The organism is Streptomyces sp. NPDC092370, assembly GCF_044755265.1.
Taxonomy (GTDB): domain Bacteria; phylum Actinomycetota; class Actinomycetes; order Streptomycetales; family Streptomycetaceae; genus Streptomyces.
The window spans coordinates 57,672-156,754 of the sequence record NZ_JBIVQO010000016.1; the positions used below are offsets into that span (position 1 = coordinate 57,672).

Here is a 99,083-nt window from a genome sequence, read left to right on the forward strand (position 1 = left end):
CGTGAGAGGATCCGTCCATGAGCAGCGACCTGGAAGTGAGTGCTCTGGCGATCAACGTCACGATCCCGCAGGCGCTCCGCTGGACGGACACTCGACGTGGTGAAGAGTTCCAACTGACCACGCTCAACATCCGGCTTCTCCCGGACGGTCACCTCGCCGCGAAAGCCTATGGCCGACCAGTCGCCGGTGGTCGGGGCGCATATGTGTCGTTCCCGGTCCCCGACGAACCAGAACTGGCGGCTCTGGTTGTCGAAGCGGCCAGCCGCGCCGGGACGTTGTGGGCAGCCCATCGCGGTCTCGGCTGAACCTGGTTCGGCTCGAGGGCGGACGGTGGCGGTTCCGGACTCCGCTCTCGCGGCGGGGTCTGGTCCGGTAAATTTGTGCGACGCGGGTGCAATTGAAAGTCTATGCGTTCGCGGTTTCGTCGGCCCAGCCCGCCCCAGGCCGGACGCAGTCGCCGGGGACAAGGCCTACTCGTCCCGCGGCAACCGGGCTCACTTGCGTCAATGCGGCATCAAGGCAGTGATCCCGGGGGAGAAGGCCAGGCTGCCAAACGGAAGAAGAAGGGTTCCGGAGGCGGTCGGTCCGGCAGCCACGACGCCGCTCTCCACAAGGAGAGGAATACCGTCGAGCGGCTGCTCAACGGACTCAAGGCAGGGCGGGGCATCGCCCCCCGGCAAGAAGGTGCCGGGCCGCAAACGGCACATCGTGACCGACACCCTCATGCGTCGGTGGCCGCATCATCGATGTCACCACCGGCTCCGCGGCGTCGTCGGCCGTGTTGTCAGTGGCCTGCGGCATGATGCGGGGCACGTGACGGCCTGCCCGACAGGGGCTTTGAGACCGTCCTCGACGAGGGGAGTGCTGTGCGCAGGCCGGTCGCAGGCGAGGTACGTGTTCACGATCGTCAGATTTACGTCGAGAGTGATCCGGACAGCCCCAGACCTGACCTCGCCAAGGCGTTCGCGTACCAGATCGGCGGGTTGTGCGGGGCTGCGGTCCCAGGCGTGATCGTCCTGTCCACCGGGCTGTACGCGGGCGACGTCGGCTTTGTCGTGGAAGTCCACGACGCAGCTCCTGCGCTGGACCCGGTCTGGGATGACGTGATGGAGGTGTCCTTCCGCCCCGAGTCGGAACGCACAAGTTTGGTGCAGGGGGACGGCGAGGCCGCGTGGGACCTGGGTCTCGCCCGAACCGACTACCGGGTCCGGTACTGCGCCCGGGGGATGGACGAGGGACGGGAACTCTCCACCAGAGCGGCTGGGGAGTCCCGGGCGGACAGCTACCTCCTGCAGTTCTGGCCTGCCCCACCCCGCCCGGACGAGGTGATCCGCCACACCTCGCGGATGGCCGGGGACCTGCACTGGAACGTGCGCCAGACGGCGCGTACGCCCGAGCAGCTCGCCGAGGCCGAACACCTGACTCGCCAGGTGTTCCGACGGGCGGCCGAGAAGCGGGCCGAACAAGCCGCCGAGGGGCGCCGCCTGCACCACGAGGAGTGGGAGTGGGGCGGGCGGCTGCCGAGCGAGAGGTTGCGCGGTGCCCGCGAGAGCAACGTCCTCGGTCTGCTCCGCTTCGACAGCGACCTGGTGCACGCCCTCGATGTCGTGGGTCCCGAGGTACAGCGTGCAGTGGCGTTGCTGGCCGCGCGGCGGGCCTGCGAGGCTGCGGGCCTGACCGATGTGCCGTGGGTCGCCCAGGCGCTCTCGGAGTCGGCAGAGGGACGCCCTCTGCCGCCGCCGTTCGACTACCCGGCGAGGATGTGGGAGGCCCTGCGCTCCGACTCTCGCGTACCGGACAGGACGGTGCTCGAAGCGATACCTCCGGAGTGGCCGCCGTACGTCCCGCCGCCGTTCGCGGACACAGGGCGCAAGGTCGTCGTGGTGCCCCTTGCCGATACGCCGCGCACCCCGGGACGGATCTCACAGCCGCACTTCGCTCTTCCCGCCGTGCTCGCCGCCGCCAAGCCCGTCCCGCTCATAGCGGCACTGGACGCGGTGTGGCATGCGCTGAACACGTACGGCGAGCACTACCCAGAACTGCTGGACGAGATCCGGTCGGTGTGCGCCGAGCGGGCAATGAGCATTGCCGCCGCACTCCGTATCCGTACCACCCCGCCGCGGCTGGTCGACGTCACCGCGGTCGCCCCGCAACTGGCCCCGCTGGCACGCACGGCGACCCGGCTGCATCCCCGCCCCGGGTCGCCCACGCCGTACGACAGCTCCGTCGGCGGGCCGCTGCTGTGGCCCGCCGACGAGCCGTGGCCGCACTGCGAGGGACCGCACGAGTGGGACGGGTGGAACGAGATCCTCTCGCCCGAGGACGTGCGGCAGCGGCGACGCATCCGGTCAGCGGTGGCGAACCGGCCGGGCGGCGATCCCCCGGGGACCCGGTACACGCCCGAGGAGCTGGCGATCGAGGAGCGGATCAAGGCCGGCCGCCCGTGGCCGGAGGGCCCGATCGCCATGCTGCCCGTGGCCCAGTTGTACGTACGCGACGTCCCCTTGCTGCGCCCGCCCAAGCAGGCCGAGGCAGATCTGCTCCAAGTGCTGTGGTGCCCCTTCGATCACCCCGCGCAGCCCGAGACCGCGCTGTTCTGGCGGTTCGCCGCCACAGTCACCGACATCCTCGACACACCCCCCGAGCCGCCGGCGATCCAGTTCCCCGGCTACCTGCCGGAGCCGTGCCTGCTCGCGCCGGAGCAGATCACCGAATACCCCAACATCATGGAACTGGGCAAGGAACTCCAGCGGCAGCTGGAGGACTGGCGCAGGTGGCAGACGGCCGGCGCCGCTCCGGACAGCTTGGACAACACGCCGTACCCGCTGGACAGCTCGGACACGCCCTGCTCGAAGGATTTCTACAACGAGCTCTACACGGGCAGGATGTCCGTCGCTCCCGGCTGGAAGGTCGGTGGATGGACCCGTTGGGGCCTGACCGATCCCCTACCCCGGCTCTGCCCCTCATGCGGCACCGAGATGGATCCGCTGCTGACCATCGCCTCGGGCGAATGGAACTCCAACTATCCCGACTGGATTCCCGACGAGGACCGAGCCCGCTCTCTGTCATCCACCACTCATCCCGAACCGCACAACCCGACCATGCTCGACCTCGCCCGAGGCTACGATCTGCAGCTGCACGTCTGCCCGGTATCCCCGGACCATCCGCACATCGAGCTGATCCAGTGAGCCGTTCCCCAGTCGGCGGCTGCGCCGCCGTCTGCCGGACTTCGGCGGCGGCCGCCGGCTCCAGTTCCAGCAGGTGATGCTCCGGCGTCGGCGATGTCCAGCCGACCCGCCAGGTACTCCGTGACCTCCACTGGTACCTCGCAGGCTCGGGGACGCGAATCTAACCGAACAGCGCCGGGAGGCCCTGGTGTCGTTGTTGTACGTGTCCGAACCCGTCCAGTCCAACTCGGCTGCTCCATCGTGTGATTGCCTCGCGCATGCGTAAGGCAACGCGGCCGACCATCCGGACCGGGAACGCCGGTATCCCTCCGACATGTCGGACAGCGACCGAGCCGGCCAGCGGTCACGGCAGGCACCGCGTTTGCGTATCCATGGGGGCTGCGTAGGGTCACCGATTCGCAACAGACGGCGCCGAGCAGAATGCAATGAGGCGACTGTGGCTGAATATGGTCTCTCAAGCTGACGCGGCCATGTAGTAGCCAATGCCACCACAACGGGGGACCTATCATGATGATCACACGTCGCTACAGACCGATCACGTTCCGGACGCTCACCCTGGGCGCCTGCGTGGCCGGGGTCGTGGCGCTCACCGGCTGCTCCTCGGACTCCCGAAGCTCGGGCGGCACGGCCGCGTCGGCCGTCACTTCCTCGCCGGCAAAGGGCGAGCAGGGTACCGATGGGACCTCGTCCCCCCAGGCGCTGCCCGTCGGCAAGGTCTCACCATCGGCAGGCAGCAAGGTGTCCCCACCCCCGGTACCAGCGGGGACACCTGCGGCGTCGGCCTCTGGCTCGACGGCTTCCGGGGGCGCCGGTGGTGAGGGCGACGACTGCGATCACAAGATGCCGATCTCGCCGGATGAAATCGCCGTGTACCGCTACACACCCGAAGGCGGGTCCCTGAGTCTGATCATCCGACACGGTAACTGGGGTTGCGGCACCCCGGATTCCGACGGCGCACCGTTCGAGACGGTCGGCAAGGAGACCTACCTGCCCATGGACCAGGCCGCGTACGTCACTGTCACCGACCCCGTCGTGGCCAGCACCGAGAATCAGCCCATCGGCGTGCAGGAGTTTCTCGACTGGCTGGAAGCACACCCCGACAGCGGCCTGGTCTTCCGCTACCACCTGGGGGCGGACGGAGCCATCGACCGTCTCGAGCAGGTCTTCACCCCCTGAACGGACAGGCGCGCATGTCTCTGCGAGTCCGCCCTTCCCCAGGCGTCGGCGAAAAAGGAATGCTGGTACGAGCAGTCACCCCCGATCAGGCTGACCGTCCCGGAGGCCAGGCAGCCTCGGCATGGCTCGCAGAGCGCGCAGTCGCCGCCAGCAGACGAGTGTGCATCCGAGGATGAGTGCGGGGTGTGGTCCGAACCGGCGTTGTTCCATGGTTTGGACAGCGCATACGGGCGTCACGATCAGCACCGGCCACGTCGACACGGCCTCGACACCATCGCTGCTGGAGCTGGTCACGTTCGCACGCGTGCCCGACGCCGAGCCCGTCATCCACACCTTCGGCCTCGACCCGATGGAACACGCGGCTATACGAGGTGTTCGCGCACGCCACCGGCACGGGCGCCCTCAACGTCGTGCCGCACCGCGAGTGAAGAGGAGTCCAGCCGAGGGGCCGAACGGGCCGTCCGACCCCTCGGCCAGGGTCCTTCAGCCCTACTGCTCGTCACCACGCGGCGGTTTCATGGAATGGAGCCGAGGGCCACAAGGAGACACGGCGAAGCGGAGCGAGACCGTGCACCGTGCAATTCGGGCCCGCAAGAAGCAGGCGGCGGCCCTCGGTTCCATGAACACCTGCTGTGTGCCGCCGTCGCCGTCCGATCCGGGCCGCCACCTTCGGCCGAGGTGCAGCCAGGGCCGGGCCCGGCGACTCCGGAGACCGGGGACAGTGCCGGGAGGAGACTCATGCACTGGGAAATCCATCCTCCACCTTCACCTGGTCGCAGGCGCGCGCTGAACTGACGAGCCTGGCGCACCGGTCTCGTTCCCCATAGCCCCGGGCCTGCCGACGGCAGGCGCCTCTGCTCGGTCACCAGGGAGGAAACAATGCCCGCGCAGTGCACAAGCCGACAGCGGCCGACAGCCCGGCTGCTCCCCCTCGCGGCAGCTTCCGCCGCACTGACGCTCTACGCGCGGTGGATCCGCCCGCGTCTGTTGACCTGGGGCGCGACCCGGGACGAGATCACCGGTGCCTATCCCGGCGACGAGCTCGTCCCCGACCCCGACGGCACGTCGACGATGGCCATGACCCTTCCGGCGCCTCCCGAGACGGTCTGGGCCTGGCTGGCGCAGATGGGATACGACCGCGGAGGCTGGTACAGCTGGGACTGGCTGGACCACTACGGTGAACCCAGCGCCGACCGCATCGTGCCCGAGTGGCAGAACCTTGAAGAGGGACAGCGTCTGAACGTGGCCCGCAGCAGCCGGTCCTGGTTCACCGTGGCCCGACTGGAGCGGAACCGGACCCTGGTGCTGCGGTCGGACCTGAATGTGCCCTCCGGCCACTCCTTCGACCCGCAGTCGGATCCGCTGCCGCGAGCCCGCGTCGGCGGAATCTGGGGCTTCCATCTGCGGCCGACATCCGACGGCGGAACCCGCCTGGTGGTCCGTACGCACGGTACGGGCCGCCCCCGACCGCTCACCCGGCCGTTCGACCTGCTGCTGGGGGAGCCCGCGCACTTCATCATGCAGACCCGTCAGTTCCACAACTTGCGCACCAGGGCCGGTGGGGAGTCGCTGGGGACCTCACGTTGAACGGCCTACGCGCCCGGCTGGGATGACTGGACGCGCAGAGAGAGAGGAGGCCGCGACCGTACTGGTGGGTGACGAGGCCGACGGCGGTGCGGTGCGAGGTCCCTGGTGGCCTACCGTCAGGGACCACGGGTGGCCTGCGTCCAGCCCAGCGTCTGCTTGAACAGGCGGAACGTGGGTAGTTCGGGGTACCGGGCGGTCGTCCGGGGCCCGGGCCGGTGCGGTTTTGGTGCTCTGGCGGGGCAGTGCATGTGCTGGCGGAAGCGTGACGCGTCTCCTGCCGCGGCTTCACGCAGCAGACCCACTCTCACGACCTTCGTCTCGTTCAGCACACCTTGATCGGAGTACATGATCAGACGAAGGCCGCCTCAGCGGCAGGCGAATGCCCAGGTGAGCGGCGCAGTTCGAGGACCGTTTCGCCACGGGAAGGTCGAATAGGTTCGCTACGTGGGTGCAGTCGATGAGTTTGGGCGGCGACAGGAGTCTGATGGAGGACACTCGATCTCTGGAGGCTGCCCTATGGCTGAACCACACGGCTCAGAAACTCGGAAAGCTCTGGAACGGGCGATCCACGTCGAGCGGTTGGCGCTCGCTCAAGACCTCGCCGAGCTCAGCGAGGCCCAGTGGGCGAAAGCATCACTGTGTGAACGCTGGACCGTGGAGGAGGTCGTAGCCCATCTGACGGCAGGTGCCAGCACGAGGATGTGGCGCTGGCTGCTGAGCATGCTGGCCGCGCGGTTCGACTCCAATCTGCATAACGACCGACGACTCGCAAAGCACCGTGGTGCTACACCTGAAGAGACCTTGCGGCGATTTCGCGAAGTTGTCGTCGGGCCCGCCGGGCCGACAGGACATACTGCGGCATGGCTGGGCGAAATAGTCGTCCACAGCGAGGACATCCGTCGGCCATTGGGTCTTGTGCGGACACCCCCCGTGGCCACGACGACCGCCGTGGCCCGGTTCTTCGCCAGCCGCGATTTCACCGTCGCGAGCAACACTGCAATCGCGGGGTTGCGGGTCGAGGCCACAGACGGACCGTTCACCACCGGCTCGGGGGATCTGCTCCGGGGGCCGACCCTCTCGCTGGTGATGGGGATGGCAGGCCGCGCAGCGGCCTGCGAGGACCTTGAGGGGGACGGGGCGGCAGTCCTGCGCGCCCGACTCCGCTCAAGTTGAAGAACAAGCTTTACGGCAGGGGCGGTGCGGTCGGAGACTTCCTGGCCGGCCGCAGCCGAACCGTCCCGCTCAGGGCTTCGCGGGTGTCGTCGCCGTCGACGAGGCGCCAGGGGGTGGCAGGCGTCGGTGCTTGTGAGGAGTGGATGCCGGGCCGGGCCTGACGACCGGCGGCAAGGGCCGGGGTGATCGTCCGTGAGGCACGTGCGGGCCGATCTCGTCGTGGGAGCGATGACGTGTTCCTCAGTCGCCGTGCGAGCCGGTGGGTCCGGTATCGAGGGGCGCGACGCGGCGCGGGGTGGCCGGACCTTCGGGGCCGTATCCCAGGCGGATCAGCATCTGCGGGTGCCCGACGAGGTCGGGTGCCGAGCTCAGGGAGTGGCGCAGGTCCGGCCACTCCATCGGCTGGTGCAGCAGGGAGGCCCGTACGCCGTGGACCGTCGCGACCAGCAGGAGGTGCTGCAGGGCCTGCCCGGCCCGGAGCCAGTCGGCCCGGCGGTCGTGGTCGGTGGTCAGCAGTGCGATGGCCGGGTTCGTTTCGAACGGCCGGGCGTCATGGCGTCCGGGGTACGTTCCGGTCAGTGCCAGGTTCTCGACTCCGTCGGCGCCCTGGAGCTGCTGCGGCACGAGGGCCGGGAATACGCCACCACACCCGAGGCGATCCGCGGCGCCCGGGATTACCTCGAGGGCGCCGGCGTGCTGCCCGCCGTCGCCGTCCAGGCGTCCCGGTCGATCGGTGAGGAGGGCCGCCGATGAGTACTTCCCTTGCCACCACCCTGCACACGGCCGGACCCGCCGGCGCGCAGGCGCTGTGGCCGCGGGAAAGAAGCACGCTGGGGCCGCCGGTGCAGGTGCGGCGTGTGCGGGCCGTCGTCCGCCCGGCCCGCCATGTGCGGGAGAACGGTCGTCTGGCTGCCCGGGTACCTGCCGCGGCTGCAGCGGTGGGCGCGACGGCGACCTCCCACCTGGACGAGATGCATGCCGGGGCCGGAACCGCCTGGATCCATGGGCCGCACGACACCTCGCTGTGCGTCCACCCCGCGACGGTGACCGGTTTCCGCCTCACCCGTGGGGAGGTCTGATGGCCGCGGCACTCGGCGTCCTGCCGTACCGGCATGTGCTCACAATGCCCAACGAGCCGGCCGCGGTCCATCTCGCCCGCGAGACCGCGCAACAGGCGCTGACCGAGTGGGGCATCGGCCTGCACCGGGCCGTTGTGGACGCGGCGCTGCTGATGCTCAGCGAGCTGGTCACCAACAGCGTCCGGCACGCCGCCGAGATGTCCCCGCAGATCACGGTGATGTACGCGGCGAGCGGGAGCCGCCTGGCCCTCTCGGTACACGACTGTCACCCCTACCAGCCGCCGCTGCCACGAGCGGACACCGGCACCGGTGTGGCCTTGGCACGGTCATGGAGCTCACTCGTCAACACGGCGGCACCGCTGCCGTCCACGGTGACGCCGAAGGCAAGACCATATGGATCAATCTGCCCCTGTGACGCCCCTGGCCGACGGGGGGCCTCGCGACGGGCGATTCGGGGTCGACCTCGTCGGCGGTCGGATAACGGCCGGTGCCGAGGATGCCGTTCTCGGAGTGCAGCACCACATGCACGCCGGGCGGGAGGTGGCCGGGGAGGAGTGTGGGCAGGCCGATGCCGAGGTTGACGTAGCAGCCGTCGGTGAGTTCAGCGGCCGCGCGGGCGGCCATCTGGTCGCGGGTCCAGCCGCGGGGCGTGTCCATCGTCGTGCTCATGCTCGTACTGTCCTCTTCGCGATCTGTTTGTCAGCGGCCTGAGCGGGGGTGAGCTCCACGATCCGCTGGACGAAGACGCCGGGGAGGTGGACGGTGTCGGGGCTCAGCTCGCCCGGTTCCACGAGCTCTTCGACCTCGGCGATCGTGATCCGGCCGGCCATCGCCGCGAGCGGGTTGAAGTTGGCCGCGGCGCGGCGGAAGACCAGGTTGCCGTGCCGGTCCCCCCGCCACGCCCGGACGAGGGCGAAGTCGGTGGTGATGGTGTGCTCCAGGATGTGCGGTCGGCCGTGGAAGTCGCGGGTCTCCTTGGGTGGGGAGGCCACGGCGACCGAGCCGTCCGCCGCGTACCTCCACGGCAGACCGCCGTTCGCGACCTGGGTACCCACACCGGCCGGGGTGTAGAACGCGGGGATGCCCGCGCCGCCGGCGCGCAGTCGTTCGGCCAGTGTGCCCTGCGGCACCAGCTCCACCTCCAGCTCGCCCGACAGGTACTGGCGGGCGAACTCCTTGTTCTCGCCCACGTAACTGCCCGTCACGCGGGCGATCCGGCCGGCGGCGAGCAGCACGCCCAGCCCGCGGCGTCCACGCCGCAGTTGTTCGACACGACCTGCAGGCCGGTGGCGCCCTGTTCGTGCAGGGCCCGGATCACCACTTCGGGGATGCCGCTGAGGCCGAAGCCGCCGACGGCCAGAGACGCGCCGTCGGCAATGTCGGCGACCGCCTCGTCGGCGTTCGAGCTCACCTTGTTCACGGAAGTGGTCCCTCTCAGCTGGGGAGTACGGACGACCGGCCGCCGTCGACGACGAGGTTGGCGCCGGTGATGTGGCCGCCTCGTCGGAGGCGAGGAAGACGGCCCCGTTGACGACCTCATCGGGGCGCCCGACGCGGTCGAGGGGGGTGTGGCGGGCGAGGGTCCACATGGGATGGTCGTCGGCCGGCGGGTTCGCCGCGCGTGGCCTCGGTGTCGATCATCCCGGGGCTGACGCAGTTGGCGCGGATGCCGTACGCGGCTCCTTCGGCGGCGAGCTGCCGGGTCATCGCGATCACCACGCCCTCGGACGCTATGGGGGAAGGCAGTCCGCTGGTTGGTGAGCGAACCGGTCAGGCCCGCTGAGGATTCCACGGTGACGATGCAGGTGCGACTGCGCACCAGGTGGGGCCGGGCGACCTGCGCGGCCAGCCATACCGAGTCCAGCTCGGCGCGCATCGTGCGGCCGAAGTCCTCGTACGGCTGGGTGTCGACGGCACCGAAACGGACGGCGTTGGCGTAGAGGATGTCGATGCCCCCGAAGGCGTCCGCGGCCTCCTCGACCCAGGCGCGGACGGAGTCCTCGTCGGCCGCGTCGAGCGGGCCGGGGGTGAGGGCCGCGCCGCCCGCCCGCGCGACGAGACGCTGGGCCTTCAGTTCGGACTCGTGCCGCAGGTCGCCGTCGACGACGATCGCGCCCTCGGCCGCGAACCGCAGCGCCGCCACGCGTCCCGGACCGCGGGCCCCGCCCGATAGCAGGGCCACCTTCCCTTCCAGCCGCTTCAATGCCCCTCCGGATTCGAAGCAGCCCAATCCGCGGCAGCTGCACCCAGAGCGTCCGAGATGGACTTGACGCCCCCATGCGTGGTGAGTCCGCCGTCGACCGGGATCTCGGCGCCGGTGATGAAGGAGGACTCGTCGGACAGGAGGAAGACCACGAGCGGGGCGACCTCGTCCACCGTACCGGTGCGGCCGAGAGGGGTCTCGCGGATGTTCGCCTCGCGGAAGGCAGGGGCGGCGGAGGCGGTCATCTCGGTCTCGATGAAGCCCGGGTGGATCGTGTTGACGCGGATGCCGCGCGGGCCGAGCTCCGTGGCCGCGGTCTTCGACAGGCCGCGCAGTGCCCATTTGCTGGTCGTGTAGGCGACCGGGTAGTGGCCGCTGAGCGCGGCGGTGGAACCGACATTGACGATGGACGAGCCGGGCGGCATCAGCGGCGTCAGGTGCTGGATGGCAAGGAGCGGGCCGGTGACGTTGACGGCGTGGACTCGGGCGAAGTCGTCGGGGGTCACTTCGTCGAGGCGGGCGCGCCATGTGATGCCCGCGTTGTTGACCAGGCCGTGCACCTGGCCGTACGACTCCCTCAGTTCGGCGGCCAGCTCCGCCCAGTGCTCCTCGTCGGTGACGTCGAGGTGGCGGCAGCCGGGGGCCTCGGTCACGTCGGTGGCGATGACGCGGGCGCCCTCGCGGGTCAGGGCCTCGGCCTCGGCGGCGCCCTGGCCGCGCGCGGCGCCGGTGACGACGACGACCTTGCCGAAGAGCCTCTTGGGGCGCAGGTCGTTCACGGCCGCTCCCGGCTTCGGCGCCGGGCGGTCGGCAGCGGCTCCGGATTCCTGCCCGCGACCACGGTGTTGGAGACGGTGCCGATGCCTTCCACGGTGAGGGTGACGGTGTCTCCCGGCTTCAGTGCGGGCGGGGACTGCTCGCCCCGGACGCCCCACAGCTCGGCGAGGCAGCCGCCGTTGCCGCAGGTGCCGGAGCCGAGCACATCGCCGGGGCGGACGACGGTGCCCCGCGAGGCGTAGGCGACCATCTCCTCGAAGGTCCAGCTCATGTTGGACAACAGGTCCTTGCCGACGACCTCGCCGTTCACCGAGGCGGTCAGCGCCAGGCGCAGAAAGCCGTCGGTGTCGCGGTACGGCTCCAGTTCGTCGGCGGTGACCAGGTACGGGCCGAGGGTGGCGGCCGTGTCCTTGCCCTTGCACGGGCCGAGGCGGACCTGCATCTCGCGGGACTGCAGGTCGCGGGCCGACCAGTCGTTGAAGACGGTGTAGCCGATGATGTGGTCCCGTGCCTGTTGGGGCGTCAGGTCCCGCCCCTCCCGGCCGATGACGGCGGCGACCTCCAGCTCGAAGTCGAGGACTTTGCTGCCCGGCGGCACCGGGACGTCGTCGTGGGCGCCGATGACGGCGTACGGGTTGGTGAAGTAGAACGTCGGGGCGTCGTACCAGGCTTCGGGCACCCCGCCGACGCCGACACCGTCGACGGATCGCCGTACTCCTTCGACGTGTTCCTCGAAGGTGACGAAGTCCCGCACGGTGGGCGGCTGAAGCGGTGGCAGCAGCCGCACCTCGGACACGTGAGGGCCCGGCGGGACGTCGAGCGTGGCGGCGCCGGCGCGCAGGAGCGCGTCGAATCCGTCGCCGCAGCTGATCAGCTCCGTGAGCGAGCGCGCCCCGGGAACCGGGTGGAGGGTGCCGTCCTCCTCCACGACGGCGACCCGTCGCTGGTGTCGATGTTCATAGGTGGCGAAACGCATGTACGGCTCCAGGCTCCGGCGGTCTTCGGCAGCGGTGGGAACCGGGGACGCGGCAAGGGCGTCAGGGCGGTGACAGGGCCACCGCGTCCCCGGGGTACGAGGGGGTCAGACCGGCGGGGCGACGAAGCAGCCGCGGTCGACGTCGTTGAAGGACTCCTTGGCGACCAGTTCGTTCATGGGATTGGCGGTGCCCCACTGGTCGGTGACCTCGGGCTGGGAGAAGTCGTAGACGTGGGGGTGCCAGGTGTCCTCGTCCAGCAGCTCCAGTTCCGTCGTGTACTCGATGGTGTTGCCGTGCGGGTCCAGGAAGTACGTGAACGTGTTGTCGCCCGCCAAGTGCCGGCCAGGCCCCCAGACCTTCTTGAAGCCGGCGCGGATCACGCGCCCGGAGCCGCGCATGTACTCGTCCAGGCCGCGCATCTCGAAGGAGACGTGGTGCAGGGAGGTGTGCGGGCCCTTGGCGATAGCCATGGAGTGGTGCTGGTTGGAGATCCGCATGAAGTGCATGACCTCGCCCATGTGCGGCGTGCCGAGGGTGTCGGAGAGCCGGAAGCCGAGGTGGGTCTCGTACCACTCACGGGTCTTGTCCAGATCCGGGGAGTTGAGTACCACGTGTGACAGGCGGACCGGGATCGCCTCCTTCTCCTCGATACGGCGGTGCTGCCGTGCCTCGACATCGGCGGAGACCTCGATGGTGCGGCCGTCGACGTCGAAGAAGCGGAAGCCGTAGCCGCCGCCGGGTGTGTCGATCTTGCCCGGCCGGGAGATCAACCGCACGCCACCCGCGAGGAGTTGCTCGGCGAGGGTGTCCACGTCCTCGGTGGAGCCGGCGCCGTACGAGACGAGGTCGAGGCGCTTCTCCTCGGCCTTGCGCAGCCGCACCACGTACTGCTCGGGGCTGCCCTCGGCGGCGAGGAAGGAGATGCCGGAGTCCTCGGCGACCTGGGTCAGGCCCCAGACGCCGGCGTAGAAGTCGAGCTGCTTGTCGTAGTCGGGCACGGCGAGGTCGACGTGCCGCAGATGTGTAAGCAGGCGTGCGCTCATGGCGGGTTCTCCTGTGCGGGGGTCAGGTGAGGCGCAGCAGCGTTGTCGCGTTGCCACCGCGCACGGCATGGAAGTCGTCGTCGGGCAGGCGCGCGGCGCGCAGTGCGCCGACGGGGTCCTCGGTGCCCATGTCGAAGGGAAAATCGGAGCCGAGCAGCACACGGTCCGGGCCGACCGCGGCGACCAACGCCCGCAGTATCTGCGGGTCGTGGACCAGCGAGTCGAAGTACAAGCGCTTGAGGTAGCTGCTGGGCAGGTGGGCGCAGCCGGCGCCCGCGTCGGAGCGGGCCGACCAGGCGTGGTCGGAGCGGCCGATGTGGGTGGGCAGATACCCGCCCCCGTGCGCGGCGATGATTTTCAGCTCCGGGTGCCGGTCCAGCACCCCGGAGAAGATCAGGTGCGAGAGCGCGACGGCGTTCTCGGTGGGCTGGCCGACGGTGTTGGACAGGTACCACTGGTCGAGGCGCTCGTCGAGCGTGCAGCCGAAGGGGTGCAGGAAGAGGATCGCGCCCGTCTCCTCGGCCCGGGTCCAGAAGGGTTCGTACGCAGGGTCGGACAGCTCGCGGCCCGGTGCGTGACTGGAGATCTCGACACCCAAAAGTCCCTGGCCCTGGGCGTGTTCGAGGGCCCGCACGGCCTGCTCCGGATGTTGGAGGGGGGCGAGACCGAGCCCTCGCAGCCGGTCGGGCGCCTGTGCGCAGTGCGCGGCCGTCGCCTCGCCCGCGAGCCGGTAGAGCCTCTCGGCCGTCTCCTCGTCCGCCCAGTAGTGGTAGTGCGAGGGGGACGGGCTGACCAGCTGGACGTCCACGCCCTGCGCGTCCATCGCGGCCAGTCGTACGGCAACGTCCGTCAGCCTCGGAATGCGCTCGGCGACCATGGGGCCGCTGACGGCCTGGGCCCCGGGCCCGTTGCGGCGGGCGTCGAGGGCCTTGGCCTCTGCCAGGCCCGGCAGGTCGGCCACCAGGGCCTCGACCTCGGGCAGGAGGAGGTGCGCGTGCACGTCCACCGTCCGAACGGGGTGCGCGTCCGTGCTCGACGAGGGGCTGGGACCGGGCTGGGGGAGGCTCCCAGCGGTGGCCGGGGGCGGGTGGGCCGTCACGGCAGCTCCTTGAGCGCCGGCATGGTGGCCTCCAGCAGCCCGGGCACATCACCGGGCACGCCGTCGAGCTGCCACTGCCCGATCTGCACGGACGCTTCGACGACCATCCGGACCCGGTCGATCCGCCGCTCGTAGTAGCGCGTGAGCAGTTCCTCGTCCCACGCGGATCCGCTGGTCAGCAGCTGGGACAGCACCCAGGCGTCCTCCAGGGCCATGGCCGCGCCCTGGGCCATCGTGGGTGGGCAGCAGTGCGCGGCGTCGCCGACGAGGACGACCCGGCCCCGGTGCCAGGACCCCTCGACCAGCATCCGGTCGAACCAGGTGTAGTTCACCTGCGCCGGGTCGGTGATCGAGTCACGGATCTCGTCCCAGGCACCGCCGTAGCCCTCGGCGAGGCGGCGCATCTCCTGCGCGTAGGACTCGGACGGGATCGTGGCGCGGTCGCGGCCGGCCTCCACCAGATAGGCGTAGATCGTGTCCTCGCTGGTGGGCGTGTAGCCGGCGATGTAGCAGGGTCCTCCGTGAGAGAGGACGCTGCACTCCACTCCGGCCGGGCGGGGCGCCGGGACACGCCAGATGGCCATGCCGGTCGGCTCGGGTTCGACGTCGATGCCCAGGGCGGCGCGGGTCGCGGAGTGCAGTCCGTCGGCGGCCACGACGAGGTCGTAGCGGCCCTCGGTGCCGTCACTGAACCGGACGGTCGCTGATGAGTCGTCCTCGGTGAGGATCTCGGCGGTGGTGCCTAGCCGGACGTTCGCGCCGGATGCCCGTACGGCGTCGACGAGGATGCGCTGGAGCACCGGGCGCTGCATGCCGAGGGTGGCGGGGAGGTCGTCTCCGCCGGTACGGAGGACGTCACCGACGTGCAGCACGGTGCCGTCGGGCGTCGTCAGCCCCAGGGCGTCGAAGCCGAAGCCGTGCTCGCGGACCTCGTCCCAGACGCCGATCTCGCGCAGCACGCGCAGGGCGTTGCCCTGAAGGGTGATGCCGGAGCCGCGTACGTTCCAGTCCGGTCTGACCTCGACGAGGTCGACGTCGATGCCGGCCCGCCGCAGCAGCACGGTCATGACGTTGCCGGAGGTGCCCCCTCCGATGACCAGGACTCTCTTGCCTTCCATCGCCAACTCCTTTGTTGGGCAGGTCACTTGACGGCGACCGGATTGACGGGGGAGCCGACGGCTCCGGTGATGGGCAGGGTCGCGGCGGTGAGCCAGAACTCGTACACGCCGTCGCGGGCGCAGTCGTCCGCGAGAGCGTCGGGGTCCCACATCTCGCCGATCAGCAGGCCCATGTTGGGGATGACGACCTGGTGCAGCGGCTGGAAGGCGCCGTCGAACTCGTTCGGCCGTACCTCGAAGCCCCACGTGTCGGTGGCGATCGCGGCGATCTCGCTCGTGTGCAGCCAGCCGGCGGTGGTGAAGGACAGGCCGGGCGAGTCTCCGCCCGCGTAGTCACCCCAGCCCTCGCGGCGGGCGCGCGTCAGCCGCCCGGTCCGGACGACGACGATGTCCCCGCGGCCGACGGCCACGCCGTGCGCCCCGGCGGTCGCGGTCAGGTGTTCCTCGGTGATCGCGAAACCGTCCGGCAGTTCCCCGCGTTCGTCGCCGATCACCCGGCCGACGTCGAGGAGGACTCCGCGCCCGGCGACGTACGGGGCCATGTGCTCGATGCCGGTGACCAGATCGCCGTCCGAGGTGACGGTCTTCGCGGCGTCGCGTCCGTTCCACGCCTTGCCGTGGTCGAAGATGTGCCCGAGCCCGTCCCACTGGGTGGAGCACTGCAGGGGCATCGTGATCACGTCGTCGGCGCCGCCGATGCCGTGCGGAAAGCCCTGGTTGCCCAGCGCCGCGTCCGTTCCCGTGTCCAGCATGGTGTGGACGGGGTTGGTGCGGCGGCGCCAGCCCTTCTGCGGCCCGTTCATGTCGAACCGCTGCGACAGCGAGAAACTCACGCCCCGGCGGACCAGTGCCGCGCCCTCGCGGCGCTTGGCCTCGTCGAGGAAGTTCAGCGTGCCGAGCACATCATCCTCGCCCCAACGCCCCCAATTGGAACACCGCTTGGCGGCCTCGTTGATCGCGCCCTCGGCGTCCGTGGGGTCGAGCGGGGCCGTCACGACGCGGTCCCCTCGGCGACGCAGCGGGTGCGCTGCGCGCCCAGACCCGTGATGGAGCCCTCCATGACGTCGCCGTCGCGCAGCAGCCGTCCCCAGTGCATGCCGTTGCCGGCCGGGCTGCCGGTGAGCACAAGGTCGCCGGGCAGGAGCCGGGAGGTCTGGGAGATGTACGACACCAGCCGGGCGATGCCGAAGAGCATGTCCTTGGTGGACTCGTCCTGCATGGTCTCGCCGTTGAGCTTCAGCGTGACGCGCAGGTCACCCGGGTCGGCGATCGACTCGGCGGGCACGATCCACGGGCCGAGCGGGGTGAAACCGGGAGCGTTCTTGCAGCGCAGCCAGTCGGTGCCGATGGCCTTCATGTCCCGGCGGAAGACGGTGGCGCGGTCGGTGAGGTCGTTGGCGATGGTGTAGCCGGCCACGTACTCCAGGGCCTCCTCGACCGTCACCCGGTAGGCGGGCCTCGCCATGACGGCTGCCAACTCCAGCTCCCAGTCCGGCTGCTGCGCCCAGTCCGGAAGTACGACGTCATCGAAGGGGCCGGTGATCGCGCTCGGCAGGCCGATGAACACGTACGGCAGATCCTCGGCCGCCCGCCGGTCCATGACCGCGGCGATCTCCGCGCGCGCCTCCTCGACCGTGCGGGGGTCGTCGGGGGCGCGATGGGCGACCTCCAGATCGATCACGTGCTGCCGGTAGTTGGCGCCGGACTGGAAGACCTGGCGGGGCTCGACCGGCGCGTGCGCCCGCAGGTGCTCCAACGGCCGCCAGTCGGCCGTCTCGTCGGCCGCGAGCTCGTGCAGGCGAGGGAGCATCTCGTCCCAGTGCTCGAAAATCCCCCGGGTCGTCAGGGCCGGCTCTCCGAGGGCCGTGCGAAGATCCAGCACGCGCCCCTCGGGGATCACAAGACCGGGGAAAGTCGCCTGGTCGGAGTCGGAGACGACGCCAAGGGCGAAGGGACCGGAAAAGGACGCGGAAGCGGCTGCGGGGTTCACGGGAATGTCCTCCAGATTGCGGTGCGACCAATGTGACTCCCACCCCGTAATCTGGGAAATAGATTCTTTAGATGTTGATCATCCACAGTGCAAATGGTTTCCGCCGCAAGCGGCCTCGCTCTGGAGGCGTCGTGTCCCTCTCCGGCCTCGATCTGAATCTCGTCCTGTCCCTGCGGGCCCTGCTGGAGGAGCGCAACGTCACCCGCGCCGGGCAGCGCGTCGGGCTCAGCCAGCCGGCGATGAGCGCGGCCCTGGCCCGCCTGCGCCGCCACTTCGACGACGACCTGCTCGCGCGCGTCGGCAAACAGTACGAACTGACCGCCCTCGGCCGCGCACTGCTGGACCGCACCTCGACCGCCTGCGACCTGCTGGAACGGGTCTTCAGCAGCAGGGCCGACTTCGCCCCGGGCAGCGAGGAGCACGAGTTCACCCTGCTCACCTCCGACTACGCCCTCGCCGTGTTCGGCGCCGAGCTCGCCCGGACCGTGCACGCCGAGGCCCCGGGGGTACGGCTGCGCTTCCAGCGGACGCCCATCGACGTCACGGAGGACACCGCACCGCTGCTCAGCACGGCCGACGGGCTGCTGATGCCGCGCGGCATCATCGGCGGTTTCCCCGCCGTCGACCTGTTCACCGACCGCTGGGCCTTCCTGGTGGCCGAGACGAACGACGAGGTCGGCGACCAGCTGACCATGGACGACCTGGCACGGCTGCCCTGGGTCATCTACCAGCGCGCCTACGACGCTCCGGCCGCCCGGCAGCTGAGCATGCTCGGTGTCGATCCCCACGTGGAGATCTCCGTCGACAGCTTCCAGGCGCTGCCCTTCCTGGTCGCCGGCACCCGCCGGATCGCCCTGGTACAGCAGCGCCTGGCCGAGCTGCTGCGGGGCGTGGCCGCCGTACGCCTCATGGAACCTCCCTACGGGGCGGTGCCTCTCCAGGAGGCACTGTGGTGGCACCCGGTGCACACCCACGACGCGGCCCACATCTGGCTGCGCGAGACCGCGGCCCGCGTGGGAGCGGAGCTGGCCGCTTCCGAGCCCGGCCGTATCGCCACGGTCGCATCGACATAGCGGGTCCGTGCAGGCGCCTGGCATCCAAGGTCCGGATGATCCACATCTTCGATATCGATCGGATGAGGGCTAGGCAGGACCTGTCCGTTGGCCCATAGTCATCTCCACCCGGCGCCGTAGCCACACCATCCCCCGCTGCCGGGACCGGGCAGGCGCCCGGCGAGCCGGCCCGCCGCGACGCCCGGCAGTCATCGGCTCCCCGCTCCGAACCTGCCACGGATACCGGGCGGCCCGACCACGACGGCCGCACCAACCCCGTCCCCCTCCCGACCCGCCACGTGGAGTTCCCGCATGCCTGCACCCGTGCCCCCGCTCCCGTCCTCGACGCCCACAGCCGTCAAGGACACCCCGACCGAGCAGGCCGTGTCCGGCCCCGGCCACCGACTTCGCCTCATGCTGCTGATGGCCGGGAGCTGCCTGCCCATCCTGGGCGCCGTACTCATCGCCCCCGTCCTGCCGCAGATGCAGTCCCACTTCGCCGACGTGCCGGGCGTCGACGCGCTCGTCCCCATGGCCCTGACCATCCCCGCCCTCTCCCTGGCGCTGCTGGCCCCCTTCGCCGGTGTCATCGCCGACCGGCTCGGCCGCAAACGCCTGCTCGTCGTCTCGACCGTGCTGTACGCGTTCCTCGGCACCGCCCCCCTGTGGCTGGACACCCTCGGCGCCATCGTCGCCAGCCGCGCCCTCGTCGGTGTCGCCGAAGCCGCCATCATGACCTGCAGCACCACGCTGATCGGCGACTACTACTCCGGCCGGCAACGCGACCGCTACCTCGCGATGCAGACGATGTGCGCCTCGATCTCCGCGACGGCCTTCTTCGTGCTGGGCGGCGCGGCCGGATCGGCCGGCTGGCGCGCACCGTTCTGGGCCTACGCGGTGAGCCTGCTGCTCGCCCCGGCCATGGCCGCCTTCCTGCCGCGGCCTCGGCCGGCGGACCACGCGGACGAACCCTCCCTCACCGCCTCGGAACCGATGGCCAAGAGACCCTTCCCCTGGCGTCCGCTGGCCGGCACCTGCGCGCTGACCCTCTTCGGCGCCATCCTCTTCTACACCGTCCAGGTGGAGATGGCATTCCTCCTGAACGACATGGGCGTGAGCAACCCCGGCGTGATCGGACTGGCCACAGCCGGCTCCAGTGCCGCGGTCGTGATCGGCGCCGTCGTCTTCGCCAAGGCCGGCCGCAGCCCGCAAGCCTGGCTGCCCACCGCCTTCGGCCTGTCCGCCCTCGGCTTCGCGGTGATCTGGCTCGCCCCCAACCCCGTCGTACTGACCGCCGGCGCGGTGATCAACTGCCTCGGCAGCGGCATCATGCTGCCGAGCCTGCTCACCCTCGCCATGTCCAAGCTCCACTACGCCGACCGCGGCCGGGGCACCGGCCTGTGGACGGGCTTCTTTTTCCTCGGCCAGTTCATCTGCCCGCTCGTGGTCCTCGCGCTCGCCTCCGCCGTCGGCACCCTGGCGAACGCCCTGGGCGTACTCGCCCTCGCCGGGGCCGTCGCCACCGCCGCACTCGGCCTCGCCGCCCGGCGCCACCGGACGGCCACCCCGGAACCGATGCAGCAGACGGCGGGCTGACCACGCGGCGCCGATCCACCACGAGAACCACACCCGTCGAGATCGGCATCGCGGATTTCCCCGCGATGCCGATCGCCACGCGTTCCACCGGAGAAACGAAGGATGCCGACGCCGACCCTGATCGCCGCCATCCGTCGCAAGCCGGGCATGACGCACCAGGCGTTCCTGCACCAACTCCAACACGTGCGCGGCTCCCTGGCCGCCGCGAACCCTCTTCGGATTCGGCGCTGACTCAGCTGCCCAATTCCGTGTGGGGTGACGATGGGCGCGAAATGATCCGAGCCGGCCGGCCCGGTCACGAAGTGAACGGCGTGGACCCGTCCTCCGCGGTGATGCTCCACAGATGATCGGCGGTCCCGTTGTCGTCCCATTGCATGGCCGCGGCCCCCGACGACGTGGACATCCCGTCGATCCCCAGCACCAGGCCGCTGTTCTTGTTGACGATCTTGGCGTAGCCGCCACCGGCGTCGACGATCGACCACAGATGGTCGGCGGTCAGCGTGTCCCCCCACTGCAGCGCCGCCGCGCCGGCGGTCGTGGACGCGCCCTTGACGCCGAGGACCCGTCCGCTGTTGGTGTTGAAGATCTTGTAGTAGCCGTTCTCGGCCGGGACGATCTTCCACCAGTGGTTGGCGCTGTCACTGGCGCTCTGCTGCTGGACAGCGCCACCGGCGGCGATCGAGGAACCGGCGATCCCGAGCTCCAGGTTGCTGTTCTTGTTGACGATCTTCACCCGCGGCGTCTCCGGGTACCAGGACTCCAGCTCGGTGACGCCGACGAACTTGCCCGCCTGGGGGGTGAAGACCACCCGGAACTGGGACGTGGTGATCGTCGGGAAGGTCACCTCGTTGGCGTTGTTCGCGACCGGCGCCGCCGGGCTCTTCGTCTGGCTCGGGACGTTCACCCAGTCCCCGTCCTTGAGGTACTGGACGGTGTAGCTCGCCGGGACGCGGATGTTCGCGCCGTCGTCGTAGGTGTAGAACTTCACCTCGTTGATCTTGCGCGGGGCCCCGAAGTCGACGCCGAGGTGGTCGGTGGCGTTCGGCGAGCCGGAGTTGGTCCACCGGTTGTCGGGGATCTTGTCGTAGCGGATCCAGCCGTCCGTCGCCCGGAGCGGGGCGTCGAAGGTGGTGGGCTTGCATGCCTGGCCGCTGTGGCAGTGCGGGCCGTTGGAGACGGTGTTGGTGTAGGAGGCGAACGCCTTCGGGTACGGCTGGGTGATCGTGCGGCCCAGCCAGTCCTGCTCGGCGGTGAGCGGGTTTGCCGCCACGTTCATCAGCCGCGGGGGCTGCGCCGGGGTGACGGGGGCGGCCACGTTCACCGTGGTGTTGCCGACGGTCGAGGACTGATGGATGCGGACGCCGTCCTGGAAGATCTGCAGCCCGCTGCCCTTGCCGTAGTGCGAGCCGTCCCGGTCCCAGCGGATCGACAGGGTGTGCCCGTGGTAGGGCAGGCTCTCCACGGCGAAGTAGTCCCAGTTGGACGGGATCAGCGGCTTCAGCACCAGCGTGTTGTCCGCCTGCGGCTTGATGCCCAGCAGACCGCTCAGCACCAGGTCGTTGAAGCTGGAGTGGTTGTAGTGCTCGCTGAAGTTGAACCCGTCGTAGATCCACTCGCCGGTGTCACCGTTGGCGGCCTCGGCGATGTAGGGCTTGCCGTCCTTGTGCTGGAGGTCGGCGAACTGGGCCAGCATCGTCTGGTAGTCGGCCTTGGTGACGAAGTTCTGCGCCGGGTAGTCCTGGAGCAGGTTCGCGAGACCCGTGAGGATCTGGCTCGTCTGGAACGGCCAGCTCGGGCCGTTCCAGTGGCAGCAGTTGGCGTCGTCGCGCTTCTGCACGGCGGGTATCGCCTGGTAGTTGAAGTACGGGTTCGCGGTGATCCGGTCGATCTCGGCGAAGCCCGTGCCCTTGGCGAACTTCAGCGTGTTGGCCCCGGCCTTCATGGGGACCTGCACGGTCACGGACTGCGACTCGGAGAACTTCTGCCAGGCCCCGGTGGGCGCGTAGCTGACCGTGATCGGGCTGGTGGTGTTGTCGTTGACGACGAGCTTGTGGGTGGACGTCGCGGTCGTGCCGTTGGCGTAGTGCACGGTCACGGGGTAGGTCCCGGCGCCGGGCGCGTCCACGGTGAAGGTGACGTGACTGTCGTCGAAGTCGATCTGCCCGACGTACTTGCCGTTGGAGGCCGTGGAGCCGTTGAAGACGTTCGCGCGGTTGACGGTGGCCTGCTCGGCTTCGAAGTCGTGCACCCGCTCCAGCGTCGTGGGCCCGAACGGCGCCTTGAACCGCTTGGCGTCGGTCAGGTACTTCCACGCCGACGAGTACCGCGCGTCCGGGAGGTTGAACGCCCAGGGCGCGAAGCCCATCGCCTCGCGCCAGGTGGTCCTGGTCTGCTTCAGCGTGCCGTTGGTGGCGTCCGTGTTGTAGACCTGCATGAAGAAGTTGCGCTGCGGGTCCCACAGCGAGTTCTGCACGGCGGCCTTGAGCTGGGCCGCCTTGGCGTCGTACTCGGTCGCGGTCGCCGTGTCGCCGTTCATCGTGGCGATCTTGCTGATGGCCTGGGCCGCGCTGAACATGTACGCGTTGATGGTCGGCCGGTAGCCGCGGCCGCCGCTGAACCAGTTGCTGCTGTGCATCGACGTCTCGGTGTACTCCGTGGCGTCGGACAGCGGGCTCTGGTGGTACAGGTCGCTGGTGGACTGGGTGCCGTCGACCGTGATGTCGGTGTTGAAGTTCGAGTCCCACCGCTTGTACAGCGCGATGAGATGGGGGAGCGCGGACTTGATCTGCGCGGCGTCCCCGGTGACGAGGTAGCGCTGGTACGCGGCGCTGGTGATCCACTCGCTGAACTTCTGTACGCCCGAGTTGCCCGCCCCCCGCAGCCAGAAGTCCAGGTAGTCACCGGCGTAGTCGCGGTTGTGCAGCCAGCGCCCGTCCAGCAGGTGGTAGCCGGTGGCATCCGGGAGCGCGGTGTACGGGTTCGCGGCGTAGCCGATCGGCACGTCGTACTCGGTCGACACGTACCCCGTGCCCGGCACCGTGTAGCGCAGCGCCCGCTTGAAGGTGCTCCACCGGTAGTAGTAGACGTCGTCGATGTCGTTGTCGGGGGTGTCGAGGAACGGGATGTTGTCCTTGTACCACTGGCGCTCGTCGAGCTGGTTGGCCGCGAGGATCGCGTCCTTGTCCAGCGCGACGGCGTTGGGGTCGTCGGCGGCCTGGGCGGACGTCGCCCCAGGCCCGGCGGACAGCAGACTGATGGACAGCACCGAGCCGCATAGGGCGGCGAGGGCGCGGCGGCTGCCTCTGAGGCGATTACGCATTGAGGTGTCCTCCATTGGGCACTCATGCGGCGATTCTGACGTTCGAAATAGCGAACACCGTTCGATATGCTGCGAGACGGTAGGGACAGCCGTGGCCGAAAGTCAATGGTTCGCGTAAACGGAATGTACGGCGGCGGAGCGAACGGTGTGGCCGGGCTCAGGGGGCGGAGCCGTCCACACACCCTCCGCCCTGTCGGACCTCGGCGGCCAGGTCCCCGAGGACGGCGGCGGCCCCGGTGTCGTACGGGAGAAGGTGCCCGGCCCCGACGGCGACTCGGAACCGGTCACCGCCGTCTACCTCGTCCCCTTCCGCCGGGCCGACCTCTCCTTGCCCGCCCAGCTGTTGCGCCTGCTGCGCACGGACGAGGCCGGATGCCGGGCTTCCGAGCCGTAACGGGGATGCTCCCAGGCGTCCAGTCGGTCCCCTTCACCATGAGCTGAAGGGCGTCGCGCTCACGGAGAGCGGCGAGTTCCGGGTTACTGGATGGTTTCGAAAAGTTTCGCCGCAGGCGTTGACAGCCCTTTGCGTCGTTCCTATCTTCACTTCACCGAACCGGTTCGACGACCGGTGATCGGTGGACTTGCCACCGAAATTCCGAAGTGCCGAGTACCGGAGTACCCACTTCACCACCTACGCGATTCGAGGGTTCCGTCGCACGCGGAACATCGAATCGGTTCGAGCAAGGAGTCGCCGTGAACATCGGTGAGATCGCCAAGCGGGCCGGTGTCTCGCGCTCCACCGTCTCGTACGTGCTGAGCGGCAAGCGCCCGGTGTCGGACGACACGCGCCGGAAGATCCAGGAGGTCATCGACGAGCTGGGCTACCGCCCGAACGCCAGCGCCCGCGCCCTGGCCAACGGCCGGACCAACACGATCGGCCTGGTCTTCCCGCCGGCCGGGGACCACTACACCGGGATGCAGCTGGACTTCATCGGGAGCGTGGTGGAGGCCGCCGCGGCCTACGACTACGACGTGCTGCTGTCACCGAGCGGCGTGGACAGCGACCGCTCGTTCCAGCGGCTGCTGGGCGAGCGGCGGGTCGACGGCGCGATCCTCATGGAGATCAGACTGGAGGACGACCGGATCGACCACCTGGACGGGCTGGACTTCCCCTCCGTCGCCATCGGCCGCACCGCCCGTCCGGAAGGCGGCTGGTGGGTCGGCCTGGACCACACCGCACTCGCGGCGGCATGTGTCCACCACCTCGCGGACCTCGGCCACAGCCGGATCGCCCTCGTCAACCGGCCCGAACAGCTTTTGCGGGCCGGTTACGAGTCCGCCCACCGGGGGCTGGAGGGCTTCACCAAGGCCGCAGCCGAGCGCGGGCTGACCGTGCGGACCTACTGCTGCGGGGACGACGCCGCCTCCGGCCAGGCATGCCTGGAGCGGATCCTGCACGACGATCCGGCCACCACAGCCCTGGTCACACTGAACGAGGCCGCGCTCGGTGGTCTCTACCGGGGGCTCGCCCAGGCGGGCCGCCATGTACCGCGCGACTTCTCCGTCACCGGGGTCGTGGCCGGCCGGTGGGCGGAGACGGTGACCCCGCAGCTCACCGCGGCCGACGTACCGGCGGAGGAGATGGGCCGCCGCGCCGTCGAACTGCTGGTGGAGCGGCTCGACCATCCCGACGCACCGCCCCGGCACCATCTCCTCGCGCCGCCGATCTCCCTGCGGGCGAGCACAGGGCCCACACAAGCCAGGCCCACTGCGGGCGAAGGGCCCGCCACCGCCTCATAACCCCCTCCACGCACACCGTCCCACACCACCCCACGCCCGAACTGCTCAGCGGCGCCGTTCTCCGTGCCCGCCTCTCCTCCTCACCCCGTGCCCTCGGCACCCGCATGTCCAGAACAAGGGAACCCTCAATGAACCGCTTCTCCAGACACCGCCGTCTGACCGCCGCAGCCCTGACCGTCATGACCGTGGCCGCCGGTGCCACCGCCTGCGGCTCCGGCTCGGGCAGCGCCGACTCCAAGGGCGCGGACAGCGGCACGTACACCATCTGGGACCCATACCCGCAGTTCGACAAGACCTCGGCCTGGGCGAAGCTGCTGGATGACTGCGGCACCAAGGCCGGCGTTAAGATCAAGCGGACCGCGTTCGACACCAGCGACCTGTCGAACAAGGCCCTGCTGGCGGCGCAGCAGGACAACTCCGCCGACGTGCTCATCGTCGACAACCCGGTGGTGTCGACGCTGGCCGAGGCGGGCGTGCTCACCAGCACCGACGAGAACAAGCTGGACACCTCGAAGGTCGACCCCAACCTGCTCGCGGCCGGCCAGTCGGGCGGCAAGACGTACGGCATGCCGATCGGCGCCAACACCCTCGCGCTCTACTACAACAAGAAGGTCCTGAAGGACGCCGGGGTCGACGTCGCCTCGGTCAAGGACTGGAAGTCGCTGACGGCGGCCCTGGACAAGGTCAAGAAGGCCGGCAAGAAGGGCATCACCTTCTCCGCCATCGGCACGGAGGAAGGCAGCTTCCAGTTCCTGCCCTGGTTCTGGGGCTCCGGTGCGAAGCTGACCGAACTCGACTCGGCCGATAGCGTCTCCGCGCTGAAGCTCTGGACCGACTGGCTGAAGAAGGGCTACGCGCCCAACTCGGTCATCAACAACACCCAGACGACCAGCTGGCAGGAGTTCGCCGGCGGCGACTACGCCTTCGCCGAGAACGGCACCTGGCAGCTCGCCAACGCGAAGAAGGCCGGCTTCGACTACGGCGTCCTGCCCATCCCCGGCGCCGACGGAGGCAACGCCGCGGCCCCGACCGGCGGCGAGTTCGTCACCCTCCCCGTCCAGGGCGACACCGGCCGCTACGCCACCTCCCAGAAGCTGGTGTCCTGCCTGACCAGCAGCGAGAACCTGTACGACACCGACACCACCCTGTCGTACGTGGCCCCGACCAGTGAGGTCCAGGACAAGCAGGTGGCGGCGAACGTCGAGCTGAAGCCCTGGGTGGAGGCGGTCAAGGCCGCCAAGGGGCGCACCAGTGACGACCTGGGCACCAAGTACCCGAAGATCTCCGAGCAGTTGTGGAAGGCCGTCCAGTCCGCCCTCAGCGGCTCCAAGTCACCCAAGGACGCGCTCACCGCGGCTCAGGAAGCCGTCAAGTAAACCGTCAGGCAACCGCGACCCAGGGCCTTTGATGAAGCGCACGACACAACCGCCGGACCCCCGGCCGGTGCGTGACCGGAACGGGGCGGCGGCCATCGCCGCCCCGCCCCCGGCCCCCACCGCCCCCCGGCGCCACCGCCCCACCTCCCAGCAGTGGGCTGCCTGGGCCTTCCTCGCCCCGGTGACGCTCTACCTCGTCCTCTTCTACGCCTATCCGCTCTACCGCAACCTCGATCTGAGCCTGCGCCACTACACCGTGCGCTCCTTCGTGCAGGGCGACGCCCCGTTCACCGGCCTCGCGAACTACCGGACGGTCTTCGACGCCCCGACCTTCGGCCCGGCCCTGACCCACACCGTGGTGTTCACCATCGTGTGCCTGTTCTTCCAGTACGCCATCGGTCTGGCCCTCGCGGTCTTCTTCAACCAGCACTTCCAGCTCTCCGCGACCCTGCGGGCGCTGTTCCTGGTGCCGTGGCTGCTGCCGCTGATCGTGTCGGCGTCCACCTGGTCGTGGATGCTCAACAGCGACTCCGGCATCGTCAACGCCGCCCTGCACGCGCTCGGCATCGGACCGGTGAACTGGCTGACCTCACCGGACTGGTCGCTGACCTCGGTGATCATCGCGAACATCTGGATCGGTGTCCCGTTCAACCTGGTCGTGCTCTACAGCGGCCTCCAGTCGATCCCTGGCTCGCTGTACGAAGCGGCGGCCCTCGACGGCGCGAGCGCCTGGCGACGCTTTTGGAGCATCACCTTCCCGCTGCTGCGCCCCGTCTCCGCGATCACCCTGCTGCTGGGCCTCGTCTACACGCTCAAGGTCTTCGACATCATCTGGATCATGACCAAGGGCGGCCCGGCCGACTCGTCCACCACCTTCGCCACCTGGTCCTACCAGCTCGGCTTCGGCAACCTCCTGCCCGCCTTCGGCCCCGGAGCGGCCGTCGGCAACCTGCTCGTGGTCGCCGCCCTGGTCTTCGGCCTGGTGTACCTGAGGGTCCAGAGAAAGCAGGCACTGGCATGAACGACCTGCCGCGCGGGTTCCGCGGTACGGGGAAGACCGCCTTCGGGCTGGCACTCACCGCGGTCATGCTCTTCCCGGTCTACTGGATGCTCAACGTGTCCTTCACCCGCGACCAGGACATGCGCAAGTCCCCGCCCGACCTGTTCCCCGTGGACGGCACGCTGGACGGCTACCGTGCCGTGTTCGACCAGCAGTTGCCGTACCTGGGCACCAGCCTCGTCGTCGGTCTCGGCACGGTCGCGCTGACCGTGGCGCTGGCGGCGCCCGCCGGATACGCGCTGGCGAAACTCCGCCCCCGCGGCGGGGGAGTCCTCAGCTTCCTCTTCCTGGTGGCCCAGATGATCCCCGGCATCATCATGGCGATGGGGTTCTACGCCATCTATCTCCAGCTCGGTCTGCTCCAGTCCGTCCCCGGCCTGATCGTCGCGGACTCCACCCTGGCCGTCCCCTTCGCGGTGCTGATCTTCACCGCGTTCATGTCCGGCATCCCCGGCGAACTGCTCCAGGCCGCGCAGATGGACGGAGCCGGGCCCCTGCGCACCTTCCGGTCCGTGGTGTTGCCGATGAGCCGCAACTCGGTCGTCACCGTGTCGCTGTTCGCGTTCCTGTGGTCGTGGTCCGACTTCGTCTTCGCCAGCACCCTCGCGAGGGGCGGCGCCTACGAGCCGATCACGCTCGGCATTTACCACTACATCGGCAACAACAACCAGGAGTGGAACGCCATCATGGCCACCGCCGTCGTGGCCTCGCTGCCCGCCACGGTGATCCTCGTCCTGGCCCAGCGCTATGTCGCCGCCGGCGTGACGGCCGGAGCCGTCAAGGACTGACCACCACGCGACCCCCGTCGGTCACCCCTGCTGAAGAAACGAGTCACACCACATGACCGCCGCCCGATCCGGCCCGGCCTTCTCCATCCACGACATCCCGTTCAGCACGCACGGCTCCTGGTTCGGCATCTCTCCCGTGCTCGCGGAGAAGACCCGGGCCGAGGACCTCCACCTCGTCTCGCACCAGAACGGCATGCACGCGATCCTGCGCTTCACGCCCCTCGACGCGACGACGGGCGAGCGCGCGGGGACCCGCGTCGAGGCGACCGCGGGCCTGCTCAGCTGGACCGGTGAGCAAGGGCGTGTCCGTCTCGCCTACGCCTCGCCGGACACCGTCCGCCTGCGCGGCGAAGGACTCGGCCTGCGCGTCGACGCGGCGGCGGACACCCTGACCCCCTTCACGGGCACCTACTTCTACCGCGACCCGGTGGACAGGGCGTACGTGTTCACCTCGTACGAGACCGGGCGCCGTTACCGGGTCACCGTGCTCGCGGGTGCCGTCGCCGAGGTGTCCGGCAGTCAGGCCCTCGGTACCGGCGCACGAGGCGTCACCGTCACCGCGGACCCTGGCGGAGTCTGGGAAGCGGCGATCGAGGAACTGGACAGCGCACGTCTGCCCTACACGTCCGCGGAGACGTTCGACGCCGTCGTGACGGCCGCGGAGCAGGCCTTCGCCGCGTTCGTCGACGCGGTGGCCCCCTGGCGCTCGTCCGCCACACCGGCCGCCGAACTCGCCGCGTATGTGGTGTGGTCGGCGACGGTCCGTCCGACGGGGCTGGTCACCCGGCCCGCGGTGCTGATGTCCAAGCACTGGATGGACAAGGTCTGGAGCTGGGACCACTGCTTCAACGCCCTCGCGCTGGCGCCCGGTGCCCCCGCCCTGGCCTGGGACCAGTTCTGCCTGCCGTTCGACCACCAGGACGTCACCGGTGCCCTGCCCGACTCGGTGACCCACTCCGAGGTCCTCTACAACTTCGTCAAACCGCCCATCCACGGCTGGACCCTCTCCCACCTGCGCAGACGACTCCCCGAACCCCTCAGCCAGGCCGAACTCGCCGAGATCTACCGCAGGTTGGCGCGGTGGACGGACTTCTGGCTCACCGCCCGCCGCGCGCCCGGCGCCGCCCTGCCCCACTACCAGCACGGCAACGACAGCGGCTGGGACAACGCCACGACCTTCGACCCCGAGCGCGTGATCGTCACCGCCGACCTGGCCGCGTTCCTCACCCTCCAGCTGCACGAACTGGCCGTCCTGGCCACCGAACTGGACCTGCCCGACGAGGCCCGCCGCTGGACCCGCACCGCCGAGGCGACCCAGACCGCGATGCTGGACGAGCTGTGGACGGACGAGCGGTTCGTGGCGCGCGGCGTCGACACCGCCGCGACCTGGAGCACCTCCAGCCTGCTGGACCTGATGCCGATGGCCCTGGGCGAGCACCTGCCCGAGCACATCGGCAAGACCCTGGCCGCCCGGATCGAGACCCACCTGACCTCGTACGGCCTTGCCACCGAACTGCCCACCTCACCCCACTACCTCGCCGACGGCTACTGGCGCGGCCCCATCTGGGCCCCCGCCACCATCCTCATCGAGGACGGCCTGCGCCGCGCCGGCCACCACCACCTCGCGGACCAGATCAGCGCCCGCTTCCGCGCCCTGTGCGAAAACCACGGCTTCGCCGAGAACTTCGACGCCCTCACCGGAACCGGCCTGCGCGACCGTGCCTACACCTGGACCGCCGCCGCCTACCTCCTCCTCGCCGAAGCCCACACACTCCGGCACACCGCACCCGCCCCGGCCGCGCACACCGGCGGCTGACCGACCCCCTGGGCACCCCCCTCCGCCCAGGCAGCACCCACCCCTCCCCAGGAGACCCGCCATGCACGACGCACCTCACTCCCTTCCCCGATCCGCACGCACGAGCAGACTCGCCCGGACGGGAACCCACCCGCGCACGGTCACCGCGCTCGCAGCCCTGCTGGCGTCGGTCGCGGCCGTCACCCTTCCCGGCACGTCGGCGCAGGCCGCCGACACGACCGTGGCCGTGGACTTCGCCACTGCCGGGGGTGCCCCCACCTACCGTGCCTCCGGCACCATCTATGGAATGTCCGAGAACGGCTCACTGCCCCAGGAGCACTTCTACAAGGACATCAAGTGGAAGTTCATGCGGGCCGGCGGCGCCCAGCTGGACAACCCGGGCGGCTGGGTCGCCGGCAAGTACGACCGGCGGTGGAACTCCACCCTCGCCCAGTACAAGCGCACCAAGGCCCTGGGCGGCACCTTCGTCATCCTGCCGCACGACCTGTGGGGCGCGGACGGCACCACCAGCCCCACCTACCCCGGTGACAGCGGCGACTGGTCCCGCTTCGACGCCTTCTACGACCGTCTGCTCGCCGACGCGCAGGCGGCCGGCATGACCGACATCCAGTGGGACATCTGGAACGAACCCGACTGGACCCCCTTCTGGGACCGGACCCAGGCCCAGTACCTGGAGATGTGGAAGCGTGCCTACCAGAGGATCCGCGCGGTCTTCCCGAACGCGGTCGTCGTCGGCCCCAGCAGCGCCTTCAAGCCCGGGTCGAACGGCTCGGCCTGGTGGGACAGGTACCTGGACTACGTCAAGGCCAACAACGTCGAACCGGACATCTACAGCTGGCACAACCTCCCCGGTGACCCGGTCGCGGACGCGGCGGCGGTCAGGGCCAAGCTCGCCGCCCGGTCGATGACGACGAGCCGTCCGTTCCAGGTCAACGAGTACGAGAGCCCCACCGAGCAGAACCCGGGCCGCGGCGGCTGGTACATCTCCCGCCTGGAGCGGGCCGGCGCCGACGGCCTGCGCGCCAACTGGGCATCCGCGAACAACCTGCACGACTTCCAGGCGAAGCTGCTCACCAAGAACAGCGCCGGCCAGTACCTGCCGCTCGGCGAGTGGTTCCTCTACCGCTACTACGGCTCCCAGACCGGCAACACCGTGAAGGTGACGGCCGGTACGAACACCGACGCTCTGGCCACCAGGGACAACACGGCCCGCAACGCCAAGATCCTGCTGGGCAGCAACGGCAACACCGGCAACGTCACCGTCGCCCTCAACCGGCTCGACACCACCTCGGTCGTGGAGAACGGCCGGGTCCGCGCGATCGTCCAGCGCATACCGAACAACAACGGCGGCGCGGTGACGGGTCCGGTCACCGTCTCCGACCAGACCCTGACCGTCAGCGGCGACTCGGCTTCGGTGAGCGTGCCGTGGACGAACGCCACCGACGGCTACACCGTCACTCTGCTCCCGCCGTCGAACACCACCGTCTCCACCGTCGCCGTCGCTCAGCACAGCGGCCAGTGCCTGGACGACACCAACCTGTCCACCGCCAACGGCACGCAGTACCAGCAGTATTACTGCGAGGGCGGCTACCAGCAGATGCTGGACTTCAAGCCGGTCGCCGGCCGGGCGAACACCTACACCATCGTCAATGAGCACAGCGGTAAGTGCCTGGACGTCTCCGGCGCCTCCACGGCCGACGGTGCCGCCGTCATCCAGAACACCTGCAACGGCTCGACGAACCAGATGTTCACACTCAAGCCCGTCACCGCGCTCGGCAACAGCAAGGACTACCAGCTGGCCGCCGTCCACAGCGGCAAGTGCGTCGACGTCAGCCAGATCTCGACCGCCGCCGGAGCCAAGATCCACCAGTGGACCTGCGACCCGGAGAGCGCGCTGACCAACAAGAGGAACCAGATCTGGCGCCTCCAGGGCATGGGCTGACCCACACCACACCGAGAGAACCACTGACCGGCTGTCTCCCCCCGGGGGGCGGTCCAACCCGGGCCGTCCCCCCCACTCACAAAGGAGCCGCAGTATGAAATCTCGCTGGACACGTCCCAGATCCGCATCCCGCACCGGACGCCGAGCGACCTCGTCCGTGGCCGTCCTCCTGGCCGCCCTGGCCACGACCCTGGTGCCCGCCGGCCCGTCGCAGGCCGCCGACACCAGCGTCATCGTCGACTTCTCCACGGCCGAGGGCGCCCCCACCTACCACGCCTCCGGCACCATCTACGGGATGACGCCGGATGCCTCACTGCCGCAGGACCACTTCTACAAGGACATCAAGTGGCACCTGATGCGGGCCGGCGGCGCGCAGCTCAACAGCGGCGGCTACGGCACCAGCCTCGCCGCCTACCAGACCCGCTGGAACTCCACCCTCGCCCAGTACAAGCGGACCGTCGCCCTCGGTGGCACGTTCGTGCTGCTGCCGCACGACCTGTGGGGCGCCGACAGCACCACCACGCAGGCCTGGCCCGGTGACAACGGCGACTGGACGAAGTTCGACGCCTTCCTCGACCAGCTCATCGGGGACGTCAAGGCCAACAACATGACGGTCGACTGGGACCTGTGGAACGAGCCGGACAACGCTCCGTTCTGGGGGCGGACGCAGAGCCAGTACCTCGAGATGTGGAAGCGCGCCTACCAGAAGGTCCGGGCCGCCTTCCCGAACGCGGTGACCGTAGGGCCCAGCACCTACCGGAGCCCCGGCGGGGCCGCCTCGACCTGGTGGAACACCTACCTCGACTACGTCAAGGCCAACAACGTCGCCCCGGACGTCTACAGCTGGCACGCCCTGCCCGGAGACCCGGTCTCCGACGCGAACGCGGTCCGCTCCAAGCTGTCGGCCCGGTCCCTGACCACCAGCCGGCCCTTCCAGGTCAACGAGTACGCCAACACCAACGAGCAGACCCCGGGCCGCGGCGCCTGGTACATCTCCCGCCTGGAGCGGGCCGGAGCCGACGGCCTGCGCGCCAACTGGGCCATGGGCAGCAGCCTGCACGACAACGAGGCGAACCTGCTGACCAAGAACAGCGCGGGCCAGTACCTGCCGCTGGGCGAGTGGTTCCTGTACCGCTACTACGGCTCCCAGACCGGCAACATCGTCAAGTTCACCCAGGGCACAGGTACCGACGGCCTGGCGACCAAGGACAACACGGCCAAGAACGCCAAGATCCTGCTCGGCAGCAACGGCAACACCGGCAACGTCACCGTCAACCTCAACCGGCTCGACACCACCTCGGTCGTGGAGAACGGCCAGGTCCGTGCCGTCCTGCAGCGCATCCCCAACAACAGCGGTGGCGCCGTCACCGGCCCAGTCACGGTCTCCGACCAGACCCTGACCGTCAGCGGCAACGCCGCTTCGCTCACTGTGCCCTGGACGAACGCGTCCGACGCGTACACCGTCACGCTGCTGCCGCCGTCCAACACGACGGTCTCCACCGTCGCGGTGGCCCAGCACAGCGGCCAGTGCCTGGACGACACCAACCTGTCCACCGCCAACGGCACGCAGTACCAGCAGTACTACTGCGAGGGCGGCTACCAGCAGATGCTGGACTTCAAGCCGGTCGCCGGCCGGGCGAACACCTACACCATCGTCAATGAGCACAGCGGTAAGTGCCTGGACGTCTCCGGCGCCTCCACGGCCGACGGTGCCGCCGTGATCCAGTACACCTGCAACGGCTCGACGAACCAGATGTTCACACTCAAGCCGGTCACCGCGCTCGGCAACAGCAAGGACTACCAGCTGGCCGCCGTCCACAGCGGCAAGTGCGTCGACGTCAGCCAGATCTCGACCGCGGCCGGAGCGAAGATCCACCAGTGGACCTGCGACCCGGAGAGCGCGCTGACCAACAAGAGGAACCAGATCTGGCGCCTCCAGGGCATCGGCTGACCCACGCCCCCGTCCCCCATGGGGGCTCCCGGCCGGCCACAGCCAGGATCCCCCACCGCCGAGCTCACGCGCACCGAGAGAACCGCTGACCGGCTGTCTCCCCACCACCCGGGGGGCGTTCCGACCCAGCGCAGGTCGCGTAGAGGATCACGCCGATCGCGAGCGGCAGCAGCGGCTGGAGCTTGGGCTCGGCGCCCAGCAACCGGAACCGTACGAGGCCGGTCACCGCGATCGGCAGCACGACACCGAAGGCCAGTCCGAGGACCAGCTCCAGTGCGATCTTCCCCAGGGACGCCTCGGCGTGCCCGGAGGTCGGCCCGGCCGCGGCGATCAGGATCAGGACGACGGGCAGGGCGAGCCCGTCGTTGATGCCGCTCTCCACGTTGAGCAACTGCCGCAGCTTCGCCGGGACTTCCTTGCGCCCCACGATCGCGGAGGCGAACACCGGGTCGGTGGGCGCCAGCACGGCACCGACGAGGAAGGACGTCGTCCAGGGAGACCCGGTCCTGAGGGAGGTGGAGCGGGCGCTGATCGGCCGGTTCGGTGACCGCAGCATCCTGCTGACGACCAAGGACGGTCGGCTCGTGTGCATCGCGCCCGGAGACCAGAGCGAGGTCCTGGCGTACTTCGCCAAACAGGCGTTCGCGGTCACCGGGGGCGGTCAGGTGGCGATCGGCCGCCCGCAACCGGGTGCGGCAGGCGTCGTCCACTCCTACGAGGAGGCCCTGAACGCCCTGGACCTGGCCGAACGCCTGGAACTGGACGAGCCTGTGTTGCGTGCCTCCGAACTTCTCGTCTACCCCGTCCTCACCCGGGACCGCCAGGCCATGGCCGATCTGGTCGAGAGCGCCCTCGGCCCGCTGCGCCAGGCCCGTGGGGGCGCGGGACCGCTCCTGGACACCCTCACGGCGTACTTCGACTCCGGTTGCGTGTCCGCGGAGGCGGCCCGTCGGCTGTCACTGAGTGTGCGTGCCTTCACTTACCGCCTCGAACGCATCCACAAGCTGACCGGCGCCGACCCGTCCGACCCCGTGCATCGATACACGTTGCAGACCGCGGTGATCGGGGCCCGCCTCCTGGACTGGCCGGCGAAGTCCTTCTGAGAGCCGTCCTGGATGGTGACCGGTCCCGCCGAGCGAACTGAGCCCCTGTTTCACACACCCGCGCCGGCAGGGACGCAGCGCCGTTCACGCAATGCCGTCGCTGTGATGAGTAAGGCCGACGGCGATGATCGTGATGATCGTCGTCCTCTGTGCCGTCGGCATGAGAGGACGGTCACAGGACTGTGGAGGCCGGTCATCAGACCGCGAGCTCCGCCGGGCGCGCGTCCGGCTTCACCGGGCGACGGCGCGGTGGTGGCCAGGTCATGCGCTGCCCGCTTCGGTGCGCTGGTAGATGTCGGGGATGCCGTCGGCGTCGTGGTCGATGTTCTCCTCCTCGTACAGGCGCCGGTAGACGGCGTTCCTGCGGCGCAGGAGCAGGGCGGCCAGCAGGGCGGCGGCGAGCGAGGCGATCAGGACGGCGGCCTTGACCGGTTCGCCGACGGCTGTCCCGGGGAAGGCGAGTTCGCCGATGAGCAGGGCGACCGTGAAGCCGATTCCGGCCAGGGTCGCGAGGGCGAGGACATCGGCCCAGGTCAGGTCCGGGTTCAGCCGAGCACGGGTGAAGCGGGCGGCGACATAGGTCCCGGCGAAGACGCCGAGGATCTTGCCCGCAACCAGTCCGGCGATCACTCCGCGGGGTTCGGGGGTGGTGAACACCTTGCCCAGCGCGTCGCCGGAGATGCTGACTCCGGCGGCGAACAGCGCGAACAGGGGCACGCACAGGCCGGCCGAGAGGGGGTGCAGCAGGTGTCCGGTGCGTTCTGCGGGAGATTGATCCTCTCCCTTGTCGCGGACGGTGCGCAGGATCAGGCCCATGGCGACTCCCGCGACGGTTGCGTGGATGCCGCCGTTGTACAGCAGCGCCCAGATCGCCGCTCCGAGCGGCACGTACCACCACCATCCCCGCACCCGGCGCCGCTGCAGGACGTAGAAGACGCCAAGCCCGGCGACCGCCCCGGCCAGCGCCCCGTAGTTGAGGTCCGAGGTGAAGAAGAGGGCGATGATCAGAATCGCGCCGAGGTCGTCGACCACCGCGAGGGTCAGCAGGAAGGCCCGCAGGGCGGTCGGCAGGTGGGTGGACATGACCGCCAGGACAGCCAGGGCGAAGGCGATGTCGGTGGCCATCGGCACGGCCCAGCCGTCCATGCTCCCTCCGCCGGCCGTGACCGTGACGACGTAGAAGGCGGCGGGGACGGCCATGCCGCACGCCGCGGCGATTACGGGCAGCGCCGCCGTCGCCGGGGTGCGCAGCGAGCCGACGACCAGTTCCCGCTTCAGCTCGATCCCGGCTACCAGGAAGAAGACGGTCAACAGTCCGTCGGACGTCCAGTGGCCGACCGAGAGGTCCAGGCCCAGTGCGGGTATGCCGAAGTGGAAGTCGCGGATCGTGGTGTAGGCGCTGCTGAGCGGAGTGTTGGCCCACACCAGCGCGACCACCGCGGCGGCCAGCAGGACGAGGCCGCCCACGGTCTCGGTGCGCAGGGCCCGGCCCAGTGCCTGCCGTTCCGGCCAGGGGGGAAGTCCGAGGAACGGAGTACGGGGCGGGGTGGCGGCCAAGGGGGCGAACCTCCGGGGTGTCGGCGAAATGGGCACACGGCCCTATGGACGCCGACCAGACTTCCCGGCACACCCCGCGCCCTTCTTGGCGCGTTCTTCACACCCTAACCGCAGCAAGTCCACCGGCCCAGCCCACCTCGTCTGCCGCGAGCGGGCAGGCAGCGAACTCGGCGAGGTACTCGGGCAAGGCACCGGTGCGGACGGGGTACACGCGTGGCTCGAGATTGATCGCGTCTGGCAGGAGGTCACAGTGACGCTTTCGGACGTGGTCTACGTCTGTCTGGGCTTGGGGGCGCTGGGGGCGGCGGTGCTGCCCCGGGTGGTCTCCAAGCGGCCGTTGTCGCTGCCCATGGTCTTCCTCGCCGCAGGGGTGCTGATCCAGTTGCTGCCGGTGGGCGTGCCGGCCGTGGATCCCGTTCGCGATCGTCTGTGGGTCGAGCACACCACCGAGGTGTGTGTGATCGTGTCGCTGATGGGCGCGGGGCTCGCCATTGACAGGCCCTTCGCCTGGCGCCGGTGGTCCGGCACGTGGCGGTTGCTGGGCATCACGATGCCGCTGACCGTGGCGGTCGTCGCCCTGCTGGCCTGGGGGCTTCTCGACTGGCCGCCCGCCGCCGCCCTGCTGTTGGGTGCCGTGCTCGCGCCCACGGATCCCGTGCTGGCCGGTGAGGTGCGTGTGGGCGAGCCGCTCGGTACCGAGCGCGACGAGGACGAGGTGCGGTTCGCCCTGACCAGTGAGGCCGGCCTGAACGACGGACTGGCCTTTCCGTTCGTCTACGCGGCCATCGCCCTCGCCGCGGCGGCCGGGACGGGATGGTCGGCGGAATGGATCGGCTCGTGGGCGTTGACCGACCTGCTGGGCAAGTGCGCTGTGGGGCTGGCGGTAGGAGGCGGTGTCGGCTGGGTGCTGGGGTGGCTGTTCTTCCGCGTGCGCACCTCGGAGTTGCGGTTGTCCGAGCACATGGAGGGCTTCGTGGCGCTGGGGGCCACCTTCGTGTCGTACGGCATGGCCGAGGTGTTTCACGGATACGGCTTCCTGTCCGTGTTCGTCACTGCCTGCGTCATAAGGGCCGCCGAGCGTAGTCACGGCTATCACAAGGTGCTGCACGAGTTCACCGAGCAGATCGAGCGGTTGCTCACTGCCGTGCTGTTGTTCCTGCTCGGCGGATATCTGGTGGCCGGCGGCTTCTCCGCCCTGACGGTGCCGGGTGCGGTGCTGGGCGTGCTGGTGCTGCTGGTCGTACGGCCGCTGACCGGGTGGTCGGCACTGGTACGGACCACCATGGGGAAGAAGGAGCGTGCCGTGGTCGCCCTCTTCGGGATCCGGGGCATCGGGTCGCTGTTCTACCTGTCCTATGCGCTGGGGCAGGACTCCTTCGGCGGTCTGGCACGGGAGCTGTGGGCGATCGTTGCCCTGACCGTGGTGATCTCCGTGGTGCTGCATGGTGTCATGGCGACCCCGGCCATCGGCTACCTGGACCGGCGGCGCTACGGGAGGGAGCTCGATGGGCGGTCGTAGGCGACAGGCGTACGGGCCCGTACTCACCAAGGCGCGAGGTGAGCACGGGCCCGTACAGGAGCCGGGCCGCCGGGGGGCGGTCAGACGGTGGTCTTCACCGGCTCCTGGTCTTCGTCGCCGTCCGTGGTCTCACCGGCGTTGCGGGCGCGGACGAACTCCAGGAAGGAGCTGAGCTCGCGCTTGACGACCGGTGCGAGGAGGTACAGGCCGATGATGTTGATGACGGCGAGCATGAAGAGCACCGCGTCGGCCATGTCGATCAGGGTCTGCAGGGTCAGCAGCGAACCGGTGACGGCGAACAGCGTGTAGACGATCTTGTATGCCAGCTCGCTGACCTTGCTGCGGCCGAAGAGGTGGGTCCAGGCCTTGAGGCCGTAGTACCCCCACGTCAGCACGGTGGAGATGGCGAACAGCATCACGGCGACGGTGAGGATGTACGGGAACCAGGGCAGGACCGTCTCGAAGGCGTCGGAGGTGATCGTGACGCCGCCGATGGACTTCCCGGCGCGGGCCTCGGCCCAGCTGGCCGGGTTGGCGATGACGATGGTCAGCGCGGTCATAGTGCAGATGACGACGGTGTCGATGAACGGCTCCAGCAGGGCGACGAGCCCTTCGCTGGCGGGGTGCTTGGTCTTGACCGCGGAGTGGGCGATGGGGGCGGAGCCCAGACCGGCCTCGTTCGAGAACGCGGCTCGCTTGAAGCCGATGATCAGCGCGCCGAGCACACCGCCGGCGACGCCCTCGGGGTTGAAGGCGCCCTCGATGATCGTGCCGATGGCGGCAGGGACCTCGGTGACGTGGACCAGGATGACGACGAGGCAGACCGCGATGTAGATGCCCGCCATGGCGGGCACGAGCTTGCTGGTGACGTTGGCGATGGAGCGGATGCCGCCGAGCAGCACGATGCCGACGAGCGCGGCGACGAGGATTCCGAAGAACAGGGCGCCGGCGGAGGAGCCCATCAGGCCGTCCTCGCCGCCGGTGACGCTGACCAACTGGGCGTAGGACTGGTTGACCTGGAAGAGATTGCCGCCGAACAGGCCGAAGAAGAGGATCATGAAGGAGGCGAGGACCGCGAGGACCTTGCCGAGCTTCCTGCCGCCCGAGCCGAAGCGGTCGGCGAGACCCTTGGGCAGGTAGTGCATCGGGCCGCCGGAGACGGTGCCGTCGGGGTGCACCTCGCGGTACTTCACGCCGAGGGTGACCTCGACGAACTTCGTGGCCATGCCGAGCAGGCCGCACAGGATCATCCAGAACGTGGCGCCGGGGCCGCCGATGGAGACGGCGACGGCCACACCGGCGATGTTTCCGAGGCCGACCGTGCCGGAGACGGCGGCGGTCAGGGCCTGGAAGTGGTTGACCTCGCCCGCCGACCCCTTCTCGTCATACTTCCCGCGCACCACGTCTAACTGGCAGTAGTGGCCGAAAGTGCCAGCGCGCGGTATCAGACCGTTATACGGAGCCCTGGTTCCGTTCATCGGACACTTATCGAGAAGGCGGCCGTGCTCACGGAAGCCGCCATGACGTAAGACTTTCGTCATCCGCGCCGGAGCCCACGCCGCCTGCGTGGCCGGTTGAATGGCACAGACGGGCAGTCACTCAGGAATCGAGGCGGACATGGGGCGTGGACGGAAGACGCGGGGCAGGTCGTTGGTCATCGGGGTGCTGGTGATGGCTGTCGCCGGGGTGGGCTTGGGGTTGTACTGGTTCCAGCCGTGGAAGCTGTGGCAGGACGAAACCGTGCAGGAGGCACTGCCCGGCGTCGTGGCCCCGGCGGCGCCTCCGGCCCAAGCGCCCTCCGCGTCGCCTTCCCCGGCTCCCCGGCCCCGCACGCTGGCGGGCGGCGAACTGATCAGCCACGAGCACGCCACCTCGGGCAGCGTGAAGCTCGTACGGCTCCCCGACGGCTCCCATGTCGTACGGCTGGAGGACCTCGACACGAGCAACGGCCCGGATCTGCGCGTGTGGCTGACCGACGCGCCGGTGAAGGAGGGGCAGGCCGGGTGGCACGTCTTCGACGACGGCGCGTACGTCAGCCTCGGCAAGCTCAAGGGCAACAAGGGGAGTCAGAACTATGCCGTGCCCGCCGACGTCGACCCGTCCCGGTACACCAGCGTGAGCATCTGGTGCGACCGCTTCGACGTGTCCTTCGGCGCAGCCGAACTCGCTCGCACCTGACGTTCCACGACGGCGCGTGGGAGATCCTCGGCGGGCCGGTCCAGCAGCCGTGCGCCGATCGCGCGGTCTGCCGCACGCAGCGGCGGGCGGATTTGCCGGGCCGGCACCGGTGAGTTTGTGGATGCGTTCCAGCCGGTAGGCCAGGGCCCGCACGCCGAGGGTGAGGCGGCGTGCTGTCTGGGCGGCCACGCAAGAGATGCCGCGGCAGTGAGCTCACAGCCGTCACAGTGGCTGGAGGGGAAGGCGCACGAGGAGGCGAAGCGTGAACTTGGTTTGACGCGATTTTTGCTCTGAGCAAAGCTGCCGTCGTGGAGGCGCCGCGGCTACTCCTGGAGCGCCGGGAAGCCTGGTCGGCACCTTCAGCCGAGCCTCCAGGAACTCTCATGTCACCGCAGCAGCAGCCGAGCTCACCACATGAGAGCGCCGACGCAGTGTCCTCGGACGGCGACCTTCCCGCATCGGTGCGCGAACCGCTGCGCCCAGCGCCGAGACTTTCGATCCACCCGGGGAGCCAAGCGCGCCTCCGATCACGACTGACGTTGCATCTCGTGGGCGAGCTCGACGTCGACACAGCCGCTGAGCTGCGTGAGTACCTGGCCGTACTCGCTGCCCGCTCGACAGGAGGCCTGCTAGTGCTGGATCTGTCGGGCATCATCTTTTGCGACTCCGCCTGTCTCTACACTCTGCTGGGTATCCGCCAGACCATGCCTCTGGCGGGCATCGAGGTGGTGTACAGACCGGTCAGCCCGGTCGTTCATGCCGCCGCAGGCCGGGCCGGACTGACCGCTCACCTGGGGTTGCGGGACGGTTCGTGAATGGACCGGGCTGTCGGGATCGGACCCGAGGAAACGGGGTTCTGTGGGCGGCCCGAAGCGGCTGTCTCCTCACCGTCGACCGCGCGTATTCCTCGGCGTCCGTGCGGTCATCCCGCAGCCTTCGGACCCAGACGGCCACCGCCTGCGGCGAGGCCGACTCGGCGGCCCCCCACCGATCAGCCGTGTGAACGACCCTGCAGACATTCTGGACGTGGACACCGCCACGCCCTCCACGATCACCTCGCACGCCCCCGGCTACATCGACCGCGACCGTGAGCTGATCGTCGGCCTGCAGACCGACACCCCCCTCAAACGCGCGATCATGCCCAACGGCGGACTGCGCATGGTGGAGAACGGCTTGAAGGCCTACGGCTACGAGGCGGACCCGTTCGTGACGCAGGTCTTCGGGACGTACCGCAAGACCCACAACGACGGCGTCTTCGACGCCTACACCCCGGCCATGCGGGCAGTCCGCAAGGTCGGCATCATCACGGGCCTGCCGGACGCGTACGGCCGCGGACGCATCATCGGCGACTACCGCCGCGTCGCGTTGTACGGCACCGAGCGGCTCGTCGAGGCGAAGCGTGCCGAGCGCGCCCTGCTGGACGCCCGGCCCTCCACCGCGGACGTCATCCGCGACCGCGAGGAGCTGGCCGAGCAGATCCGGGCGCTGGGCGAGCTGACCGAAATGGCCGCGACCTACGGTTGTGACGTCACCCGCCCCGCCGCCACCGCGCACGAGGCGATCCAGTGGCTCTACCTCGGTTTCCTCGCCGCGGTGAAGGAGCAGAACGGCGCGGCGATGTCGCTGGGCCGCACGTCCACCTTCCTGGACGTCTACCTCCAGCGGGACCTGGACGAAGGGCTGCTCGACGAGAGGCGCGCCCAGGAGCTGATCGACGACTTCGTCATCAAGCTGCGCCTCGTGCGCTTCCTGCGTACCCCGGAGTACGACGCGCTCTTCTCCGGCGATCCGACATGGGTGACGGAGTCCATCGGCGGCATCGGAGCCGACGGCCGGCCGCTGGTCACCCGCACCTCCTTCCGGTTCCTGCAGACGCCGTACAACCTCGGCCCCGCCCCGGAACCGAACCTGACCGTGCTGTGGTCGCCGCGCAGGTACGTCCTGGTGCCCGGCTGGACCGACGACGCGGACGCCGTCGACGCCCTCGCCGGGTTCCTCTCCGCCCTGGACTGCGTCGAGCGGGTCGACATCCTGCCGTTCCACAAGCTCGGCGCCGCCAAGTACGACGCGCTGGGCATCCCCTTCCCCCTGCGGGACGCCCCGGTCCCCGACGCGGTGCTTGTGGACCGGGTACGAGGTCAGTTCCGCGCGCGCGGACTCGTGGCCCACTGACGCAGGCGAAAACGGGGCCGACCGGCCCCGGCCCTCGGCCGTCGGGCCTGCGTCGAAGACATCCGGCGCCGTCCCGACTGGCGCACCGTCAGGGGCCGGGCCTCGGCCCGGCCCGGCCCTTGACGGTCGCGGCCCCGGTCCTGTTGCGGATCGGGGTGCTGGCCTTGGCGTTGTTCCCTGGCGCTTCGTTCTGCACCATCTGATGGACGGTGCCGGGTACGACAGTCGGCCGTACGGCGACCGGATCACGCGCGCCCGACGCGGGCGCTCAACGAGGCAGGCGGCGGGCGAAGTTCACGCTTGCCGCGCCGCCAGACGCTCGGGTGGCCACCGGGTGACGGGGCCCTCGCGACGCTTTGCGTCCTCTGAGGTCACGGACGGTGCCGCGCCCTCGTCACACCATCGGCACGGGTGTCGTCGTCCCGCAGTCCCCGACGCCGTCCAGCCACGCCGGCCCCTTGATGTAGATGTTGCTCACCCACGCCCGGTAGTCCGGCAGGTACGACCACACGTCGTTGTCGTAGCCCTCGGCGCTGACCATCTCCGCGTGGATCTGGCACTGCACCCGGATGGTGGTGGAGTACGGGAAGGCGTACACGCGCTCCGCGCCGAGCGAGGGCTTCGCCTTGGTCCACACACCGGTGCCCCAGGTCTGGTGGATGTGACCGGTGACCTGGCCGGTGTTGACGCGGACGGCTCCGAAGTAGCCGTTCATACGGACGTCACTGACCATGAGCCGGGTGCCCGACTCCTTCGCCTCGACCATCTTGCCCGCGCCCAGGTAGATGGCGATGTGGTGCAGGTCCTTCGACGTGCCCCAGGCGAGCAGGTCTCCCGGCAGCAGCGGGGCGAGGCCTTGCGCTGCGGTGAAGCGGGCCGCCGCGCGGTGCGTGTAGTACTGCTGGCTGGCGATGCCGTTGAGGATGTCGGAGCCCGTCGCCTTGGCGTAGGCGTGCCGGACCAGGCCGGAGCAGTCGAAACCGAGCCGCTCGGGGTCGTGCGCGCTGTCCGGGTCGGTCGGGTCGACCTGCCCGTAGGTGGCGCCCGGCTGGGAGCCGTGGCCGCCGCCCCACGTGTACCAGGTGCCGGCCGCCACCTCGGCGCAGGCGGCGGCGATCGCCCGCTCCGCTGCCGGGGAGGCCCCGGGCGCGAGGGCACCGCACGGAGCGGCGGCCGCCCGTGGCGCGGACGCCGGGCCGGGCGCGGCGGCGGCGGACACCGGCGCCCAGAACATGAGGGCCATGAAGGCGATGAGTGTGCGGATGAGACCGGTCCGGCGGACCATGCCAGGACCCCCGTTTCCTGTAGGCGGTGAGGAAGTGGTCGCACAGCAGCCTGCTGGCAGTGCCCCGCGCCCGTCGACATCCCGCCCGTCGACTCCCGCCGACGGGCAACGGGAAACATTTGGGAAACCCCCTGCGAGCAGGAACGCCGCCTCAGTCCCGGCCGTCGCAGGAACCCCCGTCCGAGAGCGGGACCCCCGGAAGGAGTTCGGCGCGTTCGTCGGCGCCGAGGTCCGCGCGCAGCCGGCAGATCTCCGCCAGCCGCGCCCCCGGGTCGAGGTCCCACAGCCGTACGGTGCCGTCCGTGCTGCTGCTGGCGACCGTGCGCCCGTCGGGGGCGAAGGCCACGCTCCACACCGCGTTGGTGTGCCCGGTCAACGTCGCCCACGGACGCCGTTCGACGACGTCCCACAGGCGCACCGTACGGTCGTTGCCGCTGCTGGCGAGCGTACGGCCGTCCGGAGCGAAGGCGATGCCCCGGGTGGAGCCGGTGTGCCCGGTCAGGACGGCCTGCGCGCGGCGCCGGCCCACGTCCCACAGCCGAATGGCGCCGTCGTTGCCGCTGCTGGCCAGGGTCCGCCCGTCCGGGGCGAAGGCGACGCTGCGGACCGCGCCGGTGTGGCCGTTCAGGGTGCCGAGCGGCCGGCGCGCCGACACGTCCCACAGCCGTACGGCCAGGTCGTCGCCGGCGCTCGCCAGGGTCCGGCCGTCGGGGCTGAAAGCGACGCCGTTGACGTAGTCCCGGTGGCCGGTCAGCGTCGCCCGCGGCGTGCGTTCGTCCACGTCCCACAGGCGCACCGTGCGGTCGGCGCCGGCCGAGGCCAGACTCCGGCCGTCGGGCGCGAAGGCGATGGAGAGCACCTGCCCGGTGTGGCCGGTCAGCGTCCTCAGCGAGGAACGGGCGGCCACGTCCCACAGCCGGATCGTGCCGTCGGAGCCCGCCGACGCCAGGGTTCGCCCGTCGGGTGCGAAGGCCACCGAGAAGACCGTCTCCGTGTGGCCCCGAAGCGTCGCCAGCAGCCGCCGCCCGCGCACCTCCCACAGGCGCACGGTGTGGTCGGTGTCGGCGGTGGCCAGCAGCGACCCGTCGGGGCTGTACCGGGCCTGCCACACCTCCGTGAACGGACGTGCCGTCAGCACCGGGCCGCCCAGGTCCCACAGGACGACGGACCGGTCGAACCCGGCGGTGGCCAGCAGGGCGCCGTCGGAGGTCACGGCCGCCCCCATGACGTAGTCGGTGTGACCGGCCAGCACGGCGGTCTGCCGGCCACTGCGGACGTCCCACAGCCGGGTCGTGCCGTCACCGCCCGCACCGATGACGGTGGCGCCGTCGGGCGTGTACGTCACGGCGTTGATGTCGTCACTGCTCCCGGACAGCGTCGCGCTGAGCCGGCGGCCGCGGACGTCCCACAGCCGTACCGTCCGGTCGATGCCGCCGGAGGCCACCTCGCGGCCGTCCGGGGAGAACGCGGCGCCCAGCACCTCGTCGGTGTGCCCCTTCAGCACCGTGACCTGCCCCGCCCGGTCGGTGTCCCACAGCCGCACCGTCCGGTCGGTGCCGGCGGAGACCAGGGCCCGGCCGTCCCGGGCGTACCCGAGGGCGTTGACCGTCCCCGCGTGTCCGGTCAGGGTGGCGGTGATACGTGGGCTGCGCGCGGTGTCCCACACCTCGATCACCCCGCGCGTGGTCGCGACGGCGAGCCTGCCCCCGCGGGGGTCGAAGGCCAGCGTTCGGGCGCCGGCGGTGCCTTCACCGAGCACGGCCGTCCGCCGGGCCCCGGCGACGTCCCACAGACTCACGGGACCGTGTGCCGACGTCGCCGCCAGGAGGCGGCCGTCGGGGCTGAAGGCGATCGAGCGGACCGGACCGCGCACCGCGAACGTGGCGGTCGTACGGCGATCGTGCACCCGGCGCAGCGTCACCGTCCCGTCGGAACTGGCCGTCGCCAGGGACCGGTTGCCCGGCGCGAAGGCCACCGCGTTGACCGGGCCCCGGTGGCCGCCCAGCCTTCCGGAGAACGGCTGTGACTGTGTGCTCAGCAACGCGCCGCGCGCCTCGGTGGTGGCGTGGGCCCGGTAGGCCTCCCCGGCCAGCAGCATCGACGCCTCCGGCTGGCCCCCGGCGAGCGACGCGGACCGTACGGCGAGGGCCTGGGAGCGGGCTACACGTTCCTGGTCGAGGGCGCTCTCGCGCTGCTGGTAGGCGAGAGCCCCGGCGGTCAGGGCGAGCCCCAGCAGTACGACGAGGGTGGCCAGCATGGACTGCCGCAGCCGGACCTGGCGTCTGGTCTGCCGCTCCAGCACCTCCCGCTCGGCCAGGCTCGCCCTGAGGAACGCCTCCTCGCCGGGACTGAGCCGGCTCCATCCGTCCAGCTCGTCGGCCCAGGAACGCACGGTGTTCAGCCGGGTGCCGCGGTACAGGGCGGACGGATCGCGGCCTTCGCGCTCCCACTCCGCGGCGGCGTGCGCCAGCTGCTGGTGGAGCAGCAGTCCGGCACGGTCGGCGTGGATCCAGTCGCGCAACCGTGGCCAGGCGTGGAGGAGGGCCTCGTGGGTGATCTCGACGGTGTCGCTGTCCATCGTGATGAGCCGGGCCCGTGTGAAGGCGTCGAGCGCTGCGGCCGCGCCGTCCGCGTCGGTGAGCTGCTCCATCAGCGCCGCCCGGCTCATCCGGCGGCGGGTCGCCCCGGCCCCGTCCGCGACGTACACCAGGCGGGACAGGACACGGCGGAGCGTCTTCTGCTCGGCCGGATACAGCCTGGCGAAGACGTTCTCCGCGGTGCGTGCGATCGCGCCCTGGATCCCGCCGGCCCGCTCGTACCCGGCGACGGTCAGCGCGGAGCCCTCACGCCGCTGCCAGGTGGCCAGCAGGGCGTGGGAGACGAGGGGGAGGGCGCCCGAGGGCGTCTCGTCGGCTCCGGGGCGGGTACCTTCCGCGGTGCCCGGTCCGTCGCGCAGTCCCGCGTCGCGCAGGAGCAGGGGCACGAGACCCGGCTGGAGGGTCAGTCCGGCGAGTTCCGCCGGGCGTGTGATGGATTCCCGCAGCTCCGCCTCGGACATCGGGGGCAGCACGAACAGCCCGTCGGTGCAGACCGGGGCCAGTTCGGGCAGTTCCAGACAGTTGCCGGTGAAGTCGGCCCGCATGCCGAGCACCACCACGGCGGGGCCGTGCCCGCTGCCCTGCGGCGGGGCCGCCGCCAGCGCGCGGAGCACCCGGACGAAGGAGCGCCGCTCGCCCTCGTCCGCGCAGAGCGTGAAGAGCTCCTCGAACTGGTCGACGATCAGCACCGGCCGGCAGGGCGGGGGCCGGCGGTCCCCCGGAGCCGCGGACGAGGCGTCCGTCATGGCGCGTACGGCGTCCAGTACCGCGTCGGGGTTCCGCCGGGCTTCCTCGACGGTGACGCCGAGATCCCCGCCCACCGCTTTCGCGGTGCGCTCCAGCAGCTCGTCCAGGGGCCGCGAGGTGGGCGTGAACGTCACCACCGGCCACCGGTCGGCGCCCGGCATCGGGAAGTCGCCGCGCCGCAGGGCGGGCACCAGTCCCGCGTTGAGCAGCGACGACTTGCCCGCGCCCGAGGGAGCGACCAATAACAGGGGGCCGCCGCCCACCCGTTCGAAGACCCGTTCCACCAGGGTGGCCGTCGCGCGTTCCCGGCCGAAGAACCACTCCGCGTCCTGCGGGGTGAACGCCGACAGGCCGCGATAGGGACACGCTCCGTCGGTCTCACGTCCGGTGAGCGCGGCCTCGGGGGCGTCCCCGCCGTCGGCGGGCGGTCTCTCCCGGACGAGTCTGAGCAACTCTCCGTCCGCGCCGAGCGCTTGGTCGCAGAGGCGGGCGACATCGAGGGTCGCCCGCTTCGTCCCGGTCTCGATCTTGCTGAGGTAGCCCTTGCTGTAGTGCGTCTGCCGTGCCAGCTCGGTCAGCGACAGGCCGCGGGCCTGTCGAAGTCGTCGCAGTTGTGCGGGGAAGGAGTGCGTGGTCAGCGCGTCCCGGTCCCGCCCGTTCCGGTCGTCGGTGTCATGCCCGTGCTGCGGGTCTCCCACGGTGTCCCCCATGGCAGTGCGTCCGTGAGACGGCGGATGTCCAGGCTACTGCGGGGGTGCTCAGGGCAGCCAACCTTTCCCCGGTGTGGCGAAAACGCGAACGTCCGGAACCGCGGGGCGGTTCCGGACGTTCTGTGTCGCTCGCTGAGCCGGATCAGGTCAGGTCAGGAAGGCCCCGCAGGCGTTCCCGTTCACCCACCGGTGCCCGCTGATGGCGTCATTCACCACGGTGCCGTCGCTGAACCGGTCGTCGGTCAGGACGTCGGCGTACCGCTCGCCCGGGGCGAGGCAGACGTTCGCGCCGATGTAGTTGGATTTGTCGTAGAACGCCACGTGGCCGAAGGCCCCGGCGTAGGCGCGGTTCATCACGGAGGAGGCCCGGTTGTCGGCGGCCGGGCCCCAGTCTCCGCTGTACGGGACGGGCAGCGGGGTGCCCGCGCAGTCCTGCTCGTCCCAAGCGTACAACCGCCCGTCGGGCACACCCCACTTGTCGGCGCAGCCCGGCCCGGCGACGGGGTGCTGCGCCGCCTGCGCGGCCGCGGGGGCGGCGAGGCCGAGCGCGGTGAGACCCAGCACGGCCGCCGTGACGGTGATCTTGCGCATGGTGTTCCCCCTGGTTGTGAGGACGGGGCACCGGAAGGGCGGGGCGGCCCGCGCAGCCGCGGGCCGCCCGTTCCTCACCGGTGCGCGGATCAGGTCAGGAAGGCCCCGCAGGCGCTCCTGGCCACCCAACGGTGCGAGGTGATGTTGTCGTTCACGATGACGCCGTTGTTGAACCGGTTGTCGGTCAGGTTGTCGGCGTACAGCTCGCCCGGCGCCAGACAGGCGTGGCCGCCGGTGTAGTTGTCGTTCTGGTAGAAGGCGACGTGGTCCAGGCCGCCCGTGTAACCGCGGTTCATGACGGAGGTGGCCTTGTCGTTGGCCGCGGTACCCCAGTTGCTGCTGTTGCCCTGTGTGGCGATCAGCAGGGTGCCCCCGCAGTCCAGGTCCTGCCAGGCGTACATGTAACCGTTGCGCGGTCCCCACTTGCTGTTGCAGCCGGGGCCGGGAACGGCGCTCTCGGCCGCCTGCGCGGTGGCGGGTACGGCGAGGCCCAGGGCGGCGAGCCCCAGGACCGCTGCGGTGACGCGGATCTTGCGCATGCTGTTTTCCTCGTTTCCTGTCACTGTCGGTGTGTTGCCGGTCGTGCGGAGGTGCGGGTACGGGTACGCCGGGCCGGCGGCCCGGCGTTCGGCACCGCACCGGTGAGCGGTGTCCGCTCCGGAGCGCGGAGTGGTCAGTGGCGCTCCGGGACGATGCGCACCGCCCGGTCGTAGGCCTGCCGACCGAGGTGCCGGTAGGTGTCGATGTCCTTGCCGTACCGGTCACGCAGGCGGTCCAGGTAGTACGTCTCCCGGGCCGTGACCACGGCCCTCAGGGAGGTGTGCCGGGCACAGGTGGCGTCCGCGACGGCGATCCTCCGCTCGGCTGCGAACGCCTCGTCCGAACGGGTGGGTCCCAGTCGGCCGGTGTTGACTCGGGCGGCGTCACGGGCGGCCTGGGGATCCCGGTAGGGCTGTCCAGCCCGCTTCATGCACCGCGACCATGACCGGACCGCGGAGCTGAGCTGGCGGTCCCTCATGAGCTGTTCGCCGTAGAGGGCGTTGAGGCTCGTGACGACCTTGCCGGTGCGGAACCACGCGGCCGGATCGCCGTACAGTCTGCGCTCGGCCTCTTCCATGCAGCCGCCCAGGCGCTTGCGGATCTCCCCGCCGCCGGGCAGGGTCACCGTGAGCACGCGCGTGTCCGCGCCGCCGTCCAGCGCGGCGTCGAAGGCTGCGCGCCGGTCGGCGGAGAGGCTCTGCCGGTAGGTGCCGACGGGGTTGCGCGCACGGAGGGCCTGGCCCTTCGTCTCGATCCGGCCGCCGTACCCGTGGGTGCGGGCCCACGCCACATCGTCCTGAACGAAGCGCACCGGCCGGCTCTCGTCGAGTGTCAGACCGCGGTCCTCCCAGAAGGTGAAGCCACGGCGGTTCATGCACTGCTTGGTCAGACGCTGCTGTGCGTCGGCGACGCGCAGTTCCTGCTGCCAGGTCAGCGCCGCGGGACGCGAACGCGGTTTCTGCGCACGGTCGTCGTCGTCACCGCCACCGGCGCACCCGGTCGTGACGGCCGCGGTGGCCGCCACCGTCGCACAGATCGACACCAGTACCCGTCGCATGGACACCGCCCCCCTTCACCGCCGCCGGCTGACGGATCCAGAGTTGCCCCGCCGCGGGCCGAGGTCGACGGGTTTCCCGTTGCCCACCCGCCCTGCGACCGGGAAACCGGGGATGAGCAGGGGGGACGCGGGGGTGAAGGCAACGCGGGGGACGGGGCGGGGAGAGGGGCGGGAGGGGCGCCCCGTATGACCACGTCGTCCGCCTTCACCCCGTGCAGCGGCGACTCGCGGTCCTCGACGGCCCGCTCGATCCACCGCCGCCGCACCTGGGCGCAGGCGTCGTGGACGGCGGTCCCGACGCCGGCCATGGTCGCCGAGCCGCCGTGCGGCGAGGTCGGCGGGTAGAGGGAGTCGCCGAGCCGGAAGGTGACCGTACGCATGGTCAGCCCGACGGCGCCGGCCGCGACGGGTCTGGAGGGTAGGTGCTCGGCCCCATATTGCTGGTGGCCGCCTCGACCACAGCGGTGCGGGCGAAGCGGCGTGACCCAGCGGATGCCCTTCTCGCTGCGGATGCGGGCGCGTACCTTGCGATGTGTGGCGAGTACGTCGGGACGGCGGGGTTGACGTTGCCCGCGAGAGCTGCGGGGGCCTGGTGGGGGAGGGGGAGGGGGAAGGAAGCGCTGGTGCCGCCTCCGGGGCAAACCTGCGGTGTCCCCCGGGTACGGGCAGGCCAGTCGGGGATGAATGCAACCGCCCCGGAGGCTGAGGTCCGCACGGGTCGTCCGCGCCCGTCATTCCGACGTGGACTGATCTCCGCGGGACGGGCTTCATCTCGCGGCGTCCAGGGCTGCGTAGACGAGCTTGAGGTAGTGGTGCGTGCGCTCCGAGCCCAGGATCCCGTCGCCAAGCCGGTTCATCGTGTACGTGAACGTGATGCGCCGATCGAGGTCCATCATGGCGATGGAACCGCCTCGGCCGACCCAGAAGCAGATCGTTCCGGTGGGCATGTGCGGCATCGTCCTGGAGTCGGCGAGTGCGTAACCGATGCCCCAGCGCACGGGAACGCCCAGAAACAGGTCGGTCCCGTCGGCCTGTACGTCGAAGATCTTGCCCACCGTGTGCGCAGAGAGCAGCCGAAGACCGTTCGCCTCGCCGCCTCGTGAGATGACGGAGAGAGCGCGGGCCATGCCCCGTGCGTTGCCGTGTCCGTTGACGGCTCCGAGTTCGGCGCGGCGCCATTGCGGTGTGTCGACGTGCTCGTCCCGGGCGGGGCTGCCGAAGAGGGTCTTGGCGAAGATGCCCTCGGGATCCGAACCGGCCGGCATGTCGATGATTTGCGAAGGCGGCACCAACGGGGCGATACGGGGCCAGTCGGCTTCCCGCGCGCCGATCTGGACGTCGGCTTCCAACGGCCCCGCGATCTCGGTGTCGACGAACTCCGTCAGCGTAAGGCCACTGACCCGCCGGACGAGCTCGCCCACGAGCTGCCCCTGGGTCTGCAGGTGGTAGCACGAGGCGCTCCCCGGCCTCCACCAGGGCGCCTGTTCGGCCAGTCGGGCGCTCGCCGTCGGCCAGTCGTACAGATCGTCCATGGTGAAGGGCTGCTGCCAGCCGGAGAGCCCCGAGGTGTGCGCCAGGACGTGCCGCACCTCGATGTCCTGCTTGCCGCCGGCGGCGAATTCGGGCCAGTAGTGCGCGACCGGGCGGTGGAGGTCCAGTGCTCCACGGTCGACGAGGACGAGGGCCGCCAGACTGCTGAGGGTCTTGGTGGTCGACCAGAGGCCGACCAACGTGTCCCGGCGCCACGGAACGGTCCTTTCCGTATCGGCGTGACCACCCCACATGTCGACTTCCATGACACCGTCGACGTCGATGGCGATCGACGCCCCCAGCTCCTCGCCGGATTCGAGGTGCGCTGCCAGTGCCGCGCGGACCGGCTCGAACCGGGCCGTAGTCGTTCCTTCGACGGTGACCATGACTTTTCCCCACTGTGGACGGCGTTCGCTCGTCCACTCAACGGGATGACAGGCACACCGGTTCACGTCCGCCGCAGATCGAAGTGATGTCCCGGGGAAGACCCATCGGGCCGCCCGAGGACCGCGCCCCTGCCCGGGTCGGCTCGCTCGCCTTCACCACGGGCCTACGGGACGACTCGGACGTACGGGGCCTCAAGGCCGGGGCGGCCCGCGCGTCGGAAGCTCGGTCCGGCTGAGGCGGAGGTGCAGCGCACGGAGGACGCCACGTGCCAGCACCTCGGACGCAACCTCCCGAGGCAATGAAGAAGACGCTTGGGTCATGTGCCGGGCCGGCGCGGACGCACGGCGAGATGCCCGCCAGGGCGGGCTCGTCCCCGGCCACCCGACGGATGCCCTGCTCCGAAGACCCTGGTGGCTCGTGCCGTCCGCAGAACCTCTCACGCTGAGTGACGACCTGCTAGGGTCCCTCCTGGTGTGCGGGAAGCGGACGACGGGGTCCTCCCCGCTCCGAGCCACCTGCACCGTTCCCCAATCCTGGGCGGACAGGTCATCGCGACAGGGGGTCGTGCTGGCGTCCGGGCAGGGCGGCGCCCCCGCGTCCGGCATGGCGCTCATGGCGCGACAGCCCGGGCCCGGGCAGGTCAGCGGTCTGCGGCCGGAGCGGGTCGCTCACATCTCGATGGGCCATGCGTTGCTGGTCGCAACGCGGTTGGGGGGTGCTGGGTGGCAACGGTGACGCCTGTGGGGGATGAGTTCGACTTCGAGTTGCTGGGTCCGCTGGTGGTACGACGGGCGGGCACGGCGCTTGATCCGGGCCGGCGCAAGCAGCGGTTGCTGCTGATCCGGCTGCTGCTCGCCGACGGCCGCGCCGTCCCTCCCGAGACGCTGTGCGAGGAACTGTGGTCGGAGCAGCCGGGACGAACACCGGGCGGGGCGATGGCCTCCCTGCACGCCCACGTCAGTAAGGTCCGCGCCGTCCTGGAACCCCAGAGACTGCGCGCGCGGAGGGAGTTCGGGGTGCTGGTCACCGAACCCGCCGGCTATGTGCTGCGCGTCCCGCCCGAGAACCGGGACACCGTCCGTTTCGAGCAGGCCGTCGCACAGGCGCACCGACTGCTGGACCGGGGGCGGCCCGACCACGTTCTGCGGGAAGCCGAACGGGCCCTTGCGATGTGGCGCGGAGCCGCGCTCGCCGACGCCACGCACCACCTGTTCGCCGCCCATGAAGCCGCACGTCTGGAGGAACTGCGGCAGACCACCCGGGAGATCCGCACCACCGCCCTTCTCCTGGACGGACGGATACCGGAAGCCGTGGCGTCGGCGCAGGAACTGACGGCGCAGCATCCGCTGCGGGAGACCGGCTGGGCCCTGCTGCTGCGCGCCCTGTACCTGGCCGGCCGGCACCCTGAGGCACTGCAGCGCTACGCGGACCTGCGTCGGCACCTCACCGACGAACTCGGTCTCGACCCCGGCCCCGGGCTGCGGGCCCTGCACGAGGGCATCCTCCGCCACGACCTGCCACCGCTGGCCCCGCCGGGCACGGCCGGCGCTGCGGGCTCGGCGGCCGGCACCGCGGACAGCGGTGGTCCGAGCCGGCCGGCGGGGTCCGAGGCGCTGGGAGATCGGTCCGAGGCGCTGGAGATCCACACCGAAGCAGCACCCTCCGGCGTGCGTCCTGCCGCCGCGGCCCGCGGTGTCACCTCCGGCGGGCAGACCGACGACGCGACGCCCGTCGGCACGACCGCCAGGGCATCCGCCGACTCGGCGGACCCCTCCGGTGCGAGCGGCGACCCTGCCGCGGACGGTGCCGTAAGCGGGTCGCCACGAGTGACGCGCCCGGCGCAGCTGCCGAGTGATCTGCGAGTGTTCGCGGGGCGGGCCGCCGAGGGTGCGTGGCTGTCCGCCGCGAGCGGTGCGCCCGCCCGCCCGGGCCCGGCGGGTGCGCCCGTCATCGTCATCGGCGGCGCTCCCGGGGTGGGCAAGACCACCTTCGCCGTCCACCACGCACACCGCATCGCGTCCTCTTTCCCGGACGGCCAGTTGTTCGTCAATCTGTGCGGCTACCACCCGCACGCACCCGCCGTGGAACCCGGCGACGCCCTGCACGGCTTCCTCACCGCTCTCGGTGTCCCCGCTCCGCGCATCCCCGAGGACACCACCGCCCGCAGCACGTTGTTCCGCAGTCTCCTGGCCGACCAACGGGTCCTGCTCGTCCTGGACAACGCCCGCGACGAGCAACAGGTCCGCCCCCTGCTGCCCGCGGGGACCGGCTGCTTCACCCTGGTCACCAGCCGCAACCAGCTTCCGGGCCTGATCGCGACGGACGGGGCCAGGCCGCTGTCCCTCCCGCTGCCCTCACCGGCCGAGGCCCACGAGACACTGGCGCGGCGACTGGGACCGGAGCGCCTGGCCGCCGAGCCCACCGCCACGGCCGACATCATCCGGTGGTGCGGACGCCTGCCCCTGGCACTCGCCGTGGTCGCCGCCCGCGCGGAACTCGAACCCGCCTTCCCCCTGCACGCCATCGCCGACGACCTGCGCGAGGCCCACGGCGGCCTGGACGCGTTCACCGGCTTCGACACCACCACCGATGTCCGGGCCGTGTTCTCGTGGTCCTACCGGTCCCTCGACGAGCCCGCCGCCCGTCTCTTCCGCCTCCTGGCCGTACACCCCGGACCCGACATCAGCGCCCCGGCCGCCGCCGGCCTTGCCGGACTGTCCCTCCCTCACACACGCGGCCTGCTCGCCGGCCTGACCCGCTCCTGCCTCGTCGAACAACCCCGGCCCGGCCGGTTCGCCCTGCACGACCTGCTGCGCGTCTACGCCACCGAACTCACCCACACCCACGACGACGCCGATGAACGCCACCGTGCCACCCTCCGGGTCCTGGACCACTGCATGTTCACGGCCTATGAAGCCAACCGGCTGTTCAAGCAGGACTCGCTGCCTGAACTCGACCTCGGCTCCCCGAGTCCGGGCGTCACCCCGGAGGATCTCGCCACCGTGGAACAGGCGAACCGGTGGTTCACCGCCGAACACCGGGTGCTGACCGGCCTGCTGCACACCGCCGTCAGCCGGAAGCTGGACCACCACATCACCGGACTGGCCTGGTCGCTGAAGGAATACCTGAACCGCCAGGAATACTGGCCGGAGGCCATCACCGCGCTGTTCCCCGCTCTGGAAGTGGCCCGGCGCCGGGCCGACCGCCTGGAGGAAGGCCGCTGCCTGCGGCACATCGGCAGCATCCACGGCTACCTCGGCCATCAGGAACAGGCCCTGGACCACCTGAGGCGCGCCACCACGCTCTTCGAAGACCTCGACGTGGTCGCCGAACAGGCCCGCGCCCACTACGCCACGGCGTGTGCGCTGTACCTGTTCGGCCGGATCCCCGAGGCCGTGGCGTTCTCCGAGCGGGGACTCGCGCTGTCCCGGGCCACAGGGGACGAGCTGTGGACGGCCGAATGCCTCGTCGAGCTCGCCTGGTTCCATTCCAACCTGGGGCAGCTCGAGAAGGCCCTGGTGCACGGCGAGGAGGCCCTCGCCCTGTTCCAGTGCCTGGACGCCCCCTGGCAGCAGGCTCAGGGCTGGGACGTCCTGGGCTTCATCCTCCGGATGCTCGGCCGGTACGAGGAGTCGGTGGCCACCTACCGGCGGGCGGTGGAGGCGTTCGGGGAACTGGGGGACCACAGGAACGCCGTCGGCGCGCTGATGCGGCTCGGCGACACCCGCCTGGCCATGGGCGAGCGGGAGGCCGCCCGAGCGCACTGGGCCCGCGCGCTCGCCGACGCCGAACAGCGGGCGCTGTCCCGCAGCGCCCAGGAGGCCCGGGACAGGCTCGCCGGCCTCGACACCGAAGCGGACCCCGTTCCCGTCGCGGCGGAGAGGGCCGTCGGCAGCCATAAGGTGCCGACCCCGGCGAGTGGCGATCCTGCGCGCAAGCTCCCTTCCCCGGGGCGGGGTTAGCGGGTCCAAGACGCTGCACCGAGTCGCCGGCGGGGCATCCCCGCCGGCGACCGACTCCGCCTTCCTCCCGTCGCCGGCGCGCATTCCGGGCAGCATCGGCGGGCCCTTGCGGCGGCCGGCCGCACTCCCACCGCAGAGGTGCGGGCCACGGCCACCGCCGAGCCCGCCGCATCCGTCACCGGCGGGAACGACCGGCCGCCGCCGGTTACTTGGCCAGGAAGGCGAGCAGGGCGTCGGTGACCTCCTGGGCATGGGTCCACAGCAGGCCGTGCGGGGCGCCCTCGACGACGACGTACTCGGCCTGCGGAAGCGCCCGGTGGAACGGCTCGGCGGTGGCCTCGATCGGCAGGATGCGGTCGGCGGTGCCGTGCAGGATCAGCGTGGGTACGTCGATCTTGGGAAGGTCGGCGCGGAAGTCGGTGGTCCAGGTCGACACGCACGCCAGGGACGCGTACCAGGAGGCACCTGCGGCGACGTTCCAGCTGTTGCGGACGGCCTCCTCGCTGATCCGGGTACCGAGGTTCTCGTCCAGGTTGTAGAAGTCCTGGTAGAACGCGGTGAAGTAAGCGTATCGGTCGGCGGTGACGGCCTGCTTGATGTCCTCGAAGATACCGCCGTCGACCCCTTCGGGGTTGTCGTCCGTCTTGAGCAGAAACGGCTCCAGGGAGGCGAGGAAGGCGGCCTTGGCGATACGGGCGCAGCCGTAGGTACCCAGGTAGCGGCCGACTTCGCCGGTGCCCATGGAGAAGCCGACGAGAACGGCTTCGCGCAGGTCCAGGGTCTCCAGAACGGTGTTGAGGTCGGCGGCGAAGGTGTCGTAGTCGTAGCCGGTGGTGGGCTGGCTGGACCGGCCGAAGCCGCGCCGGTCGTAGGTGATGACGCGGTAGCCGGCCTGGAGCAGGGCGGCGGACTGCTTCTCCCAGGAGTGGCCGTCGAGCGGGTAGCCGTGGATGAGCACCACCGGCTGCCCGGTGCCGTGGTCCTCGTAGTAGAGGTCGATGGAGGCGGAGTTCTCCTGGCCGACGGTGATGAACGGCATGGTGGTTGCTGCCTTTCGGTGAGTACGCGATTGGTGATGACAGTGGTGGGTGACGGTTACGTCACGGGTGACGGGAGATGGCGGAGCGGGGCGGTCTGCTTGTCACGCCGGTCAGCGAACCGTCCGGGCCGCCTTCTCCACGACGCGGGTCACGGCGTCGGGGCGCGAGACGGACACCGCGTGTGAGGCGTCGATCTCGGTCGTGTGCGCGTGCGCCCGGGCCGACATGAAGCGCTGGGCGGCCACGGGGATGTTCCGGTCCTCGGTCGTGACCAGGGACCAGGAGGGGATCGTCTTCCAGGCGGCCTGCATGGACTTCTCCTCCAGCGCGGCGGCCGCGACCGGACGCTGCCCGGTGGCCATGAGCCGCGCCTTGTCCGCCGGCACGTCCGCGGCGAACTGCTGGTGGAACTTGTCCGGCTTGATGTAGACGTCGGCACCCTGGCTGCCGTCCGGCAGCGTGTAGTTCACCGGTTCGATCGCCTGGCCGAGGGTGCTGCCGGGGTACTTGTTCGTCAGCCCGAGCGAGCTCTCGCCGGAGTCGGGCAGGAACGCCGCGATGTAGACAAGCGCCTTGACCTTGTCCTCCAGTCCGGCGGCGGCCTGGCTGATGACGGTGCCGCCGTAGGAGTGGCCGACCAGGACCACAGGTCCGTCAATGTGCTCGACAACGCTGCGCAGGTAGGCGGCGTCGCTCGCCGGGCCGCGCAATGGGTTGGCGGCGGCCACCACCGGGTACCCCGCGCGCTGCAGCCGCTTGACGACGCCGTCCCAGCTCGCGGCGTCGGCGAACGCCCCGTGCTCCAGCACGATCGTCGGCCGCTCCTGGTGGCGAGCCGCGGCTCCGGCCGCACCGGGAAGGGTGACGGCAGTGACGGCCAGGCCCACGGCCGCGGTGACACCGAGCAGGGTGATCCGGCGGCGCGGAAGGGCCGGTCGGGTGATGTGCATCGTGAACGTCCTCTTTCTTGGAATGTCGGTCCTGGTGGAGGACCAAAGGGATTGGTGACGGGCTCGACGAATTGAGGGAATGCGATCGCACACACCTGCATGCGAAGGGCTCGACTGTCATGTCGCTTCGTCAGGGGAGGAGGCCGGGTCGCGGGGGCGGCTGACGCCGGGCGGCAGGCACTCTTCGCGGGGGCGGCTCGGCCGTCGGCCGGCCGAAGCCCGTCTGACGCCGGCAGGGCCGATGCCCGAGAGCATCAGCGTCACACCGGCGAGCCGCAGCCGTTCCTCCGAACCCTGCGGGCAACGGCCGACGTGTCCGGGCCGGACTTCGCCGGTCCGTGTTCCGGCGTGTCGCGGTTACTCGCCGAGTACACCCCGTTCCTCCAGTGCCTTACGCAGGGCTCGCATGGCGTAGAAGGCGCGGCTCTTGACGGTGCCGGGTGGGACGCCGAGGTGTTCGGCGGCCTGGGCCACGCTGCATCCCAGGTAATACATGAGCTGGATGACCGTCCGTTGCCGCTCGTTCAGGTCCCGAAGCGCTTCGAGTACCACGTGGGAGGTGAGGGTGGAGTCCGTGCCGTCCCGGACGGCGTCCGGTTCCTCGGCGGGCATCCAATCCAGGGGGCGGATCCGGCGGGCCCGATGGTGGTCGACGACCAGGTTTTTCACCACCGTGAACAGCCATGGCCGGACGTGTTCGCCGCGGGTGCACAGGAACCCGGCGCGCTTCCAGGCGCGGGCCGCCGCCTCCTGGAAAATGTCCTCCGCCTTGTGCCAGTCGCCGTCCAGCAGTCGTGCGGCGTACCGGAGGAGCAGGGGCCCGTACTGGTCGTAAAGGTTTTCGACGAAGGCGTCGCAGTCGGCCCTCGACGCGATATGCCGGGCATGCACCCGGGCTGGAGCGAGGGTGGTGATCCCCGCGTCCAAGGTCCCGTTCATAGGTGGCGCTCAATCCTGTTCAAGTGTTCTGAGGCGTGTCTCCCGGACGGGGAGCATGGGGCCCACACTGTTCGGGTTTCCTTGGCGAAACCTTGTCGTCTCCTTGTCGTGCCGGGCCGGCGCTCCCTGTCGCCGCCCTTGTCGCACGGTCGTATGTGCCGTCCGACCCGACGGCCTCACGCTCAGGCACGTTCTTGCTGGTCATGGATCCGTTCCATGATCGGGAGCTACACCGAACGATGTGCCGCCCCGTGCCCGGGCCGGCGCATAGCGCTCGAAGCCCGGTGGCCCGGAAGCCGGCGGGGGCGACCAGCATGTCCGGCCGAGTCGAGCGGTGGCCGGTGAAACGGGCGAGGCCGGTCCGCGCTCCCTCCGCGACGACTGCGGACAGGTCGTGGTCGGAGTGCTCGGCGGCCATGCCCGCATGGGCCTGCGAACCTTGGACACGAGACCGACGACAGCGGGGCCGGTGGATGCCGGCTCGACCAACTCCTGGTACCTGAAGGGCTGCTGGCCTGTCACGGTGAGATCATGACCGGCCAGGTCCGTTGCGGTGAGGAGAGCGCGCGTGAAGGTCCACCCGGCCGGCGAGACGGTCCTCGTGACGGGAGGCAGCGGCTTCGTGGCCGCCCATCTGGTGCGGCAGCTCCTGCAGAGCGGCTACCGGGTGCACACCACCGTGCGCGGTATCGCGAACGCGGCGAAGGTGGGCCCGCTGCGGGCGATGGGCGACGCACACCCCGGCCGGCTGAAGCTCTTCGAGGCGGACCTGCTGCGGGAGGGGTCCTTCGACGAGGCGATGAAGGGCTGCGCGGTCGTCTTCCACGTGGCCTCGCCCTTCCTCATGCCGGAGAAGATCAAGGACGGCCGCAGGGACGTGGTGGAGCCCGCGCTGCTGGGCACGCGCAACGTGCTCGCGAGCATGGAGCGGACGGAGACGGTCGAACGGCTGGTGTTCACCTCCACTGTCGGCGCGATCTTCGGCGACTACGCCGACGTGCTGGAGATGGACGACCGGATCCTGTCGGAGAAGTACTTCAACACCACCAGCACCGTCGAGAACAACCCTTACCACTACGCCAAGACGGTGGCCGAGCGAGCCGCGTGGGAGGCGGAGGCCGCACAGGACCGCTGGCGCATGGTCTCCGTCAACCCGGGTCTGATCCTGGGCCCTCCACTCACCCCGGCCTCGGACTCGGGCAGCCTCTTCCTCCTGGACGAACTCCTCAAGGGCTACTTCTTCTACGGCGCCCCGGACTTCAGTTTCACCACGGCGGACGTACGGGACGTCGCCCTGGCCCACATCGCGGCGGCCGAACAACCCGGCGCGCACGGCCGCTACATCGTGGCGGCGGCGGAGATGACGTCCTTCCACCAGATGTCCCGCATCCTCCTCCGGCACCACCCCCGCAACGTCCGACTGCCCCGAACAGCCCTTCCCCACTGGCCGGTTCGTCTCCTCGGCCCAGCCTTCGGACTCACCCAGGACTACATCCGCAAACACCTCGGCATCAGGTTCCGCGTGGACAATACCCGCAGCGTCACCGAACTGGGCCTCGCCTACCGCCCGATCGAGGAGACGCTGGTGGACCACTACCGGTCCTGGCGGGAGCAGCGTGGCTGAAGGGCGCGCGCCGGGCACGGCGCCGTCCTTCCCCGCCGCCCGGGCCCCGTTCGATCACCCGGGTCGGAGCCGGCCATCACCAGCACCTGCGACCAGGAGTGGCGGACCTTGCGGGGGCAGGCATGCACGATCCGGGCGCACGCCTCGATCACGTGCGGGGCCGAACCGGGGGCCGATGAACGCGGCCTGGTTCGACGCCTACGGCTCGTCGGTGGAGAACGACATGTCCTGCTCGACGACGACCACGGTGTGCCCGGCGTCGACCAGTCCGTGCAACGCAGCGCCTCCACGTCGGCGGGGAGGAGCCCGGTCGTCGGTTCGCCCAGGAGGTAGAAGAGTGTGGCCGCGTCGGCCGCGCTGCGGTTCGCCCGCCAGCTTGATGCGCTGGGCATCATCTCCCATCGATCTTGATGAAGTTTCTCGTCCAGGTGCCAGTGGCCACCAGGCCGGGGCCGCCGGCGGCGTGCGGCGTCGTATTGCACTGCCCGCTGCGTCGGTTGTCATGTACACCCGCTCCACCGACCCGGTCTCTGTCCGCCGCAGGTTCCTCGGTGGAGGGGGACCTCAGCTCGGCCTCACTGACGTCAGGCCCAGACAGGGTGGTATCCCGGGTTCGCCCGTGATCGGCTCGCGTTCGACACGGTCCTCCTCCCGGCGTACCGGCACGGTCTAGCCTGTACGTCTTCACAGTCCGTTCACCTCCTCTCACTCACGGAGTCGGACCGGACGGCGTCCGTTTCGTCAAGCGCGTACCCGCGTTTGACGGCAGGGCGGTGGGGCTACTCGCACCTGCAAGCCTGCGTCGCAGCGAAGGACGGCGTCGACGGGACCGCGCGGAGACAGAGGACAAGGGGTTGGTCGCGATGACCGTCGCGACACAGCAGGGCGGCGGGGGCGGTTCCAGCGGCCTCTACGACGTTCTGGAACTCATTCTCGATCGCGGGCTGGTCATCGACGCGTACGTGCGGGTCTCCCTCATCGGTATCGAGCTACTCACGATCGACATACGGATCGTGGTGGCCAGCGTCGACACCTACCTTCGCTTCGCCGAGGCGTGCAACCGCCTCGACCTGGAAGCGGGGCCGCGCAAGCCGGCCGGACTTGCCGAGCTCACAGGGCAAGCGACCGAGCCCGGCGTGCACGGCAAGACCAAGGGAGCCCTGTCCGGCGCCGCCGAGACAATCTCCGACGCCTTCCAGCAGGCACGTGAGGACGGCCGGGAACGTCAGGCCGAGCGGCCCGCCGTGCGCGGCAGAGGAGAATGAGAGCCTCCGGGCTTGGAGCGGGGGATCACATCGGACCAGGAGCGCTGCCAGACTGGGAGCTGGCCGTCGACCACGCCGCCGGCACCGCCATGCGTGAGGCTCGGGCCGACGTGATCAACTCCTGCGGGAGAGGCGGCGTACTCGGCGGGAGGCTTGGGCAGGTTCCGCAGGTGTTTTCGTTTACCGAACATCCTGCTGGTCAACAGCCCCTGGGTGGCGCTCCGGACCCGTTCGCCGCGTCCCTGTTGCCATCGGTCTGGCCTCGCAACGCTGATTGGAAGTGCTGGGCCAGTTCCCGCTTGAACACATCCGTGTCGCCCTCCAGCGCGACCTGGGCCAGCCTCGCGTGCTCGACAGCGATGTCGTGCAGGTCGCTGTAGGAGGGGTGGTCGACCAGGAGATAGAGGCGCAGCTTGGTCTCCCAACCGTTCCAGAGATTGCGCAGCGTGCCGTGTCCCGACAAGTCGTAGAACAGCCTGTGGAACTGAAGGTGCGCATCGACGCTGGCCGGGATGTCGTTCTTCTCGATCGCGCGGTTGAGCTCCTCGATCGTCTGCGTCAACTTGGGCTGCTCGGGCCCCCGGAGCGCTTCGATGGCAAGCTCCGCGGCATAAGGCTCGACGAGCAAACGGATCGAGGCGATCTCGGCGATCTCCTGAGCGCTGACCTCGACGACGAACGCCCCCCGGAACGGGACCCTCACGACCAAGCCCTCCTCCTCGAGCCTGGTCAGCGCCTCACGCAACGGGGAACGACTGATCCCCAGATCCGTCGCGATGTCCCTTTCGCGCAGTTGTCCACCGGGAGGCACGGTCCCGTCGAGAATGGCTTCGCGTAGCACGCGGTACACACCCTCCGGAGTCGTCGTCCGCTCCAACCCTCCGAACTTGGGGTCCATCCCGGTCACCTCTCTGGTCGGTTGTCGACCACACAGGCTACAGCTCGTCCGTGCCGCACGGGGCTGCCGGTCCAGGCCCCAAGCCGGCCAGTGGAGGGCCGTCCCCTCAAGGGCGCGGCGGGCCCTTGAGGACCGGCAGGTCGGCGATGTTCGGTGATTCGCTCGTAGTCGAGCCACGGCTCGTCGGGCTCGAAGCCCCGATCCATGTAGACCGTGTGCTTGATGCCGAGGGCGGCGGGGGAGGGCAGGTCGTACTTCGGGCTGGCCGAGACGTGCACGATGTCGTCCGGTGCCGCCCCCAGCTCGTCCACCGTGTACTCGAACGCCCGAAGCCGGGACTTGTAGACGCCCACCTGCTCGGCGCAGACGGCACGACGCCCAAGTGCACCGGTGTGTCGGCTGCCAGGCCCCCGTGCGGATGCGGTATGCGTCCAGTGATGTGACATTGATCTTGAGAGTCGCTGCTGGATGACAGGAGGCCGTGGTGGAGCATCCGCATGTGCTGGTGATCGAGGATGAGCGGGATCTCCTGGTTCTGCTGGAGCGCCATCTGCGGGCACTGGGGTGCCGGGTGGTGTCAGCGGAGTCCGGCGTGAAGGGTCTGGAGCTGGCGTTCGCGGACCCCCCGGACATGGTGATCATCGACATTCTGCTGCCGGATATCGACGGCCGGGAGATCGTGCGCCGGCTGCGTGCGGACGAGCGCACCAGAAGATGTCACCTGGTGGTCTCCTCCGTGCTTGATGCGCCGGATCTGCTCTACCTGGCGACAGAGCTGTTGGACAAGCCGTTCGGAAGGGCGTCTGTGACCGGGCTCATCGACACCTACAGAACCTCCCGCGCTCAGGAAGAGTGATGGACCACAAAGTAAATTTCGCTCTCCTGGACATCCGTATACCGGGGATGTCCGGTCTGGATGTCTGCCGCCCACCGCGTGCCACCACCCAACTCCAGCGCTGCCGATCCTCTTGATCACCGCACGCTCCCAGGAAGGCGATGCCGAGGTGTGTTTCGCCGCGGGTGCGGACGACTGCATCATCAAGCCGTTCAGCCCTCGGGAGCTCTCCAGCCGAGTCGAGGCCGTACTGGCCAGGGCCAGCCGGTGACGTCTGCCAGGAGGCGAGCGCACGTGAAGACACTGGACGTCATGGAAAAGGAGCGCGACTGCGTCGGGCGGCGGCTGGGCATCGCCTTCGGCGTCCTCACCGCACTCATCGCCCTGGTGGGGGCGGGGGCGGTCACCGGGGCGGTCATGGAGAACGCCGTACAGGACCGGATCGCTGACCGTGTGCAGCCGGCCTGGGCCGCCAATATGCGCCTGCACCAGGAGGCGGTGCAGATGCAGCGGTCCATGCGCGGCTATCTCCTGCTCGGCGACCGGGAGCTGCTCGATGACTACCGTCAGGCCCGCGATGGCTATCCGGACCTCCTGGCTGTAGTACGCCGACACGCCACGCGCGGGATGGATGACAATCTCGACATGCAGCAACGGCAGCTGCGCGCCTACGTGAGGGTCGCCGACCAGCAGGGCAAGGCATCGCCCCGAAGTGAGCAGGCGGTGAAGCTCACCCGGACGGGCAGTGTCGCCCTCGAGCGTTTCGCCGACACCAACCAGCAGTTGCAGGCTCAGCTCAGCAGCGAGATTCGGCGGCTGCACGACCGTTCCGACACGCTCGTCACCGCTGGGACCGCGGCGCTCGCCGCTCTGGTCGCCACGGCCCTTGCCCTGTCCCTGTATACGGCGAGGAGGGCCACCCGTGGCGTAGTGGGCCCACTGAGACAGATCCAGCAGGCGCTCGCCGGGCTGACGGCCGGTGAGCACTCCGCCCGTGTCCGGCCGGAAGGGCCCCGCGAGACCCGCGCGGTGGCCGAGTCTGTGAACCAACTGGCCGACGAGAGCGACCGTCTGCGCCGCATCGAGCAGGACCGCAATCGGCTGGCGGAGATCGCCCGGCAGTCCGGGATGCGGATCCGCGAGCGCCTGGACGTGGCGACCGTGTTGAGCGAGGCCTGCGCCGGGATCGGCGAGGGCTTGGACGCCGACTACGTCTTCCTCCTCCTCCGTGAGGGTGACAGTCCGCTCGTGCCCGTCGTGCGGGCCTGGTCGGCCCAAGCGGGCATCCTCCCCGCCGACCAGCAGCAAGCACTGCCGGGCATCCCCGCTGACGTGGTCCGCGACCACTACCAGCAGGGAACGACGTGGCTGGTCCCGGACCTGTCCGGTTACCTCGGGTCAACCCGGCCGGTGCCCGGCGCGCCCGGTTCCTTCGGCGAGATCGGCCTGCCGGAGGCCAACCGCGTCGCCTCGGCCCGGCTGGGCCTGCACGCGGTGGCGGTCGTCCCGCTCGGCGTCGGCGACGAACCCCTGGGGGCGATCTGCCTGGCCCGCACCCGCACTGACCGTCCCTGGCAGAGCGTGGAGGTGGAAACAGCCGAAGCAATGGCTGTCGGCGTCGCGCGCGCCCTGCACACCTCCATGCTCTACGAGCAAGAAGCACGCCTGGTGGAAGAACTACGCGCCCTGGACCGGGCCAAGAGCGACTTCCTGTCCACCGTCTCCCACGAACTGCGCACCCCGCTGACCAGCATCGTCGGCTACGTCGAACTCCTCACAGACGAAGAAACCGGCCCGCTGACCGCCCCCCAGCACAAGATGCTCGACGTCATCGCCCGCAACGCCCACCGCCTGCGCGCGCTGATCGAGGACCTGCTGACCCTCTCCCGCATCGAATCCGGCAAATACACCTCGCGGAAGAAGCCGATCGACCTGCGCCCCCTGGTGACTGCCGCGGTCGACGCCATCAAGCCCGCCGCCGAAGCCGCCTCCGTCCACCTCGAAGCCGACTGCCCCGACCGGCCCCTCATCTGCGAAGCCGACAGCGACCAACTCGACCGGGTTTTGATGAACCTGCTCTCCAACGCCGTCAAGTTCACCCCTCAGAACGGACAGGTCCGCGTCCATGCCGCCCAGCAGGACGGACACGCCGTCATCATCGTCAGCGACACCGGCATCGGCATCCCCGCCACCGAACAAAAACAGCTGTTCACCCGCTTCTTCCGCGCGTCCAACGCCAATGACGCAGCCATCCCCGGCACCGGACTGGGCCTGACCATCGTCCGCACCATCATCGACAACCACGGCGGCACCACCGAAATTCACTCCCGCCAAGGGCAAGGCACCACCGTGACCGCACGTCTGCCCCTCACAGCCACTGACCCGGTGACCGACACTCCCTGACCGCGGCCGCCGAGACGCGAACGGCTTCCTTCGGAAAGCTGCGACTGCGACTGCGCATGCGCCGTATCTCTGTAGCGCGTACGGCTTGACCTGCATAAACGCCCTCTTGCCCTCCTAGGTCTTCGTATGGGCGACGAGACCGTCCCCGGAGGCCGTCGTGAGGGTCAGTTCCTGGCCCTTGTGCTGGTAGGACACCTTGTCGGCGAGGATCTCGGTCAGCTCCCGCTCCGCCTTCATCACCGAGCCCTCGCACAGCATGCGCGTGGTCGAGAGCGGACCGAACTCGATGCTGCCGTCCTTGACGGTCGCCTTGCCGCGGAAGTTGTTGCAGCCGAGATTGCCGCTCACGGAGCCGTCCTCGGACAGGGCGAGGTGAGCCTTGGCGCCCTTGGGCAGGGGCTGGGCCGTAGCGTCGTCGTCCTTGCCGGAGACCAGGGTGTGGATGAACCACTTCGTGCCTTTCAGGGCCGGCTCGGGCTCATCGGCTCCCTCGGTGAGGGTGATGGAGTCGCCGTCAGACCTGGTCAGTGTGAGGGTCTTGGTGCCGTCGCGTTCCTCGATGGCGGCCTTGAGGGTGCCCGTAAAGACGCTTTGGAAGCGCTCCTCGAACTCCTGTACGGGACCGGGGCAACCCATCTGGGTCGAGGCCAGGTCGGTGATCTTCATGGTGTCACCGTCGATCTCGACGTCCGCACCGAAGTGGTTGCAGCCCACTGAGCCGCCTGACTCACCGCCGCCGACATCCGGTTCCGCGGCGCCGGGCTTGAAGGTGATGTGCGCCTGGTCGACCCGGAAGTGCTTCTCCCCGGTCGGCAGGTCATACGTTTTGCCGTCGACGGTGACCTTCTGGGGCACCCAGCGGATGTCCGCGACGTCGGCGGCGTCGGTGGTCTTCCCGCCGTTTCCGACCGAGCCGCTGTCGCTGCCCGACTCCGTGCCGCAGGCGACCAGCACGGCGGTGCCGGCCAGGGCCGCGGCGGCGTATTTCACGCTTGTCGTCCGCTTCATGCCTCTTGGACGCACGAGACGGGAGTTGGGTTCGGTCGTTACGGTCCGTTGTGCCGTGAAGCTACCCAGGGCAGCAGCGCATCGAGAGCGGCCCGCTCTCCGCTGGCGCTCACCTTGGCCTCATGGAGGGCGTCCGTCCACTTCAGCCGCCCGGTCGCGCGCCGTGTCCCAGGTCAGCGACTCGGTCTCGACGACGGGTGGGCGCCCCGGGGGTGCCGGGGGCCTCGACTCACTGCACGACGGCATACGGCTCACTGCACGACGGCATACGGCGGAATCCGCCTCCCGGTCGCTGGGTGAGGCGCCCCTCGGTGCGGGCCGAGTTCTTCGCCCTTGCGGCGACGGTGTGGAATGACCAGACCAGTGCCCTCATAGCCTCCGTCGGCAATCGTCATCGTGTTGCCGACGGAGGCTTCGGCACCGGACTCCTCCCACCCTCGGGAGTCGTGCCGATTGTCCGGCAGCGGCCTGCCAAGCACGACGACGCGGCGGGTATCGGCGGTCGATGACCACATGATGAGCAGCGGAGCACCGATCGTTCTTCGAAGGCTCGGCAACCATGTGGTCGCGAGTGGGCACCAAGGGGCCATCCACGATGAGCACGGTGTCCTTGCGGACCCGCTTCCGCTGCTGGAGAGCGAGCATCGGTCCGAGGTGGGCCAATGATCCGGTCCGCGGACGAATCGGAGATCCCGAACAACGGGCAAGCCGGCGCATCGGCATGCGTCCGCCGGTACGCCGTGACCAGCAAGATGCGGTCCTCAAGCGACAGGCTCCACGGGCGAACCGGGGTGAGAGCCGGTGGCCTGCTCGCGCCGTGTCGCGGTCACAATGCGCCACAAAGGCCGTTGCAGTGCTAACCGTCGCCGGGAGCGTGCGGGTTCACCCGGTAGGTCAGCTCGTAACGCGCACCGGCGTCGTCGAAACGGGCCACCTGGAAGCCGGCTCCCGCGAGTGACGTGACCAGTTGCACTGAGCCGATGACGTCCTCGACGCTCCCGTCCTCGTTCGCTCGCACCACCACCTCGATCGTCGCCGGGCCGGGCAGGGGCCGCGTGACGTCCAGGGACCAGGTCTCACCCTGCTCCATCTCCCGCCGGGCGACCTGTTCGCCGTTCCACCGCAGCGTCACGACGTCGAGCTCCGGCACGCCGGGGATGTTGTGGTTCGAGCGCGGTGACTCGCAGAAGATCCAACCGAGGACCCCGTCAGCCGGGGCGGGGGCCGGGGCGGGGTCGGGTACGTCGTCGATCTGCCGAACCTTGTAGGTCAGCTCGTACTGGGCCCCGGCCTCGTCGAAACGGACCTCGTGCAAGTCGGTGGCGGAGATGCCCGTGCCCACGTCAGCCGCGCTCAGCTGCACCGATCCGATGACGTCCTCGACGCTGCCTTCCTCGTTGGGCCGGATCACCACCTCGACCGTGGCCGGGGCAGGCAGGGGCCGTGTGATGTCCAGGGACCAGGTCTGTCCCGTTTCCATTTCCCGCTGTGCGACGGCCTGGCCGTTCCACCGCAGGGTGACGACATCGAGTTCCGGCACCCCGGGGATGTTGTGGTTCGAACGGGGCGACTGGCAGAGGATCGAGCTGAGGATTCCCTCGTGGGACGGCATGGGTGTGCGCCTCCGTGCTCCGACGGCGTGTCCCGAACACCGTCCGCCCCTCGGCAACGCCCCGCCACCGGGGCTCCGCCATCCGGAGCTGCCGGAGGACCATCGCCGTCCGCGTCCCCTCCGGTTCGTTCGGCGCGTGGGCCGTGGCCGCGGGCGCGGCCAGTAGGCTCTGGTCGCGGTGGAGGCCCGCGAGCCGCCGCCCAAGGCCTTGACGGCGGCCGTGAACCGCCGCACCACGGCCATTCCGGGAGGGGAAACGTGATGATCGCTGCCGAGTACGGCTATGAGGTGCTGCCCGGAGTGGCGGTGGACACGCCGGGCGTCGAGGATGTCCTGCGGCGGCGTGAACGCGGACTCTGGTGGGGCATACTCGCACTGACCGCCGAAGTGCTGCTGCTGGCGGCCGTCCTCTTTCTTGCGGGCCCCGGCTCCGCCCCGGGCTTGCTCACCGCGACCTGCCTGGCCCCCCTCATGGTGGTCACGGCCGGCCTGACGCTGCTGTGGCGCCGGGCGCGACGCCGGGAGCGGCTGGTGATGTCCACCTACGGCTGGCAGGTCTGGCCCGTGAGGACACAGGACGTCCGGGTGATCGCCGCCGAGGGCGAGCGGGTCCGGGGCCGCCGCTGGGGGACGGACGGGCGGGTGGTGCTGCTCCAGCCGGACGGCCAGAGCCACTGCTCGTTCCCCGTCCCCGCCGACGGCTGGGACGGCCCCCGTCCGAGGGGGCCCCGCTCGGCAGACCGGGTATGGTTCGCCGGCGACACCAGGTTCGGCGGCATGGTCGCCGAACCAGGTGGGCTGCCCTTCCGTTACGTCGTCCGCTCGACGCCGGGCAAGCGCCGTGGCGCCGGACCGGAGGACGACCTGGCCCGCCGCGCGGGCCTGATGCCCCGGAACCGGCGGCGGTAGGCGTTCCCGACGCCTCTCAGCCGGATGGCGGGAGTGCTGGAAGATGCTGGGTGGGGCCGCTGGGACTGCTGCCACCGCAGCCCGCTGCGCGCCCCAGCTCGGAGTAGGAACACTTTCCGCACCACAGAGCCAGGGTGGAAGCAGTTCCGCGCGGCAGCCACCAGGCATGACAAGCGCGACTACATCGTCAACGGCACCCTGACCGTCACCGCGATCGCCATCTGGCTCCGCGACACCGTCCAAGAGCCGTCCGAAAACACCTAGCTGTTGCTGCCCATGACGTGGTGACGTCGCGTGGAGGCGTGAGGCGTAAGGCGGGAGGGCGGTTTCCGGCGGTGGTGTGAGGCCTGTGGTAGTTGTAGCGGACATTCCAGACCGTGATCGCCCGGGCTCGCTCTTCCTCGGAGGTCCACTGCCGGGCGTAGAGCAACTCTTCGGCGAGGATGCGCTGGTAGCGCTCGACCTTGCCGTTGTGCCGGGGCGTGTAAGGCCTGGTCCGCTGGTGGCGAGAGACCCACGGGGTCAAGGAGCGTGCGAAGACGGCGGCGCGGTAGTTCGCGCCGATGTCGGTGACACGCGAACAACCCGGTGTACCCGGCCGACCGCCGCCGCGGTGCCGGCGGCCGCGGTCGCCGCCCGCGCCTACGCCCTCAACCACCAGAGCGAGCAGGCCCGCGCCGCGCTCACCGCAGCCGGCGCCCTCATGGAACGGCTCCCCGAGTCCGAGCGGTCGGACACGTGGCTGACGTACGGCGAGCAGAAACACCACGTCCACCTCAGCCACAGTCGGCGACGCAGCTCGCGGCGTAGGCCGGGCCGAACTTCACGCACCAGCGGCGGACCGTCTCGCGGGAGGCGACGACACACCGCTCGAGCATCAGCTCCTCGACCTCGCGGAAGCTGAGCGGGAAACGATGGTGGAGTCTGCTGCGAAGGTGCACCGCTACTTCGGCAGTGAGCCACCCGCGCGCCGTCCTGAGAGGACGCGCCGATGGCTCACTGATCAGTCGGCTCCTGGCGTAGCCCGGTCGCCCGGATCGGCTCCTGTCTCGCGGAGACGTGATCGGTGCGTCCGGTCGGTCTTACTCCTTGTAGAAGGTGGCGTCCTGCCGGCCGAGGGTGGTGGTCACCGGCTGGGTGTACAGCAGGTTGTTGTAGTGCCGGATGTACCGGCCGGGGAAGTTGAACGACTCGTACGACACACCGGTCGCGGAGTCGGCAAGACCGGCCCGCTGGTGGAACGAGGCGTCGTTGTCGAACAGAGTGGTGCCGTCGTCCTTCTCCACCCACACCTCGTTGTTCTTGTGGCGCAGGTAGTAGCCGGGGAAGTTGGCCGATTCGAGGGAAACGGTGCCGTTGCCGGCCAGGCCCGGGACGACGCGGAACTGCGAGTCGGCGAGTTCGGTGACGTCCGCTTCGGTCCTGGCCCGGAACTCCCAGTGCCGGATGAACCTGTTCGGGTAGTTGTACGAGGAGAAGCGGACGGGGGTGACACCGTCGGCGACGGGGATGCCGAAGTTGGGTGTGCCGTCGGCGTTCCAGTAGATCTTCTGGTAGCGGGTGCGGCGGTTGGGGTCCTTGAGCGGGTCGCCGACGATGTCCCTGTAGTTGCGGGAGTGGTAGACGAGGATGTCCGACTTGCCGTCCTCGGAGACCGTGAAGGTGTTGTGGCCGGGGCCGTACTGGCTGGTCTTGTCGTTGCTCTTGAGGACCGGCGTGGGAGTCTTGCTCCAGGAGGCCGGGTTCATCAGGTCGGCGGTGGCGTCGGCGGTCAGCAGGCCGAGGCAGTAGTTGGCGTTGGTGGCGCTGGCCGAGAAGGTCATGAAGACCTTGCCGTTCTTCTGGATGACGGCCGGGCCCTCGTTGACGCGGGCGCCGGCGGTCTCCCAGGCGTACTGGGGCTTGGAGATCATGGCCGGGGTGCCCTCGATGGTCCAGGGGTTGGCCATCTTCGCGAGGTAGATCTGCGTGCCCTTGCCGAACGCCGGGTCCTCCTGGGCCCAGCTCAGGTAGCGGGTGCCGTTGTGCGTGAACGTGGTGGCGTCCAGCGAGAAGGTGTCCATGGGCAGGCTGATCCTGCCCTTCTCGGTCCAGGTGCCGGTGAGCGGGTTGGCCGCGCTGGTCTCCAGGACGTACGGGCGGATCCGCCAGATGTCGTTGGACCAGCCGGCCGTGAAGTAGATGTACCACTTGCCGTCGATGAAGTGGATCTCCGGGGCCCAGATGTGGGCGCCCATCTCACCGCTGGCGTGCTTGGTCCAGATGGTGGTCTCCGCAGCCGTGGCGAGGCCCTGGAGGGTGGTGGCCCGGCGCATGACGATCCTGTCGTACGCGGGGACCGTGGCGGTGAAGTAGTAAAAGCCGTCGGTGTGCTTGAAGATGTGCGGGTCGGCACGCTGCTCGGCTATTGGGTTGGTGAAGGTGACGGCGGGGGACGCAGGCGCGGCGGCCTGGGCGGGGGTGGTCACGGTGGTGAGCACGGCGAGCGCGGCTGCCGCGGCCACCAGAGCCCGTCTGGCGAGATGCCTCATGTTGCTGTTACGGCCCTTCGGGATCAGGCGGTCGTGGGGAACGAGCCGCCGCTGCTGGCAGTTGTGGCTGAGCCAGAGCTCCACCGGCGCACGTCGGTGCGGTTGGCGTGGCACGGCTGGCGAGGTCCATGACTCTGCCGGTGGAGGCGTTGACGATGCGGGCGTAGTCGCCGCCGAGGTAGACCACGCCTAACCGCCTTCGAAATTACGAACAATGTCCGGAACTGCGGACGAAAAGTAAAGGCCGCTCAGGGGTGCCGTCAATGGGTCGAGCGAAACCGATATCCCCAACGCCGCCGACCGTGCGCGGTGATCCGTCGGAGGCAGTGGGCTGCGCATCAGGTAGCGCAGCGCGGTGAGACCGTCTCATGGCGGCAACGTCTCTGCCCACCGCAGGCGGCAGCATCGACACCCTCGCCTTCAGTCCGGACAGCACCATGCTTTATGCGGGCGGCGGCAAGCACGTCCCGCTCCAGAAGCACGTCGTGGATCCAGGCCGAGCGGCATCCTTCTTACGCCCATGGCGTCCTGCAAGCGTTCGTCCCCAGAGGTTCCTCAAGGTGCGAGACGGAGCCGAGCGCGTCGAGCTCCGCAACCCGCTGCTCGCGCGCACCGCACGCGTCCTTCGTCGTGCCGTCGGAGTGAAGGCCAGAGTAGAGATGGGAAGCCGCATCGACCCATACTCGGACAAATAATGTGGAGCTCGATTCTCCGGAGTTGTATGCGGTGACAGAAAGGGCTCGCCAAACAATCTCCGGATTGTGAGCGTGAGTGAGATCGCTGCACGTCGAATAACTGGAGCGCACCATGTCTACCAGCGTCCTGGCTGTGGTCGCCCTAACGTCCTTCTCGAATTCCCGGTGATCGCCTTGCGCTCACAGCCTTGGGGATCTCGACATCCGCGGCGCCGACCGCACTGCCCAGGCACGCGACACCATCCCGATCCTACGGAGCTACGGATCAGAAGACGCCTGCGAGAAGCCGAGCCCGCCGAACAGGCTCACCCCCGGCCCGCGTCCGCCGCGACTTTCGGCACCTGCGCCCGCAGGCAGCGTGCCCCGCCAGAGCACCAAAATCCTCCCGCCCCGGCCTGGGACGACCGCCCGGCCGCGAGAACACCCGGCCCACCCCGCGCTACGACGTGCACCGTCCGCAAACCAGGCACTACGAAACAGCGAACGAAGAAGTCAACAACCCCACGACAGCGCCGCACAGGTTAAAGATCAAGGTTGTCCCGTGAACGCGTCAGGTTCGGCGGCCAGGAAACGTCCGGGCAGTTCCGGCTCTCGCACGTCGTGCATGTCAACAGCAGCCATGAGGGCCACGCAAGGGCGGTCCTGTCGCACGTGCCTCCGCCCGCGACGTGGATCCCGGCCGGGGGCCTCCCCGGGCGGGATCCACGCGAAACTCACTTCGACCCGAAGGTCAGCAGCGGCTCACCGCCCTGGGACACCCTGCGAGCAGGGACCGGCAGCGAGTTGAGGCCGCCGCGCTAGTGTATTGCGGTGGGACCCTTGCAGGTCACGTCCTTCGCCGGCAGCTTGCCGGTGGTCAGGTAGGCGGTGGCCGTCTTGTCGGCGCACGTGTAGGAGCCGTAGACACCGTGTCCGTCGCCTCCGGTGACCGTGAGCATCTTCGCCCCCTTGATCACACGGCGCAGGCCCTGGGCGCTGGTCAGCGGCGTCTGGGAATCCCACTCGTACCGCCTTGAGGGTGGTGTTCGGGTTGACCGCGCTCGTCTCGGAGACCTCCTTGGCAGTGGGCAGCCGGTCGCCCGGCACCAGAACGCCCAGCCGCAGGGCCTGCTTGGTCTGCTGCACGATCTGCTGGAAGGCGGGGACACCGCTCCGCCTGTCGATGCGGTACTCCACGGCCACCACTCCCCTCCATCATCATTCCACTACTCGATTAGTGGAATGATGATGGAGGGGAGTGCTGGCCGTTGTCAACGGAGCCCGAAACAGTGCGGGAACAGACCGGGGGAGAGGAAGGGGCGGCGATGAGCTCATCGGCAACATGATCGAAGCCGCGTTCCTGACCATGGGGCAGAACTGCACGGCCGGCTCCCGGGTTCTGGTACACCGCAATATCGCCGAGGAGGTCGTCGAGCGGTTCGCGGCCGCGGCGAGAGAGCTGGTCATCAGCCCGCGGCCCGCCTGAGCGGCATCGGGGAAACAGCCCTTCTACTGTGTGCGCAGCGAGCGCCCCCCGTCACAAGGAACGCCATGCCCGACAGCCCCGCCCCGGCCCAGCCGGGAACCAGCCGCAGCACCTCGGCGACCATCCCGCCGAACATCCTGCGCTGCCTCATCCCGGTCACCGAGGAGTACGGGGTCGACCTTTGGCCCGAGCTGAACCGGGTCGGGCTGGACGAGGCGATGATGTGCTCGGCGGCGCTGAGGGTGTCCTACCGCCAGGGCGGTGCTGTCATCCGGCGGGCGCTGGAGCTCACGGGTGACGCTCACCTGGGCCTGCGGGTGGGTGCCGCGCAGCACCTGACCTCCTGGGGGCTCCTGGGGTTCGCCCAGATGGCCGCCGGCACCCTGTGGGAGGCCGTCGAGACGGGCGTGCGCTTCCAGAACCTGTCCGGGGCGATGGTGGTCTGGTCGGCCGGGCCGGAGGAAGCCGGCTACGCGCTGCGGGCCGAACTGCCCGATCCCGCCCTCGATCCGGCGGTCGCGGTCTTTCTGGCGGAGGAGGCGTTCGCCGGCGTCGTGGCCCTCACGCGGCTGAATTCCGGAGAGGGGTTCGCCCCGCAGAGCGTGGAGTTCGCCTTCCCCGCCCCCCGCGACACCGGGCCGTTCACGGAGTTGTTCCGCTGCCCGGTACGTTTCGGCGCCGCGGGGAACCGCCTGGTGCTGCCGACGGCATGGGCCGGGCGGCCGATGCCGGGCCGCGACCCGGTCACCTACACCGCTGTCGTGGAGATCCTGGAGGAGCAGGCGGCGTCCAGGCGCAATCAGCAGGACCTGCTGGAGGTACTGGAGATCTCGATCGCGCAGAGTCTGCCCGACGTGCCGTCCTTCGTCGAGCAGGCCCGGCGGCACGCCTCCAGCGAGCGCACGCTGCGCCGTCGGCTGGCCGAGTGCGGCACGACGTACGAGGCGGTCGTCGACGGGGTGCGCCGCGAGCGCGTCGAGCAGTTGCTGCGCCGCCCCGAGCTGACGCTGCGGGACATCGCCCGGCAGGCGGGTTTCTCGGACGTGCGGGCACTGCGGCGGGCAGTGCACCGCTGGCACGGGGTGGCCCCAGCCCGGCTGCGCGGGCCGGCCGCGTAGCGGTAGGGCCGGTGCCCACGACGGGTGCCACGCCCTACCGGGCCACCCGGTCACCGCGTGCGGATCCAGACGGTCTTCTCCCTGGTCCACTGCGCGAAGGCGTCGGTGGACTTCTCCGCGCCCCCGAACCCCGACTGCTTCCACCCGCCGAAGGGAGTGGTGATGTCGCCTTCGCTGTACGCGTTGACGGAGACCACCCCGGCTTCGACACCCCGCGCGAGCCGGAACGCGGCGTCGAGGTCGCGGGTCCACACCGAGGCGGCGAGCCCGTATTCGGTCGCGTTCGCCAACCGCACCGCCTCGTCCTCGGAGGTGAAGGTCTGGACGGTGACGACGGGGCCGAACAGTTCCTTGGTGAGTACGTCGCAGCCCGCCGGGGCCCGGCTGACCACGGTGGGCGGATAGTAGGCGCCGCGCGGCGGCAGACCGTGCGGCAGACCGCCGGTGTGGATGTGGGCTCCTGCGGAGCGGGCCGCGTCCACCGCCGCCGCGACCCGGTCGAAGGCGGCACGGCTGATGAGCGGCCCCACCTGGGTGCGCGCGCCGGCGGGGTCGCCGACGGTGAGGCTCTTCGCGGCGGCGGTGAACCGGTCCAGCACGTCGTCGGCGATGCTGTGGTGGACCAGGACGCGGGAGCCGGCGGTGCAGTTCTGGCCCATGGTGAGGAACGCGGCTTCGATCATGTTGTCGATCAGTTCGTCGCCGTAGTCGAGCGCGTCCGCCATGAGGACCTGTGGACTCTTGCCGCCCATCTCCAAGGAGACCCGCTTGAAGTTGGTCTCCGCCGCGGCCGCCAGTACCCGGCGTCCGGTGGCGGTGGATCCGGTGAACGACAGGGCGCGCACCAGCGGGTTGCGGGCGAGGGCCGTCCCCGTGACGGTGCCGTGGCCGGGCAGGATGGTGAGCACGCCCTCCGGCAGGCCTGCCTCGGCCGCCAGGGCGGCCAGGTGCAGGGTGGAGCGGGGGGTTGCCTCTGCGGGCTTGAGCAGCAGGCTGTTGCCGGCGGCGAGTGCGGGGCCGACCTTCCAGGCGGCCATGGCGAGCGGGTAGTTCCAGGGCAGGATCGCGGCGGCCACCCCGACCGGTTCCCGGCTCACCAGACCCAGGCTCTCGTGACCGGTGGGGGCGACGCGGCCGAAGACCTTGTCGGCCGCCTCCGCGAACCACCGGATCGACTCGATCGCCGCGGGCACGTCGCCCGTACGGCACTCCGTGATGGGCTTGCCCGCGTCCTCGCAGTCCAGCCGGGCCAGGAACCCGGCGTGGCGCTCCATGAGGTCGGCCAAGCGGAGCAGGACAGCGGCTCGCTCGCGCGGGGACCGGCCGGCCCAGGCCCCGCTGACGAAGACCTTGTGCGCCCGCTCCGCCGCCAGCATGACGTCCTGCTCGCTCGCCGCCGGCAGGGTGGTGAGGAGCCGCCCGGTCGCGGGATTGACGACGTCGAGCGTCTCCTGGGCACCGGTGAGGTTCATCCCGCTCATGCTTCCTCCACCAGTTCCCAACGGCCGCCGACCTGGCGGGCCAGCCCCCTGCGGCGCAGATCCTCCAGATAGCGGGCTATGCCCCGCTCTCCTCGCTTGCGGAACAGCGGGAAGAGTCCCGGCAACAGATTGGGCACCAGCATCGCGAACCGCACCAGCCGGGACTCGCCGGGCCTGACATAGGCCTCAAGGCGGGGCTTGTCCAGCAGGCTCACGACCGCCTCGACGACATCGGACGGCTGCTGCGGCGGTTCCTGGAACTGCATGGAGTTCCCGCCGTCCACGGCCTCCTGCCGCAGCATCCGCGTGTCGGTCGCCGACGGCAGCACCGAACCGGCCTTGATGCCCTTGTCCTTGAGGTCCAGCCCGATGGCGAGCATCGCGCCGCGCAGCCCGAACTTCGCGGCGGTGTAGATCGGGGTCTCGCCCAGCGGGAAGATCCCGCCGAGGGACACGGTCGTGACCACCCGGGGGTCGCCGGAGGCTCTCAGCAGGGGGACGGCGAGCCGGGTCGTGACGAGCGGGGCGACCAGGTTGACGTCGATCTCCCGCTCGATGCTCTCGACGCTGCGCACGTCGAACCGTTCGGCGCTGGTCATGCCCACGTTGTTCACCAGGACGTCGATACGGCCGTGGGTGGCCGCGACGCCGTCGAGCATCCGCTGCACGGCGGCGTGATCCAGCAGGTCGCAGCCCAGCCCGGCGTGCCCGCTCCCGGGCAGTTCGGCGGCGGTCCGTTCGGCCCGCGGCTCGTCGATGTCGACCACGAGGAGGCGGGCACCGCCTGCCGCGAAGCGGTGGCACAGGGCGCTGCCGATGCCTCCGGCGCCGCCGGTCACCAGGATGACCTTGTCACGGAAGTCGTATGTCATGACGCCACCGCCTCCTGTCGCGCGGACGTCGCCCGGGGCGGCAGGCCCGCGGTACGCCAGCCCATTGCCTCGGCCACCTTGCCGAGGTACTTCACGAAGGCCTCGCTGTGCACGTAGCCGGTGTGGCGCGGCGAGTCGACGAACCTCAGTCCGCCGGACAGGTCCGGCCGGTCGCTGCGGATCATGCGGGTGAACCGCTCGGCGGTCGGCAGCCCGGCCCTCGCGTCCCGGATGAAGGAGGCGATCAGCTGGGCCTGGCTGTCGAAGAGGCGGTAGGCCCCGGAGTTGGTCTCCACGAAGCCGACGCCGAACAGGCCCTCGTGCTCGCGCGAGAAGGAGCACAGGTAGAGGTCGGGGTGCTGCTCGTCGACGAAGTACTTCTGCGCGACGGGGACTTTGTGGACGTATCCCGTGGCCAGCAGGATCAGGTCGAAGTCGTCGCTGGTGCCGTCGGTGAAGCGGACGGTCCGGCCCTCGGTGCGGGCGATGCCGGGCCTGGCCGTGATGTCCCCGTGCTGGAGGTGGTGGAGCAGCAGCGAGTTGATGGCCGGGTGGCTCTCGAACAGCTTGTGGTCGGGCCTTTCCAGACCGAGCCTGCGCGGATCGCCGTTGAGGAGCCGCAGCAGGCCGCCGAACAGCTTCTGCTGCAGCCACATCGGAAGGTGGGGACCGCCCGCGGCGATGGTGTCCACCGGCCGGCCGAACAGGTGCTTGGGGATGAACCAGTAACCACGGCGCATGCTGATCGCCGCGTGGTCGGCGGTCCGCGCCGCGTCGCAGGCGATGTCCAGCCCGGAGTTGCCCGCCCCCACCACCAGCACCCGCTTGCCCCGCAGTTCGGCGCTGCTGCGGTAGGTGACCGTGTGCCTGATCTCTCCGGTGAAGTGGCCCGGCAGGTCGGGGACGTTGGGGTGCCACTGCGCGCCCGTACACACGACGACCTGCCGGTGTGCACTGGCCCGGCCGTCGGCCCGGGTGACCGTCCAGGTGCCGTTAGGGTTCTTGTCCACGCTGCGGACCTCGGTGCCGAACTCGATCCGGTCCGTGAGTTTGTAGGCCTCGGCGAATGACGTCAGGTAGGACAGGATCTGCCGGTGCGGCGGGTAGTCGGCGAAGTGGTCGGGCATCGGGTAGCCGCCGAAGCCGGAGAGGGTCTTGCTGGAGATGAAGTGGGCCGACTCGTACATCGGGCTGCCCGGGTTGTCGATGTCCCACAGCCCGCCCGGCCCCGTGTGGCGCTCGATGTGCGTGTACGGCAGGTCCCGCTCGGCCAGCGCCCTCGCGACCGCCAGTCCGGCGGGTCCGGCGCCGATCACGCAGGTGTCGTACTCGTCCTCACTCATTGGTTTGTTCCTTTCGACGAAGTATCAGGGGTTGCGGGGAACTTATGCACCGCGCGGGCGGCGGGAACTGACCTCCGCGGCCACGGAGGGGACCTCAGCGGCCAGCGGCAGACCGCTGCTGTCCGGGGCCGCGGAGGCGGTTCGGCGTCGAGCCGTCCTGACCGGGTCATGTGGTCACCCGGTCTCGGCGGCGGGGGAGGCCGCGGGCCCGCGCTCGGCCGATACCTGCGTGCCCGCCACCGTCATCCGCAGCAGGGGCAGCGAGGCGACGAAGGTGCCCAGCGCCAGGACGAGGCCGAGGACCTCCGCCCCGGCGGCGTCCAGGACCGCCCCGACGGCCAGCGGCCCGATGCCGGTGCCCAGGGCACCCGCGCCGCTGAGGGAGGCGACCAGGCGTCCGGTCGGGTCGATGAGCGCCGCGGCGGCCAGCATCTGCACCAGGACGGCCAGTTGGCAGGTCTGCCACAGGACGGCCGCGACGGTGAAGAGCACGGGGTCGTGGGTGAGGATCAGGGCCGCCATCGCGAGGGCCTGCGCGGTGACGAAGACGGCCATCGACCGCATGCGCCCGAAGCGCCGCGCCGCCGAGGGGCCCACCACCGCTCCGGCGAGCGCGACGACGCTGGAGATCGCGAGGACGGCCGACACGGCCGAGTGGGACATCCCGGTGTGCTGGCGGCCCAGGACCGAGGCGTAGGACCACGCGCCCTGGGTGACGGACCACAGGAGCCCCGTCCCGAGGAGCAGGACCCCCGACGGCCTGGCCGCGGTCGCCTTCGAGATACCGGCGGGCCCGGCGTACGGCGCCGAAGGACCGGCGGGGCCGTCGGGGAGCCGGCGTGTCAGCGGCCAGGCGAGGAGGCAGCACAGCGCCATGAGCAGGAAGCCGGTGCCCTCCCCGATGTCGTGGTTGGCCGCGGGGACGCCCATGATGAGCAGTGCGGTCACGCCGACCGTGCCGGAGATGGTGACGGCGGACGCCTTGTCGGCGTCGTCGGTGGCGGCGAGCGCCGCGGTGGCCGCCGCGTAGACCGCGCCCAGCCCCGCACCTACGACCAGGTTGGCCAGGACCAGGGTCACCGGCCCGGTGGCCGCCGCAGCTCCGAGGAAGCCGGTCCCGGCGAGCGCCAGCCCGAAGCGGGTCATCAGCACCCGCCCCGGCCGTGCGGCCCGTTTGGCCAGCAGCAGCGTCACCACCGCCGTCGCCATCAGCTGGGTGGCGGCCATGAGCCCGGCGCTGGAGTCCGACAGCCCGAAGCGTGACGCGAAGTCGTCGACGAACACGGGCATCACGTTCGCCCCGCCGCTGCCGAGGGTGACTCCGGCGATGAGCGCCACCGCCACACCGAAGGTCAGGGCGGAGCCGCTTCGCGCGTTCACCGCGCGCTCCTCAGTGCGGAGTGGGAGGTCACCGGGGTTCCTCGGCGGTGCGCCGAGCTTGCAACAAGCATGAGAGCCTCACGAGTCAGGGGGCATGAGCCGCGTTTCGGGGCACGGCCACGGACGTGTCGGACGTCGGTGGCCCGTCGGTCGGGGATGCGGTGCGGCGGCGTCGGCCACCGCGAGGAGGGCGGTCAGCCGGCCCAGACGTCTTCCACGTAGTGGCCCGACTCGATGAGGGCGGCCAGCCAGGCGGTGGCCTCGTCGCCGCCCGCGCCCGTGAACTTGCGGTAGATCGCCATGAACGCCTCCCGCACCGCCGGAGCCATACGACGGCCGTCCCCGCAGACGTAGACGCGTCCGCCGGCCTCCAGTACCGCCCAGACCTCGTCGCTCTCCTTCGCGATGCGGTCCTGGACGAAGCGGGCCCCGTCCTCGGGCGCGCAGGAGAAGGTGGGCCGCATGCTGACGGCTCCGGCCGCCTCGGCCGCCTCGAACTCCGTGCGGTGGAGGTAGTCGACGTCGGGGTGGTCGCAGCCGAAGTAGCACAGCAGCTTTCCGGTGGACCGGGTGTGGTGGCGGTCCAGGACCGCGCCGCGGAAGGGCGCCAGACCGGTGCCCGCGCTGACCAGGATCACCGGTACCGACTCGTCCTGCGGCAGGCGGAAGGCCTCACTGCAGGGCAGCACCCTGGCCTGGACGGTGTCGCCCGCCTTCACGGTCTGGAGGTAGTGCGAGGCGATGCCGCGGAACGTGCCCTCGCCGCCCCGGTGGGGCGCGGCGAGCAGCGACACCATCAGGTCCACCTCGCCGGGTGCCGCTTGAGCGGAGGAGGAGATCGAGTAGTGGCGCGGGCGCAGGACGGGCAGCAGTTCCAGGAAGCGTTCGAAGGGCAGCTCGCAGGCGCGGTAGCGCTCCAGTAGGTCCAGCACGCTGCGTCCGGTGGCGGTCACCTGCTCGTGGAAGGCCTCCGGGGTGGCCGCCGCGAGTTCGGCCAGGGGGCGCTTCTCGGGCGGGCAGGCGGTGTGGTCGGCGAGCACGGCGACCTGCTCCTGGGTGGCGGGATTCTGCAGTTCCACGAAGTCGGTGAGCAGGCGGCGCAGGGTGAGCGGCCGGTCGATGGGCAGGGCGCCCCGGCTGCGGCGACGGGCCCGCAGCCGGACCGTACGGTTTAGGTCGAGGCCGAAGCGGTCGGCCACCCGCTGGACGAGAGCGTCCGGGTTGCTGGGGAGGACGGCCAGGTGGTCGCCGGTGCGGTAGGTGACGCCGTCGGGCAGTCGCAGCCTCAGGAAGCGCTTGGAGCGACCCAACTCGTCTGTCATGTCGACCAGTTCGTAGGCGTCGAGCACCTCCATCGGCTGGACGCCGTGCCGTGCCGCGAGCCCTCCGATGACGGAGTGGGTCGCGTCCTCGAGCTCGTACAGCCCACGCCCCTGGTCGGCGGCCGGCTCGGTCTCCTGTGCCGCTTCTCCGACCGCTCCGTACTGCTCCAGCAGCGTGGTCCACAGGTCGCCGGTCCAGCGGTCCACGGTGCCGGCGAAGTCGCCGGCGGCGTCCGCCGCGCCGCGTTCGAGCAGTGCGGTGGCGCCCGCAGCGGTGAGCTTCTCGTCGATGAGGGTGGGGATGCGCTGGTAGGTGGCGGCCCAGTTGCGGTCGCCGACGCCGAGTACGGCGTACTTCAGGCCGTCGAGTGCGCCGGGCTCGAGGCCCTCCAGCCAGGTGACGAACTCCGTGGCGTCGTCGGTGGGCCTGCCGTTGTAGGAGGCGGCCACGATCACCACCGGTCCGCCGCCGGGGGAGAGGTTGCCCACGGCGTCGTTGAGGGGAGTGACGGACGGTGCGAAGCCGCGCTCGTCGCCGTCCGCCGCCAGGTCGCGCGCGATGCCCGCGCAGGTGCCCAGGTTGGAACCGTGCAGGAGGGTCAGCGCGGTTCCGGTGGCGCGCCGGACGGCGGGCTGGTCCCGGCCGGCGGGAGCGCTGCTCACGGTGACGGCCGTGGCGGTGGGCAGGCGCCGCTCGCCGCTGGTGCGCCGGGTCAGGTTCAGGGTGAACTCGTCGGGCTTGATGGTGAGCGACTGCTTGATCTTCAGCTGGTAGTTGGTGTGGTCGATCAGTCGGTAGCGGTGGATCACCAGCGCGAGGACCAGCGTCGCCTCGTGCAGCGCGAACTGGCGGCCGATGCAGGCGCGTTCGCCGTTGCCGAACGGCTTGAACAGGTGGACCGGCCGCTCCGCCTCCCGTTCGGGCAGGAACCGGTCGGGATCGAACAGCTCGACGTTCTGGCCCCAGGCCGGGTCGCGGTGCAGCTGCGGGATGAGGATCTGGATCGACTCGCCCTTGCGCACGGCGTACTTTCCGCCGATGACCGTGTCCTCCAGCGGCTCCACGGCGTACGCGGGCGCCGTGGGCCACAGCCGCAGGCTCTCGTTGAGCACCTGGCGGATGTACGTCAGCTTGCCGATGTCCCCGTACTCGGGCTCCGGGGCGTCCGTATCACCCCACAGCGCGTCGGCCTCGGCCTGGGCGCGGGCGAGGACCTCGGGGTGCTTGGTCAGGTAGTACAGGGCGAACGACAGGGCCCCACTGGTGGTCTCGTGCCCGGCGATGAGGAACGTGATCGCCTGATTGCGGATGTTGACGTCGTCCAACGGCTCGCCCGTCACCGCGTCGCGGGTGTGCAGCATCCGCCCGAGCAGGTCGTCGGTGCTCTGGTCGCCGGACGCCCGGCGCTGCCGGATCACGTCGTCGACCAGGTCCTTCATGAAGGCCACGTCCTCACGGAACTGCTCGGCCTGCTTCCACTTGAACAGCTCCGTGCCGGGGATGGACTCCCCCTTGGCCTGGGCGAAGCCGAGCGCCCTGGACAGCGCGGCGACGAAGGGGTGCGGCTCCTCACGGGCGAAGGACTCGAAGTCGTAGCCGAAACCGCACAGGCCGATCGTGTCGAACGTCAGCCGCGTCATGTCGTCGGCCACGTCCACGGGCTCCGAACCCGCCGCCCGGTCCCACTTCCCGATCAGCTCACGGGCCACCTTGAGCATCGTCGCGTGATAACCGCGCATCGCACCGAGCGAGAACGCCGGCATCAGAACGTCGTGCGCCTTGCGCCAGTTGGGCTCGTCGTTGAAGGCGGTGAAAAGCCCGTCGCCGCCGATCCCACGGAGGATCACCAGGTCGGGGTGCACGTTCTTGCGGAACCGGCTCTCGTCCGACAGCTCGGTGACCAGGTCGAGACCTGAGGCGAAGTTGATCTCGTTGCCGAAGACGCGGATCTTGAACAGCGGCCCCAGCTCCTTGGCCTCCTTCATCACATAGAGCAGGCCGTCGGCGCCGCTGGGGATGTCGAACGCGTGGCCGATCAGGGGCAGGGCGGGCCGCTGGGGAATCGCTTCGGTTCCGCGCACGGTCTGGTGACTCATGGGCTTGCCTTTCGTTCGGCGCATGCTGTCGCTGGCCAGAACCATACAAGCGACCTTGTCAGTCGACAATGTCGAGTGATTGTGTTGGTTGACACAGTCGATTGACGGAACGATCGGAGCCCTTGAAGCGTCCGACGGGGGCCGGGCGTCCGGGGCGCCGCCTCAAGTTGGCGGCGCCATATTGTCGAGTGACCTGATCATGAGACTGAGTCGCATAAGATGGAGCCATGGCTCACGTATCCGCGGCGGAGCGCCGCCCCCAGCTGATCAAGGCCGCCATCGACCTGATGACCAGGGAAGGCGTCGCCGCCGGCAGCACGCGCGCCATCGCTGCCGAGCTGGGTGTGGCACAGGCGACCGTGCACTACACCTTCGGCACGAAGGAAGACCTCTACCGGGCCGTCATGGAGCAGGTCACCGAGAACCTGGTCGCCCAGGTGGAGCGGGCCGCGCCCACGGACGCGAGCTTCGAGGAAGCCGTCGTCACCCTCGCCGAAGCCTTCTGGCGCACGGTCATCGAACAGCCCGAGGCCCATCAACTGCTGACCGAACTCAACATGCTCGCCCTGCGCACGCCGCACCTGAAGGAGGCACTGCACAGTCACTACAGCGAGGTCCTGGCGGTGACGGCAAAGCTGATCAGCGAGGCCGCCGAGCGTACCGGCCACCAGCTGGCCCAGCCCGCCGAGACGATCGCGAGGTTCTTCCTCGCGGGCTTCGACGGACTGACGATGCAGCACCTCGCACTGCCCGACGAAGGGGCCGAACGAGTCTGCCTCGGGGCCTTGATCTCGGCCCTTCTGGCCATGTCCTGAGGGGACCCCGCAGCCGCCCCGGCCACCGTCGCCGGCTGGTCTCACACGCCTCGCGGCTCAAGGCATTCCCGCCTCGACTTGCTGGTGGGGAGCCCTGCCGCGGTCACGCGTCTCTTTGATGGGTTGGTCAGTTGATCGGATGTGTCCGTCCGATTAGTGATCACCGATGCGATGTGGGACCGGATCGAGCCGCTGATGCCGGCGGATCCGGTCCGCGGGCGGCGGTGGGCCGACCACCGCCGCACTCTTGAGGCCATCGCGTGGAAGTGCCGCACCAACTCGCCCTGGCGGGACCTCCCGACGAGCTCGGCCCCTTCCAGACCGCGCACAAGCGGCTGATCAGATGGGCCGTCGACGGCACCTGGGAGATGATCCTCGCCGCCGTCCTGGCGGCGGCGGACGCCGACGACGACATCGACTGGACGGTGTCGGTGGACGCCACGGTCGCGCGGGCCCACCAGCACGCTGCCGGAGCGCTCAAAAGGGGGCGCCCTCCCGCGGCGAGCCCGCCGATCACGCGCTCGGACGCTCCCGCGGCGGGCTGAGCACCAAGGCCACCTGGCCGCTGACGGCCGTGCGCGGCCCCTCGCCTTCACCGTCACCGCAGGACAGGCAGGTGATGCACCCGCCTTCGAGACGGTGAAGTCGCGGATCCGCGTGCCCCGCAGGGGGCCGGGCAGGCCCCGGACTCGGCCCCTGGCCGTTCTGGCCGACCGCGCGTATTCCTCACGTGCCATCCGCGCCCACCTTCCGCGCCGGGGCATCCGTGCGGTCATCCCGCAGCCGTCCGACCAAATCGGCCATCGTCTGCGGCGAGGACGATTCGGCGGCCGTCCGCCCCGCTTCGACAGCGAGGCATACAAGCAGCGGAACAGCGTCGAGCGGTGCATCAACCGCCTGAAGCAGTGGCGCGGCCTGGCTACCCGAACCGACAGGCTCGCGATCGCCTACCAGGCCGCACTCCATCTCGCGGGCATCCTCATCTGGACCCGACGCTGACCAAAGAGACAGAACCTAGCCCAGCGTGGGGACCAAGCCAGTGCACGCCTCGTCAGGCCAAGGCCCGGGCAGCCGGGAGGGCACGCCCAGGCCCCAACCATGCGTATCGCCGGCAGTTCAGCGAGGGTGTCAGCCCGATGCGGGCGGCACTTCACCTGGTGCCGATGAGGGCGAGGACTCCGACCGGTAGGAGCAGCATCCACTGCGGGAGCTGGAAGAGCGGCCGTGGCCAGTCGGCGGCCAGCGTGACGATGAGGAACACCACCGCGTAGGCGAGGTACTGGGCGGCGATGAACAGCACGAGCACCGTGCTGGGCGCGGTCGCGAAGGCGAGGACCAGCAGGACGATGGAGCTGAGCAGCAGGTCGACGGTGACCATGTGCCATACGACGTGCAGGGTGCGCTTGGGCTCGGCGGCCACCTCGCTGCCCAGGAGCGGGCGGACGATCGACCGGCCGCCGGCGGTGGCGTGGATGAGCGTGGTCGCCGCCGCTACGCTGCCCGCGGTGAGCAGCCAGCCGTTCATCGGGCCTCGACTCCCTTGGTGATCATCGTGGCGATGCGCCGGGCCAGATCCGGTGCGGGGCGTTCGCCGATGATCCCAAGGTGGAAGAAGACGGCCCCGGCCAAGGTGTCCAGTACGAGGTCGATGGGCAGGTCCGCGCCCGTCTCGTCGCGCTGCTCAGCTCGGTCGAAGACCGCGACGAGCCGTTTCTTGGCGGGCTGGAGGAAGCGGGAGCGGATCGTTGCGCGCAGTTGCGGTGTAGCGGCGAAGTCGGCGAGCAGGCCCGGCAGGGCCGCCGCGGCCGCCGGCGCGGAGAACTCCTCGACCAGCGACTGGACCACTGCGGTCAGATCACCTTCCAGTGTCCCGGTGTCCGGCAGGTCCGCGGTGTCGGCCGCGGTGAACACCGCCTCGTAGACCAGGTCCGGCTTGCCGGACCATCGGCGGTAGATGGTGTCCTTGCCGACACTCGCTCGCGCCGCGACGGCACCGATGGACATCGCGGCGTAGCCGCTCTCGACAACCAGCTCGGCGGCGGCCTGGAGGATCGCGGCACCGGACCGCTCGTCCCTGGGGCGCCCTCGTCCGGAGGGGGAAGAAGTCATGCCCCATATTTACCATACGGGTCTACCCGTATGGAATGTAGTGCTCGGGATGACGGTGCTCGGGATCAGTGAGTCAGGTGCCGGTCGGGGCGGAGGAGATCTGCCCACAGTGAAGAGGTTCCCCGCAAGCTGCGAGCGGGGAGTGGAGGCAGTGGCCTCGCTGAGAGGCTCAGTTCTTCACGACTGCCGTCTCCTCCCCGGGCCGCCGGTCGGCCGGTTCCGTCCGGTGCAGCCGACGCCGCGTGTCCTCTGTGAGGAATCCCGCGCAGCACGCAGACGATGCAACGCAGCCGAGCGCCACTCCGGCGGCCGACAGTTTCAGCGCGACATGGTCCGGTCCGTCAGGCGGCGGCCCCAGTCGGCTGTCGACGTGGCCACGCGGGTCGACCGTCATGACGACCTGCGTTCCCGTCGGCGACTGCTCCCCCCGCAGCTTGTGCGTGGTCCCGTCCGGCAGCCGTACGACGACCCCGGAAGCGGTGCCGTCCGGGGTGGACGACTCCCATTGTCTCGTCACGACTCCGGCCATCGCGATCCCGCGGTCATGCAGAGCCTGCTGATCGGAGTCCTGCCACCCGAAATACATGACCCCGACATACGCGCAAAGAAGGAGTAGACCCATGCCGCCTCCGACGACGTGGGAGGCCTTCTCGCAGCCACGGGATTTGAGATACACCGCCGCCAGCACGGGGACGGCCAGGGAGACCGTCATTCCGCCGCACGCCACAAAGATGGCCATCACGTCCCGGTGCCCCTGCGCCCACAGCGTCAGCGGCACCCATGCCGTGAACAGGGTGAACCCGGTCGCCAAGAACGATCCCACGGCGAACGCCCCCAGCCACCCCGCAGCACGCCCGGCCGCCCGCAGCGCGGCCCGCCCCCACGAACCCACCATGCCGCCAGCGTGACCGCGCTCCCGGCCACAGGCAAGCTCCCGTCCTGCCCGTGTTGCCGGGCTCGCGCGAGGGCTGGTTCACCGCCCTGCCGCGGTGACGCACCCGGGCCACCGCCCCCTTCACGGGAACCGAATCCAACACGGCGACCGCCCCCTTCACGGCAACCGCATCCCTCTCCGGATGGAGAGATCCGCACTGCAACGGCCGCGCGCCGCGTCCTGGTGGCTGCCGGTCTGCGCGACGTCCTGCCCGAGGCTCCGGGCCTGGCCGAGCTCTGGGCCGCAGCGTTGTGCACTGGCCCTACTGCCACGGCTGGGAGGTCCGCGACAACCACGGCCGTGCCTGCCGTGTGGGAAGCGTGAACTACCGGATGACGGGGGCGATGACCACCCTGCCCCTGCTGACCCGCGACGGGGCCGATGGGCCGGTGTGGCGGGTCGTCGGCAACGGCCGCGGCGAGGACCGCTGTTCTGTCAGCGTGCTGCCGAAGGCACGGTGAGCACGGTGGGCCCGGCCTCCACCCAGACCGGGCCCACCGTCCGCAGCCGGGGATCGGGGCGCGTTCGCCTCGGTCGCGCGTCGGCGGGCCGCCACGCCAGCCCGCCGGTAGAGCGGCGGGCTCGGTTGTCTGCCTGCACGGCTCACAGCCGCCCGGGCGAGGGGACCCCGCCCGGAGCTGACGGAGGACCAGGCCAGCAATGGTGGCTGTACGCCGTGCGAGCTACCACACTTGTCTCATCGGCTGCGCCCTGTGCAAGGACAGATCATTACTGCGGGTGGTCTCTGAGGGAGCCGAGAGGTGCCGGTGTTCCGAGAATCGCCCGATTCAGTACGACCCCGCGCAGGAATTGGTCCCGGTCCACCGGGCTGGGCATCAGCTCCGCCTTGCGGAGCACCTCGGTGCGGGCCCGTCGGGCCAGGGCGTCTGCTTCCTCAGGACTATCAGCCGCCCGGAGAGCGAGCGACGCGTGATACAGCACCTCTTCCGTCCGTAGCGCCGGCATGTCACCGACCCGGTTGAGGATGGCCACTGCCTCGCGCGCGAAACCGGCCGCCGAGGCGGCGTCCGCGAGTTCCAGCTGGATACGGCTGCGCAGGATCAAGGCCGCCACTCCGCTTCGCACCATTCCCGTCTGAGAGGTCTCCCATACAGTCTCCTCGGCCAGCCGGTCCGCCACGGCCAGCTCTGCGGGATCGCTGCCCGCCAGATTCAGCACGACTTCGGCGCACAGGTTTCTGACGATGGGCACCAGATCCAGCAGCCAGGTGCGTTGCGTTTCCTCCCAGGCCGCCTCCACCATGGCCCTGCAGCGATCATGCTCATTGGGCTCGCCGCTGAGTAACAGAGCGAGCAGAGCCACATTGTTGGCGTGCCAACCGCTCGCTCCACCGCGCGCCTCCTCGAACGCCAGCGCCTCTTCAAGGGCGTCGCGGGCTTCGCCCTCGGACCCCATGGCCCGCTGCACCTGCGCCAGATAGTTGAGTCCGACGGGCAGCTCGGCGTTCACAGGCTCGGTTCTCAGCCGCTGCAGGCAGACGGACAGCCGGTCCCTGGCCGTTACGAGGTGGCCTGCGTCGAACAGGCTGACGCCCAACTGCATCTCGGCCAGGTTGCGGACGTGGCCAACCACAGGGTCACCGCTGTTGCGCAGACCCGCACGCTCGTACAGCTCTTCCGCCTGGAGCAGCACCCTCAGCCCTGCTGCAAGGTCCCGCTTGGGCAGCTGGCTCCCGTACTCGGCCATGGCCACGAAATAACGCCGACGGGTCATTACAGTGCTGGGCCAGCCCCACGGCCTCCTCCAGCTTGGCGAGGGCGGGCTGCAGACCCTGTGTACGCAGCAGACACTTGCCGTGCAGCAATGCGGTGCGGGCGATCAAGGGCAGGTCACCGCTGCGTCGGCCGGCCTCTTCGGCCTCGCGCGCCCAGGCATCGAGACCCTCGCCATCTGCCGTACCTGAGCGGCCGTGCCAGCTGACCTCGGTCAGGGAGAGCAAGAGCTCGATCGCCCGCGCCAATCTGTCATCGCGCTTATCGGCCGTGGATGGAAGCCGGCGGGCACTTTCCACCGCCTGCCGACACAAGGCTTCAGCTTCGGAGAACGAGAGCCCGCCGACGGCCAGCTCCCGCGCGAGTGCGAACTGCTCCCGCTCGGCGTCGTCCCACTGTTGGGCCAAGGAGTAGTGATGTGCGATGTCCAGTCGCACCGGCAGCGGAAGGGTGCTTGCTCCGCTCCCGTTCGTCGACTCCGCCAGGGCGTTGGCGATCAGGTGGTGCCGCTTTCTTGCCTGGGCGGGGCTCTGTTCAGCGCGCACGGCCATCTGCAGCAGAGCGTTCTCGAAACGATAGTGGTCGGAAAAGCCGTCCAAGGCCCAGTCGGGTGCCGGTACCGCGACGATCAACCCGTGCCGTCGGCTCAGCTCGTGCAGCCGCCGCACGACCTCGTCCGTCGACTCTCCGGCCACCCGCGCCACCACGCCGGTCTCGAAGGTTTCGCCCTGGGTCGCACCGATCACCAGCAGTTCCCTCGTGGCCGGGTCAAGGCTGGCCAGCCGACCACGGACCAGTGGCCCTACCGTCTCGGGCAACGGCCCCCTCAACACCCCGTCCGGACCGATCAGTCGCAGACACTGCGTGACGAAGACGGGGTGCCCCTTCGTCAAGTCGATCAACTTGGCGGGGACGGACGCCGCGACCGGGCCGGCAAGATACAGCCTGACCAGGTCGGTGACCGCGTGCTTGGGCAAGCCACCCAACCGGCGTCGGGTCAGCAACCCCTGGGTTTCCCAGCGAGCGAGCGCGTCAGTGACGATTCCAGGCTCCGACTCAGGGTCGCTTCGGTGCCCAAGGATCAACCCAAGGGCCTGCCCTCCACGCTCCAGCAACTCCACCAGATGCTCCAGGACCAGCAGGCTGCTGGGGTCGAGCCACTGGGCGTCGTCGATGAACACCGCCGTCGGCCCGCCGCGTGCCGCAGCGTCGGCCAGAGCCGTCGCCACGGTTCGGGCCACGCTTTGCCGATAGGGCATAAGACTGTCGCCCTGCGCAGAACCGGAGTCCAGAGCGGTTTGAGTGATCTGCGCGGCGGCCTTCAGCAGGGGTCCCAATGCAGGAACCAAGGACACTAATTCCGGGACGGCTTGAGCTGCGGACCGCCCGAAGAGACGGAACACCGACCGGCGCGGTGGTTGAAGCATCATCAGGACATCAATCACAGGACCGTACGCGTTGTCCGCGCCGATCACGCTGAGGCATCTCACCTGGACGATCCGGCAAATGGCCGCGACCGGGCGGCGCCCCTGAGTCCGCCGGACGACCTCCTTGAGGAGAGAGGACTTGCCGATGCCCTGCTCACCCTGGATGGCGAACACTCCGCCCTTGCCCTGAGCGACCTCGTGCAGGAACCCTTCCAGCGCCTCGATGTGCTCGACTCGGTCGACGAATACAGACCCCACCGCAAGCCCCCCCCGTGTGCTGCCCGTTCTCTGCCGGTGCACGACATCCTTGTACGGGTGACCAGCCTAGCCAGGGGGCTTCGCCGGTGGGTCACTTCATCCGCAGACAGGCTGGTCGTTCAGCGCCGGGGGAGAAGCGCGTGCACAGGGTCCGTCTGCAAACGGATCTTGCCCAGAGCAGGAACGACGCGAGAGAGACCGCTGCCTCGTAGGAGGTGGCGGTCTTGTCGTATCTGGTCGCGATGCCGCGGAAGCCCTTGAGCCGGTTGAAGCAGTCCCCGACGGTGTTGCGGCGGCGGTAGGCCTCCCGGTCGGACCCGGGTGGCCTACCGTTCGTTTGGAAGAGGGCTGTGTGGGTGACGGGCTGGGGGTGTGTGATTCCGCCCCTTGGTGCGTGGTATCCCGGCTGGACGCTGCTGCTCTTCAGGCGACGGAGTGGGTGATGGTGGCTTGGTAGGCGCCGGCGACGGCGGTGCTGGGCACGGTAATGGTCAGCGTGGGGTTCCAGCTGCAGCTGTGGGTGTTGTTGCCGCCGCTTCTGGTGAAGGCGGTGCGGGTGGTGTTGAGCGAGAGGGCTTGCACTGCCGTTGACTGGCCGGGAATGCAGGTTCCTGTGCCGGCGGTGGCGGTGGCGGGGCCGGACCAGTACCGGATGTTGCCGTTGGGGATGGTGCCGCCGTTGGTGGTCAGGTTGGTGGCGGTGACGGTGGCGGTCCAGGCGGGCGATTGCTGGGCGTTGACGGTGACGGTGCCCAGCTGGGCGGTGCGGGTGCCGCCGATGGCGGCGGTTCCGAGGTTGACGGTGGTGGGAGCGGTGATGCTCAGGGTGGCGGCTGGTTGTGCTGGAAGAAACGCGTTTGCCGGGTGGGCGGCAGTGGTGAGGAGGGCGGCGCTCAGGAGGGCCACTCGGTGCACTCGGCCTCCCATCAGCGCTTTCTGATCAGCCGTCTGCGGACGGCGTAGGCCAGTGGTCCTGCGGCGAGCAGAGCGATGGTGATCCACAGCAGTGGTGAGGATCCGGGAGACGTCAGCACGGCCAGGACGGGCCGGCCCGTGCCGGTGTCGGGAAACTTGATGCGGCCGCCGGCGGTTTGCCGCAGCATGCCGGACCGCAGGGTCACTTCCGCTTTCCAGGGGCCTTTCGGCACGCTCTTGCCCAGCGTGAACACCAAGGTGCCCTTGTGGCGTGGGGCAAGGGTCAGGACACGGTCGTTGGTGAAGGGTCCCGCGGTCAGCCCGTCCGGTCCCTTGCGCAGGCGAAGGCTGCCACTGATGTCCACTGCCCGGGCCCCGGTGTTGTGGACCCGTACTCGCAGTTGCGGCCGGCCGTCTTGGCTTCGGGCCGGGACGAGGCGGCTGATGCGGAAGGAGGAGGGCAGTTCCCCGCCGGGGCCGATGTCCAGGTACACGCGCACACCGGCGCGGGTGATCAGGCCGACGTTCCCACCGGGGCCCGGCTTGGAGTGGTGCTGAGCCCAGATGACGGCGTAGCGCTCCCCGGCACTTGCGGTGCGCGGCACACGGATGGTGGCCGGGACGGAGGTCTCCTGCCACGGCTCCAGCCTGAGCCCGGTGCGCGCGAGGGAGATCCAGCCGGCGAGTTCGTTGCGCTTGCCGGCGGGGGCGAAGGTGAACGTGCCGCCGCGGATGGCGGCGGCCCCGGGGTAGAGCGTCACGCGCAGCGGCTTCGGGCTCTCGTTGACGACCAGGATGTTGCGGTGGATCACCGTGCCCGGCGGGAGATGGTCGATGATGTAGCTGGACGCGCGCGGGTCCTGCCGCCGGTCGATGGGGGCTTCCAGCAGCTTGACGCCCAGCCCGACCCGCCTGCTCTCCGGGGGACCTGGGGGAGACGGCAGGGCCGCAGCGGTGCCCGTACCGAACGCGCAGCATGCGGCCGCCAGCAGGCAGCTCAGCCCTCGCCGCATCGGGTCAGGCCACTGAATGGGTGACGGTGCCGGTGTACAGGCCGGCTGCGGCCGTTTCCGGCACATTGACGGACAGCGTCGGGTTCCACGACGCCGAGTTGGCACCGCCGCCTCCGCTGTGGGTGAAGGCCGTGCGGGGAGTGGCCAACGTCACGGCGTCTGTTGCTGTCGGCTGGCCCGGGGTGAAGACGCCGCTGCCGCTGGTGGCGGTGGCAGGTCCCGACCAGTAGGTCGCATTGCTGGCTGCGATGGTTTCGTTGGCTGATCCCCCGCCGGTGGAGAAGTCCGATGAAGCCACCGTCGCCGTCCATGGGGCGGGCACGACGCCGCGCTGATCGTTGACCGTCACTGTCCCGAGCTGCCCTGTCGTCCTGCCGCCGATGGACGTCGACGGCAAGACCGCGTTCGCCGGAGCAACCACCGTCAGTTGCGCACCCTGCACCGTGAACGTCACCACGGTGTCCGCAGCCATGACGGGATGCATCCCAGCAGCCGTCACCACGCACACAGTCCCCGCAAGAACCGCAAGAGGGATTCTCATCAGATCTCCCGATTAGCCGCTCAATTACCGTCGGAAGACCTACCACCGCTGTAGAAGATCGGTGCAGTGCAGGACACTGCCTCCCCCGGTCGTACACGGAATTCACCGATCTGGGTCATCCTCGTTTGACCTTGTCTGCAGGACAGAGTCATGCGCCGGCCTTCTCCGGCGTCGTCTTCCCGAGTCGAGTGACTGGCGTCGGGACCGGTCCCACCCGTCGTCTGTGGTGACGAATCCGACGGCGTCCTTCGGTCGGCTGACGGTCTTGAGGGTCAGCCCAAGGGTGCTCTTTGCCCAGATCACCAGCATCAGCACTGAACCGATCGGTCAGCGCGTGGCCGGTACGGGGGATGGGTCAGTCGCTGAGTGCTTGGCGGAGGGTTTCACTGCAGTCGATCACTGTGTCGACACCGACGATCTGCAGGGTGCGCATCACGGCTTCCCCGGGTGCGGTCAGACGTATCCAGCCGCCGGCCTCGGTGAGGGTGCGGTGGGCGGCGATGAAGATGTTGATGCCGGTGGAGTCCATGAAGGTGACCCGGCTCAGATCGACCACGATGCGGGGGCGGGGAACGCCGGAGACGTCCAAGGCCTGGCGGAGCGACTGGCCGGTGTCGTGGTCGATCTCCCCCGCCAGGGTCAGCACGCGGATGCCGTCGGTGACGGCGGAGACGACCGACAGCTGACCCGGCTGCTCAGCTTGTCCGGTGGCCGCCATCTCTCCCTCAGTCATGTGGTGATACTGGCACACCAGGATCTTCACCCAGCAGTGCTGCTCTGCACAGTCCGGGTAATGCCTTCCTATTGAAGGCGTAAAGCGTGTACCACGCATGCGCGGGTGCGCGCGGGGGTGTGAACGGAGGAGGAGCAGCGAGCCGCGATGGGACCAGCCCCGGTGGGTGAGGACAGCGCGGTACCGGATGAGCAAGACATACAGACCATGGTGGTCCTGGAAGGTGACGGCACGTGCATCGCCCGCGCCCGCCACCTCGCCGCCGGGCTTCCTCGCCGGGTTCAGGCCGAGTACGGCCTGCCGGTTTCGCAGCGTGCCATGGACCTCACCCAGCTGGTGGTCAGCGAACTGGTCACCAACGCCCACCAGTACCGTCGGGCCCGGCGCTGATGGACCTGCGCATCGTCGGCGACGCGGTCGAGGTGGTGGTGTGGGACGGCGATCCGGTGCTGCCGGTGGCGAGGGCCGCCGACGCGGGTCGGGTGGGCCGGCACGGCTTGGAGATCGTCATGGCCGCCGCTCACGACTCCCCTCTTGTTGTTCATGATCCGGGGGTGTCGCCGGGGCCGCGGCATCGACGGACCGCTGATGAGGAGCTTGAGCACCGGCTTCACCCGAGCCGGAACCGGGCCCGGAGGTTAGAGGCTCCATGGGAAGACCACGCAGAAGGCAACACGGGGCTTGCTTCCCAAGCCCGCTGGGGACGAGACACCACCTGCTTCCAGGGCATCCCGCGGCAGAGGCTGAGCGCGTAGATCAGCTCTACGCGGGCACATGCGGAGGCGGCGCAGGGGTGAGTGATCGCGGCACCGATGACCGGGCCGCCGCGGGGCCTTCCAGCCCTCGAGCTCGAACCGTGCCAAGTTGCGCCCGACTGTTGCGCGAGTTCCGAACGAGAGGCGCTCCTGCCCGGGCACAGGACGCAATACAGACATAGCGGCAAAATGCTGGCAGTCGGTGTGTCCGGCGCTTTCGGGCTCCGCAATCCTTGAGCGCTCTCCGAAACCGCCGATGAACCTTGCTCGCTCCTACTGACAGAATGAGACGTGTCTGCCGCCTGGATAGACTGCCCCGTCGGGTAGGACTTTTTCCTCTGCCCGTGCCGAGGGGTCGGCGGGCGGCTTGATGTGAAGGAGTCTGAGCGTGGATGCCCCACATGTGGTGGGCGGTCCTGCCCTGGCGGAGCTCGGGAGGGCCGCGTTGGAGGTGAGCCCGTTGCCCGGTCGTTCCGGGATACGTGCCCGCGGTGAGATCAGCGCCTTCACTCGCTCGTCTTGGGAGCAGGCCCTGTCCGAACTGGCCCGGCGGCACGCGGGCGTGTCATACGTGGAGCTGTCGGATGTGGCGTTCGTCGACGTGGCCGGGGTAACCGCGCTGGCGGTCGCCGCCATGAGCCTGCCCCACGGACGGGTTGTGGTCGAGAATCCCCCGCCGCAGCTGCCGCGGGTCTTGGAGATGTTCTGGCCCGGCCTGGACCGGATCGAGGTGGCTCTGTGATGAGCACGGTGACCACTCACGAGGCGTTCGTGCACCCTGCCCTCTTCTACCGCACCGAGCAGGAGTACACGCGGCAGACAGTGGCCTTCCTACGCGGGGGCCTGGCCAACGGCGAGCCGATGGCGGTGGCGGTGCCCGGCCCGAACCTGGAGCTGATCAAAGCAGGTCTGGGTGGAGACGCCGAGGGAATCCTGTTCCTGGACATGACCGAGGCCGGCCGCAACCCGGGACGGATCATCCCCAAGGTGCTGCGCGGATTCGCCGACGCCCACCCGAAGGGGCGTGTGCGGATCATCGGCGAGCCGATCTGGGCCGGGCGCAGCGCCGTGGAGTACCCGGCGTGCGCGCAGCACGAGGCGCTGATCAACGCCGCGTTCGAGGGCCGGGCGGTGACGATCCTGTGTCCCTACGACGAGGTGCGGCTGAATCCGCAGGTGATCGCTGATGCGCGGGTTACCCACCCGACCCTCATTAGCGGGGAGGGCCGTGAGTCGGTCAGCGACGCCTACGACTGGCAGGCGATCGTCGATCGGTACAACCAGGCGCTTGCGCCTGCACCGGACACCGCGGCCTTCTCCTACGATGGTGAGGATCTTCCGGCGGTCCGCCAGTTCGCTCTCGCTCAGGCGATGCGGCTGGGCATGACCGGGGAGCGGCTGATGGATGTGGAGCTGGCGGTCGCGGAGCTGACGACCAACAGCGTGGTCCACGGCGGAGGCCGCGGGACACTCGCGGTCTGGGCCGAGCAGGGGCAGCTGGTGTGTGAGGTCCGCGATGCGGGCCGGCTGGCCGATCCGCTGGCCGGCCGCCGCCCGCCGGAGCGCGGCCAGTTGGGCGGCCGGGGCCTGATGCTGGTCCACTACGTGGCCGACTTGGTGCGCATGCACACCGGAGACGACGGCACGACCATACGCTTCTACCTCAGCTTGTGACAGCGCGAGGGCGGCCACCTGTCCGGATGGCCGCCCGCCCCGCTCGTCTCGCGGATCTTGTATGCAGCCCCGCACCGAGGGCCGGTAGGCGTCGTCCGGCCTTGTGGAGACCAGCCGCTCCATCCCGACCGATACCCACGTCCGCCACTCGATGCAGAGCGACGCGTCAGCCGCCGACCTCATGGCCCTTGAGAACGCGGCATTGACTGCCTCGTTCCACAAACGCATCCGTGGTTCCTCTCCCCAGGCCAGAGGTCTCCCCAAAGCAGTGAGGCCGATTCCAGTCGGGCGAGTCGACAAGCACAACCATCCATCGAGAGTGTCGCTACTCCGTCACGCTCGCCTCGCTGCCACCGAGGAAGACTCTCACTGCATCAGTTTGGTCTGCCGCGTTGGTCATCGAGCTGGACCTCCAGGTCAGACCAATTCGCGGTCCACCGCGTCAGATCGTCCACGGTCAACGACCCCGGGGGGCAGAGCGACTTCGTCGGTAGAAAGCGGACGAGCGTCCCAGTGGATCCGTCGCACTCAAGGGGAATCAGGTCAGTCACTGGAACACCGCGCTCATAGCGCTGACTCCAGGCACCGTTGCGACGGCGGTTGGTGTGAATCAGCCACTCGCTGAGCGCCGCTACGACGGACATGCCGCGACGCGGATGCCCGTCGGGAAGCCGCTCTGCGTCCGGGGCGTCGAAGAACCGCAGGTCCTTCGACGCCATCACTGGCTTCTTTACGATCCGACCGTGATCATCAACGCGAGTGTCGGTGCCTCGTCCGTTGTCCGCGACGGACACAGAGCCGTCGCCGTGCAGAGTGATCAGACATCGGCCCCCCGCTCGACTCGATGCCTCATCGGCGGCATAGGCAACGACTTCAAGGACGAGGTGTCCTGGGCCACAGGGAGCAAACCGCTCCGGCTGCTGGCGAATCTGGGCGAGATGGCCCAGGTCTACGTCACGGGCCCAATCGTGGGTGGTGTTGATCCAGTCTGCCCTTGATCCATCCATCCCGTGAGTATCCAGCATCTCGTTCCGCTCGGACGGGAGACCCGGTGCAAAGGCCGATAATGTGGCGATTCCGTCCTGTCGCTGGCGCAGCCAGGCCAATACATCTGACCACCTGCGTTTTCCTTCATCTGAGCTCCATACGCAACACAACAGAGTCGAGAAAAAACAGGAGGAGCCATCTCAGCGCCGCGCCTCGAACGCACCACCAATGACCCGCGTTGACGCAGGCCAGGGTCCTGAGAGCTCCTGACAGAAGCCGTGGTTGGTGTGACTGTCGGCTTGTCCGGTCGTTGGTCTGGCCGTGGGGAAGAGACAGTCGCGGCTGTGGATTGTGTCGGATCAACTGTGGGCGCTGATCCAGCCGTTGCTGCCCAAGCCGGGGCAAACTGAAAGAGGGACGGCCGCGGTTTCCGGACCGACAGGCACTGAGCCTTTTCCCCTCGCACTGACGCTGCGAGGTGGAGCGTCCGAACGAAAATCCCTTGCGGCCAACCGATCCTTGAGCACGGACCAGTCCCGCGAACGTCCGTGCCCGGCGCGGGCGTTGGCTCAGACCACCGTCTGGGCCGCCGTCGCCAGGGCGGGCATGCCCTACCGCGTTCTGGCGCATTGGGGGACGTAGGGTGCGACCGCGGCGGGCAGCGAAGACGTAGCAGCGCAGGACGAGGTAGCGGCCGGTGCCAGCGAGGCCCGAGGCGCCGAGGTAGGCGTGTCTGGGGGGAGCTGTCCGCGCGTGTCTGGTGGCAGCCGGTCAGTCCGCGCGTGTCCGGGAGCACCCGTCCACGCGTGTGTCTGGGGGGAGTTGTCCGCGGGTGTTCGGGGGAGCGGGGGGAGTTGTCTGCGGCGGATGTGGCACTGGCGGTGCCGGATCAGGTGGGGGTATCGGGAGGCGGGCCGGATCAGGTGGGGGTATCGGGGAGGGGGGGGCGGGCCGGTGCTGGTGGGGGAGGGGGGGTGGTGGGGTGGCGTCTGAGTGGGTGAGGAGTTTGTTTTTCGTGGTTGTCCTGGGTGGGTGGTGGGTTTTTTCTTTTCGTGCTGGGTGCTTTGGTGGGCGAGGTGGGGCATCGGCGGTCGCGGTGGTGCGGCGGGTTGCCGGATGGGGTCGTGTGGTGCGGCTGGGGCAGATCTTGCGTACTTCGTGGACGCTGAAGTCGTCTGTCGTGTGTGGGGATGCGGCTGGTCTGTGTTCTCGGTTGCGCGTCACGGACCGGTGGCCCGCCCTGCCGCCAGGCGGCGACCGCGCGGGCCAGGGGGGTGGTGGTCGGCGGCGGGCAGGTGTTTGTTGGGGTTTTTCACTTTGGGGCTGGTCGGGATGTGGCAGGCCGGGTTCGGCGTGGGGCGTCTGGTGTGGTGGGCGTTGAGGGACGCCACGGGCGTTTCGGTGGCCGGCCGGGCCC

71 protein-coding genes and 22 pseudogenes are annotated in these 99,083 nt (G+C 69.8%); 41 read left to right on the top strand and 52 right to left on the bottom strand.

Going from position 1 to position 99,083, the window contains the following annotated elements:
- The first annotated feature begins 17 nt into the window (after positions 1 to 17).
- The 5 genes from ACIQHQ_RS33930 (at position 18) to ACIQHQ_RS33950 (ending at position 7,124) form a co-directional block, all read left to right on the top strand.
- A complete protein-coding gene (locus ACIQHQ_RS33930) occupies positions 18 to 305 on the top strand; it encodes a hypothetical protein (protein ID WP_402619606.1) in 288 nt (95 codons plus the stop codon).
- Between the two features lie 1,773 nt (positions 306 to 2,078).
- On the top strand, positions 2,079 to 3,188 hold the full coding sequence (locus tag ACIQHQ_RS33935; protein WP_402619775.1) for a hypothetical protein: 1,110 nt from the start codon (positions 2,079 to 2,081) through the stop codon (positions 3,186 to 3,188).
- A gap of 507 nt (positions 3,189 to 3,695) precedes the next feature.
- Positions 3,696 to 4,364, top strand: a complete 669-nt coding sequence (locus tag ACIQHQ_RS33940; protein WP_402619608.1) for a hypothetical protein — start codon at positions 3,696 to 3,698, stop codon at positions 4,362 to 4,364.
- Between the two features lie 879 nt (positions 4,365 to 5,243).
- Complete coding sequence (locus tag ACIQHQ_RS33945) at positions 5,244 to 5,951, top strand: hypothetical protein (RefSeq protein ID WP_402619611.1); 708 nt, start codon at positions 5,244 to 5,246, stop codon at positions 5,949 to 5,951.
- Between the two features lie 516 nt (positions 5,952 to 6,467).
- Entirely contained in the window at positions 6,468 to 7,124 is a 657-nt protein-coding gene (locus ACIQHQ_RS33950; protein WP_402619613.1) for a maleylpyruvate isomerase family mycothiol-dependent enzyme, read from the top strand.
- A gap of 240 nt (positions 7,125 to 7,364) precedes the next feature.
- Here the strand turns inward: ACIQHQ_RS33950 and ACIQHQ_RS33955 are convergent, their stop codons facing one another.
- Positions 7,365 to 7,748 carry a hypothetical protein gene (locus tag ACIQHQ_RS33955; protein WP_402619789.1) on the bottom strand — a complete coding sequence of 128 codons (384 nt, stop codon included), beginning with the start codon at positions 7,746 to 7,748 and terminating at the stop codon, positions 7,365 to 7,367.
- On the opposite strand from ACIQHQ_RS33955, the pseudogene ACIQHQ_RS33960 reads away from it, so the two are divergent.
- From ACIQHQ_RS33960 to ACIQHQ_RS33970, 3 genes and pseudogenes are all read left to right on the top strand, one after another.
- Positions 7,674 to 7,877, top strand: a pseudogene (locus tag ACIQHQ_RS33960) (sodium-independent anion transporter); the annotation flags it as partial. The gene ACIQHQ_RS33955 and the pseudogene ACIQHQ_RS33960 sit on opposite strands and share 75 nt — an antisense overlap.
- Complete coding sequence (locus ACIQHQ_RS33965; RefSeq protein ID WP_402619615.1) at positions 7,874 to 8,203, top strand: pyridoxamine 5'-phosphate oxidase family protein; 330 nt, start codon at positions 7,874 to 7,876, stop codon at positions 8,201 to 8,203. The pseudogene ACIQHQ_RS33960 and the gene ACIQHQ_RS33965, both read left to right, overlap by 4 nt.
- Positions 8,203 to 8,618: pseudogene (locus tag ACIQHQ_RS33970) on the top strand (ATP-binding protein). The gene ACIQHQ_RS33965 and the pseudogene ACIQHQ_RS33970 overlap by 1 nt, the downstream one beginning before the upstream one ends.
- Before the next feature lie 35 nt (positions 8,619 to 8,653).
- On the opposite strand, the pseudogene ACIQHQ_RS33975 reads toward ACIQHQ_RS33970, so the two are convergent.
- The 11 genes and pseudogenes from ACIQHQ_RS33975 to ACIQHQ_RS34025 form a co-directional block, all read right to left on the bottom strand.
- A pseudogene (locus ACIQHQ_RS33975) lies at positions 8,654 to 8,860 on the bottom strand (CoA-transferase); the annotation flags it as partial.
- 8 nt (positions 8,861 to 8,868) lie between these two features.
- A pseudogene (locus ACIQHQ_RS33980) lies at positions 8,869 to 9,623 on the bottom strand (CoA transferase subunit A).
- 116 nt (positions 9,624 to 9,739) lie between these two features.
- Positions 9,740 to 9,910: an SDR family oxidoreductase gene (locus ACIQHQ_RS33985; protein ID WP_402619777.1), complete on the bottom strand. Its 171-nt coding sequence runs from the start codon at positions 9,908 to 9,910 to the stop codon at positions 9,740 to 9,742.
- Between the two features lie 115 nt (positions 9,911 to 10,025).
- Positions 10,026 to 10,385: pseudogene (locus ACIQHQ_RS33990) on the bottom strand (SDR family oxidoreductase); the annotation flags it as partial.
- 17 nt (positions 10,386 to 10,402) lie between these two features.
- On the bottom strand, positions 10,403 to 11,185 hold the full coding sequence (locus ACIQHQ_RS33995) for an SDR family NAD(P)-dependent oxidoreductase (protein ID WP_402619617.1): 783 nt from the start codon (positions 11,183 to 11,185) through the stop codon (positions 10,403 to 10,405).
- Entirely contained in the window at positions 11,182 to 12,159 is a 978-nt protein-coding gene (locus ACIQHQ_RS34000) for a fumarylacetoacetate hydrolase family protein (RefSeq protein ID WP_402619619.1), read from the bottom strand. The genes ACIQHQ_RS33995 and ACIQHQ_RS34000 overlap by 4 nt, the downstream gene beginning before the upstream one ends.
- Before the next feature lie 105 nt (positions 12,160 to 12,264).
- Positions 12,265 to 13,203 (bottom strand): VOC family protein, encoded by a 939-nt coding sequence (locus ACIQHQ_RS34005; RefSeq protein ID WP_402619621.1) that lies wholly within the window; start codon positions 13,201 to 13,203, stop codon positions 12,265 to 12,267.
- 22 nt (positions 13,204 to 13,225) lie between these two features.
- A complete protein-coding gene (locus ACIQHQ_RS34010) occupies positions 13,226 to 14,302 on the bottom strand; it encodes an amidohydrolase family protein (RefSeq protein WP_402619624.1) in 1,077 nt (358 codons plus the stop codon).
- Entirely contained in the window at positions 14,299 to 15,420 is a 1,122-nt protein-coding gene (locus ACIQHQ_RS34015; RefSeq protein ID WP_402619626.1) for an FAD-dependent oxidoreductase, read from the bottom strand. Before ACIQHQ_RS34015 ends, ACIQHQ_RS34010 begins: the two co-directional genes overlap by 4 nt.
- 23 nt (positions 15,421 to 15,443) lie before the next feature.
- A complete protein-coding gene (locus tag ACIQHQ_RS34020) occupies positions 15,444 to 16,415 on the bottom strand; it encodes a cyclase family protein (RefSeq protein ID WP_402619629.1) in 972 nt (323 codons plus the stop codon).
- Complete coding sequence (locus tag ACIQHQ_RS34025) at positions 16,412 to 17,410, bottom strand: fumarylacetoacetate hydrolase family protein (protein ID WP_402619631.1); 999 nt, start codon at positions 17,408 to 17,410, stop codon at positions 16,412 to 16,414. Before ACIQHQ_RS34025 ends, ACIQHQ_RS34020 begins: the two co-directional genes overlap by 4 nt.
- A gap of 131 nt (positions 17,411 to 17,541) precedes the next feature.
- On the opposite strand from ACIQHQ_RS34025, the gene ACIQHQ_RS34030 reads away from it, so the two are divergent.
- Positions 17,542 to 18,483, top strand: coding sequence for a LysR family transcriptional regulator (locus tag ACIQHQ_RS34030; protein WP_402619633.1), 942 nt, complete (start codon positions 17,542 to 17,544; stop codon positions 18,481 to 18,483).
- A 291-nt stretch (positions 18,484 to 18,774) separates the two neighbouring features.
- Positions 18,775 to 20,058 carry an MFS transporter gene (locus ACIQHQ_RS34035; protein ID WP_402619636.1) on the top strand — a complete coding sequence of 428 codons (1,284 nt, stop codon included), beginning with the start codon at positions 18,775 to 18,777 and terminating at the stop codon, positions 20,056 to 20,058.
- A 295-nt stretch (positions 20,059 to 20,353) separates the two neighbouring features.
- Here ACIQHQ_RS34035 and ACIQHQ_RS34040 read toward each other — a convergent pair whose 3' ends face one another.
- The gene (locus ACIQHQ_RS34040; protein ID WP_402619639.1) at positions 20,354 to 23,323 is read right to left on the bottom strand and encodes an MGH1-like glycoside hydrolase domain-containing protein; all 2,970 of its coding nucleotides are present in this window, start codon (positions 23,321 to 23,323) and stop codon (positions 20,354 to 20,356) included.
- A gap of 199 nt (positions 23,324 to 23,522) precedes the next feature.
- Here ACIQHQ_RS34040 and ACIQHQ_RS34045 point away from each other — a divergent pair, with 199 nt between their 5' ends.
- From ACIQHQ_RS34045 to ACIQHQ_RS34080, 8 genes are all read left to right on the top strand, one after another.
- Positions 23,523 to 23,771 (top strand): hypothetical protein, encoded by a 249-nt coding sequence (locus tag ACIQHQ_RS34045; protein WP_402619791.1) that lies wholly within the window; start codon positions 23,523 to 23,525, stop codon positions 23,769 to 23,771.
- 299 nt (positions 23,772 to 24,070) lie between these two features.
- Complete coding sequence (locus tag ACIQHQ_RS34050; protein ID WP_402619641.1) at positions 24,071 to 25,117, top strand: LacI family DNA-binding transcriptional regulator; 1,047 nt, start codon at positions 24,071 to 24,073, stop codon at positions 25,115 to 25,117.
- Between the two features lie 128 nt (positions 25,118 to 25,245).
- Positions 25,246 to 26,493 carry an extracellular solute-binding protein gene (locus ACIQHQ_RS34055; RefSeq protein ID WP_402619644.1) on the top strand — a complete coding sequence of 416 codons (1,248 nt, stop codon included), beginning with the start codon at positions 25,246 to 25,248 and terminating at the stop codon, positions 26,491 to 26,493.
- A 31-nt stretch (positions 26,494 to 26,524) separates the two neighbouring features.
- Complete coding sequence (locus ACIQHQ_RS34060; protein ID WP_402619647.1) at positions 26,525 to 27,514, top strand: carbohydrate ABC transporter permease; 990 nt, start codon at positions 26,525 to 26,527, stop codon at positions 27,512 to 27,514.
- Positions 27,511 to 28,341 (top strand): carbohydrate ABC transporter permease, encoded by an 831-nt coding sequence (locus tag ACIQHQ_RS34065; RefSeq protein ID WP_402619650.1) that lies wholly within the window; start codon positions 27,511 to 27,513, stop codon positions 28,339 to 28,341. The genes ACIQHQ_RS34060 and ACIQHQ_RS34065 overlap by 4 nt, the downstream gene beginning before the upstream one ends.
- A 52-nt stretch (positions 28,342 to 28,393) precedes the next feature.
- Positions 28,394 to 30,157: an amylo-alpha-1,6-glucosidase gene (locus tag ACIQHQ_RS34070; RefSeq protein WP_402619653.1), complete on the top strand. Its 1,764-nt coding sequence runs from the start codon at positions 28,394 to 28,396 to the stop codon at positions 30,155 to 30,157.
- A gap of 61 nt (positions 30,158 to 30,218) precedes the next feature.
- Positions 30,219 to 32,099 carry an RICIN domain-containing protein gene (locus ACIQHQ_RS34075; RefSeq protein WP_402619656.1) on the top strand — a complete coding sequence of 627 codons (1,881 nt, stop codon included), beginning with the start codon at positions 30,219 to 30,221 and terminating at the stop codon, positions 32,097 to 32,099.
- A gap of 157 nt (positions 32,100 to 32,256) precedes the next feature.
- The gene (locus tag ACIQHQ_RS34080; RefSeq protein WP_402619659.1) at positions 32,257 to 34,050 is read left to right on the top strand and encodes an RICIN domain-containing protein; all 1,794 of its coding nucleotides are present in this window, start codon (positions 32,257 to 32,259) and stop codon (positions 34,048 to 34,050) included.
- 64 nt (positions 34,051 to 34,114) lie between these two features.
- On the opposite strand, the gene ACIQHQ_RS34085 is transcribed toward ACIQHQ_RS34080, so the two are convergent.
- Positions 34,115 to 34,516 (bottom strand): cation:proton antiporter, encoded by a 402-nt coding sequence (locus ACIQHQ_RS34085; protein ID WP_402619661.1) that lies wholly within the window; start codon positions 34,514 to 34,516, stop codon positions 34,115 to 34,117.
- Between the two features lie 25 nt (positions 34,517 to 34,541).
- Here ACIQHQ_RS34085 and ACIQHQ_RS34090 point away from each other — a divergent pair.
- A pseudogene (locus tag ACIQHQ_RS34090) lies at positions 34,542 to 35,153 on the top strand (PucR family transcriptional regulator); the annotation flags it as partial.
- Between the two features lie 261 nt (positions 35,154 to 35,414).
- Here the strand turns inward: ACIQHQ_RS34090 and nhaA are convergent.
- Entirely contained in the window at positions 35,415 to 36,710 is a 1,296-nt protein-coding gene (gene nhaA / locus ACIQHQ_RS34095; protein ID WP_402619664.1) for a Na+/H+ antiporter NhaA, read from the bottom strand.
- A gap of 250 nt (positions 36,711 to 36,960) precedes the next feature.
- On the opposite strand from nhaA, the gene ACIQHQ_RS34100 reads away from it, so the two are divergent.
- Positions 36,961 to 38,229, top strand: a complete 1,269-nt coding sequence (locus ACIQHQ_RS34100; RefSeq protein WP_402619667.1) for a cation:proton antiporter — start codon at positions 36,961 to 36,963, stop codon at positions 38,227 to 38,229.
- A gap of 80 nt (positions 38,230 to 38,309) precedes the next feature.
- On the opposite strand, the pseudogene ACIQHQ_RS34105 reads toward ACIQHQ_RS34100, so the two are convergent.
- A pseudogene (locus ACIQHQ_RS34105) lies at positions 38,310 to 39,638 on the bottom strand (alanine/glycine:cation symporter family protein); the annotation flags it as partial.
- Between the two features lie 208 nt (positions 39,639 to 39,846).
- On the opposite strand from ACIQHQ_RS34105, the gene ACIQHQ_RS34110 reads away from it, so the two are divergent.
- Positions 39,847 to 40,407 carry a DM13 domain-containing protein gene (locus ACIQHQ_RS34110; RefSeq protein ID WP_402619670.1) on the top strand — a complete coding sequence of 187 codons (561 nt, stop codon included), beginning with the start codon at positions 39,847 to 39,849 and terminating at the stop codon, positions 40,405 to 40,407.
- A gap of 20 nt (positions 40,408 to 40,427) precedes the next feature.
- Here ACIQHQ_RS34110 and ACIQHQ_RS34115 read toward each other — a convergent pair.
- Positions 40,428 to 40,599: pseudogene (locus ACIQHQ_RS34115) on the bottom strand (helix-turn-helix domain-containing protein); the annotation flags it as partial.
- Between the two features lie 356 nt (positions 40,600 to 40,955).
- On the opposite strand from ACIQHQ_RS34115, the gene ACIQHQ_RS34120 reads away from it, so the two are divergent.
- The 3 genes and pseudogenes from ACIQHQ_RS34120 to ACIQHQ_RS34130 form a co-directional block, all read left to right on the top strand.
- On the top strand, positions 40,956 to 41,222 hold the full coding sequence (locus ACIQHQ_RS34120) for an STAS domain-containing protein (protein WP_402619673.1): 267 nt from the start codon (positions 40,956 to 40,958) through the stop codon (positions 41,220 to 41,222).
- Between the two features lie 10 nt (positions 41,223 to 41,232).
- A pseudogene (locus tag ACIQHQ_RS34125) lies at positions 41,233 to 42,339 on the top strand (pyruvate formate lyase family protein); the annotation flags it as partial.
- Positions 42,340 to 42,579 (top strand): annotated as a pseudogene (locus ACIQHQ_RS34130) (pyruvate formate-lyase 1-activating enzyme); the annotation flags it as partial.
- A 394-nt stretch (positions 42,580 to 42,973) separates the two neighbouring features.
- Here ACIQHQ_RS34130 and ACIQHQ_RS34135 read toward each other — a convergent pair.
- The 7 genes and pseudogenes from ACIQHQ_RS34135 to ACIQHQ_RS34165 form a co-directional block, all read right to left on the bottom strand.
- On the bottom strand, positions 42,974 to 43,864 hold the full coding sequence (locus ACIQHQ_RS34135) for a C40 family peptidase (RefSeq protein ID WP_402619675.1): 891 nt from the start codon (positions 43,862 to 43,864) through the stop codon (positions 42,974 to 42,976).
- A gap of 151 nt (positions 43,865 to 44,015) precedes the next feature.
- The gene (locus ACIQHQ_RS34140; RefSeq protein ID WP_402619677.1) at positions 44,016 to 47,918 is read right to left on the bottom strand and encodes a helix-turn-helix domain-containing protein; all 3,903 of its coding nucleotides are present in this window, start codon (positions 47,916 to 47,918) and stop codon (positions 44,016 to 44,018) included.
- Positions 47,919 to 48,065: 147 nt separating this feature from the next.
- Positions 48,066 to 48,509: a hypothetical protein gene (locus ACIQHQ_RS34145; RefSeq protein ID WP_402619680.1), complete on the bottom strand. Its 444-nt coding sequence runs from the start codon at positions 48,507 to 48,509 to the stop codon at positions 48,066 to 48,068.
- Between the two features lie 89 nt (positions 48,510 to 48,598).
- Complete coding sequence (locus ACIQHQ_RS34150) at positions 48,599 to 49,048, bottom strand: peptidase inhibitor family I36 protein (RefSeq protein WP_402619682.1); 450 nt, start codon at positions 49,046 to 49,048, stop codon at positions 48,599 to 48,601.
- A gap of 134 nt (positions 49,049 to 49,182) precedes the next feature.
- Positions 49,183 to 50,106, bottom strand: a complete 924-nt coding sequence (locus tag ACIQHQ_RS34155; RefSeq protein ID WP_402619685.1) for a hypothetical protein — start codon at positions 50,104 to 50,106, stop codon at positions 49,183 to 49,185.
- Positions 50,107 to 50,288: 182 nt separating this feature from the next.
- Positions 50,289 to 50,572, bottom strand: a pseudogene (locus tag ACIQHQ_RS34160) (molybdopterin cofactor-binding domain-containing protein); the annotation flags it as partial.
- A 301-nt stretch (positions 50,573 to 50,873) separates the two neighbouring features.
- Positions 50,874 to 52,022, bottom strand: a complete 1,149-nt coding sequence (locus ACIQHQ_RS34165; RefSeq protein WP_402619687.1) for a serine hydrolase domain-containing protein — start codon at positions 52,020 to 52,022, stop codon at positions 50,874 to 50,876.
- Between the two features lie 741 nt (positions 52,023 to 52,763).
- Here ACIQHQ_RS34165 and ACIQHQ_RS34170 point away from each other — a divergent pair.
- The gene (locus ACIQHQ_RS34170; protein ID WP_402619690.1) at positions 52,764 to 55,985 is read left to right on the top strand and encodes an AfsR/SARP family transcriptional regulator; all 3,222 of its coding nucleotides are present in this window, start codon (positions 52,764 to 52,766) and stop codon (positions 55,983 to 55,985) included.
- Between the two features lie 205 nt (positions 55,986 to 56,190).
- On the opposite strand, the gene ACIQHQ_RS34175 is transcribed toward ACIQHQ_RS34170, so the two are convergent.
- The 3 genes from ACIQHQ_RS34175 to ACIQHQ_RS34185 form a co-directional block, all read right to left on the bottom strand.
- Positions 56,191 to 57,024, bottom strand: coding sequence for an alpha/beta fold hydrolase (locus ACIQHQ_RS34175; RefSeq protein ID WP_402619693.1), 834 nt, complete (start codon positions 57,022 to 57,024; stop codon positions 56,191 to 56,193).
- 111 nt (positions 57,025 to 57,135) lie between these two features.
- Positions 57,136 to 57,975, bottom strand: coding sequence for an alpha/beta fold hydrolase (locus ACIQHQ_RS34180; protein ID WP_402619695.1), 840 nt, complete (start codon positions 57,973 to 57,975; stop codon positions 57,136 to 57,138).
- Positions 57,976 to 58,332: 357 nt separating this feature from the next.
- On the bottom strand, positions 58,333 to 58,914 hold the full coding sequence (locus tag ACIQHQ_RS34185; protein ID WP_402619697.1) for a sigma-70 family RNA polymerase sigma factor: 582 nt from the start codon (positions 58,912 to 58,914) through the stop codon (positions 58,333 to 58,335).
- 568 nt (positions 58,915 to 59,482) lie between these two features.
- Between ACIQHQ_RS34185 and ACIQHQ_RS34190 the strand changes: the two genes are divergently transcribed.
- The gene (locus ACIQHQ_RS34190; protein ID WP_402619700.1) at positions 59,483 to 60,538 is read left to right on the top strand and encodes an NAD-dependent epimerase/dehydratase family protein; all 1,056 of its coding nucleotides are present in this window, start codon (positions 59,483 to 59,485) and stop codon (positions 60,536 to 60,538) included.
- A 219-nt stretch (positions 60,539 to 60,757) separates the two neighbouring features.
- Here the strand turns inward: ACIQHQ_RS34190 and ACIQHQ_RS34195 are convergent.
- Positions 60,758 to 60,937 (bottom strand): annotated as a pseudogene (locus ACIQHQ_RS34195) (hypothetical protein); the annotation flags it as partial.
- Between the two features lie 464 nt (positions 60,938 to 61,401).
- Here ACIQHQ_RS34195 and ACIQHQ_RS34200 point away from each other — a divergent pair.
- The gene (locus ACIQHQ_RS34200; RefSeq protein WP_402619780.1) at positions 61,402 to 61,803 is read left to right on the top strand and encodes a gas vesicle structural protein GvpA; all 402 of its coding nucleotides are present in this window, start codon (positions 61,402 to 61,404) and stop codon (positions 61,801 to 61,803) included.
- Between the two features lie 199 nt (positions 61,804 to 62,002).
- On the opposite strand, the gene ACIQHQ_RS34205 is transcribed toward ACIQHQ_RS34200, so the two are convergent.
- The gene (locus tag ACIQHQ_RS34205; protein ID WP_402619703.1) at positions 62,003 to 62,701 is read right to left on the bottom strand and encodes a GntR family transcriptional regulator; all 699 of its coding nucleotides are present in this window, start codon (positions 62,699 to 62,701) and stop codon (positions 62,003 to 62,005) included.
- A 5-nt stretch (positions 62,702 to 62,706) separates the two neighbouring features.
- Positions 62,707 to 63,054, bottom strand: coding sequence for a hypothetical protein (locus ACIQHQ_RS34210; RefSeq protein ID WP_402619706.1), 348 nt, complete (start codon positions 63,052 to 63,054; stop codon positions 62,707 to 62,709).
- Positions 63,055 to 63,185: 131 nt separating this feature from the next.
- On the opposite strand from ACIQHQ_RS34210, the gene ACIQHQ_RS34215 reads away from it, so the two are divergent.
- The 3 genes from ACIQHQ_RS34215 to ACIQHQ_RS34225 all read left to right on the top strand — a co-directional run bounded on the left by ACIQHQ_RS34215 (position 63,186) and on the right by ACIQHQ_RS34225 (position 65,939).
- Positions 63,186 to 63,557, top strand: a complete 372-nt coding sequence (locus ACIQHQ_RS34215) for a response regulator (protein WP_402619708.1) — start codon at positions 63,186 to 63,188, stop codon at positions 63,555 to 63,557.
- A 148-nt stretch (positions 63,558 to 63,705) separates the two neighbouring features.
- Positions 63,706 to 63,807 carry a hypothetical protein gene (locus tag ACIQHQ_RS34220; protein WP_402619783.1) on the top strand — a complete coding sequence of 34 codons (102 nt, stop codon included), beginning with the start codon at positions 63,706 to 63,708 and terminating at the stop codon, positions 63,805 to 63,807.
- Positions 63,808 to 63,830: 23 nt separating this feature from the next.
- Positions 63,831 to 65,939: an ATP-binding protein gene (locus ACIQHQ_RS34225; RefSeq protein ID WP_402619711.1), complete on the top strand. Its 2,109-nt coding sequence runs from the start codon at positions 63,831 to 63,833 to the stop codon at positions 65,937 to 65,939.
- Between the two features lie 114 nt (positions 65,940 to 66,053).
- Here the strand turns inward: ACIQHQ_RS34225 and ACIQHQ_RS34230 are convergent, their stop codons facing one another.
- The 3 genes and pseudogenes from ACIQHQ_RS34230 to ACIQHQ_RS34240 all read right to left on the bottom strand — a co-directional run bounded on the left by ACIQHQ_RS34230 (position 66,054) and on the right by ACIQHQ_RS34240 (position 68,559).
- Entirely contained in the window at positions 66,054 to 66,947 is an 894-nt protein-coding gene (locus ACIQHQ_RS34230) for an META domain-containing protein (protein ID WP_402619713.1), read from the bottom strand.
- 275 nt (positions 66,948 to 67,222) lie between these two features.
- Positions 67,223 to 67,789, bottom strand: a pseudogene (locus ACIQHQ_RS34235) (transposase); the annotation flags it as partial.
- Between the two features lie 14 nt (positions 67,790 to 67,803).
- On the bottom strand, positions 67,804 to 68,559 hold the full coding sequence (locus ACIQHQ_RS34240) for a hypothetical protein (RefSeq protein ID WP_402619716.1): 756 nt from the start codon (positions 68,557 to 68,559) through the stop codon (positions 67,804 to 67,806).
- A gap of 261 nt (positions 68,560 to 68,820) precedes the next feature.
- On the opposite strand from ACIQHQ_RS34240, the gene ACIQHQ_RS34245 reads away from it, so the two are divergent.
- Positions 68,821 to 69,468: a hypothetical protein gene (locus ACIQHQ_RS34245; RefSeq protein WP_402619718.1), complete on the top strand. Its 648-nt coding sequence runs from the start codon at positions 68,821 to 68,823 to the stop codon at positions 69,466 to 69,468.
- Positions 69,469 to 69,772: 304 nt separating this feature from the next.
- Here the strand turns inward: ACIQHQ_RS34245 and ACIQHQ_RS34250 are convergent.
- The 3 genes and pseudogenes from ACIQHQ_RS34250 to ACIQHQ_RS34260 form a co-directional block, all read right to left on the bottom strand.
- Positions 69,773 to 70,042 (bottom strand): annotated as a pseudogene (locus ACIQHQ_RS34250) (integrase core domain-containing protein); the annotation flags it as partial.
- Positions 70,043 to 70,280: 238 nt separating this feature from the next.
- Positions 70,281 to 70,409: pseudogene (locus ACIQHQ_RS34255) on the bottom strand (IS6 family transposase); the annotation flags it as partial.
- Between the two features lie 141 nt (positions 70,410 to 70,550).
- Positions 70,551 to 71,999 carry a family 43 glycosylhydrolase gene (locus ACIQHQ_RS34260; RefSeq protein WP_402619786.1) on the bottom strand — a complete coding sequence of 483 codons (1,449 nt, stop codon included), beginning with the start codon at positions 71,997 to 71,999 and terminating at the stop codon, positions 70,551 to 70,553.
- Between the two features lie 975 nt (positions 72,000 to 72,974).
- On the opposite strand from ACIQHQ_RS34260, the pseudogene ACIQHQ_RS34265 reads away from it, so the two are divergent.
- Positions 72,975 to 73,219, top strand: a pseudogene (locus tag ACIQHQ_RS34265) (transposase); the annotation flags it as partial.
- 272 nt (positions 73,220 to 73,491) lie between these two features.
- On the opposite strand, the pseudogene ACIQHQ_RS34270 reads toward ACIQHQ_RS34265, so the two are convergent.
- Together ACIQHQ_RS34270 and ACIQHQ_RS34275 are read right to left on the bottom strand one after the other, a co-directional pair.
- Positions 73,492 to 73,698: pseudogene (locus tag ACIQHQ_RS34270) on the bottom strand (alpha/beta hydrolase); the annotation flags it as partial.
- Positions 73,697 to 73,879: pseudogene (locus ACIQHQ_RS34275) on the bottom strand (GntR family transcriptional regulator); the annotation flags it as partial. The pseudogenes ACIQHQ_RS34270 and ACIQHQ_RS34275, both read right to left, overlap by 2 nt.
- A 115-nt stretch (positions 73,880 to 73,994) precedes the next feature.
- Between ACIQHQ_RS34275 and ACIQHQ_RS34280 the strand changes: the two are divergent.
- Together ACIQHQ_RS34280 and ACIQHQ_RS34285 are read left to right on the top strand one after the other, a co-directional pair.
- Positions 73,995 to 74,141: pseudogene (locus ACIQHQ_RS34280) on the top strand (aldehyde dehydrogenase family protein); the annotation flags it as partial.
- 83 nt (positions 74,142 to 74,224) lie between these two features.
- Positions 74,225 to 75,277, top strand: coding sequence for an AraC family transcriptional regulator (locus tag ACIQHQ_RS34285; RefSeq protein WP_402619721.1), 1,053 nt, complete (start codon positions 74,225 to 74,227; stop codon positions 75,275 to 75,277).
- 50 nt (positions 75,278 to 75,327) lie between these two features.
- Here ACIQHQ_RS34285 and ACIQHQ_RS34290 read toward each other — a convergent pair whose 3' ends face one another.
- The 5 genes from ACIQHQ_RS34290 to ACIQHQ_RS34310 all read right to left on the bottom strand — a co-directional run bounded on the left by ACIQHQ_RS34290 (position 75,328) and on the right by ACIQHQ_RS34310 (position 83,772).
- Complete coding sequence (locus ACIQHQ_RS34290; protein WP_402619724.1) at positions 75,328 to 76,758, bottom strand: aldehyde dehydrogenase family protein; 1,431 nt, start codon at positions 76,756 to 76,758, stop codon at positions 75,328 to 75,330.
- Positions 76,755 to 77,630, bottom strand: coding sequence for an SDR family NAD(P)-dependent oxidoreductase (locus ACIQHQ_RS34295; protein WP_402619727.1), 876 nt, complete (start codon positions 77,628 to 77,630; stop codon positions 76,755 to 76,757). The genes ACIQHQ_RS34290 and ACIQHQ_RS34295 overlap by 4 nt, the downstream gene beginning before the upstream one ends.
- Positions 77,627 to 78,973 (bottom strand): flavin-containing monooxygenase, encoded by a 1,347-nt coding sequence (locus ACIQHQ_RS34300; RefSeq protein WP_402619730.1) that lies wholly within the window; start codon positions 78,971 to 78,973, stop codon positions 77,627 to 77,629. Before ACIQHQ_RS34300 ends, ACIQHQ_RS34295 begins: the two co-directional genes overlap by 4 nt.
- A gap of 174 nt (positions 78,974 to 79,147) precedes the next feature.
- A complete protein-coding gene (locus tag ACIQHQ_RS34305; RefSeq protein ID WP_402619733.1) occupies positions 79,148 to 80,353 on the bottom strand; it encodes an MFS transporter in 1,206 nt (401 codons plus the stop codon).
- Positions 80,354 to 80,547: 194 nt separating this feature from the next.
- Positions 80,548 to 83,772 carry a bifunctional cytochrome P450/NADPH--P450 reductase gene (locus tag ACIQHQ_RS34310; protein WP_402619735.1) on the bottom strand — a complete coding sequence of 1,075 codons (3,225 nt, stop codon included), beginning with the start codon at positions 83,770 to 83,772 and terminating at the stop codon, positions 80,548 to 80,550.
- 227 nt (positions 83,773 to 83,999) lie between these two features.
- Here ACIQHQ_RS34310 and ACIQHQ_RS34315 point away from each other — a divergent pair, with 227 nt between their 5' ends.
- Together ACIQHQ_RS34315 and ACIQHQ_RS34320 are read left to right on the top strand one after the other, a co-directional pair.
- Positions 84,000 to 84,587, top strand: coding sequence for a TetR/AcrR family transcriptional regulator (locus tag ACIQHQ_RS34315; protein WP_402619738.1), 588 nt, complete (start codon positions 84,000 to 84,002; stop codon positions 84,585 to 84,587).
- Between the two features lie 141 nt (positions 84,588 to 84,728).
- Positions 84,729 to 85,586: pseudogene (locus ACIQHQ_RS34320) on the top strand (IS5 family transposase).
- 151 nt (positions 85,587 to 85,737) lie between these two features.
- On the opposite strand, the gene ACIQHQ_RS34325 reads toward ACIQHQ_RS34320, so the two are convergent.
- The 3 genes from ACIQHQ_RS34325 to ACIQHQ_RS34335 all read right to left on the bottom strand — a co-directional run bounded on the left by ACIQHQ_RS34325 (position 85,738) and on the right by ACIQHQ_RS34335 (position 87,474).
- The gene (locus ACIQHQ_RS34325) at positions 85,738 to 86,112 is read right to left on the bottom strand and encodes a hypothetical protein (RefSeq protein WP_402619741.1); all 375 of its coding nucleotides are present in this window, start codon (positions 86,110 to 86,112) and stop codon (positions 85,738 to 85,740) included.
- The gene (locus ACIQHQ_RS34330; protein WP_402619744.1) at positions 86,109 to 86,696 is read right to left on the bottom strand and encodes a TetR/AcrR family transcriptional regulator; all 588 of its coding nucleotides are present in this window, start codon (positions 86,694 to 86,696) and stop codon (positions 86,109 to 86,111) included. The genes ACIQHQ_RS34325 and ACIQHQ_RS34330 overlap by 4 nt, the downstream gene beginning before the upstream one ends.
- A gap of 169 nt (positions 86,697 to 86,865) precedes the next feature.
- On the bottom strand, positions 86,866 to 87,474 hold the full coding sequence (locus ACIQHQ_RS34335) for a hypothetical protein (RefSeq protein WP_402619746.1): 609 nt from the start codon (positions 87,472 to 87,474) through the stop codon (positions 86,866 to 86,868).
- Positions 87,475 to 87,798: 324 nt separating this feature from the next.
- Here ACIQHQ_RS34335 and ACIQHQ_RS34340 point away from each other — a divergent pair.
- A pseudogene (locus tag ACIQHQ_RS34340) lies at positions 87,799 to 87,920 on the top strand (NAD(P)/FAD-dependent oxidoreductase); the annotation flags it as partial.
- Between the two features lie 439 nt (positions 87,921 to 88,359).
- Here the strand turns inward: ACIQHQ_RS34340 and ACIQHQ_RS34345 are convergent.
- The 6 genes from ACIQHQ_RS34345 to ACIQHQ_RS34370 all read right to left on the bottom strand — a co-directional run bounded on the left by ACIQHQ_RS34345 (position 88,360) and on the right by ACIQHQ_RS34370 (position 94,250).
- Positions 88,360 to 89,283 (bottom strand): hypothetical protein, encoded by a 924-nt coding sequence (locus tag ACIQHQ_RS34345; protein WP_402619748.1) that lies wholly within the window; start codon positions 89,281 to 89,283, stop codon positions 88,360 to 88,362.
- Complete coding sequence (locus tag ACIQHQ_RS34350) at positions 89,228 to 91,048, bottom strand: ATP-binding protein (protein ID WP_402619751.1); 1,821 nt, start codon at positions 91,046 to 91,048, stop codon at positions 89,228 to 89,230. Before ACIQHQ_RS34350 ends, ACIQHQ_RS34345 begins: the two co-directional genes overlap by 56 nt.
- 423 nt (positions 91,049 to 91,471) lie before the next feature.
- A complete protein-coding gene (locus tag ACIQHQ_RS34355; protein ID WP_402619754.1) occupies positions 91,472 to 91,963 on the bottom strand; it encodes a hypothetical protein in 492 nt (163 codons plus the stop codon).
- An 11-nt stretch (positions 91,964 to 91,974) separates the two neighbouring features.
- Positions 91,975 to 92,976 carry a peptidase gene (locus tag ACIQHQ_RS34360; RefSeq protein WP_402619757.1) on the bottom strand — a complete coding sequence of 334 codons (1,002 nt, stop codon included), beginning with the start codon at positions 92,974 to 92,976 and terminating at the stop codon, positions 91,975 to 91,977.
- Positions 92,977 to 92,980: 4 nt separating this feature from the next.
- Complete coding sequence (locus tag ACIQHQ_RS34365) at positions 92,981 to 93,448, bottom strand: hypothetical protein (RefSeq protein WP_402619760.1); 468 nt, start codon at positions 93,446 to 93,448, stop codon at positions 92,981 to 92,983.
- Positions 93,449 to 93,872: 424 nt separating this feature from the next.
- Positions 93,873 to 94,250, bottom strand: a complete 378-nt coding sequence (locus ACIQHQ_RS34370; RefSeq protein ID WP_402619763.1) for an STAS domain-containing protein — start codon at positions 94,248 to 94,250, stop codon at positions 93,873 to 93,875.
- 207 nt (positions 94,251 to 94,457) lie between these two features.
- Between ACIQHQ_RS34370 and ACIQHQ_RS34375 the strand changes: the two are divergent.
- From ACIQHQ_RS34375 to ACIQHQ_RS34390, 4 genes and pseudogenes are all read left to right on the top strand, one after another.
- Positions 94,458 to 94,771, top strand: a pseudogene (locus tag ACIQHQ_RS34375) (ATP-binding protein); the annotation flags it as partial.
- Positions 94,772 to 95,393: 622 nt separating this feature from the next.
- Positions 95,394 to 95,747, top strand: coding sequence for an STAS domain-containing protein (locus tag ACIQHQ_RS34380; RefSeq protein WP_402619766.1), 354 nt, complete (start codon positions 95,394 to 95,396; stop codon positions 95,745 to 95,747).
- Complete coding sequence (locus ACIQHQ_RS34385) at positions 95,747 to 96,679, top strand: anti-sigma factor RsbA family regulatory protein (protein WP_402619769.1); 933 nt, start codon at positions 95,747 to 95,749, stop codon at positions 96,677 to 96,679. The genes ACIQHQ_RS34380 and ACIQHQ_RS34385 overlap by 1 nt, the downstream gene beginning before the upstream one ends.
- Before the next feature lie 743 nt (positions 96,680 to 97,422).
- A complete protein-coding gene (locus tag ACIQHQ_RS34390) occupies positions 97,423 to 97,677 on the top strand; it encodes a hypothetical protein (RefSeq protein WP_402619772.1) in 255 nt (84 codons plus the stop codon).
- Positions 97,678 to 99,083 lie beyond the last annotated feature (1,406 nt).

Excerpts from the sequence above, each read along its gene's own strand:
- ACIQHQ_RS33930 (WP_402619606.1), top strand. The coding sequence starts at position 18 with ATGAGCAGCGACCTGGAAGTGAGTGCTCTGGCGATCAACGTCACGATC.
- ACIQHQ_RS33935 (WP_402619775.1), top strand. The coding sequence starts at position 2,079 with ATGAGCATTGCCGCCGCACTCCGTATCCGTACCACCCCGCCGCGGCTG.
- ACIQHQ_RS33940 (WP_402619608.1), top strand. The coding sequence starts at position 3,696 with ATGATGATCACACGTCGCTACAGACCGATCACGTTCCGGACGCTCACC.
- ACIQHQ_RS33945 (WP_402619611.1), top strand. The coding sequence starts at position 5,244 with ATGCCCGCGCAGTGCACAAGCCGACAGCGGCCGACAGCCCGGCTGCTC.
- ACIQHQ_RS33950 (WP_402619613.1), top strand. The coding sequence starts at position 6,468 with ATGGCTGAACCACACGGCTCAGAAACTCGGAAAGCTCTGGAACGGGCG.
- ACIQHQ_RS33965 (WP_402619615.1), top strand. The coding sequence starts at position 7,874 with ATGAGTACTTCCCTTGCCACCACCCTGCACACGGCCGGACCCGCCGGC.
- ACIQHQ_RS33985 (WP_402619777.1), bottom strand. The coding sequence starts at position 9,910 with ATGACCCGGCAGCTCGCCGCCGAAGGAGCCGCGTACGGCATCCGCGCC.
- ACIQHQ_RS34000 (WP_402619619.1), bottom strand. The coding sequence starts at position 12,159 with ATGCGTTTCGCCACCTATGAACATCGACACCAGCGACGGGTCGCCGTC.
- ACIQHQ_RS34005 (WP_402619621.1), bottom strand. The coding sequence starts at position 13,203 with ATGAGCGCACGCCTGCTTACACATCTGCGGCACGTCGACCTCGCCGTG.
- ACIQHQ_RS34015 (WP_402619626.1), bottom strand. The coding sequence starts at position 15,420 with ATGGAAGGCAAGAGAGTCCTGGTCATCGGAGGGGGCACCTCCGGCAAC.
- ACIQHQ_RS34035 (WP_402619636.1), top strand. The coding sequence starts at position 18,775 with ATGCCTGCACCCGTGCCCCCGCTCCCGTCCTCGACGCCCACAGCCGTC.
- ACIQHQ_RS34055 (WP_402619644.1), top strand. The coding sequence starts at position 25,246 with ATGAACCGCTTCTCCAGACACCGCCGTCTGACCGCCGCAGCCCTGACC.
- ACIQHQ_RS34060 (WP_402619647.1), top strand. The coding sequence starts at position 26,525 with ATGAAGCGCACGACACAACCGCCGGACCCCCGGCCGGTGCGTGACCGG.
- ACIQHQ_RS34065 (WP_402619650.1), top strand. The coding sequence starts at position 27,511 with ATGAACGACCTGCCGCGCGGGTTCCGCGGTACGGGGAAGACCGCCTTC.
- ACIQHQ_RS34070 (WP_402619653.1), top strand. The coding sequence starts at position 28,394 with ATGACCGCCGCCCGATCCGGCCCGGCCTTCTCCATCCACGACATCCCG.
- ACIQHQ_RS34075 (WP_402619656.1), top strand. The coding sequence starts at position 30,219 with ATGCACGACGCACCTCACTCCCTTCCCCGATCCGCACGCACGAGCAGA.
- ACIQHQ_RS34110 (WP_402619670.1), top strand. The coding sequence starts at position 39,847 with ATGGGGCGTGGACGGAAGACGCGGGGCAGGTCGTTGGTCATCGGGGTG.
- ACIQHQ_RS34135 (WP_402619675.1), bottom strand. The coding sequence starts at position 43,864 with ATGGTCCGCCGGACCGGTCTCATCCGCACACTCATCGCCTTCATGGCC.
- ACIQHQ_RS34140 (WP_402619677.1), bottom strand. The coding sequence starts at position 47,918 with ATGGGGGACACCGTGGGAGACCCGCAGCACGGGCATGACACCGACGAC.
- ACIQHQ_RS34145 (WP_402619680.1), bottom strand. The coding sequence starts at position 48,509 with ATGCGCAAGATCACCGTCACGGCGGCCGTGCTGGGTCTCACCGCGCTC.
- ACIQHQ_RS34150 (WP_402619682.1), bottom strand. The coding sequence starts at position 49,048 with ATGCGCAAGATCCGCGTCACCGCAGCGGTCCTGGGGCTCGCCGCCCTG.
- ACIQHQ_RS34155 (WP_402619685.1), bottom strand. The coding sequence starts at position 50,106 with ATGCGACGGGTACTGGTGTCGATCTGTGCGACGGTGGCGGCCACCGCG.
- ACIQHQ_RS34165 (WP_402619687.1), bottom strand. The coding sequence starts at position 52,022 with ATGGTCACCGTCGAAGGAACGACTACGGCCCGGTTCGAGCCGGTCCGC.
- ACIQHQ_RS34175 (WP_402619693.1), bottom strand. The coding sequence starts at position 57,024 with ATGCCGTTCATCACCGTCGGCCAGGAGAACTCCGCCTCCATCGACCTC.
- ACIQHQ_RS34180 (WP_402619695.1), bottom strand. The coding sequence starts at position 57,975 with ATGCACATCACCCGACCGGCCCTTCCGCGCCGCCGGATCACCCTGCTC.
- ACIQHQ_RS34185 (WP_402619697.1), bottom strand. The coding sequence starts at position 58,914 with ATGAACGGGACCTTGGACGCGGGGATCACCACCCTCGCTCCAGCCCGG.
- ACIQHQ_RS34200 (WP_402619780.1), top strand. The coding sequence starts at position 61,402 with ATGACCGTCGCGACACAGCAGGGCGGCGGGGGCGGTTCCAGCGGCCTC.
- ACIQHQ_RS34205 (WP_402619703.1), bottom strand. The coding sequence starts at position 62,701 with ATGGACCCCAAGTTCGGAGGGTTGGAGCGGACGACGACTCCGGAGGGT.
- ACIQHQ_RS34230 (WP_402619713.1), bottom strand. The coding sequence starts at position 66,947 with ATGAAGCGGACGACAAGCGTGAAATACGCCGCCGCGGCCCTGGCCGGC.
- ACIQHQ_RS34240 (WP_402619716.1), bottom strand. The coding sequence starts at position 68,559 with ATGCCGTCCCACGAGGGAATCCTCAGCTCGATCCTCTGCCAGTCGCCC.
- ACIQHQ_RS34245 (WP_402619718.1), top strand. The coding sequence starts at position 68,821 with ATGATCGCTGCCGAGTACGGCTATGAGGTGCTGCCCGGAGTGGCGGTG.
- ACIQHQ_RS34260 (WP_402619786.1), bottom strand. The coding sequence starts at position 71,999 with ATGAGGCATCTCGCCAGACGGGCTCTGGTGGCCGCGGCAGCCGCGCTC.
- ACIQHQ_RS34285 (WP_402619721.1), top strand. The coding sequence starts at position 74,225 with ATGCCCGACAGCCCCGCCCCGGCCCAGCCGGGAACCAGCCGCAGCACC.
- ACIQHQ_RS34290 (WP_402619724.1), bottom strand. The coding sequence starts at position 76,758 with ATGAGCGGGATGAACCTCACCGGTGCCCAGGAGACGCTCGACGTCGTC.
- ACIQHQ_RS34295 (WP_402619727.1), bottom strand. The coding sequence starts at position 77,630 with ATGACATACGACTTCCGTGACAAGGTCATCCTGGTGACCGGCGGCGCC.
- ACIQHQ_RS34300 (WP_402619730.1), bottom strand. The coding sequence starts at position 78,973 with ATGAGTGAGGACGAGTACGACACCTGCGTGATCGGCGCCGGACCCGCC.
- ACIQHQ_RS34310 (WP_402619735.1), bottom strand. The coding sequence starts at position 83,772 with ATGAGTCACCAGACCGTGCGCGGAACCGAAGCGATTCCCCAGCGGCCC.
- ACIQHQ_RS34315 (WP_402619738.1), top strand. The coding sequence starts at position 84,000 with ATGGCTCACGTATCCGCGGCGGAGCGCCGCCCCCAGCTGATCAAGGCC.
- ACIQHQ_RS34325 (WP_402619741.1), bottom strand. The coding sequence starts at position 86,112 with ATGAACGGCTGGCTGCTCACCGCGGGCAGCGTAGCGGCGGCGACCACG.
- ACIQHQ_RS34330 (WP_402619744.1), bottom strand. The coding sequence starts at position 86,696 with ATGACTTCTTCCCCCTCCGGACGAGGGCGCCCCAGGGACGAGCGGTCC.
- ACIQHQ_RS34360 (WP_402619757.1), bottom strand. The coding sequence starts at position 92,976 with ATGCGGCGAGGGCTGAGCTGCCTGCTGGCGGCCGCATGCTGCGCGTTC.
- ACIQHQ_RS34365 (WP_402619760.1), bottom strand. The coding sequence starts at position 93,448 with ATGGCTGCGGACACCGTGGTGACGTTCACGGTGCAGGGTGCGCAACTG.
- ACIQHQ_RS34370 (WP_402619763.1), bottom strand. The coding sequence starts at position 94,250 with ATGACTGAGGGAGAGATGGCGGCCACCGGACAAGCTGAGCAGCCGGGT.
- ACIQHQ_RS34385 (WP_402619769.1), top strand. The coding sequence starts at position 95,747 with ATGAGCACGGTGACCACTCACGAGGCGTTCGTGCACCCTGCCCTCTTC.